Here is an 84,011-nt window from a genome sequence, read left to right as displayed (position 1 = left end):
CCCGACCTTCTTCCGATATTCGGTCACTACCTGCGCATGACGGGAAACCTGAGCCTGCGGTACAACCGAACAGGCGTCATCGTCTATGACGATCTGCGCGCCGGATCGGTCAGCGAGGTGTACCACATCGGCGTCGAGAGCCACATCCCGCTACTTCGCCACCTGATGGTGGCCGCCCTGATGGGAGGGCACACCGATGTCGTCTCCGACCTCGGTTCGATCTCGGCACGGGCCCAGCGTGCGCTGCGCGCGCTCGACCAGTTACTGGCCGCCCTGTCGACCCACAACGGGCCGCACACACCCACCGCCGATACCACCGAGCAGGTCAGCGAGGCCTTCGACCGCGAACTGCTCTACCTGACCGCGGTATTCGATACGTTCGGCCGACTGTTCAGACGGCTGCACGACGGCCGGGCACCGAAGAGGAACGAGCCCAAGACCCTGTACTCCCCGGCCCTGATCACCAGCCACATCGTTGATAAATACGCCGCCGGCGAGATCGTGGACCGGATCGTCGAGCACCGGACCTATGCCTACATCACCTCGACACTGCGCAACTACATCCATGAGGCCGTACTGCCGACCGGGCCGGTACTGAGCCGTGGATACGGCAGTGCTACCACCATCGCCATCAACCTCGACCGGCTCCACGATGTGAAACTCACCCAGCAACAGGCCGACAAACTCGGAGTCTGGAAGGCGAGCACCGCGGTCCTGTCAACCGAACCGACGACCGTCGGCGACTTGGCCACCTTCGCGGTCACCTTGATGACCACGGCGCTCGCATACGTCGACACAGTGATCGAATTGATCCTGTTCCACCACCCCACCGACCGCACCGAACACGCCCACCCACTCCTCGGATGCGCGCCAAAAAACCTCCGTCTACCCGAGCCACGGGCAGACGAATTACTCATCCGCAGCTACTTCGGCTGGTAACCGGAGAAGACGCCTGCTTCGCCACCGAAGGCGCCGACGACCCGATGGCGGCCGGCAAGTAGGTGCCGGCGCGCGTGGCGGACCGCTTCGGCAGTAAACCCGTTACTATCACCGCGTTCCTGCTCGCGGTGGCCGCGGTTCTGGCGCTGAGTGTGGATCTGCCGCTCGCCGCGGCGATGGTCGCCGACTCGATCGGCGGAATGCCATCAAGCTCGAAACAGTTTCACCGCGAACGCTAGCGTGACGCCATGGCCGGCCCACTCCCCCACCTGCCACAGGACGGCGCGCTGCTCGTGCTGCGCGGCAACTCCGGATCCGGCAAATCCACCGTCGCTCGCGCCCTACACCAGCACTTCGACCAGGGCCGATCCACCTTGATCGCCCAGGACAACATTCGACGCACCATCCTGCGCGAACCCCGACAACCCCGGCGCGTTCATCATCGAGTTGATCAAACTCATCGCCACCACCTGCCTACCCCGCCGGCAACTGGTCATCGCGGAGGGGATTCTCGACGCCGACTGCTACGGGCCCATGCCTCCCACAGGAGAGAGCCCTGCAGCATTGACACGGGAACGACCTTCGACCTCGGTTCCGGCAAGACGCCCCGCTCCGGGGCTATAGATACCGCAATGAACCCGGACTCCCGTAAAGCCGATCACTGGCGTGACACTGGAAGACCTGCCCGTTCTGAACCAGGAAGCAGCTCACGCGCTACTCCGCATGATTATCGAATGCGCTAAGCAGCAGAACGAGAACCACCGTGAAACTGGCAGCGGCGGTGAAGAGGAGCGATCTGATGCCTGACTGCACGGCTCGATCCCGGAGCGGCACGGGTGGACGGTGCCAGCTTGGCCAACCAGAGGCGGCAGCAACCGACTGATGAACTTCCCTGAGCGTCCAAGCCGGAAACGTGGCCCCCTCGACCGGCTCGGACCAACTGGTATCCCGACACGGTCGGCACGGTAGACAGTCGGACCGATAAACCCAGGTGTGGTCATCGTGATCTGGGCTCCGACGCAAGATCGCACACAGAACCGCTGCAGGCGGTAGAGGCATGACCGGTATAAACAGGGACTTGCTAATTCTGCCGATATCCCCCACCGACTTGAACCCCCACGCCCCCAACCTGCACAAATGCCGGAACCGACATATTCGCCCAACAAATAACTGCAGGTCAAAGCGCTACAACTTGTGTCCGGAGGGAGAATCGACCACTACGCCCACGCGTTGAGGTGCAGTCAGACGTTGGTCATTCATCCGTGGTAGCGATACCACGAGGGGAGGCCCTCCGGTAAACCTCATCGGTCCGCCCTCGCAGCAGCCCGCCCGCTGGGCCGGGAAGCGCTGTATGAACCGAAATCAGCTTGAAACGGGATCGCCCGGTATGGCGAACCTGGCATCCACGCTCCCAAGAGACCGATCCATCGATCTGTGTGGGACCGCGCCGCGGTATAACCTCGACCCCGGGCCGCTCATCTCGGCGAGGGCCGTCGACACCGAATTCCCCAGGAGTACATGTGGCAAACGAGAGCACCGTCCGAATCCCCCGTTGGCTCAAACCGATGAACCGGGCGATGGTCGCCGTCAGCCGGGTAGGTGTGTCGCTACCGATGGCGCTGCTCACCGTGCCGGGCCGGAAATCGGGGAAACCCCGGACCACACCGGTGACACCGTTCGAATACAACGGCGTCGAATATGTTCTCGGCGGTATTCCCGGTGCTGATTGGGTGAAGAACGTACAAGCCGCGGACACCGCAGAGTTGAAGCTCGGACGGCGTCGGCGCACCGTGCGGCTGGTGGAGATCCCGGCGAGCGAAAGCGAACCGGTGCTGCGGGAGTTTCCGCGGCTGGTGCCCACGGGGGTGCCGGTCATGATCAAATCCGGCGTGGTGACCAGCGACGATCCGGACGAGTTCGCCGCGCTGGCCGGCCGGTGTGTGCTCTTCCGGATCGACGACGCCTGACCGAACGCGGCACAACCCGGCGCCAGGCGGACAACAGCGGCTATCGTGAGCGCATGGCCGCTATCCCGCCTACAGGGAACCTCGCAGTGTCCGGAGCAGAACTTCCCTGGTGGGCACTGATCGGGCCCGCGCTCGCCACGATCACCAGCTTTTTCACCGCTACCTCGGTGTACGAGGCCGGCCGTGTGTCCCATATGATGATGGACATCGGTGTGCTGCCTCGGGAATTCCTGCTCGTGGGCGTCCTTCCGTATCTGCTCGCCGCCGCGATCACATTCGCGCCGGGCTTCCTGCTCGGCGGGCGTTTTCCGACGGCGCTGCTGGTCCCCGCGCTCGGTCTCATGATCATCGGTGTTTTCCTCACCTCATTTGCGAGTGGCGGCGCAATGTTGCTGGTGGGCCGCGCGATCAGCGGGCTCGGCGCCGGCGTCGCGGTGGGAGTGGCCGTGGCGGTGGTACGACGGATCAAGGGTCCGCGCGCTGTCGCGGCCACGGCGGTGGCCGCTCTCGGTGCCTTGGCCGCCGTGGCCGCACCGTTTGTCAATCGAGCGCTGTCGGAGACGACCAGTTTCCGGATCGCGTACCTGGCGACGGTCCTTTTCCTGTTCACTGCCCTGTTCGCCAGTGCGGTCAGCGGAATCGTTCGGGCCGTGACAGCCAATCGTCCCACCCGGTCGGGGCCGTATGGGATGCCCTACCCTGCGCCGTATCCCGCTCCGCAGCACCCTGCACCGTATTACCCCGCGGCCCCACATCCGCCCCAGGCCCCAGGTCGCTGAACTCTGCGCAGCCCGCCGTCGTTTCCCCGCGGCCTCGGTGGCCGATATTTCACCGAACAGGACCCGGCCGACCTCGAACACCGCTCCGATGCACTCGCCACCGCCGGGCGGCAGCGCGGTCTGCAGACCGGCCGAGTGGGACCTGTTGTCCCCTTTCCCCAATTCTTACGACCACCTGCCCACCGAGTCCGATCCCGATCCGCGGTTCGACCTCGTCGAGGACGGGGCCCTGTGCTGGCCGACCATCGCCGATCGGTGGTTTGCCAGAGGTGTATTCCGTGGAATCGGAGCCGGCGGTTCGTACAAACCCCACTTCTGGTTGCGAAGCCCGAACTTGGGCGGGTGCAGGACTACGAATCGCCGGCTCTCGATGCCCATTCTCGCCGACGGTGTTCGGCGCTCCCGGCACTCACTCGAACAACTCATCCTCTCGGAGTTCCGGCGACGCGGAACCCCTGCGGTGCACCCGCCCGCAGACTCGATCGCCACGGTGGTCTTCGCCTTGTTCCAAGGGCTGGTGAAACAGCGCCGGATAGACCCCGACGCCGTCCCCGAAGAGCTTTTCGAGACGGCGCTGACCTGGCTGTTCACCGGCCTGGCCGGAGCGGGCGAGAGTGCCGCGACCGCTACCGACGCCGGCACGACAACCGAGACCTAGACCATCGCGCTGCGGCACGCATCGGACTCGCCGCCAGGTGCATCCGCGTGTCTCTCGAAACCACCCACCCAACCACCACACGCCGGTCCACACATAGGTTTGCTACTGGACATCTTCTACCCGGAAACATCGCTGAACAGCTGTGAAGCTGCCTCTCGATAGTCAGCAGAGCCTCATCTCATGAACAGCCTCGAAGGACCTGAAAGGTCGACACCGGCACACCGGTTCGCTCGCTCTCGGATAACGCGCGAAGCCAGTGGTTCTGTACCGCGCGCGCCAAACCCGTGTCCACTCCGACGGCTGCGGCGGTCTCGGCCACGTGCCCGGCACCGGCCGTCATCATGCGCAGATGTCCGATGTCACGCCACCCGCCGGTGTCGGTCGCCATAGCGGCAACCGCGGCGTACAACGCCGTCACATCTCCCATTGATTGTTGCGCGTAGGGCAGGAATCGCGCGATCGGTTCACCCGAGCGATCGATCATGGCAAGCGCTTGCTCGAACGCGAGCAGCCCGGACAGGAAGATGGCGAGCACGGCCTGGTAGTACAGCTGCGCCAGCCCGACCTCCACGCCCAGGTACTCGGGCCGGCCGAGCGGCCGGAGTAGCTCGGCACATGAATCGAACTCCTCACGTTCGCCGCTGTAGAAGACAAGAGAGTCCGTACCCCCGAGACCCTCTCCGTCGGCCAGCACTCCGCCGGCGAGAAATCGACCTCCGCGTGCACGGACCCACCTCGCTGCAGCGCGTGTCTCTGCTGGCGTATCCGATGAGAGGTTGACTATCGTCTTGCCCGGCAGGTGGTCGACAGCCTGCTCGAGGACGTCGTACATAGCGGCGTAGTCGGTCAGGCTGACCACGATCACTTCGCCGGCGTCGAGTGCCTGCGCGACCGTCTCCGCATGGGCAGCGCCGAATTCCTTCATTGCGTATGCCTTTTCCGGGCTACGGTTCCAGACGGTGAGCTCGAGGCCTGAAGCCCGCAATGACCTGACCATCGCCTGTCCCATCGGTCCCAGACCGATAACGGTCACCGAACTGGCTGCTCGCGACATGATGATGCTTCCTTACCGTATCGGGACCGGGGTTCGTGGTCACAGGCTCGGGCGGTGGGATATCAGGAGCTCGATCAACGCGGTGATGCTCTGCTCACCCCGCCCCTGGGCCACTGCTCGGTGCAACAGCTGATGCATGGGAGCGTGCCAGGACATATCGACGCCCGAGTCTGCGCCGAGCTTCTCGTCGTCGGGGATCGCGTCGTGGAACAACGCGATCGAGGAACCGAGCCGGGTGTAGTCTCGATCGTCGATCTCTCCGGCCACGAGCGGCAGTAGTGACTCGATCATCTGCAGCCATTTGATGGAGTAGGGCACCATCGTCTGCGCGGGAATGCCGCGCGCCGCCAGGAGCGCCGCGCCTTCGAAGAACCCGAGCAGTGCGGGAAGGAGGGTCGCGCCGACGGCCGATTCGTACAGGGCGGCCAGATCCGGGTCGTCGCCCAGATGGACGAGGTCGCCGCCGAGAGCCCGCAATGTTGCCTGGTGGGTGTCGAAGACCTCTCGTTCACCGCCGAAATACAGCAATGTGTCCGGCTTGCCGACGGCCGAAGGCACATTCTTGATCGCTCCGGCGAGGAAGCGAGCCTCGCAGCCCTTCACCCATGCCGCGAATTCCCGTGCCTCGCTGGGAATGCCACTGTTGAGGGTGATCAGGGTCCGTCCGGCCAACCGGGGTTCGGCGCCCGTCAAACATTCGCGTGCGGCTCGGAATGTGCTCGTGCAACTGATGATCACTCTGCTCGCGGTGAGGGCATCGGCGAGGGCGAGCCGGTGGTCGGCGCCTGCGGCCACCAGCGGAGCCGCCCGTTGCGGGGTGCGGTTCCATACGGTGGTCGGATGCCCTGCCGCCAGGAACGCCTCGGCGAGGGCGCGACCCATCGATCCCGTCCCGAGCACGGTTACCGGAACCTTCTGACCGGCCGATGAAGTTCCACTACGCATTGTTCGGGGGGATTCCGCGGTCTCGTTCACAGGATGAGTGTCAACACAGGCGGTGGTCCCGACAAGTACACACTTTCCCGTGCGATACCCCACCTTCACGTAAGTGAACTGCTCACGAAGATCCCCGAAGTGGGTGGATGACCGGTATCACGGCAGGAGACCGCTCACGCCGTCGGCGGGCGACGCCGAGGTCATGGCCGCGCCGCGCGAGCTCGATATCGACGGCGATATCTCGGCGAGGCCGGTCGAGCTCGAGCGCTCGATTCCTTCGCCGAGGACACCGAGCACGCCGCCTACGACCGCGATCACGCTTATGCGCTCTGGCGCCAGTTGGTGACCGCGGACCAGATCTGCAACAGGTTAGGCGCACGCTTCACCGGCAAAGCCGGCCCCGTGCACTTCTTCTGGGGGGCAATGGACCTGGCCTGCATTCGCTTTTGGCCGTGGACCGCCTGCGCGCGCGATGTCGCCGAGTGGAGTTCAGCGCGTGGTGTAGGCGCCGCCGTTGAGGTGAATGGTCTGACCGGTGATGTGGCGGGCCTGCGGAGAGGCCAGGAATTCGATCAGGCCGGCCACGTCGTCGGGACGCCCCGGGCGTTTGTCGTGCGTCGCCGCGATCAGCTGCGCACGGCGTTCGGCGGTGAGTTTGCCCTGGAAGAAGTCGGTATCCTCGATGTAGCCGGGGGAAACGACGTTCACCGTTATTCCCGTCGGCGCCAGCTCGGCCGAGAGGCCGGCCGACCAGGCAGCCAGGGCGGCCTTGGCCGCGCCGTAGGAGCTCGAGGCGTACTCGGCACCGATCGAGCCGACATTGACAAGCGCCCCTTCAGGGCGGAGGCGGTCCCGCAGCGCCGAGGTGGTCAGCACCGCGCTGAGAAGATTTGCGGATAGGTTGGCATTCCATTGCGCCGCGAGGTCTTTCAATGACTTCGGTGCGGGACCGGCGAGATCGGCATTGCCGCCGGCCATGTTGACCAGCACGTCCGCGCCGTCACCGAGTTGCGCGGCGAAGGCATCGACACTCGCGGGCTCGCTCGCGTCGCATTCGATCCCGGTGACACCCAGCTCGGCAGCCGTTTCCCGGACCCGGTCCGAGCGACCCGTGATCACCACATGCTCTCCCAGGTCGGAGAAGCGCCGCGCCACCTGCCGCCCGAGCCCCCGGCTGCCGCCTGTGATCACGATGGTTCTGGCCATCGGTACCCTCCTTCTATATATTTAGCTCTAAACATACATGAGGAGAACGAGGGATGTCGGGCGCAACGATCGACACCGTGCCGACGGCGGAGCAGATCGCCGCCGCCTGGAAACGCGAATTACCGGGTGCCCGCACCGAATCCATCGAGGTCATCACGCCACTGTGGCGAGTGGCCAAGCTGCTGAGCGATCAGCGGTGCCGCACCCTGGCCCGGCTCGGTATCGACGAGTCCACTCTCGATCTGCTCAGTACGCTGCGTCGTGCCGGTGCGCCCTACCAGCTCACTACCCGACAGATCACCGCACGTGGTCTGGTGACGGCCGGTGCCATCTCGCAGCGACTGGCCCGCGCCGAGACCGCGGGCCTGATCACCCGCGAGCCGACCACCGCGTCGCGCCGCGGTGTTCTTGTCACCCTGACCCCCCGGGGGCATGAGCTGATCGAGCGGATAGTCCGCGAGTTGCTCGATTATGAAACCTCACTCACCGAATGCCTCACCGCAGACCAGCGAGCCGCCCTCACAGACGGGCTTCATTGCCTGGCAGCGGCGGTTAGACCAGGTCAACGAATCTAGTGTCTCGCTCAGTTGTCGGTGTAGGAGATCGTGCGTCTCCAGCGTCCTCCATGACCGGACGGCGGATTCGGCCGCGGCCGAAGAATATGATCGAAACAGGGCGCCCTCGCCGCGCTGTGCTAGGTCCTGGATCCCAACTGCTGCCCGTAGCCGCGACCGCATGTTCATAAAAGCGGCCGACTTCGGTGCGGGAGCTTCTCCGATGCCGCTGCCGGCCCCGGTGATCAGCCCTGTCATGGTCTGCGTCACGATGCTCGGTCCTCTCGGTACAGGACGAGGTGCTCGTGGTAGAGCACGCCGTCGCGGATATCTCCAGTTGCGGTGAAGCCGAGGTCGTCTACGTAGTCCAGATGATTTCCTGTCACCGTGTAGCGGCCGGTGTAGGCGCTGCGACGCGAGCCCCTGGCCTCGTCATAGCGACCGTCTGCACGCAATTCCTGCCGGATGTGCCCATCGCCGGTCACCCACATACCGACGACGTCCGCTCTGTCCATGGTTGTCCTCTGATGCTCGATATCGATCGCCTCGTGCGAATGCATGAGCTGATTCTGTCCGGGTCCCAGCAGGGCAAACAGGCCGCGCCTTACCTGGGTGCCGCCCACCCCGGCAAGCCGCAGAAGCGGACAAGACGGTGGCGGCGCCGGGCTTGGGTGGGTGTATCGCGCCCACCTACGAGCCCGGGTTCGGAACTACCCTCGGTGTATGTCGTCCAATGAGCTCGGAGATTTCCTCCGGTCGCGTCGCGCGCAGGTTTCGCCCGGGGAAGCCGGGGTCCGGACCTACGGCGTTCGTAAAGTCGCGGGGCTTCGGCGTGAGGAGGTCGCGTTCCTCGCCGGGCTCAGCGCCGACTATTACACGCGTTTGGAGCAGGGCCGGGAACGCAACCCGTCGGCCCAGGTGCTCGACGCGCTCTCCCGCGCGCTCGGCCTCGACGCCGATCAGGAGATGCATCTGTACCGGCTGGCCCGGCTGGTGCCGGCGTCGAGGGGAGGTGGCCGGGAACCGGTGAGCCCGATGCTTCTGCAGCTGATGGACACCTACGCCTCGACTCCGGCGTTCGTGCTGAATCGGACGCTGGACATCTTGGCCACGAACCGGCTGGCCGAGGCGCTGTTCTCCTCCTTCACCGACACGGACAACCTCGTACGCATGGTGTTCACCGATCCCGCGGGCCCGGAATTCTTCACCGAGTGGCATCGCGCGGCGCAGTCCACAGTCGCGTCCCTGCGTCTGGCGGTGGGGCACGACCCCGATGACGCCCGTCTGACCCGGTTGGTGGATGAAGTCTCGGCAGCGAGCCCGGCTTTCCGCCGGTACTGGGAACAAGGCCATGTGCGCGGTAAAACGGCGGAGGCCAAAGAACTTCTGCACCCCGATGTGGGCGCTCTCAGCTTGATCTTCCAGGCGTTCGATGTGCGAGACAAGCCGGGTCAGCAACTGGTGATCTATCAAGCCGAACCCGGATCGCCGAGCGACCACGCCCTGAAACTGCTGGGGTCGCTGTCGGCGACGAAATACCGCGACCGCGAGGACGCCGACCTCACGTTCCCCGATCGCAGTTGACAAGACGACCGGACCGGGCCTTCGGGGCCGGGAACTCGCCGCGGTCGGCGGTCACCCGATGGAGAACGACATGTCCAGCGAGACATTCCGCCACCAGCGGCGCAGCCACGGAGATCGACGCGATCCGGGCCGAGACCGAACCGGGTCCATTTGTCCGCGGTAGTGCCGGAAATATTGCCCACGTCCACCACCTGCTGCGCAAGCTCCGCGGACGGGATCGCGGGCACGCATTCACCGGTCTCGCGCAGGACATCGAAGCTGCGATTCCACGGACCCACTCCGTTCGATAGCGAATGATCAGCTCCACCCTTCCGTAGGTGTCGCGCATTCACCTGGCCCTGCCGCTCCCTTGCCGCGCAGGCGGAACGAGCACGTCGGGAGCTACAAGCCTGGGTTGATCGGTCTCCATACGCCCGCCCTTTCCCTGGGTGCGCGGCACCCAGGATGGTTGCGCCCTGTTCGCTGTGCCGCCGGAAAACGAATATGGATTGCGTACTTCCGAAACCCGGAAAATCACCTTCCCGAGGAGCGAACATCATGAGCCAGGTCATCAGCGGAACCCCTCTCACCGGCCGCGTCGCCGTCGTCACCGGCGCCTCGAGCGGTATCGGAGAAGCCACCGCCGAACGACTCGCCCAACTCGGCGCCAACGTCGCCCTGCTCGCCCGCCGCAGCGAACGCATCGAGGCCGCCGCCGACCGCATCAACGCCGCCGGGGGCACCGCCCTCGCCGTCACCACCGATGTCACCGACCGCGCGGCCCTGCAAGCCGCCGCCGACCGTATCAACGCCGAACTCGGCCACGTCGACCTCGTCTTCGCCAACGCCGGTATCCAGCTGATCTCCGAGATCGTGGACCTGAAGGTAGAGGACTGGGACACCCAGATCGACCTGAACATCAAAGGCGTGATGAACACCATCCAGGCCTTCGTCACCGCACTCGTCGATGCGGCCGAAGCCGGCAATACCGCCGACCTGATCACCACCTCCTCGATCGCCGCCACCCGCGTCCTCGAGAAGTTCCAGGTCTACTCCGGCACCAAGGCATACATCAGCCAACTCACCCGCCTGCTGCGCACCGAACTCGGCCGCAAGAACGTCCGCGTCTCCACGATCGAACCCGGCATGGTCGACACCGAACTTCCCGACCACGTCACCGACCCCGACGCCAGCAAACTGATGGCCGACCTCATCGACCAGATCGACGTCCTCCGGTCCGAAGACGTCGCCGAAACCGTCGCCTTCGTCGCCGCGGTCCCCAAGCACGTCAACCTCACCGAAATCACCATCCTGCCCACCGCCCAGATCATCTGAGCATCCGAACAACCATGCCGCCCTTGCCACCCGTGCAAGGGCGGCACACCGGTATCCGCGCTGCCCGTCCGATCTGCTCGGCGACCAGCCGGCAGGCGCCGAGCACACCGCAGCCGAGGCCGGCCATCTGATAGCCCAGCGACACACCGGTATAGCGCATCTCGGTGCCGAACATTTCCGCCAGCAGTGGTGCCAGCGGCGGCGCTGTCAGCGCGAACGGCCCGATTCCGGCCGCGCACGCCAGTACGAGCGGGCGCGGGTTGCGCAGCAGTTGCACCAGGGGTGTCGTCGGCTTCGGTTCGGCCTCCGCCTGTGCCATCGCGTCCCGGAAGACCGGGCTTTCCACCACGCCCAGGCGCACGTACAAGCAGAACAGATCGCGCACTTACCGCCGCTGCCTGCACCTGGGTCCGCGCGGGCACCGCCTGTGCCCGCGCGGTCCAGAGCGAGGAGGCGGCGTGCACCGGAATCACTGCGACCCGCACTCCGGTGACACGGTCAGCGTGCCAGGAGAGCAGACACCTGACCCCTGATGTCCGCCACGATCTCGTCGACACTGCGCGCGATATTGACAGTGGCAGCCATGGCGAGAAACATGATCGCGGACACGATGTGCGCCAGTGTCGCGGCGTAGACCTCCCCGATCTGCTCGTCTCGGCGCAGTACGGCGGCGATTGCTTCCTCGGTTCGCTCGACGATAGCGAGGGCATCACGGTGATGGGGTTCCTCGGGGTTGCCGAAGACCATCTCTCGCAGATAGGTGCGCCCGTTGTCGATCTGAGTGCGGTTGCATCCCACTATCGGACGGATGATCGTCATCACCGCGTCGAGCACGTCGGGGATGTTCTCGGCGGCTGTCCGGCCCCGTTCGAGCGCTTCGATGTAGTGGGTGTTCTGCACGAGCAGGAGCAACTCGCCCTTGGTCTTGACGTACAGGAATACCGTCCCGGTACCGACATCGGCCTTGTCGGCGATCTGCTGGGTGGTGACCTCGTCGACGCCGAATTCGGCGAAGAGCTCGCCGGCGGCGGCGGTGATGCGGTCGAGTTTCTGCTGCTTGTTCCGCTCGCGCCGTCCGACCGGCTGGGGAGCGAATGACATGGCGGTGCCCTTCGGAATAAATTATGACTGCACTCAGTTCTGAGTATAGTCACTACTGATAGCGGTTCAGATGCGTTCTCTCTCGATCTTCCCATCGAGAAAGGTCCTTCCGGACACGTGACGCTGCCGACCGGCCACCCCTTGGGTCCGGACGGCCGACAACCCATTCCCGATCAGGCCGCACCCACAGGTCCGCGCCCCGCAGCAGAAAGAGCGTGACATGCCCTCACTCAATGGAGCCGTCGTCCTCGTCACCGGAGCGAACGGTGGCATCGGGACACACTTCGTCCGCGAAGCCCTCGCGCGTGGCGCCGCGAAGGTCTACGCCACCGCACGCAACCCTCGCGACTGGCACGACGAGCGAATCGTCCCACTCGCCCTCGATATCACCGACCCCGCGTCCATCCGGGCCGCCGTTGCCGCCGCACCGGACGTCACGGTGCTCGTCAACAATGCCGGCGCTTCGGTGTCCAGCGCCGGCATCCTCACCCATACCGATGAGGAGATCCGCACCAACGTCGAGACCAATTTCCTCGGCCCGCTCTTCCTCGCCCGCGCCTTCGCCCCGATTCTGAGCAGCAGGGAGGAGTCGGTCATCATCGACATCCACTCCCTGCTGAGCTGGTACGCCGTTGCCGGCATCTACAGTGCCACCAAGGCAGCTCTGTGGTCGGCGACCAACTCGCTGCGCCTCGAGCTCGCCCCCGCGGGCGTCCATGTCGTCGGCGTGCACGTCGGCTACGTCGACACCCCCATGGCCGCGCACGCCGCCGGCCCCAAGACACAGCCCGCGGACCTGGTGCGCACCGTATTCGCCGCGGTCGAAGCCGGCGCGTACGAAGTCCTTGCCGACGAAGCCTCCGCGCAGGTCAAAGCGGGACTCAGCGCACCTGTCGAGGTGCTTTACCCCCAGCTCGCGGCCACCGACGGCTGAGCAGCACTCGGGGCGGGCAACCGCCGAACTGTCCACAGACCAGAAGGAGCCACCAGCCATGCGAGCGTTCGTCGTCACCGCCTACAAACAGGCCCTGCGGGAGGCCGACGTCCCGGAGCCGGTCGTCGGTGAGCACGACGTCCTGGTGCGGGTGCAGGCGGCCGGAGTGAACCAGTTGGACGAGAAGATCCGGGCCGGCGAGTTCAGGCGGATCCTGCCGTACGAGCTGCCGCTGATTCTCGGTAACGATCTGGCCGGTGTCGTCCTCCGGGTCGGCGCGAAGGTGCGGTCGTTCGAGCCCGGCGACGAGGTATACGCCAGGCCCGGCACGGATCGCATCGGGACATTCGCGGAGCGGATCGCCGTCGCGGAGGCAGACCTGGCCCGCAGACCGGAATCGGTCGGCGTCGAGGAGGCCGCTTCTCTCCCGCTGGTGGCACTGACCGCGTGGCAGGCGCTCGTGGAGCGCGGCAACGTGCAGCCCGGGCAGAAGGTCCTCGTCCACGCCGGAGCCGGCGGTGTCGGGTCGATCGCCATCCAGCTCGCGAAACACCTCGGCGCGACCGTAGCGACCACGGCCGGCGCCGCCAACGCGGACTTCGTCCGAGAACTCGGCGCCGACCATGTCATCGACTACCGCAGCCAGGACTTCGAACAGCTACTGCACGACTACGACCTGGTACTCGACAGCCTGGGCGGAAAGAATCTGGAGAAATCGCTGCGAGTGCTCCGGCGAGGCGGAAAGGCAATCGGGATCGCCGGTCCCCCGGACCCCGCCTTCGCCCGCGAACTCGGCGCCAACCCTGTGCTCCGTCTCGCGATCACGGGCCTCAGCAGCAGTATCCGCCGCCGAGCCCGGCGGCTGGGCGTGAGCTATGAGTTCCTCTTCATGCGTGCCAGCGGTGACCAGCTCCGCCGGATCGCGCGCCTTGTCGACGACGGCGCGCTGCGTCCCGTGGTCGGACGTGTCTTCCCGTTCGACCAGACCCCCCAGGCCCTCGAAGCGCTGAGTAAAGGCGGCATCCGGGGCAAAGCTGTCATCAGCGACACCGGGCCCGTCGCATCCACCACCGACGGCACCAATCCCTGACACCCACAGACCGGAGGAACATCATGACCACCGGAAACGACCCCGTCGTCACGTCCTACGCGAAGGCGCCCACCCGCACCATCACCGCAGGCGGTGTCACCTACGCGTACCGAGAGCTGGGACCGCCGACCGGGGTCCCCGTCGTTTTCTTCGTGCACCTCGCCGCGACTCTCGACAACTGGGACCCCCGGATCATCGACCACATCGCGAAGAACCACCACGTCATCGCCTTCGACAACCGCGGTGTCGGTGCCTCTACCGGCACCGTGCCCGACAGTGTCGAGGCGATGGCCGAGGACGCCGTGACCTTCATCGAGGCCCTCGGATTCGACAAGGTCGACATCTTCTCGTTCTCGCTGGGCGGCATGATCGCCCAAGCCCTCGTACTCGAGCACCCTGAGCTCGTCCGCAGGCTCATCCTCACCGGGACCGGCCCCGCCGGTGGGAAGAACATCGACAAAGTCGCCCGAACCACCTACTACGACATGCTGCGCGCGGCCCTCGCCCGGTCCGATCCCAAGGAATTCCTGTTCTTCAACCGCAACGTCACCGGCAAACGCGCCGCCCGCGCGTTCGTCCAACGGCTCGACGAGCGCACCGCCGACCGGGACGCCCCGATCAAAGTGAAGGCATTCCGGACGCAGCTGAAAGCGATCAAGAAATGGGGCCGCTCCACGCCGGCGGACCTGTCGAAGATCACCCAGCCCACTCTGATCGCCAACGGCGACAACGACCGCATGGTGCCCTCGATCCTCTCCGAGGATCTGCACCGTCGAATCGACAAGTCCGAGCTGGTCATCTACCCCGACTCCGGGCACGGTGGCATCTTCCAATACCACGACGAATTCGCGCCCACCGCCGCGGAATTCCTGGACCGCTGATACACACACATATCAACTGTGAGCGAGCTTCACGGCTCAGCGCGCCCGGGTGCGGGCCAGGTTCCAGCTGTTCCAGGCGTCGTCGTCGAGCTGGTTCTCGAGCCGGTCGAGCAGGCCGTCGCGGATCGGGGCGGGCAGGCGGTCGAGGGCGGGGACGATATCGACGGACAGACCGGCCAGGTAGTCGACGTCGAGATCTTCGCCGCGCTCCCAGCGGTCGATGTTCTCGGCGGCGACCAGGCCCTCGGGATTCAGTGCGGCAAGGGCCAGTAGTGCGGCCGTCCCCGTCGCGATCGCACTGCGTGGCAGCCACGCCGTTTCCAGGCGCGCAACGGCGATGATCACCAGCACGTAGCCGATGCCGAGCCAGAGTTCGCACGTGCCGACCAGCAACCGCAGCACGGTGAATCCGTACGCCTGCTGGTAGGTCCACATACGTCCGAGTGCGGAGGCGATCATCACCAGCGTGAGCACGCTGATCGCACACAACAGGCCGCGCAACCACAGCCGGTCCACGGCGGTGTCCCGGGCGGCCCGGTGCAGGACGGGCAGGATGACGGCGAGCGTGAGCACGGTGACCGCGGAAAGCTGCCAGAAACCGCTCCGGGCGTACTCGGCGTAGGTCAGGCCGGCGGTGCGCTGGACATAATCGTCCCCACCGAACAGGGCCACCAACTGTGCCCCGAGGAACAGCGCGAACACCGCTGTCAGGGCGCCGACCGGCAGTCCCCATTCCGGCCGCGCCAGCGTCCGATTCGGAACTTTCGGCTGCCCGTCGGCCGGGAGCGGGGGTCCGGCGAGCAGGTACAGGGCGCCCAGGGTTCCGATACCCGCTGCCACGAACACCACGACCCAGCGGGTCAGAGTGTCACTGTCCCATCGCGGCATCAGACCGTCGATGAGCGCGGCGAATGTGGGGTCGGCGCCGGCCAGTAGCGGTACGAACACCGCCAGTAGCGCCACCGTGACGGCGGCGGATATCCCGAGCCGGCGATTACGCGCCCCGGCACCGCCGGACCGATTCCCCAAAGCGGTGTACACCCAGGCGACGGCGCCGACCGACGCCAGCGGAACAGCCATCGCCTCTCGGAATATCCCGCGCTCGGAGCGCCGACCCACCACCGCCAGCGACCCGGCCACGGCCGCCGCCGCCACACACAGAACGAACAACCACCCCGCGGCCCGGAAGGTGCCGACCGCCAGCAACGCCAGCGCCGCGATCACCCACCACAGACGTTCCCGGTTCGGGGTCCGTCCCTGCTCCGGTCCCGCGATGCGACGTACCCGGCGCTGGACCGTACCGACCGCGGCCGCCGCCGCGGAACCCGCGAGCACCCAGCCGATTCCGGGCCGGTCGAGCGGGACGGTCGCCGCCGCGACCAGACCCGCGAACCCCGCCGCGGGCAGGACACCCGCGGGGTAGGCGACCAGATGCCGACGTGCGGGAACGACCGGCGAGTTCGGGAATTGCGGTGCACTGGTCCCTGCCGGCTCGGCGCGCCCCACCGGGCGAGTCGTTGCCGGGGGCTCGGTCGGTGACACCGGGTCGGCTGTTCCCGCCGATTCGAGGGATTCCGCCGGGTCGCCCGGTTCGGCCGGAGTCGCCGGTTCGATGCTCCCGGACGCTCCTGTGTTACCCCTCGGCTTCGCTGAGTTATCGGTGGCCGGAGTGGTTGCCGGCTCGGCATGTACCGCCGACCGCACCGGGGTCGTCCGTTCGGTGTGGTCGTCGATCGGTTCGGTTCGCCTGGGCATGGGCTCCTCCTGAAGGTGTACGTTATCGCCCCGGGGCCGATCGGCGGCCGGGCTGTGCAGCGGGAAAGGTCAGTGGTCGGGCGGCTCGATGGCCGGCAGGATCACCCGGATCCGGGAGCCGGGGTCGGTGACGGCGATGGCGCCGCGATGCAGATCGATCACCCAGCGCGCGATGGCGAGTCCGAGTCCGGTGCCGCCGCCGTCGGTACGGCCACCGCGGGTGAAACGGTCGAAGATGCGCTCGCGCTGATCAGGCGGTATGCCGGGGCCGTCGTCCTCGACGTCGATGACAAGATCGTCGCCCACGGTGTGGGCGCGGAGCCGGACCTCACCGCCGGCCGGACCGTGCCGGGCGGCGTTGTCCAGGAGGTTCAGCACGACCTGGTGGAGGCGGGCGCGGTCGGCGTACACGGTCGCGGTCACCGGCTCGACCTCGCTGCGGAAGCGGATCCCGCGGCCCGATGCGGCCGTCATGACCTCCACCTCGTCCACCACTTCCGCGAAAAGCGGTGCGATGGCGAATTCGCCGCGGTCGAGCGGGACGGCGCCCGCCTCGATACTCGAGATGTCGAGCAGTTCGGAGACGAGCCGCCCGAGCCGTTCGGTCTGCGCGAGAGCCGTTTCGAGTGTTTTCGGATCGGGCTTCGATACCCCGTCCACCAGGTTCTCCAGGATGGCGCCCAGCGCGGTGATGGGGGTGCGCAATTCGTGCGAGACATTGGCTATCAGGTCACGGCGCTGCCGGTCGGCTGCGGCGAGGTCGTCCGCCATCCGGTTGAACGCTTCGGCCAGCTGGCCCACTTCGTCGCGGGAGGAGGCCCGCACACGGCTCGTGTAGTCCCCGCGCGCCATGCGCTGCGCGGCGGCGGTCATCTCCCGCAGCGGCATGGTGATGCCGTGCGCCAGGAACTGAGAGGAGACCAGCGCGATCACCATCGCGGCCAGCGTGGTCAGCGGTGGCAGCCAGCCGATCTGCAGCCGGAAATAGCCGAAGGCGAGTCCGCCCGCGAAGGTCATCAGGACGGCCAATTTGAGTTTGATGGAGCGGACCCGATCCAGCGGCCGCGGCAATACCGCCGCCACCCGGCGGGATGCCCGCCGCAACCCGCCCACGACCCCGCCCCGGGCGCCGGCGCCGGTGACCGTGTGCCCGCTCATCTGCTCTCCAGCGCGTACCCGACACCATGGACGGTCCGGATCAGGTCGGCGCCGAGTTTGCGGCGTAATGCCTTGATATGGCTGTCGACCGCCCGGGTGCCCGCGGCATCGGCCCAGTCCCATACCTCCTCGAGGAGCCGTTCGCGGGCCAGCACCGCGCGGGGTCGCTGCGCCAGCCGGGCCAGCAGATCGAATTCCAGCGGCGTCAGTTGTGCTTCGACGCCGCCGCGCCAGACCCGGCGCTGATCGGCGTCGATTCGCAGATCGCCGACCACGGTGACCGTACCGGGCAGCGCTGCGGCGCGCTCGACCCGGCGCAGCAACGCGTGCACCCGGGCGGTGAGGACACGCAGGGAAAACGGTTTGGTGAGGTAGTCATCGGCGCCGACGCCGAGACCGATGAGCTGATCGGTCTCATCGGTTCGCGCGGTGAGCATCAGCACCGGTACCGCGCGTTCGGCCTGGATCCGCCGGCACACCTCCACTCCGTCGAAGCCCGGCAGCATGACGTCGAGGACGACGAGATCGGGTTCGAAAGTGCTCGCGGCGGCTACCGCGGCGGGTCCGTCGTGGGCCAGCTCCACCGTGAACTCCTCGGCCCGCAACCGCGCCGCCACCGACTCCGCGATGGTGAGCTCGTCGTCCACCACCAGGATCCGCCGCGCCGCCCCTCCCCCTGCCGGTGCGTTCTGTTCCATGGTCGGGAAGCCTAGCCACCCCGTGTGGAGAGAACAGGCGTCACTTGTGGAGATCCTGTGTGCCCGGGAGACACGCCGTCGCGCCCCGCCTCTCGCCGCACCGCGCCGAGCGTGATGCTCGCAACGTCGTGCGCCCGACAGTATCTCGCTGGCTGCGGCGGCGCGGACGGGGTCGGGGCCGGCGTCGAGGAAGCGAAGGGCGAATTCGGCGGTGTAGCCGATCGCTGCGGGATTGACAGGCGAGTTCCACACCGATATGGTCGGTCATCTCATGGGTACTTTGTTGATCTTCCTGTAATCACGCCCCCGACGCGTTGAGCGCCGCTCATCCGGTGAGCGCGGCTCCGCGTCCTTCACCCACGACGCCCTCCGGCCCCATCCGGCTGCTCAGGCGTGTGGGTTCTTGTGATCCCGGCCGTGCGCCGAGAACAGGAGGATTTCATGCTTACCGCTGCTCAACTCACCCTCTCCGAGATCAGCAAACGCTACGGCGACCGCACTGTCCTGGACCGCGTCTCGCTCTCGATCCGACCTGGTGAAACGGTCGGTATCGTCGGCGACAACGGGTCCGGTAAGTCGACACTGCTGAGACTGCTCGCCGGGCAGGAACTGCCGGACAACGGCGAGGTCTGCGTATCGGCGCCCGGCGGGATCGGTCACCTTCCCCAATCACTCGAACTACCAGGGACTGCGACCGTCGCCGAGGCGATCGATCTGGCACTGGCCGATATCCGCGAACTGGAGAACCGTTTACGCAATGCGGAAATCGAACTGAGCGGCGGCGGGCCGCTGGAACCGGCGCTGGGCCGTTATGCGGAGTTGCTGGCACGGTTCGAGGCACGCGGCGGGTACCAAGCCGACCAGCGCGTGAATACCGCGCTGGCCGGACTCGGACTCCCGAGCCTGGCGTGGGATCGCACGCTGAGCACACTGTCAGGCGGACAGCGGTCCAGACTCGCGCTGGCGGCCACCCTCGCGGCGGCGCCGGAACTGCTACTGCTCGACGAACCCACCAACGATCTCGACGATGCCGCGGTGGGCTGGCTCGAGCGGTACCTGCGCGGCCACCGCGGCACCATCGTCGCGGTAACACACGACCGGGTGTTCCTCGAACGGATCACGAACGTGGTGCTCGAGGTCGAAAACGGCCGAGTCGCCCGGTTCGGTGACGGATACGACGGGTACCTGCGCGCCAAAGCGGCGCAACGGCGGCGGATGGCCGAGGAACACCGGCAATGGAAGCAGGAGCTGGCCCGCAACCGCCAACTGGCGGAATCGAATGTGGCCCGGCTGGACGCTATTCCGCGCAAACTTCCGCTCGCGGTATTCGCGGCCGGGCCCTTCCGCGCGCGCGGCCGCGACCACGGGGCCCGCGCGCGGATCCGCAACGCCAAGGAACGCCTCGAACGGCTCACCGACAACCCGGTGGCCGCACCGCCGGATCCATTGGATTTCACACCGGAACTCAATGCCCACGCACTGGCGGCAGGCGGACCGGTGGCCGAAATGACCGGCGTCCGGGTGGCCGGTCGGCTGGAGGCCGGCGAGGTATCCCTGGCTGCCGGGGAACGCCTGCTGGTCACCGGGCCCAACGGCGCCGGCAAGACCACGCTGCTGCGGCTGCTGGCCGGGGAACTGGAACCCGACAGTGGTTCGATACGAGTACAGGGCCGCGTGGGCTACCTACGACAAGAGGAGGTTTCATGGCCCGCGCAGGCAACCGTGCTGCAGGCTTTCGCCTACGGCCGCCCATGGCATCCAGCGGAGTATGCCGATGAACTGCTGCGACTGGGATTGTTCGGGCCCGAGGATCTGGGGAGGCGTGTCGGCGACCTTTCCTATGGACAGCGGCGGCGAATCGAACTGGCGCGTCTGGTCAGCGATCCGGTCGACCTGATGCTGCTCGACGAACCGACCAACCATCTGTCCCCCGTGCTGGTGGAACAACTCGAGCAGGCACTGACCGGGTATCAGGGCGCGCTGGTGCTGGTCACCCACGATCGGCGGATCCGCGAGCGCTTCCAGGGCACCCGGCTCGACATCCGCAACGGGGTGTGCGCGAATGCGAGCTCGGCGGTAGCGCGCACGGCATGACCGGGGCGGCGGCTCCGCAGCGGGTCTGCCGAGCCGCCGCGTCCCTGCCCCGGCCCACCAGCGAAGAAGAGATCTCCCGGCTCGGTATCCACGACGAGATCGCCGCCGACCTTCCGCGGCCGGCCACCACCTGCGCCGAGCTACCGGCGATGGCGACCGGCACCGAACCCGACGGATCGGCGCCGATCGAAATCCAGCGTCGTTTGTCGACGGATATCGACGTCGCGTGGGATCGGGGCGAGGTGCTTTCGACGGTGAGAAGTGACGTCACTGCCCGGGTGCCCCGAGGTGATTGGACGTTCGGTCCATGGTGCGTTCGGCGATCCAGCGCAACAAGCGGACACGGCGGGTCCACCGGGCGGGGTGGGAAACGGAGCCGGTGAGGGCGTGTTCCGCACGATCCAGGCAATCCTCCAGAAGGGCGTCGTGCATCCATCGGTAGGCCAGGGGCCATGTCAGCCGCGCCCGACCTCGAGCGTTCATGGCGAGCAGGTGAATCAGATCGGTGCCGTCGGAAGTGGGATGAACGGTGAATTCGTGGAAGCCTTCGAAGCCGCGGGGCCCGGTGAAACGGAAGCGCACCCAGCGGCCGGGTACGTAATGCTCCACCGTGTAGCGGACAGGGCCGTGCCCACCGACCGCGCCTGCTTCGAGCGGGCGGTCGAACCGCATCGCCGGCCAGCAGTGCACCGGCCAGAGTGCGTCGTCCTCGTCGGCGAGGCTGTCCACCAGGGCGCCGACCGCGCTCACCGGCACAGGCAGGCGACGTAGGTGAATGTTGACAACAGCCATGTTCGGCTCCTGGTATCGGGTCGGTACGGGGTAGCAGCCCGCCGACGCACGGCGCTGGGTCGGGGAGATCGACCAACGGGAGTCCGGTTCGGACAGTCGGCTTTCGACCACCTCCGTTTTAGAGAGTTAACTCTAAAACGAATTAGAGCATATCCTCTACTACATGGGAAGGCCACCGAGGCACGACGCCGATCGGCTCCTGGACGCCGCTGCAGAACTCCTGGCCGGAGGCGGGCCGGCCGCTGTCACCATGTCGGGAGTGGCCAAAGCCGCCGACGCACCGAGCGGGTCTGTGTATCACCGCTTCCCGGATCGCCCTGCGTTACTGGCCGCACTGTGGTCACGCGCGCTACGGGGATTCCACGACGAACTGCTCGCCGCGCTGACTCTCGGAGAACCACAGGAGGCGATCCGCCGCAGTGCCCGTGCAAGCCTCGAGTGGGCGCGGCGCAATCCCCGCGAAGCGCGCGTACTGCTCGCCGGAGCAAAAGAGCTGGACGAACAGAACTGGAGCGAGCAGGCTCGCAGGGACACCGCGCGAGACAACACCGCGCTACACGCCGCCCTTGGTGCCTTGATCGAGAACAGCGACGATACCGCTCCCGACGCGGCCGACCGGGCACTCCTCGCGGTGGTCGACCTGCCCTACGCCATGATCAAGCGATATCTGAGTGCCGGCCAGGAAATCCCCGACTACGCACCCGAACTCGCCGAGCAGGCCGCGGCAGCGCTTTTCGCTATGAGGCGGAGCCGAACCGAGTGATAGTCGGCGGCCTCTGGATTGATGAGATCCGCGATCCAGTGTGCGGCGCTCGGGTGGTTGGCCTCGCGGACCTCGACCGTGTAAGCGTTGTGATCGGCTGCCGTGATCGTCGTGAATCCGGCGTCTTCGATGCCCTTGGTCAGCCCACCGAACCCACTGAAGAGATCGACGGCGACGAGGGTGTGGGGGTCAGCGCCATCGCCCGCTACGACGACTTGTCTTCGAAGTACATATCCCGGATCCGAGACGGCAAGGGGCCCCTGGACGCCCAGCCCGGATGCCGGCTCCGACTATGGTCAGCAGGGCGCCAGCGGGAAGCACGCCGGCGGTGGGGCGGCGGGCTTCGCGGGTACGACCGTCGAGGGCGCGACAGGGGTCTCGGTGCGGTCGACGGGTGTGTCCATGTGGGCGAGGGTCAGCACGACCAGCACGAGGATAACGCCGCCCAGGAGCGCGCCGAGAGCCCATAGGGTCGGCATGACCGAAGCACTGCGGGAGCCGGGATAGTACGGAGACCGACCGCCACCTCGCCGAGGCGCGGGCCGGTCGGTGAAGCGGATGGACGACCGCACATAGCTTCCGCCCGGACGTCCCCTGCGAGAATGCCCCCGCACAGTCTCGAACCCCATGACCGAAGTATGACGCGCCACTCCGACACAGGGGCTCGGTCCGGGCGGATCGCTATGAGTTTCGACCCCGTTGTCGAGGGCGGTTTTCAGGGCGTCGTAGTCACGGACGTCGACCTGTTCGGTCACGATGCGCCGGCCTGACCGCGTGGCTGCGGCCCTGTCCGCGTGCCGCCCCCGTCAGGGGCGGACGTCTCACTCACGCAGACCGCCCGGCCCGCGCGTCACTGCCGCCGGGCGGTATCGGCTCATCAGGTCTTCGACGAATGTGCGCAGCTCAGCGTGTCCCTGCTTCATTCCGACAGCGCCTTCGTTGCACAGGATCCGGGCCGCGCCGGTGAGCAGCATCGATACAACCACGGGCGGGAACTCGGCGATATCGACCCCGCACGAGCGCAACACGAGGGTGACAGCGGCGGTTTCGATATCGCGGACACGTTCGGCAAACGCCTTCAATTCGGCCCCGACCGGCTTGCGATGGTTGGCCAAAGCCATGAATTCGGTGTTCAGCTGGGTGAACCTGGGGTCGGTATTGATCTCCCACAGCACCCGGAGTGGATCGTCGGCGGTGAGAGCCTGCCGCATCCGATCCAGTGCCTTCTCCCCGCCGGCGCGCATCACCGCGACGAACAGGTCATCCATCGTCGGGAAGTAGTAGTACACCAGGGTGGACTTGACCCCGGCCACGGCCGCGACCCGGCGGGAGGTCGCCGCAGCGTAGCCCTCCTCGCGGATGATCTGAGCGGTCGCCTCCATCAGCCGCAACCGTGTCCCCGTGTCGTCGACCTTGGTGGCGCGTTTCGTCGGCATTCAGAACCACCACCCGGAAAGGCTGGTCAAGGACCGGTCGGCGAACCTCACTACATCTCTTGACTGGCCGGAATGCCACATGGTAACCATGGTCGACCCTAACATTTTATCGACCGATCAACTGCCGCCCATCGACTGTCCTGACGGCCTTGCGAAGTTCCCAGAAGCACGCCGCACACGTGCGATAGCACAATTCCCGGTTCGCCGGCTCGGGCGTGACTCGAGCAGGAGACCGAACTCGCCCTCGCCGTACCGTATTTCGGGCACGAGCCGACGAGGTCGGCGTGACACGTGGCGCGTCGATTACTCATTGAAAATGATGTTCAGTAATATCGCTGCCCGTGACGACCCGCCAGCACTATCGGACCGGCACGCCGGGTACCGGTACGTCGACAGACGACCCAGCCGCTGCCGAAGCCGTGTTCCTCGACGCTACCCGGCGCCTGCTCGAACCGTTGCGTATCGGGCCGGGAGATACAGTCATCGATGTGGGGCCTGGAGCGGGGTCCGCTACCGTCGCTCTGGCGCACGCCGTCGGTGAGCCGGGTCGTGTCTACGCCGTCGACGTGGACGTCGCGATGCTGAACGCCACCATGGAAGCGGCCCGCGCAGCGGGCGTGGCCGGGCGAATCCGTCCGGTACTGCACGATATACAGGACGGCGCACCGCCGTTGCCCGAACCCGCCGACGCGGTCTGGTCGTCATGGTGCATCCACCACGCCCGTGACTGGGACGTCGCGGCGCGCGCGCTCGTAGAAATGCTGCGGCCGGGCGGACGATTGTGCCTGGCCGAGGGCGGGCTGCCCGCCCGGTGTCTGCCCTGGGATATCGGGATCGGCAGGCCCGGACTCGAGACCCGGCTGGACGAGGCGCACGACAGGCATTTCACCCAGTGGTTCTTCGGGCGGGTGGGGGTCTCCCGACCGGCCCGAGGGTGGAGCGAGATCCTGCACGCGGCCGGACTCACCGATATCACCTGTTTCACCGCGCTGGTGGATCTTCCGGCACCGCTGTCTGCTCCGGCCCGCGAGGTGGTGCTCGCCGAACTGGCGGCTCGGGTCAGGCGGGCACAGCCGTTTCTCACCGAGGAGGACGCAGATACGTGGGCGCGAGTTCTCGATCCCGAGAACTCGGCCTGGCTCGGGCACCGCGCCGACCTGTCTCTGCTCACCGCCCGTACCGGGTTCAGCGGACACAAAACCGACGAGTAACCGAGGCGGGCAGGACCGGGCGCCTACCCCGCACGCTCGGTTCAGCTTGCCGTTCCTTCGCACCGCCGCACGACCTCGAGCACCCGGTCGATCTCCTCCGGGATGTTGTAGATGTGCACGCTCACCCGCACAGCGTGGTCGTCGGAGCGCCGGCCGGCCTGACAATGGTTGTCCGCCCGCACCATGATCCCCTCGTCCGCGAGCACGAAACCGAGATCGTCGGAACGCACCCGGGCGTGCCGGAAGGTCACGATGCTCTCGCGGCGCTGGACGGGTGCATCGGCGGCAAGACTGTTCTGACAGCCGAGCACACGAACGCCCTCGAGCCCGGTGAGGCCGCCGGTGAGCCGGGCACTCAGGGCCGAGGTCCACGCGCCGATATCGGCCGGTCCGGCGGCGTCGAGCCAGTCGAATGCGGCTGTCAGACTGATGATTCCCGCAGTGTTCGGCGTGCCTGTCCATCCGCGCACGGCGAAGCGGGGACCCCGCCGATTGCGCGCCCACACCGCCCCCACTCCGGGCAACGCCAGCATCTTGTGTCCGGAGAACACCAGGAAGTCGACGTCGAGTTCGGCTACCGACACGGGGCGGTGCCCGACGCTCTGTGCGGCATCCATACAGATCAGCACCTCCGGGCCCGCCGCCGCCCGCACCCGGTGCACATTCATATCCGCGCCGAACACGTGGTGTACATGGGTGACCGCGATGAACCGGGTTCGCTCGCTGATCAGCGACGGCAGCGCCCGATGATCGTAGTCGCCGGAGGCGGGATCCACCGGCATCGGCAGGACCGTCACCCGGATCCCGCGGCGGGAGAGGTCGTCGCGCAGGTCGAGCCAGGGCCGCAGGTTGGCTTCGTGATCGCCGAACGGGACGATGATCTCGTCACCGTCGACGAGCAGGTCCGCCAGCCACCCGGCGACCGCGCGTAAACCGGAACTGGTGCCATCGACGAACTCCACCCCGGAATCGAAGCCGGTGTCGCCCAGAGCCGTACGCACACGCTGCCGGGCCGACTCGATATGGGCGGTGGTGGCGGTGGCCCACGGGTAGGACCCACGGGCGGCGTTGGCGTTTGCCGTGGTGAGGTAGTCGGTGACGGCATCCAGCACGGCCTGCGGTTTCTGTGAGGTCGCCGCACTGTCCAGATACGCGAGCTCCGGATTGTTCGCGATGATCGGGAACTGCGCGCGCAACTGCTGTTGCCACCCGGCGAGGCGGTCGAGGACGGCATTCGGGTTCGTCACGGTGGTCATCGCATCAGTCCCGGACCAGCGGCGCGCCCGCGTCACGCCAGGCCACCACACCACCGCGAAGGCTCCGCGCGTCCCGGTGCCCCATTCTCGTCAGCAGTGCGGCGTAGCGAGCGGATTTCTCGCCGACGGGACACACCAGCAGCACCGGCCGGCGCGCTCCGAAGGGCAGGCCGCCGTGAACCAGTTCGTCGAACAGGTCGTCGACGATGTTCACGGAGTTCTCGATATGCAGGGCGGTGTAGGCGAATGCGCCGCGCAGGTCCACGATCAGCGGTTGTTCGCGCGCGATCCACTCGCGCGCCTCTGCCACATCGACCTGCGTCGCGGCGGTCACCTCTGCCTCGGTCAGCGTGTCGAGTGAGTTCGGGCGCGATGGCTGATTGAAGAGATCCGGCCTGCGTTTGCGGATATAGCTCATATAGCTCTCGACCCGGTCGCACACGATGAACACCGCGGTGCGGCGTTCGGTGAGACCGGCATCGATGGCCGAGAGGTGCCGCAGCGCCCCGAAGTACGCGGCGCCGGAGGTCGGGCCGCCGAGGATGCCGCACCGGCGGTTGAGAGTGAGCATGCCCTCGATGGCCTCGTGCGCGCTCACCGAACCGATGGTGTCGTAGTTGGCCGGATCGAACAGCCCGACCTCGTTCACCTCGTCGATGTTCCTGATCCCGGGGATGAAATCACCTTTGGCCGCGACCAAACCGATCACCGACACGGCGGGATCGTGTTCGCGCAGCACGGCCGCCACTCCGGTGGATGAGCCGGCGGTACCGACGCAGGCGATGAACACGTCCGGTCCGTCGCCGTCGAGATCCTTGATGATCTCCGGTGCGGTGCCGGCCCGGTGTGCGTCGAGGTTCCGTGGATTGAAGTACTGATCGGTGTGCAGGTAGCCGTTACCTTCGGCGGTGAGCGTCCGATACATCCGCGACAGGGGATCCTCGCTGTCGGTGGGATCCAGGCATTCGGTCTGCCCGGGTAGCTCCTCGATCTGCGCGCCGAGCAACAGCAGCAGGTCTTTGATCTCGGGTACCCGCATACGGTTGGTGACGCTTCTGAACGATAATCCGTGCATCGCCGCGATCACCGCGAGCGCTTTGGCGGTGTTGCCGCTGGAGAGTTCGACGATGGCGTCACCGCGCTCCACTGCCCCGGACATGTCGTCGCGCACCATGTTCCAGGCCGGCCGGTCCTTCACCGAGCCGAAGGGATTCAGCATCTCCAGCTTGGCGTAGAGGTCGATATGGCGCAGCCCGTGTACCTCCGGGGCGATACGAACCAGTGGCGTGTCCCCGACCACGTCGAGGATGCTCTCGTACTTCATGAGCTGTCACCTTTCCCGGGCCAGTACTGTTCATCCAGACACCACGACCAACGACCCGCGTCCCGGTACACCGCCACCGTGTGCGCGATGGGCTGCATCAAGGCGTGATCCGCCGCGAAATCCATGAAGTATCCCGCGGTGTTCACAAAGGCCAGCAGATCACCCGGAGCGGGTTCGCGTGGCAGTGTCACCCGCCGGCGGGTGAGGAAATCGTCCTCCAGACACAAGTTGCCCGTGAGATACACGCCGACCGGTGTACCCGGCCGCTCGGGTAGCAGGACCGGGTCCATCAGTACCGCGTGGTCTTCGGTGCTGACATCATGCGAGTTCGCGGCTACCCGGACCAGTACCTCACCGTTGAGGGTGGTGCGGACCTCGACCACCCGGGCCAGAGTCAGACCGCATTGGTCGGTCAGCCCGCGGCCGGGTTCGATGTAGAGCTCGTAGAGGTTCTCCAGGAGCAGCGTAGCGAGTGTCCTACCCAGCGAGGGCGATTCCCACGACAGCAGCTCATCGAGGTAGCGCGGCCCGCTGACCTCTCGATACGCGGGATAGACCCCGAGCGTGCCGCGCAGCGTGCCCGCTTCCGCACGCAGGCCGTAGCCGTGGTTCTGCCAGGTCATGGGCGGTCGGCCGCCGAGCAGAGCGATTCCCAGTTCCGTTGTGTAGTTCTCCCATTGGCTCCGATCGGCCAGATAGTTCACGCCGAATCCGCCGCCGATGTCGACCGCGGTGGGTGTGAAGCCCCGATTCCGCGCCCGGTGCATGGCCAGTAGGCAACCCTCGAGCGCCAGTGCCTTCTCTTCCACGCCGGTGGTGTCCAAGTGGTAGGAGAGACCGCGCAGATGGAGCACATCCCGATGTTCGTCGAGAAGGTCCAGGACCGCGTCCAGTTCCCGCGTGTGTATGCCGAAGCGGCTGGGCCGGCTGAGAATCGGCACACCGGGAGAGTCGAACCCCGAGAGCCGGATCATCACCGGTACCGGCGCCGGGCCGAAGCGCGCCACCATCGCGGCCAGTTCCGCGAGTTCCTCGCGGGAATCGGCGTTCACCACCGCGCCGACGCGCGCGGCCAGCCACAGGAACTCGGCGTCCTTGGGCCCGGTCGCGATGACGCGGTCCCCGGTGAACCCCGCCGCGAGGACATGCCGCAACTCACCGAGGGAGGACACGTCGACTCCGCATCGTCCCGCCACCAACCCGTGGATGAGCGCACTGGACCGGTTCGCTTTGTGCGCGAAGTAGGTTCGTCCGCTCAGCCGGTGTGTGTGATACAGGGCGCGATATTTCTCGGCATTCTCCGCGATCCGCTCAGGGACGACCACATTCAGCGGTGAGCCCAGCGCCTCGACCATCGTGGACAGCCGCTCGGGTTCCGCGAGCACATCGCTCAGCAGCCCGTCCACCATCGGTTCCAAGATCAGTTCCGGCTCCACCCTCATCTCCCGTTCGAGCTACGGCCCCACACCGCCGTTGCCGCCTCCACACCGTGCCTGTCGGCAGCGCCGGCTTCCTGACCACTCACCTCGCTCGAAGCCGGGAAGCAGTGGCCGAATCCGCGACAGTCGATCCAGAGCATCTGTACGGCAACAGCTTCCGATTCCAGAGTAGCGACCCCACCGGGACAGTCTTCCTCCTTCGGCACATGTGCGGCCCGGCCTCGGATCCCGGGCGGTCGTCGGCGTGTTACTGCACTCGGACTCGCACGTCGGCAGCTACTTCAATAACGAACGCGTGTTTTTAACAGGGTAACCGCAAAGTTCCGGTCGTACTCGCGCTTACCGGACCTCCGACGACCGTGGTGAGGACACCACGCCCCCGGCCAGGACGAGGGTGGCCCGCCTCCACGGAGTCCGGCACCGGACCGTGCCGATCAGGGCCCCGAACGCACTGCGGGCGGTACCGGCAGCGACCCCGCGGCGGCCCGCGCCGGCCGCCGCGGATCCACCAGTGGCATCGAAACGCCGGTCATTGCCGTTGTCACAAGCGCCATCACCACCATCAGTGAGTACAGCGCAGTATCGAGTAGCCCCAGTTGCAGCCCGACGGTCAGCACTATCAGCTCCGTCAATCCCCTGGTGTTGAGCAGAATCGCCAGCGTGGCCGACTCCCGCCCCGGTATTCCACTCATCCGGGCGCCGCCATATGCGCCGATCACCTTGCCGCCGACTGCCACCACCAGCAGAAGCGCCAGTTCGGCCAGGGCCGCGCCGCCGACCCCGGAAAGGTCGACCGCCAGCCCGGCGACAGCGAAGAACACCGGCAACAGTAGCGAAGTGACTCGCCCGACCCACGGCAGCCCCCATTCGCGTATCGAATCCCAGTGTCGGCGCGGCATGGCCACACCGAAGAGAAACGCCCCGAAGATCAGGTGCAGACCCATCCACTCGGTGGCTGCCGCGGACAGCGCCGATCCGGTCGCGACGGCGATCAGTACACCGGCGGCGCCCGGCCTCGTGACCGTGGACCGAGCGCCCTTCCAGCGCTCACCCAACCGGGTCAGGGCGGGTCGCAGGACGAACACGAGCAGCGCGGTGAACGGCACAACCAGCAGAATGTGCCATAGCGTGCCCGCCCCACCGGCCAGCGCGGCCACCACGGCGAGCAGGGTCCACGCCAGGACATCACCCACTGCCGCACACGCCAACGCCAGCGCACCGATCGACGTATTCAGCAGTCCGCGGTCGGACAGAATCCGGGCCAGCACCGGAAACGCGGTGACCGACATCGCGGTTCCCAGGAACACAGCGAACGCCACACGATGTTCGCTCGAGTGCTGCTCGATCAGGTACAGCGCGAGCGCAGCCCCCAGCGCGAAGGGAACCGCCATGGAGCCCATGGATACACCGACGGCTGCCCTGCCCTGCCCCCGCAAGAGTTTCCGGTCGAACTCCGAGCCGACGAGGAACATGAAGAGCACGACACCCGCGTCCGCGAGGACGTTCAATGAAGGACGCACCTCAGCGGGGAACAGCAACCGGGTCAGGTCACCGCCGAAGAAGGTCGGGCCGAGCAGAACACCTGCGCAGATTTCACCGATCACGGCCGGCTGACCCGCCCACACGGCAAGCCTGCCGAGAAGCTTCGCCACTGCGAGGACGGCCGCGAGCGCCACTACCAAACGCAGCAGGGTATCCGTTGTCACCGCAACATCCCGTTCCGCGGCCGCGCCGACACGTGCGCGTCGCCCTGCTGTAGACCCGCTACGCCTGCGTGACGATTCCACCGGCTACGGCTCGCGGCACCAGGTTTCGCACCCGCCCCCTCCCCGTATTCCGACCGGCTTGCGAACCGACGCCTGTCCGAGTGCGCGGCCGTTGCCGCGCGCCGAAACGCGCCCTCCACGAACACCATATTGAAAATGATAACTCTTCCCAATAAGGCTCCGGTCATCGCCGGGCGCGTGGACACCAGCGCCGAGAGCACCTGCCGACAGCCGCAGATGATCGTGTCCGTACCGACTATCGGGACCCCGCAGACCATGACCTTGCGCAGCCCGCACCTCACGCTCCGACAGTGGACGCGGGCGAAGTTACGCACCCACCGGCGCCGACTGCTCCTTCTCCGCTCGCGGGATCAGGATTCCCGCCACCACCGCACCGACCGCGATAAGGGCGGCGCCGAGCAGCAGGGCCGTGGAATAGCCGTCACCAAGCGCCTGCGGCGACCGCCCGTCTCCGGTCACGGCGGCGGCGACCGTCGTCAGCACGGCCAGGCCGATCGCACCACCGAGTTGCCGGGAGCTGTTCAGCAGACCGGATGCCATGCCCGCCTCCGCGGCCGGAACTCCCTGCATGGCCACCGCCCCCATCACGACGAAACTGGCCCCGATACCGATACTCGCCACCATCGAGGGCGCGAGTAGATCAGCGGCGAACGAACCACCGGGCCCGGCCAGGCCGAACCATGCGATACCGAGCGCGCCGAGCAGTCCGCCCGCCACCAATGCGGTGCGCTCACCGAAACGACGCACGATCGGCCCGACCCCGAACATCCCGACCACCGCACCGAGAGCGAATGGAACGAATGCTACGCCCGCTACCGCTGCGGAGTAATCCAGCACGTTCTGCATATGCAGTGACAGGAAATAGAACGCGGCCAGCTGGCCCGCGGTGATCATGAACCCGAAAACGTTCGCACCCAGCACACTTCCGTGCGAGAACAGCCCCAGTCGCATCAGCGGCTCGGCGACCCGCTTTTCCACCACCACGAACGCGGCCAGCAAGATCGCCGCGATGGTCAGAGCAGCCACCGTGGCACCGGAAGCCCAGCCCTGTTCGTCCGTCCGCACCACGCCGAAGATCAACAGGATCATTCCCGCGGTGACCAGCAGTGCCCCGAGCGTGTCGAGCCGAGGGCGCTCATTGCCCCGCACACCGCCGATTCCGGTCACTGCGGTGAGGACGGCCACGGCGACGATCGGAATGTTGATCAGGAAAACCCACCGCCAATTCGCGAAGTCGGTGAGTACGCCACTGGCCACGACGCCGAGCGTGCCACCGAGCATGGTCGACGCACCCCACAGCCCCATCGCCTTGGTGCGCGCCGGCCCCTCCTCGAAGGTCACCGAAATCAACGCCAGCGATAGCGGCGACAGCGCCGCGGCACCCAGCCCTTGGACCGCTCGCGCCACGATGAGCAGCGCCGGATCCTGGGCGAGGCCGCCCACCAGGCTGGCGACGCCGAACACCACGAGACCGATGAGCATCGTATTGCGGGGGCCTATCACATCGCCCAGCCGTCCGCTGAGCAGCAGGAAACCGCCGAACACCACGATGTAGGCGTTGACCACCCACTGAAGTGCGGTCGCCGACATCTGGAATTCGGATTGGATCGCCGGCAGCGCGACGTTCACCACGGACAGATCGAGGGAAACCATGAACTGGACGATCACGACCGTGGCCAGCACCGCGGCCGGCCTGTTGAGCTGATTCATCTACCTCTCCAGCCTGGACTTGAAATCAAGCGCAAAATAATTCCGCCACAACGTCTTCCGTTGTGCCGCTCCTCGGTTCACGGTATGAGCACATATTCGCACCCGGTGGCCGTATATCCGTACAGCTGCGGGTGTCGAAGAATCCGGTGGCACCGTCAGGCGATGGCAGCCTACTATTGAAAATCATTTTCAGCCATGCTCAACTTGGACCATGGTCGGGGAGTACGCGACATCCACCGGGATGCTCCGCTGGACACGGCAACGTGAGCTGATCATGTCGGCACTCGATGAACGACGGGATTTCACCACAGTGCAGGAGTTACACGCCCGGCTGCGCGGCGAGGGGCACCGTGTCGGCATTTCCACCGTGTATAGGACACTGGCCGAACTGGAACGAGCCCAGTGCCTGGACATCATCCGCCAGGACACCGGCGAGCGCCGGTTCCAGCTCCGCCGCTCGCCGCGCCACCGTCACCACCTGATCTGCCGGGTATGCGGGGACAGTACCGTTCTGGACGCCGACATCGTCGAAGAATGGATCGACATACTCCCCCGGACGACCGGGTTCACCGATATCAGGCACACCCTGGAACTCGACGGCGTATGCACTCGGTGCCGTACCCAGCGGGACGAATGCGCCTTCTGACGGGAGGGTGCAGAACCCGCTCCGATCCCGCGATCCGGCCGGTTACCGAGACCGCGGTCCGCCTGCCGAACGAGGCTGCGGCTACCACGAATCCGATGTCGTGGTCAGGAAATGCTCCAGGTCGGCATGCCATATCGGAGGCAGCCCTTCGGTGGGCGCGATACCGGCGTACCGGCCGCGGTAGAACAACAGCGGACGACCGGAGCCGGCGGGTTCGGACAGCGCCAGCACCCGGCCGACGACGATGAGATGATCGCCGCCGTCGACGACACTCGCCACCGAACACTGGATGGCCGCCAGCCCGTCGGCCAGGACAGGTAGGTCCAGTTCCGATGTGTACCACTGTGTTCCGGCGAATTTGTCGACCGTCCGGGACCCGAAGCGGGCGCACACCTGCCGCTGCTCCTCGGTCAGTACGTTCACGCAGAACTTTCCCGCCCGCTCGATCGCAGCCCACGCGCGCGAGCCCTTGGCCGGACAGAACAACACCAGCGGCGGCTCCAGAGACAGTGCGGCGAACGATTGACAAGCGAACCCCGCCGGCGCGCCATCCTGTTCGAGGGCGGTGATCACGGTGACGCCGGTACAGAACCGCCCCAGCACATTCCGGAATACGCGCGGATCGATCCCGGGCAGACCGACCGGCGCGGTCACGTAGTCGCCACGGAACAGCGCTTCAGCGCTCCGATCCCCGATCCCGGGAAGTCCACCGAACGCGGGCACATCCGCCCCAGCGGCCGACGAGCGATCCGGCCCGCCACGTTCCGCCGGAGGCGATACATGGACTCTTCGGAACGACGGCATAACAGATCCTTCCACGGCAGCGAACGAGACGGTCATAATGATAATCTTTTTCAATAAGGAGCCGAACGGCTGTGGTGTCATGAAACAGGAGAGATGTGCATGGACGACTTCTACTCGCCGGTCGCCGAGTTCTACGATCTTGTGCCCCGCGCGCACCCCGAAGGGGAAGCCGCCCTGCGGAAGATCCTCGCCGAGGTCGATCCGAGCGCGGGGCCGGTGGTCGACATCGGGGCGGGCACGGGGCGCACCTGCCGCATCGTCGCCGAGGTGCTGCCGTCGGCGAAGATCCTTGCCTGCGAGCCCGCCCCGGCGATGCGAGCGGTTCTGACACACGATGTGGTTGCCGACGAGGACCTCCGGCGCCGGGTCACCATCGTGGGAGAACCGGCGGAATCGGTCGTATTGCCCGATTCGATTTCGGCGTTGATCCTCTTCGGCGTACTCGGGCATATCGGACCGGAAGACCGTCGGGCACTGTGGGATCGAGTACTCCCCCGGTTGGCGCCCGGCGCGCCGGTGCTGGTGGAACTTCTGCCGGTGACGCGTCCCACGACGTTGCCTCCGATGGAGCTGGCCCGTGAGCAGATCGGCGACCTCGTCTACGAAGGATCACTCGAGGCCGAGCCGATCGGCGGCGACCTGATCCGGATGACCTCGACGTGGCGGGTCAGTGGCGAAGCGGCACCCACCAGGGTGGTCCGGAATGTCAGCGAGTGGCATACATTCGGCATAGAAGATCTGGCCGAGGAAACGGGTCTGACCGGCGAACAGCTCACCGCACAGGCCGGTGTCCTGCGCGCACCACAGAACTGACCGGGACGGAGGTACCCGCGGCCCACGCTGCGGGTACCTCTCGCTGCCTCACCGTTTTTCGTCGATGCGCACGGTGATTCCACCCTTCGGATGCATGCCGATCAACCCCTCGGGACACACATCCGCCGTCAGTAGTTCGCCGTCGATTCGCCGAGCGATAGCGGCAAAGGCGGACTTGATCGCCATGGTGGCGAAGTGGGCGCCGATGCAGCGGTGCGGGCCGACCCCGAACGGCAGGAACTCGTACGGCGCCGGACGGTGATAACGCTCGGAATCAGGGTCCCATCTACGAGGGTCGAAACGTTCCGGATCCGGCCAGACCGAGTCCAGCCGGTGGGTGTGGAACGGGCTGAAGATCAATAGATCACCGGGGACGAATTGCTGCCCGGCCAGGGTGAACCCACCGGCGACCTTACGCGAGATGATGGCCGTGGCGGGATAAAGGCGCATGGTCTCGGAGACGAGGTGATCCAGACCGGGTGGGCCGGGCTCGTCCGCGCCACGATCGGTAACCGCGGCGGTGATCTCCGTCCAGAGGCGACGATCGCGCAGCGTGCAGTACAGCATCCAGGACAGCTGCGCCGCCGTTGTCTCGGCCCCGGCCTCGAGCAGGCTCACCAGCTGGTCGGTGATCTCGTCATCGGTGAGCCGGGTACCGTTCACCCCGCGCAACAGCACGCCGAGGACGTCGTCACCCGGCTCGTGCTGCGCACCGCGCCGCTCGATCTCGGCGATCACCCACCGGTGGACCGAGGAACGGGCCAGGAGGGCCCGGCGCCAGACCGGCGAGCCCGAGCCGCGCTCGATGCTGCCGCCGACCACATCGGCGTCGATGGCGCGGTGGATGTCGTGCAGCCAATCGTCGAGCCCTTCGGAACGTTCCATGGCCGCCACACCGAACAGGCTCTCCAGGGTGGCCAGGCGCATGGCCCGGCGCAGCGCGGGGTACACATCGACGACATCGCCCGGGGCCCATCCCGCCATCGCGTTCTCGATACAGCGGGTAACCGTGCCACGGTGGTCATCGACCCGGCGCACGGTGAAGGCCGGGGTGACCAACCGGCGCAGGCGGCGGTGCCGGTCGCCGTCGTTGACCAGCAGGGCGGATCGCCCGGTCAGCGGAGCCAGCGCGGTGAACGCCGCCTCCCAGCTGAACAGATCACTGTTCGCGAGGACGAACGCGCACACCTCGGTACCGAGGGCGACCCGGAAGCGCATCGGCCCGGCACCGAGGGTGGAGATCGCTCCGTTCTCCCGATACAGCCGCTGCACAGTGGTATACGGGTCGGCCGAAAAAGCCTGTAGGTCCGCTAGTTCGCGCGTCGAATCGGTCGCGGTCATCGGCTGTCACCGGGCCGTGGCCGCCGGTCGGCGAGCAGTTCCGGCAGTGGCACCGGCGCCGGCGCCGGTGGCCGGATCAACTCGGGCCGGCCGAGCGCGGTGGTGAGTCGCCGCCACATGGCGGTCACGGTCACCGCCCACTGGCCGGCACCGACGGACCGGCGCGGATCGGCGATATCGGCGCGCAACTGCCCCAGGGCGACTCGGACACTTCTTGGCCAGAGTTCGTCGAAGACGGTCCGGAACGTCGGTACGGTCGCATGCTCGAGAATCTCGGTGCTCGGCACTTCCAGCCTTTCGGTACCGGGGCCGGCCATCACCAGTCGTCCGGACGCGTCGCGGTCGGTGTGCAGGCGCGGACTCCACAGCACCGGACCGTGTGTGTCGGCGAGGGACAGCACGCCGCCTTCGAAAGCGATCGCGAGCCGGTGCAACAGCAGGGCGTGATTGTCCGGGTCGGCGGGGTGGATCTGGTTCTGCACCCGCAACGACACCGGCACGCCCCCGATCACCGCGGTCAGGTGGGTGTAGGGCATCGGCGGATCGGCCAGTGCGGCCAGCTCCGGCGGGACAGGTGCGGGGTCGCTGATCGCCCACGGCCGCAGCCTGCCCACGGCCCGGCCGATGATGTCGAGCAGCGAATAGGCCACCTGGCCACCGGCCGCGGCATCCACATGCAACGGCTGCTGCCGCTCCCGGAGGACCTCGGCGGCCCGCAAGAACAGCTCCACCGGCCGCAGGTGCGGATAGAACGAGTTGAGCCGGTAGCAGACCCCGTGTTCGCGGGCGGTTCGCAGACAGTCGGTGAGCTCATCCGGATGCAGCAGATGCTCCTGCAACACGTGGATACCGCGGCTCATCAGGCTTCGGGCCAGCTCCGCGCCGTCACCGCCGGCGGCACCGGCACGCACCGCGACACAGGCGATATCGATATCACCGGGTAGCCGTTCGACGCCGGTGTAGTGCGGCACCCCATAGGCTTTCGCATACTCCAGCGAGGTGGCGCTGCCGCGCGAGACGACACCCGCGAGTTCGACGTCCGGGTCGTCGTGCACCGCTTGCAGGTACACCCGGCCGAAGGACGTGCCACACACGACGACCTTCGGTACCGCGACACCCCGCGGGTTACGGACCGGTGAGGTATGGACGCTCCGCGGGCTGCCCGTCGGTGGCGAATCGTTCACAGTGTGCCCGCCTCCATCGGTTCGTCGTGGGCGTGCCGATGGGTCTGGAAGACGGGCAATGCCCCGAGGCCGGCCACCGCGTCGAGCAGACCGCGGGGATCGAGCACATCGTCGGCGTAGTGCAGGCCCGGAGCAATCGCCCCGGACAGCACGGCCGCGACCGCGTGCGCGGCCGTCGCCGCGGTGAGCTCGAAGCTGCTCGGGGTGCGCAGCACCGCGGTATCGCTGCTGCCCGGCCGGTGCACCGTGAACGCCATGAGGTAGAAGGGGTCCAGCCCGGCCAGATCGAGTTCGGCCGCCGCGCTGATCTCTTCGACGATCGGTGCCAGCGCCGCGACGTCGGCGGGGGTCGACACCGGTTCGCCGCTGCGGCGGACACGGCCGCGGAGCCGGGTGAGCGTCAGCCGGAGCGCGGTGCCCACGAACACGTTGTGCCAGTGCAGTTCGTCCAGCCCGGCCGAGCGGGCCAGCCGTTCGGCGTCGGCGGTGAGGAACGGCATGGTGGTCACCCGGCCGGGGAACCCGGCGACCTCGACGTCCTCGCGCACCGGGAGGGCATTGCGCAGCCGGCGGCCACCGGACCACGCGGCCAGGGTTTCCCCGTACCAGTGGCCGTCGTCGGCCGCGCCGTCGGAACTGTCGAGCGACAGGGCGAGGTCCCCGGCCGAGGCCGGCGCGAACGGCTCGATACCGCCCGCATAGACGACCAACCGGGCCCCGGTGAGATCGTCGGCCAGCAGACGGGGGACGACGTTGGCCAGGCCGGGCAGCATACCGGCGGACAACACCGCGGTCCGCCCGCCGTCCAGTAGCGGCGACCCCGCGAGCAGCCGATGGGTGGGGCCGTCCCCGGAGACATCGACATAGTCGCTGCCGACCGCCAACGCGGCCCGCGCGACCCGGTCCAGCAGCAGATAGGAGGGTCCCGCGCAGTTGAGCACGAGCCTGGTTCCCGCGCAGAACTCGGCCAGCGAATCCGGGTCGCCGGCATCCACCCGGCGCCGTTCGGCGCCGGGTGGGAGTGCCGACGGCTCGACCCGGGTCACCTCGCGCGCGCCGACCCGCAGCTCGTCGATACCGAGCCGGGTGAGCATCCGCACCGCTGCCCGCCCGACCACCCCGGTGGCGCCGAGCACCGCCACCGGACCCGTCGAGCCGGTCGCGGCGGTGCTGCGTCCATCGGCTCCCGCGCTGCGCTCGATCACAGCGGTACCTCGCCGCGGCCCGGCCCCGTCGCGACCGACAGTGCTGTGTCCAATGGTTCCCTCGCCGCGCTCGGTCACGATCGCGGCTCGCTGACCGCGTCCGGCAGCGGCGCGGTGATCCGCGCGGCGACCTCGGCGGCGTGGATCGCGGACATACTGGTGAGATGGTCGCCGGGGATGTCCTCGATGACGAGGGCACCGAGCCCGATCCGCGACCAGAACCGGTCGACCTCCGCCCGCGTCCCCATCATCGTCGCGCCACCACTGTTGCTCAGCACCCGCACCGGTCCGAAGTAGGGCTCGGCCCGGTGCGCCCCCATAGCCCGCAGATTGTGCGCGAAAATATCGAACTGCCTGCGGAATTCCGCGAGCTCGAGCCCGCCCGACCGGTACGGGCCGGTCCCCGAGATGGCCGCCGCGTGTAGTGCGGCCAGGCGCTCGGTGCGCGGCACGGCCGCCAGCTCCCGGAACTTCGCCGCCAGCGGCGCCGAGTCGCCGTTCAGCCCGGTGAGCGCACCGGCGGGAACCCGGTCCGGGGTGCGGTCGAGAATCGTGCGCAGTGCGGTCCCGAGCGCCGCGTCGTCGGCGGGGAATCCGACCGTGGCCGGGTCGACGCCGATGGACTGGGCGAAAACGTATTCGGTCATCAGCTCGTCGTGTACCGCGGGCGGCTGATAGGAGCCGATGACGGTGAGTTCGTCCACCGTCGCTCCCGCCTCGGTGAGGGTGCGCGCGATCTCGGCGGCGAGCAGGCCGCCGACCGAGTATCCGATGATCCGGAAGCGGCTGTCGTGCTCGAGCAGCTCCGTCGCGTAATCCGCGGCCTGTTTGGTGATCACGGTCTCGGCCGGGATATCCAGGTACGCGGCCGGATCGGTGACCTCGAGCCCGAGCAGGGGCCCGGGGTGGGCTTCCCTCAGGTAGGGAAGCAGCGCGTCGTACGGCGACAGCGTGCCGGTACCACCGTGCACGAGCACCCAGGTGCCACTGTCGTGCCCGGCCGCACCGCCCAGGGACCGCACCGCGGTCTGCTCGGGCGCCGGCGCCGCGGGTGCCTGCCTGCGATGGCGGCGCGCGGCGAGCGCGGCGACCGTGGGGTTGCGCAGCACATCGCGCAGCAGTTCCTGCCATTCGATATCGGCGACCTCGGGGACCCGATCTCGCAGTTTGCCGACCATCTGCGACAGCAACAGCGAATCGCCGCCCAGGGTGTAGAAATTCTGGTCGCGGCCGACCTTCGGGACACCGAGCATTTCCTGCCAGAGTTGCGCGATCCGCTCCTCGATCTCATCGGCCGGCGGAAGGTAGGAGGAATCCGCCCGGTCGGCCGGGGCCGCGGCGGCGCGCTCGGCCAGCGCCGTTCGGTCCAGTTTCCCGTTCGCCGAACGCGGCAAGGCGTCCAGCAGGTTCATCTCGTCCGGCACCATATGGTCGGGCAGCAGTGTCGCGACGTGGTCGGTGAGCTGCTGATCGGTCACGGTGCGCCGCTCACCCTTGAACCGGGCGAGGAACACACCCTGCCCGGAGGCCGCGAGCGGCGCGTCCTCGGCGGGCAGCACCCGGACGTGGTCGGCGCCGGCGGTGTCGAGCTGGCGCAGCCACTGATCGCGGGTGAAGAACGCCTGTCCGGTACCCGCTCGGACGTCGGTGAAGGCGGTGAGTTCGCTGAAGAACTCGAATTCCATCGACACCAGGAGCGCGTAATTGTGCTGCCGGGTGGGTTCGAGGAATACCAGCCAGCCACCCGGCGCCAACAGGCCCCGCAGCCGCGCCAGCACGTCGTCGGCATCGACGGAGTTGTGCAGCACGTTCGCGCAGAGGATGACATCGGCCGAGTTGGGCCGCAGGCCCTGGTCGAGCGCGTCGGCGTTGATGTCGAAGCGTCCGTAGCGCACCCACGGATAATCCGCGAACTTCTTCCGGGCCTCGCCGAGGAAGTACTCCGATATGTCCGTGAACTGATAGTCCGGTTCGAACTCGGCCAGCGCGGGAATCAGGTCGGTGCTGGTGCCGGCGATACCCGCGCCGACTTCCAGCATCCGCAGCCGGTGCGGCGACCGCCGGGCGATCTCGCGTACGGTGTCGATCACGATGCGATGGGAACTGCGCGCCACCAGGTTCGTGCGGTACACGGCGTGCGCCGCGCCGGGCTTCCCGGCAGGGAACAGCAATTCGCGCACATCCAGCGCGCCGCGCAGCAGGTCGTCCAGTCGGCTGCTGCACGCACGGATGTAGGCCAGGGTCTCGCTGCCGTAACCGACGATCTCTTCCAGCTCGTCGATGCGCCGCCACGCCGCGTCGACCGCGCGCGGTCCGGCGGCGATCAGGTCGCTGTAGCGGCCGGTTTCCGGATCGTGCACCACCGCTCCCCCGTCCGCGAGCGCGGCCAGCCAGCGCTTCAGCAGGCCGTGCTGACGCTCGGTCACACCGGTGGCCGCCGCGATGTCGGTGAGGTCGTGGGACTGTTCGCGATCGCCGAACAGGCCGGCGCCGCGCAGCTGAGCGGCGATGGACAACATGGCCATCTCGTCGACGGCGTGCATGAGCGCGACGAACGATTCACCGTCGAGGTCCTGGTGCGCCGCGGCGGCGGCGTTCTCGGCGGCGGCGAGCACATCGGCCGCGGTGTGCTCGCCCAGGCCCTGATCACCGGACGCGTCGGTCGCGATCTCGGCGAAGCCGAGCAGCCGCGCACCCGGGCCCCGGCCGTCGACCAGCACCGCGGCATCGGCCACGGCCGGATGGCGGCGCAGCGCGGACTCGACCTCGCCCAGCTCGACCCGGTAGCCGCGGATCTTGACCTGGGTGTCTTCGCGGCCGAGGAATTCGAGACGGCCGTCGGGGTGGAAGCGGCCGAGATCGCCGGTGCGGTAGAGCCGGGCGCCGGTGCGCGGATGCCGGATGAACCGCTGGGCGGTCAGTTCTTCGTCGCCCAGGTATCCCTCGGCCAGACCCATGCCGCCGATGTAGATCTCACCGGTGACGTACTCGGGACACTCCTGCAGTGCGGCATCCAGTACATGCATGGTCTGGTTCCGCAACGGTATGCCGTAGGGGATGCTGCGCCACTGCGGGTCGATATCCCGCACCGGGTGGTGGATGGACCAGATGGCGGCCTCGGTGGCGCCGCCCAGTCCGACCACGGTCAGGTCCGGGTGGTTCGCGCGTATGCGGTCGGGCAGGTCCAGCGGAATCCAGTCACCGGAGAGCAGTACCAGCCGCAGCGATTCGGCGCGGGCCCCGGGCGTGGAGTCGAGGACGTCCAGCAGCATCTGCAGCTGGCCCGGCACGCTGTTCCACAGCGTGACCGAATGTTGTTGCGCCAGTTCGAGCCAGTGCGACGGGTCGGTCACGCGGTCTTGTTCAGGGAGCACCACGGCACCACCGGCCGCGAGCACCCCGAAGATATCCCACACCGACAGGTCGAACGCCGGGCTCGCGACGCCGAGTACCCGGTCGCCGGAGGTCAGGGCGAAGCGCTCGTTGATATCGTCGATCGTGTTCGCAGCGGCCCGGTGGGTGACGACGACGCCCTTCGGTTCGCCGGTGGAGCCGGACGTGTAGATGACATAGGCCGGGGCATCGGGGTCGCCGGCGAGGTCGGGCACGGTGTCGATACCCGGCAGCAGGTCCACGGCCACCGGCCGCGCGGTCGCGGGAATCTCGCCGGCGTCGCGCAGCCAGGATTGGGTGAGCGCCACCGCGGCGCCGGCGCGGTCGATGATCCGTTCCCGGCGCGCCATCGGCTGGGTGATCGCGATCGGCACGTAGGCGGCGCCGACCAGCGAGGCCGCCAGCACGGCCACCACCTGTTCCGGCCCTTTTTCCATCACGACGGCAACCCGGTCACCGGGCCGCACACCGGCTTCGCGGAGGGCGGCGGCGGAGGCGGCTACGCGGCGGCGCAGCTCGGCGAAGCCGAGCACGGTGCCGCGGTGGATCACCGCGGGGGCTTCCGGGTCGGTGTCGGCCCGCTCCAGAATCCGCTGGTGCAGCAGCCGCGGTGACACGTCGGCAGCGGTGTCGTTGTAGCTGTCGCGGCGGCTGCGCTGGGCGGGCGGCAGGGCGACCGGGTATTGCGTGGTCCATGCCCCGGGCGCGCCGGCCAGTCGGGTGAGCAGATCCACGAACGCGGCGAAGGCCTCGGCGGCGGTATCGCCGTCCAGGGTGTCGCGGCGCACGTCCCAGGCGATCAGCAGTCCGTCGTCGTGCGGGGTCACCTGGCAGTCGAGCCACACCTGCGGGGTGCGGGTGATTCCGCGCAGGATACGGCCACGGTGTGTGCGCGCGTCGGCGTCGTCGCTGCCGAGGGTGCTGGTGAACACCACGGGCATGAGCACCGGATTGCCCGCGCGGCGGGTGAGCTCGCTCAGTACCTCCACGCCGTCGAACAATCGATGGTCTAGATCGGTGAACAACTGGGCGGTGATGCCGCGGGCACGATCGACGAAGGTGTCCTGCTCGTCGAGGTCGATACCGAGCAGGTTGACGGAGGTGAAATCGCCGAGCACCGCACCGATATCGGTATGCGCCGGGAGCCGGTTGAACACCGGCAGATTCAGCGTGAATTGCCGTTTCCTGCTCCAGCGCCCGATGACCTCGGCGTAGGCGGCGAGTACCACGCCGGAGGGGGTGAGGCCGTGCGGTGTCGCGTGGCGCGCCAAGCCGGAAAGAACGGAGCCGGGCAGCCAGTGGTGCAGCCGATCGAAGCCCGGGGCGGCGTTCGCCGGTCTGCCGTCGCCGGCGACCCGCGTGGGCAACTCCGGCGCGGCGGGCAAGGTGTCGATCCGCTCCTGCCAGTAGGTGCGATCCCGCTGGTAGCGGGATCCGTTGCGCAGCTGCTGCACACCGAGGATGTAGTCGCGGAAGCCGATCTCCGGTGCGGGTCGCAGCGCCGCGTCGTCGCCGGCCGCGTGAACGAGTTCGCCGAGTTCGGCCAGGAGCAATTGCATACTGGCGGCGTCCACCACCAGCAGTTCCACCAGCAGATGCAGGACGCACGCGGTATCGGTGCGGGTGATGCGCAGCGCGAACAACGGCCAGGTGTCCGTGGCGCGTTCCGGGCCGAGCAGGTCGTCTCGCTGCCGGTCACGCACGGCATCGACCTCGGCGCGGTCCCTGCCCCGGACGTCGGTCACCGGGATCTCGTAGTGCGGCACGGCCGCGGCGACCTGCTGGTAGCCGTCGGCGTGCACGGTGGCCCGGAGCATGTCGTGGCGGCGCACCAGCGCGTTCCATGCCTTTTCCACGCTGTCGGGTTCGACACCCTCGTAGGCGATTTCGAGGTAGCTGGCGCAGGCCACACCACCGAAGGGATAGGTGGGGTCGCGGCCGATCAGGTATGCCTGCTGCACCGGGGTCAGCGGGAACGGCTCGTGCGCGGCGGCGGAATCGGCGGACACGCGGATCACCGCCTGGTCCCGGGCGAGGTACTCCAGGACGGCGGGCTTGCCCGCCACCAGCTGTTTCCGGTGTTCGGCGGTCAACACACCCCGGGGGGCGCGGAACCGCAACTGTTCACCGTCGGCCCACAGGTGCACTCCTCGCTGTCGTAGATCGTTTACCAGGTCGGGGACGTTCACAGAGCACCTTCTTCGAGGTCGATACCGGTTTGCGGTTGGTTGTTGCCGAGTCCGGCGATGGTCGGGGTCGTAAAGAATTCCCGCAGCGTCACGGTGATGCCGAGTTCCCGGTCCAGGCGACCGACCAGCCGGGTCGCCGACAGCGAGTCACCACCCGCACCGAAGAAACTTGTATGCCGATCGGGCGGCGCGGCGCCGAGCGTGTCTGCCCAGATCTGCGCCATCCGGGTTTCCAACCCGGGACGGATCGGCTCGCTCGGCTCGGAACTCGCTGTGCGGGCGTTTGTTTCGGCTCGCCGGGCCAAGGCAGCGTGATCTACTTTCCCGTTGCCGGTCAGCGGCGGGTCGAGTAGCGGAATCAGCTCGGGCATCCAGGCGGGAGGGATGCGGTCGGCGAGGAAGCCGGGGAGGTCTTCGGGGAGCTCGGACGGGTCGGGCCGGGCCGCTGCCGGGCCGGTGGGTGCTTCCGGTTCGACGAAGGCGACCAGCCGCGTATGTGCCCGCTCCCCCACCGCCAGCGCGAAAGCCCGACGAACCGCGGGGTGAGCGGTGATCGCCTGCTCGATCTCGCCGAGCTCCACTCGATGCCCGCGGATCTTGACCTGACGGTCGGCGCGGCCGAGGAATTCGAGCACGCCATCGGACCGGTACCGGCCGAGGTCTCCGGTCCGATACCAGCGGACACCACCGTCGGCGAAGAACGATGCCGCGGTGAGGTCGGGCCTGCCACGGTAGCCCCGGGCGACCCCGGCACCACCGATCAGCAGTTCTCCCGGCACCCAGTCGGGGCGGTCCCGGCCGTTCTCGTCGACGACCCGGAACCGCTGGTTACGCAGCGGGCGGCCGTAGGGGATCGAGGACCACTGCGGGTCCACCGTCTCGACCTCGAAGAAGTTCGACCAGATCGCCGCCTCGGTGGCCCCACCCAGCGCGACGAAACGACAGTTCTCGGACAGTCCTTCGAGGCGACCGGGGAGATCGAGGCCCACCCAGTCCCCGGACACCAGCACCAGTCTCAGCGAGGGGATCGGATCGGGTCCGGACTCGGCCACCGTGAGCAGCATGTCCAGCATCGCCGGCACCGTATTCCACACCGTCACGCCGTGTTGTCGTACCAGCGTGAGCCAACGGTGCGGGTCACGCCGGTCCTCGTCCGGCACGATCACGGCGCTGCCACCGGCGCCCAGCACACCGAACAGGTCGAACACCGACAGATCGAAATCGACGGCCGCGACGGCGAGTACGCGGTCCCGCGCGCCGAGGTCATAGCGGTCCTGGAGGTCGACAAGAGTGTTCACGGCACTGCCGTGCCCGACCTCCACGCCCTTCGGGGTACCGGTCGAACCCGACGTGAAGATGACGTACGCGAGGTCGGCGACGCTCCCCCGGTATACCGGGGCGGGCTCGTAGTGCCGTGCGTCCGCGAGCGCCAGCACCGGCACTCCACCGGCGCGCGGTTCAGCGTCTCGAGCCATACCGTCACCCGCGACACCGTTGCCGCCTACGTGCTCGGCGACGACACCGGCACCGCTGGTGTCGACGCGCTCGGCGCCGGGGCCGCTCGTATCGACATACTCGAGGTCGGCACCGGGACCGACCGGGTCGGCCTGCTCGGAGACCTGAACAGATGCACCGGCATCGTTGCGTCGAGCGACGGTAGCGAATCGGCCGGTGTCGTCGGTGAGGACAGCCGAAACCCCGGCCTGTTCCAAGATCGCGGTCCGGCGCTGCACCGGCTGGTCCTTGGCGACCGGCACATACGCCGCCCCGGCAGCGAGGACTCCGTACAACGCCGCCACCTGCGCCGCACACCGGGCCGCGGATACCGCGACCGCATCACCCGGCCGGACGCCGTGCGCGAGCAACAGCGCCGCGATCCGCCGGCTCTGCTCGGCGAGTGCACCGAACGACACCGTCGTATCACCATCGACAAGCGCTGTGCGGCCGGGATCGGTGACCGCGAGATCGAACATCGCCGTATGTAAAAGCCGAGCCGACTCGGACGCGTGCCCACCGTCGCTCGTGTGCTCACCGGAATTCGGCTCACGCACCGGCTGCGGCCCGGCGGTGTCATTGACCTGATCGCGGACCGCCTGCTGCCCGGCCGGCAGAACCGGCAACACCGCTTCCAGCGGCTGCTCCCAGTCGATCTCACCCAACCGGCCCAACAACCGGTGATACACCCCGAACATATCCTCGACCAGCCCGTCGGGGAACAGTTCGTCCACCGAGTCCCAGCTCAGCAACAACCCGTCCGGAAGCTCGATGACCTGATGATCCAGCCACACCTGCGGCGTCTGCGTCCGCGTGAAATCCGGCCACCGCACCGACCGCGCCAACTCGTCGTCCACACCCAGCATCGACGTGAACACCACCGGCACCGGCTCCGCGGGTATCGCACTGTCGCGGGCGAGTTCGCGCAGTACGCGGATCGCCGAGACCTGCTGATGATCGAGGTCGCTCCACAACTGCTCCTGCAAGCGGCGAACCCGCTCCAACCAGGTCTCGTGCTCGACCGGCCGGTCCGCGACCAGCAGCAGCGAACTGAAGTCGCCCACCACCCGCATCACATCCGGGTGTACGTCGCGGCGATCGAAACGCGTCAACGTGACGGTCAGGTCACGCTGCGCACTCCACCCACCCAGTACCCAGGTGTAGCAGGCCAGCAGCACCACACTCGGTGTCACCCCGAAACCTCTCGCGCGCGCCACGATTCCGTGCCAGGTCCCCGGGTCGAGCCGGGCTTCGCGACGCACGAATCGCGGCCGCTCCACCAGCGCGGGCAACACCCGCAACGGCAACTGCGGCCCCGGCGGCAATTCCGCCAACCGGCCCCGCCAATACGACAGTGCCCCCGCCACCTCCGAATCCGACGGCGCACAACCCAGCACGTAATCCCGGAACTCGATGGCCAAGGGGGCCATCTCGAGCGCCGGGTCCGCGTACCACCGTGTCCATTCGGCGAGGAGCACCAGCGCGCTCAGGCCGTCGACGACCAGGCTGTCGAACACCACGCAGACCCGGCTTCTTCCGCCTTCGCGCAGAACCCGGATATCGAACAGCGGCCCGGCGGCGGCGTCCAGGACCCCGCCCGCCATCTCGTCCCTGAGCCCGGCGGCGACGCGGTCGAAATCGCCGTCGGCCTCGACCACCGGAATCCGGTGGTCGAGGGTGCCGGGCAGGACCCGTTGCCGGCCGTCGGCGCCGACCACGGCACGTAGCATCGCGTGCCGTGCGATCACCCGGTTCCAGGATCGTTCCAGCCGATCCACGTCCAGGCCGGGCCAGTCGTATTCGAAGTACAGTTGCGCGCCGATGCCGCCGAGATCGAAATCCTGCGACCGGCCCAGCCAGTACGCGACCTGGATATCGGTCAAGCCGAAGGGGTCCAGTCGATGGGCGGTATCGGCGGACAGTGCCGGGACCGCGGCTACGCTGCGCAACTGCTCGGCCGGCGTAGCGATATCGGCCTCGCTCCGGTTGCGGCCGAGTCCGGCGATGGTGGGGTCGGTGAAGAATTCGCGCAGGGTGAGGGTGATGCCGAGTTCCCGGGAGAGTCGGCCGACCAGCCGGGTCGCGGACAGTGAATCACCGCCCGCACCGAAGAAATTGGCGTTCCGGTCGGGAAGGTCGCCGCCGAGTACGTCCCGCCAGATCTGCCCGATCCGGGTTTCCAGCCCCGGTCGGACCGGCTCGCCGCTCGCTGCCCCGGCTCCGGCGGACGTCTCCGCTTCGGCGTGCCGCACCAGGGCGGCGTGGTCGATCTTTCCGTTGCCGGTCAGCGGCGGATCCGGCAGGGCGATCAAGTCGGGCATCCATCCGGCGGGGATCCGGTCGGCGAGGAATCGCGAAATATCACCGGGCAGTGCCGGTTCGACAAAAGCGATCAGCCGCGCCTGCGCGCGCTCCCCGACCGCCAGCGCGAAAGCCCGGCGAATATCGGGGTGGGCGGTGATCGCCTGCTCGATCTCCCCCAACTCCACCCGATGCCCACGGATCTTGACCTGCCGATCCGCACGCCCGAGGAACTCGAGCACACCGTCGGATCGATATCGGCCCAGGTCACCGGTCCGGTACCAGCGGGTGTCGCCGTCGTCGAAGAACGATGCAGCTGTCAGATCCGGCCTGCCCCGATAGCCCCGAGCCACTCCGGCGCCACCGATCAACAGCTCTCCCGGCACCCAATCCGGGCGATCCCGGCCGTTCTCGTCCACCACCCGGAACCGCTGGTTACGCAGCGGACGACCGTACGGGATCGAGGACCACTGCGGGTGCACCGATTCGACCTCGAAATAGTTCGACCAGATCGCCGCCTCCGTGGCACCCCCCAGGGCGACCAGACGGCAGCGCTCCGACAGAACCGCGAGACGACCGGGCAGATTCAGACCGACCCAGTCCCCGGACACCAGCGCCAACCGCAGCGTCGGCGACAACCCCGGCCCGGACTCGGCCACCGTGAGCAGCATTTCCAGCATCGCGGGCACCGTGTTCCACACCGTGACGCCGTGTTCGCGCACCAGTGCCAGCCACCGGTGCGGGTCACGCCGGTCCTCGTCCGGCACGATCACCGCGCTACCACCGGCGCCCAGCACGCCGAACAGATCGAACACCGACAGATCGAAATCGACAGCCGCCACCGCCAGTACCCGGTCGTCCACACCGAGTCCGTAACGGTCGCGCAGGTCCTCGAGTGTGTTCACCGCCTGACGGTGTTCGATCTCGACGCCCTTCGGGACACCGGTCGACCCCGAGGTGAAGATGACGTACGCGAGATCGGAGCCGGTCGCCTGGTACACCGGGGCCGGGTCGTACGGCCGCGCATCGGCTATCGCCACCACCGGCAGCCCACCAGGAATCCCTGCGGCCATATCGGCTCGCTCGCTGTCTGCGGCGGAATCGCCCGTGTCGGTACGGTCCGCGCCGGCGGCTTCGCCGATGGTGTCGCATGGCACAGCGGTGGCGAATCGACCGGTGTCGTCGGTGAGTACCACCGTGACACCGGCCTGCTCCAAGATCGCGGTCCGCCGCTGCACCGGTTGATCCACGGCGACCGGCACATACGCCGCCCCGGCGGCCAGCACCCCGTACAGCGCCGCCACCTGTGCAGCGCCCCGGGCCGCCGATACCGCGACCGCATCACCCGGCCGCACACCCTGCGCGGACAGCAATGCCGCAATCCGGCGGCTGCGCTCGGCGAGCTCACCGAAGGAGACAGCCACCCCACCCTCGACAAGCGCGGTACGACCGGGAGTAGCGGCCGCCACCTCGAACATCGCCGAATGCAGCAGACCACTACCGGCACCGGCCCCCGGCATCGGCCCGGCGGTGTCATTGACGGAGTCGCGGATCGCCTGCTGCCCGGCCGGCAGAACCGGCAACACCGCTTCCAGCGGCTGCTCCCAGTCGATCTCACCCAACCGGCCCAACAACCGGTGATACACCCCGAACATATCCTCGACCAGCCCGTCGGGGAACAGTTCGTCCACCGAGTCCCAGCTCAGCAACAACCCGTCCGGAAGCTCGATGACCTGATGATCCAGCCACACCTGCGGCGTCTGCGTCCGCGTGAAATCCGGCCACCGCACCGACCGCGCCAACTCGTCGTCCACACCCAACATCGACGTGAACACCACCGGCACCGGCTCCGCGGCCACCGCGTTCTCCCGAGCCAGCTCCCGCAACACCCGCACCGCGGATACCTGCTGATGATCGAGGTCACTCCACAACTGCTCCTGCAACCGCCGAGCCCGCCCCAGCCAGCTCTCCTGCTCCACCGGCCGGTCCGCCACCAGCAGCAGCGAACTGAAATCCCCCACCACCCGCATCACATCCGGGTGTACGTCGCGGCGATCGAAACGCGTCAACGTGACGGTCAGGTCACGCTGCGCACTCCACCCACCCAGTACCCAGGTGTAGCAGGCCAGCAGCACCACACTCGGCGTCAGACCCAGTTCCCGGGCACGCCCGGCGATCCGCTGCCAGACATCCGGATCGAGCCGGACCTCCCGGCGCGTGAACCGGGGACGCTCCACAGCCGCGGGCAACACCCGCAACGGCAACTGCGGCCCCGGCGGCAATTCCGCCAACCGACCCCGCCAATACGACAGTGCCGCCGCCACCTCCGAATCCGACGGCGCACAACCCAGCACGTAATCGCGGAACTCCAGCCCCGGCACGGGCAAGGCCAGATCCGGATCCGCGTACAGCCGCGTCCACTCCGACAGCAGCACCAAGGCGCTCAGGCCGTCGGCGATCAGGGTGTCGAAAGCGGCACAGACCCGCGTCCCTTCGCCGTCGCGCACGACCCGGATATCGAACAACGGCCAGCTACCGGCGTCGCGGAGGTTGTCGGAGATATCGCCTCGGACGGCTGTCACGGACTCTTCGACCACCGGAATCCGATACGCCGGCACCTCGTCGAGAACCCGCTGCATGCCGTCCGCGCCGACCACCGCCCGCAGCATCGGATGCCGGTCGATCACCCGATTCCAGGCGGCCTCCAGCCGGACCGGATCGACACCGGACCAGTCGTATTCGAGATACAGGTGCGCCCCGATGCCGCCGAGGTCGAAATCGTCCGACCGGCCCAGCCAGTAGGCGACCTGAATATCGGTCAACGGGAACGGCTCGTACCGGTGCTCGGGATCGCCGACGATCGCCGGGAGCTCCGTCGCCGTGCCGAAGACGAGGGTCGAGGCGAAGGCCGCGAACGTGGGTGTGGTGAACAGGTGCGCCAGGTCCGCACCTGTTACCCCGTCGGCGAGCAGTCGCCGGATCAGGCGAGTGGCCAGCAGACTGTCGCCTCCGAGGGCGAAGAAGTCGTCGTCGCGCCGGATATCCTCGCGGCCGAGGACCGCGGCCCACGCATCGGCCACGATCCGCTCCAGACCATCCCGGGGTGCGGCCGATTCGGTATCGCCGCGGCTGTCCACGGCAGCGGCGAGAGTGGCGTGTACCGCGTCACGGTCGATCTTGCCGTTGCGTGTGATCGGCAGCGCCGCGCTGCGGACGAATCGGCGGGGAACCATATACGCGGGCAGTCGCTCGCCGAGCCAGGCACGCAGTGCGTCGTCGGTGAGGTCGTCGAGAGCACCGCCCGCACCGACGACGACCGCGCCGAGAGATCGGGTGGGGTGTTCGAGCACGGCGGCGGCAGCGGCGGCGATGCGAGAATGATCGGCCAGCATGGCCTCGACCTCGCCCAATTCGATCCGGTGCCCACGGATCTTGACCTGATGGTCGGTGCGGCCGAGGAATTCGAGTGTCCCGTCGGGCCGGTAGCGCACCAGGTCGCCGGTCCGGTACCACCGGAGGCCGTCGCGTTCGACGAACTTGTCGGCGGTGCGCTCCGGATCGCCCCGGTAGCCGTGCGCCAACCCGGTCCCGGTGACCCACAGCTCGCCGGAGGCCCAGTCCGGGCGGTCCCGGCCGTGGGTATCGACCACGCGGCAGCCGGCGTGCGGTAGCGGCACCCCGTACGGCACGCTCGTCCAGTCGGGGTCGACGGTATCGACCTCGCAGACAGTGGCGTGGATGGCGGCCTCGGTCATACCGCCGAGACCGGCGAACCGGCAGCCGGGAACCAGCCGGCGCAACCGGTCCGGCAGATCGACGGTGACCCGGTCGCCACCGAGCATGACCACCCGCAGCGCGCGACCCAGACCCGAATCGGCGGCAGCGGTCAACAGCATGTCCAGCAGCGCCGGCACGGCGCTGACGACGGTCACTTCCCATCGGCGGATCAGTTCGGCCCAGGCCGCGGCATCACGACGTCGCGCCTCCTCGACCACGACCACCGAGCCGCCGACGGCCAGGAATCCGAACAGGTCGTAGGCGGAGAGGTCGAAGTCCAGCGCGGACAGTGCGATGGTGCGATCGTCCGCGCCGATACCGAACCGGCCGTTGACCGCATCGATGGTGGCGGCGACGGCCCGGTGCGGAACCTCGACGCCCTTCGGCGCACCAGTGGATCCGGAGGTGAAGATGACGTACATCACGTCTTCGGGGTCGACCTCGGTGATCCGGGTCAACGGTTCGGCAGCGCGAGCCTGCTCCGGAAAGACCGGTTCGATGTCCTCGGGCCACGAGCCGGCGGCCACGGTGGCCCGGTCGGTGATGACCAGCCGTGCACCCGCCGTGTGGTAGACCCGCTCGCGCCGCGCGAGGGGGAGATCGATTCCCGAGGGCACATAGGTCGCACCGGCGGCGAGCACACCCAGTGCCGCCACGATCTGGTCGACCCCTTTGGGCAAGGTGATGGCCACGCTGTCGCCGCGCCCGATCCCGCTGTCCCGCAGAATCCGCGCCATGCGCCGAGCACGGGCCGAGAGTTCGCCATAGGAGATCGCCGCGCCGTCGGCGAGCAGAGCGGTCCGTTCCGGATCGGCGGCAGCCCGTGCGAAGAACCGCTGGTGCAGCGGGAGCGCCGGCGCGGTAGCGACCTCACCGTACCGGCGGCCGGGGACCGGCCACGGTGCCTCGCGATCCCACGCACCGCTGTCGTCCAGCAACAGTTCGACGAACCGGACGTAGGCGTCGAACATGGTGTCCAGCAGTCCGGGCGGGAACAGCGACACCCGGGCATCCCAGTTCAGCAGGATCCCACCGTCGTACTCGGTCACCTGCGCGTCCAACCAGACCTGTGGCCCTTGCGAAATCGTCCAGGACGGTTCGCCCAGGCACTGCCGTACCTCGGGCGTGTACAGCTCCCCCAGGCTCAGCGCACTGGTGTACACCACCGGCGCCAGGACCCGGTCACCGCCGCCCGCCCGGCTCAGGTCGCGCAGCACCTCGACACCGGTATATGCGGCGTATCCCAGGACCTGCCGCAGGCGGTCGGTGATCGCTCGTCCCCGTTCGGTGACCGACATCGGTGTCGACAAGTCCACGTCGAGAAGTACCGAGCTGGAGAAGTCTCCGACGAGCCGGTCCACGTCGTCGTGCAGGGGCTCCCGGTCGAATGCGGGCATATTGAGCAGGAACCGGTCGGCACTGCTCCAGGCGCCGATGGTTTCCGCGAAAACGGTGGCGAGCGCGCTCGCGGTGGTCAGGCCGGCGCGGTGGGCGCGCTCACGCAACTGTGCGGCACGCTCGGAAGAAAGCCAGTACCGGCGCCGGTCGACCCGCGCTCCGCCGCTCGCCTCTTCGGAGGTCAGCAGCGGGAGTTCGGGCATTGCGGGCAGTTCCGGCAACTGTGACCGCCACCAGTGCCGAGCCTGTTCCCGGGCGGTGGCCCGGACCCGGCTTCGGTCGGCGAGATACCGGCCGTAGCTGTATTCCAGGGCGGGCAGCGCCCCGGGACCGTGTTCGTACAGTGTGGTCAGATCGGCGAGGAGATTACGCAGGCTCAGCGCGTCCCCGGCGATCATGTCCAGGTCCAGGTGCACCCGGGTGCGTCCGCCGGGCAGGAGTGAGAGCTGGAGATCGATGACCTCACCGGCCCCGATATCCATGCTCCGATGCGAGCAGGTGTCCCGGGTCTGCGCCAAGTGCCGAGCGCACTCGGGTTCGGGTAGGTCCTGGAGATCGTGGACGACCAGCCCGGACCAGGCGCCGTGCTCGGTCACCCGCTGCATACCCGCGGCGTCGATCACCACCCGCAACATCGGGTGTCGCGCGATGAGTGCGCGCATCGCACGCTCCAGCCGATCCGGTTCGAGACCGCCCCCGTGGTCGAACTCGCTGTAGAAGTGCGCGGCGACATCGCCCAGTTGCTGGGCCTGGGTCCGCCCGATCCAGAAAGCGTGTTGCATCACCGCCAGTGGGAAGGGTTCGGCGAGGTCGACGAGCGCCGGTTCCGCGGCGGCCGCGGTCTCCTCGAGGACTCCGGAACCGTTCTCGTGCAGCAACTTCCGCCACGCGCCGAGCGTCGGGTTCTGTACGAGGTCTCGGTACTCCACCCGCTTGCCCGCGCGGCGCATGAGTCCGGAGATCCGCATGATGGTCACCGAATCGAGCCCCAGGGCGAGCAGATCGGCGTCATCGGTCAGGTCGTCCACCGGCACTCCGGTCAGCTCACTGACGTCCTGGCGCAGAGCGGCGGCCCCGTCGTCCCGGTCCTCCCGCACCCTCGAGCGTGCGGGTAGCAAACGGAGCTTTTCCTGCATCACATTCCCAACTGGCAAACGATAATCATTTTCAGTAGTGCTAGAATCTACGACGTGCCGACAGGTTCGGTCAAGCGACCTCTTCAGTTCGTCGATACGAAACACATTGATGGCGAACAGCTTTGGCGATCTACAGGAAGTAGGCATGGCAGCTCACCAACGACTCATGAACATGATGTTCGGTACGATCTGCTCCCAAGTTGTCGGCACCGCCGCCCGCCTCGGGCTCGCCGACCACCTGGGCGACGATGAAATCGGCTACCAGAAACTGGCCGCGCGCACCGGCACCCATCCCGGCGCGCTCGCCCGATTGCTCCGGGCACTGGCCGCCTTGGAGATAGTGGTCGAAACCCGCCCCGGCACATTTCGGTTGGGCGAGGCCGGTATGCCGCTGCGCACGGATCGGCCGGATTCCCAGGCGGCCGCCGTGCTGCTGTTCACCGATCCGGCCCTGCTGGATTCCTGGAAGCTGACCGAAGAGGCGGTGCGCACCGGGCAGCCGACCTTCGAAGGGCTCTACGGCACCGACTTCTTCAGCTTCCTCGCCACACAACCGGAGCTTTCGCAACGATTCAACGCGACGATGCGACAGGTCAGTCTGCCCATCGCACACCTGGTTCCGGTGAGCTACGACTTCACCCGGTACCGCACCGTCATCGATATCGGCGGCGGTGACGGCACCCTGCTCTCGCAGATCCTGCGCGGCGCACGCGCACTGCGTGGGGTGGTCTTCGACTCGCCGACCGGAGTCGCCGAAGCCTTATCAACCCTGACCGCGGCGGGCGTCGCCGACCGCTGCCGCATCGAAGCCGGCGACTTCTTCGCCGCGGTCCCCGAGGGCGGAGATATCTACGTACTGAAGAACATCCTGCACGACTGGGACGACGAACGCTGCGCCATCATCCTCGAGCGCTGCCGCGAGGCGATGCCGGCCGGCGGACGGCTGCTGATCGTGGAATCCGTACTGCCCGATGTGGTCGACACCTCGGATCCGGCCCCCTATCTCACCGACATCAGCATGCTCGTCAACATGGGCGGCCAGGAGCGCACCCGGTACGAATACGAACAGCTCTGCCGCCGTGCCGGATTCGCTGTCACCGCGGTCCATCCCACCGTCTTCCCCACGTCGTACTCACTGATCGAGGCAACGCCGGTCTGAACGGAACACCACCCATGCTCGACAAGTCCCGCCCGATCGTGGTCGACCTGCTGGCCGACGATTTCCACGAACGGGCCCACACCATCTACGACGAGCTGCGCGCGCAGTCCCCGGTCGCCTTCGCCGAACTGCCGGAGCAGCCGGGCCGGGGATTCTGGATGATCACCGGATACACGGCTTCCGTTGCCGCACTGCGCGACAATCGGCTGGCGAACAATCCGCGCGCACTCCTGTCCCCCGAGCAGCTCGCGGCCAGGGCACGAGCCCGGATCCCGGAACCACCGAACACCATGCTGTTGTCCGACCCACCGGAGCACACCCGCCTGCGGCGGGCCGCGCAGCAGGCGTTCACTCCCAGGTCGGTCACCGCGTTGCGTCCCACGGTGATCCGGCATGCCGAGCGACTGCTCGACGCGGCGGAAAAGGCGGCCCGCAACGGTGACGGCACTGTCGATCTGCTGCACACCTACGCCTACCCGCTGTCCCTGACCGTGCTCGGCGAGATTCTCGGGTTCCCCGAGGCGTGGCATCCCGGCCTGCACGACCTCGCCGTGCGGGCGGCAACCGCCTCCACTCCCTTGTCCGGCCCCGACCCCGCCCTGCGCGAGCTGCTCGAGGGCTACACCCGCGATCTCCTGCTGCTCAAAAAAGAAAGCCCCGGCGACGACCTGGTCAGCAGGCTGGCACATCCGGAGTCGGGTAGAGACGCGCTGTCCGACGCTGAACTGATGGCCATGATCGGTCTGCTCGTGGCCGCCGGTTTCGAGACATCGGCGGGCCTGATCGCCAGCGCCACCCTGTCCCTGCTCACTCACCCTGCCCAGTGGGCCGCACTCCGCGATGATCCGGAACTGGCCGCTCCCACCGTGGAGGAGACCATGCGCTACTGGGGGCCGGTGGAATCGGCGACGATGCGTCTCGCTGTCGAACCGCTGGTCCTCGGCGGCCGGCACATCGAACGCGGCGACCGGGTCCTGGTGTTCCCCGCCGCCGCCAACCGCGACCCGGCCCACATCACCGATCCGCACCGCTTCGATATCCACCGCGAACCCCGGCCCCACCTGGGGTTCAGCGGCGGCATACACAACTGTATGGGGGCCGCCCTCGCCCGCACGGAGGTCGCCGTCGCACTCACCACCCTCACCGCGCGCTGGCCCGAACTGCGCACCGCCGTGGATCCGGCCGAATTGCGCTGGCGCCCCGGTATGGGACTGCGCGGCCTGCGCCGCCTTCCGGTACGTCCCTGATCCCGAACACCGCGTGAACCCGGCTCCTTTCCGGCGCCGGGGCACCACACGCACACAACAGCACAAGGAGTCCGACCATGTCATCCCCGACCGACGCCCAGTACGACGTCGCCATCCTCGGCGCCGGGATCGCCGGCAGCACCTTGGCCACGATCCTGGCTCGCCACAAGCTCGACGTCCTGCTCATCGACGCGGGAGTGCATCCGCGCTTCGCGGTCGGTGAATCCACCATTCCACACGCGACCACCACCATGCGTATTCTCGCCGAGCGCTACGACGTCCCCGAACTCACGGCGCTGGCCACCTTCGAGAGCACCGCCGAGCAGGTGACGAAAACATGCGGGCAGAAACAGAATTTCGGATTCGTCTACCACGAGCAGGGCCGGCCCGCCGACCCGGCCAAGGCCAACCAGGTCGTCCTGGCGTCCGGGTACCGCCGTGCCGAATCGCACTGGTTCCGCCAGGATATCGATTCGTACGTGTTCCACCTCGCCCTTCGCTACGGCGCGACAGCCCGGCAGAACACACGAATCGCCGATATCGAGATCGACGCGGACCGCGGTGCCGAGCTCCGCACCGCGTCAGGTGAGTCCTTCAAGGCCAAGTATCTGGTCGATGCCACCGGTTTCCGCTCCGTACTGGCCGACCGGTTCGGGCTCCGTGAACAACCCACTCGCGCGCGGACACACTCCCGTTCCCTATTCACCCACATGATCGGTGTCGAACCCTTCGACGATGTCGCGCCGGTTCGCTACCACCAGCCGAGTCGGTGGCACAACGGCACCCTGCACCACGTCTTCGACGGCGGCTGGCTCTGGGTGATCCCGTTCGACAACAGCGAGCGCTCGATGAACCCGCTGTGCAGTGTGGGACTCACCCTCACCGGGGACGCGGTCTTCGACGACCGCGCCGCACCGGAGAAAGAGTTCGACGACTTTCTCGAACGGTTTCCGGACGTCGCGAAACAGTTCCGGTCCGCTACGGCCGTCCGGCCGTGGGTGAGCACCGGGCGGCTGCAGTACTCCGCGTCGGATACGGTAGGCGACCGCTTCTGCCTGACCGCCCAGTCCGCCGGGGCGATCGACGCGCTGTTCTCCCGTGGGCTCGCGAACTCCTTCCAGACCGTGAACGCCCTGGCATGGCGAATCATCGAGGCGGCCCGCGACGATGATTGGTCGACCGAGCGCTTCGCCGATGTCGATGCGGTACAGCAGCGCATGTTCGACGTACACGACGATTTCGCCTATTCGTCCTACGTCGCATTTCGCGACTACGCACTGTGGGACGCGATCTTCCGGGTGTGGCACACATACAACTTCTATGCCGACGCCGCCCTGGAACACGCTCTGTCCCGCTACTTCGCCGGCCAGGACGACCAGGTGTTCCGATCCCTGGAGCGCGGTGACTCCGCGCTGGCCCAGGCGGTGCGGGGCCTGGTGACATCAGCGCGGGAAGCCTGCCAGGCCGTCGAACGCGGAGAGTTGACGCCCGCGGCGGCCGCGACGGCGATCATCGATCGGATCAACAAGGAACGGTTCTTTCCCGACTACCTGCCCCACGGGAATCCGGATCTGAAGTACGTCGATATCAGCCAGGACAAGGCGATGGAGTTCATGCAGTGGTCCCGCACCGAGGCGCCACAGTGGATCCGAGAGTCCTTTGCCTGACTCCCCCGATCTTCGACGGCGGCCCGGATCGCCGTACCCAGCAGCAACCGCGATCCGGCCGCTGCGCGGTCGGCATCTCCCCGAATCGGATAGCGAGCACGATGAACCGGTCCACCACTCTCGGCGCTGACGACTATGTGCATACCGTGCGCCGGCACCACTCCGACCCGTTGGCGCTGGCGGCCGCGATCGCGGCCTCCGGACAGCTCACCGACTACGTGGTCTACGAACAGCCGGGACACTGGTATGTGGCCGGAAATCCGATCGGCGCGGTGACCGTCGGCCCCGGCCGGCTGCACACCACCCTCGGCGGCGACCGCACCGAATCCTGGACCGGCACACCGTGGGCGCAGATCCGGGCCGCGCTCGACCGGGCACCGGTGCCGCGGTGGCGGGCCTACGGCTGGGCGTGCTTCGAACTGTGCCGGCCCGATACCGCGTCTCCGGACGATATCCTCGCCCACTTCATGGTGCCCGGTGTGGAACTCGAGATCACCGAAACCACGGTGCACAGCCGTTGCTACGGCGCCCCGTTCACCCTCGACCTGCCCGATATCACCGCCACCGCGCCGGCGCCCGCACCGGTGCCGGTGGGCGAGGTCGACACCGCGTATCTACGGCGCGTACGGCATGCCCTGGACCGCATCCACCACGGCGAGTTCCACAAAGTGATCATGTCCCGGCAGGTCGACGTGCCGTTCGCGGTCGATATGCCGGCCTCCTATGTGGCGGTCCGCCGGAACAACACCCCGGCCCGCTCCTTCCTGCTGGACCTCGGCGGCTGGCAGGCCGCCGGGGTGAGCCCGGAGACCGTCCTCGAAGCCGACGGCGCCGGGCGGGCCGCGACCCAACCGCTGGCCGGTACCCGCGCCCGCACCGGCGATGCCGACCACGACCGCGCGCTCCGGGATGCTCTGCTCACCGATCCGAAGGAGGTCTACGAACACGCCACCTCCGTACGACTCGCCTACGACGAACTCGACAGCCTCGGCAGTGCCACGCGAGTCAGCGAATTCCTCACCGTCAAGGAGCGCGGCAGCGTGCAGCATCTCGCGTCCCGGGTCGAAACTCTGTTGCCCCCCGAGCAGAGCGGCTGGGACGCACTCGCCGCCGTCTTCCCCGCCATCACTGCCTCCGGCATCCCCAAGGCACCCGCCTGCGCCGCGATCGGCGATCTCGAACCCGGCACCCGCGGCCTCTACAGCGGTACCGTCGTCCGTGCGGACAGCACCGGCGTCCTCGATGCCGCACTGGTTCTGCGCGCTGTCTATCAACGCGGCGGCCGGAGCTGGTTGCGCGCCGGAGCCGGTGTCGTCACCGGCTCGACACCGGAGCGAGAACACGAGGAGACCTGCGAGAAACTCGCCTGCATCGCCCCGTACCTCGTACCGGCTCCCGCGCACAGCGCGGTTCGGCCTCGTTGAGCCCGAGGCTCGACGTGTTTCCGGTGTCGGGTCCATGATCCCCGCCGCGGCGACGGCGGTCAGGGCAACGAGCATCAGCAATTCGCCGGCGTCCGGACGCCGCCGCAGGAGTAGCAGACTGCCGAGGCCGATCGCAGCCGAATCATGAACCGGCCGGGGCAGGGGCCCGATGCCGGGCGGGTGGGTAGCCGGTGTGCGGATCAGCTGGTCGCAGACGCGATGACGGCGTGGGCCAGGTCGGCGAGCGCGGCGGTGATCTGCCCGGAATCGATGCCTCGCTCGCGCTGATGCCGATAGACCTCCACGGCCACGGGGGCGAGTAGGACGTCGACGAGCGGATCGGGTCGCGCCACCCCCGCTGCTACCAGCAGCGCCCGCACATGCGCAGCCCAGAACCCGTACGCGCCGGTGGCGAACCGTGCTTCACCGCGTTCCGCGCCCAGCACGAGATCACCGTGCGCGTCGAGCAATTCGACCATGGCCGCGTAGAAGGCTGCCAGCCGCTCCGCCGGAGGCGCGCCAGGTCCCAATGGTGGCGTCCCGCCGAGCAACTGCTCCTGGAGCTTTCGTTCGTGGTCGTCCAGCAATGCCGTCGCGATGGCGCCGATATCCGGATAGCGGCGATACAGCGTGCCGCGCCCCACGCCGGCCGCCTTTGCGATGTCGTCCATGGTTACCGCGCGTGGATCGCGGTTGGTGAACAGTTCGGCCGCCGCGGCGAGGATCTTCGCCCGATTGCGCGCTGCGTCCGCTCGTTCGCCACCACCGGGTGCCGGTGCCGTGAGCAGGTCGACGCGAATATCCATCCCAGCACCCTAACGCAATAAGTGGACATTGTGTCCAGTTGATTCTATGATCCACTAAGTGGACACGGCGTCCACTTATCTGGAGGTTTCATTATGCCCACTCTGTTGCACCTGGACGCAAGCGCACGCACCCGTTCGATCAGCCGTGAGGTGAGTGCAGCGTTCGCCGACTCCTGGCGCCTCGAACATCCCGGTGCCGGCTATGTGTACCGGGATCTGGCGGCCGATCCGGTGCCGTTCATCGATGCCGGCTGGACCGAGATCTGCGACGCGGTCCTCGCCGCGGGCGAGACCGACCTCGATCGGCTCGCCACGCTGGTACGTACCCCTGCCCAAGCCGCCGCATGGCGGATCGTCGAGCCGCTACTGACCGAGCTGCTCGCCGCCGACATCGTGCTGATCGGCACCCCGATGTACAACTACTCCATTCCGGCGGCGCTCAAGGCGTGGCTCGATCAGGTGACCTTTCCGCGGATGTCGCTGGCGCCGCGCCGGTTCGTGGTGGCCACCGCCCGCGGCGGGGCCTACTCACCCGGTACGCCCAAGGCCGCTTTCGACTATCAGGAGCGCTATCTCCGCGATTTCTTCGCGGGCCATTTCGCCGTGACCGGCACGGTCTTCATCAACGCCGAGCTGGCCAATTCGCGCCAGGATCCGGCGCTTGCCCGGCTGCGCGGCGAGCACGACGCGTCGTATGCGCTCGCCCTCGACACCGCCCGCGAACTCGGAAAGGGCTACTGAAATGAGCTGGCTCGTCCTCGCTCTGGCAGGAGTGGTCGAGATCGCCTGGTCGCAGAGCATCAAACCGACACAGAACTTCACCCGGCCACTGCCCACCCTGCTCTGCTTCGGGCTCGCCGCAGTCGCGGTATACCTGCTCTCCCATGCGATGCGGACCCTGCCCGTCGGCACCGCCTACGCCGTGTTCACCGGCATCGGCGCACTGGGTGCCATCGGCCTCGGCGTGATCGTCGACAAGGATCCCCTCAGCGCGGGCCGGGTACTGGCACTGTCGATGATCGTCGGCGGCATCATGCTCGCCCGGATCACCGGCCCCCACTGACGGGCGGGGCCCGGACCGGCCGAGGGGGGTGGCAAGCAACAATCGCCGCGCCTGCTCGAAGGCCCGGGCGGATGGTCTCCGAGTCACCGCGACCTTCTCGCGTTATACCGACGCGGTGACCCGCCAGTGCCGCGCCCGTGTCTGGGCCTCCCACATTGCGCTGTAGCGACCCCGCCGGGCCAGCAGTTCGTCGTGGGTGCCGCGCTCGGATACCACACCGTCCTCCAGGACCAGGATCTGATCCGCCGCCACCACAGTGGAGAGCCGATGCGCGATCACGACAACCGTCTTCTCCGCGACCAGCGCATCGATGGCGTCCTGGACATAGACCTCGCTCTCGGTATCCAGCGCGGCGGTCGGTTCGTCGAGCAGGACGATCGGCGCGTTCTTCAAGATCGCGCGGGCGATCGAAATACGCTGACGTTCCCCACCGGACAACGCGCCACCGATCTCGCCGACCCGGGTGTCGTAACCGCGCGGAAGCCGTTCGACGAAGGTGTGGACATTGGCGGCCCTGGCCGCGGCCTCGATTTCTTCCTGGGTGGCGTCGGGTGCGGCCATCGCGATATTCGCGCGGATCGTATCGTCGAACAGGTACACATCCTGGAAAACCACCGCGATATTGCGATAGATCTCCACCGGGTCGAGGTCGCGCAAGTCGAGGCCGCCGATCCGGACGCTGCCGGCTTCCGGGTCCGCGTACCGGGTCAGCATCCTGGTCACCGTCGTCTTGCCGGAGCCGGACGGACCCACCAGGGCGGTGAGCGACCGCGCGGGAGCAGTGAAGGACACCCCGCGTAGGACCGGTGAGCCATCGGGGTAGGCGAAGTGCACATCCGCGAATTCGATGTCATAGCCGGTGATTCGCGCTTCCGGCTCGCCCACCGGGAGCGCCGGGGCATCCAGCACCGCACCGACACGTTCCAGCGCCGAGTCGGTGATCTCGAAAATCGCCGAAAGATTGGCCATGGTCGACAGCGGCTCCGCGAATCGCACCGCGGCGGCCACCACGGCGATCAGTAACGCCGCCGACATATCCAGATCGAGTACCAGCGCCGACCCGACGGCGACCATCACCACCAGACACAATTGAACGACGCTGGAGGCCAGCAGGCCCGGCCAGGTCAGTCGTTTCTGCATCCCCGACATGGCCTCGTTCTGCTCTTCGAGGGTCTCGACCAGTCGCTGCGAGGAGCTGCCGATCTGCCCGGTCGCGCGCAGCACGGGCAAGCCCTGGACGTATTCGACGATCCGGCTCGCCGCCGCGGCATCGGCCGCGTCGGTCCGGCGCGCACCCGCGCCGGTGATCTGCTGGATACGGCGGACGAACAGCACCGCGAACGGTAGCGATACCGCGAGCACCAGACCCAGGCGCCAGTCGATTCCGATGATGATCACCCCGATGACCGCCGGGACCGTCACCATCTGGATGAACAGCAGGGCCATTCCGGACGAACTCATCGTCGCGTTGGCGACATTGCTGCCCATCACCGTGGTGAGGTCCCCCGCGGCCCGGCGCTCGAGGTCGGCCTGCGGCATGGTCCGCAAAGTGTCACCCAGTCGCAGCCGGGTGGCGGCGAGCACATCGGCCCACCGCCCGAACTCGAACCGGAGCTGCCCGTAGTGGAATGCCGCCTGAAACACCCAGCAGGCCACCAGTACGCCGAACCAGGTCCACACGACGGTGGTGTTCACATCGGGTTGGCTCAGCTCGTACAGAATCGGAATCAGCGTGGCATAGGCTGCCGCCTGCAGGATCGAACCGAGAAACGCGCACCACAGAGTGCGGCGGAACTCGTCCCGGTAGTCCCCGGCGGCGAGCAGCATGAGCCGCAGAATTCTCCTCATCGGTTCGTGGCCTCCTTGTTCTTGCCGCTGCCCAGACCCCAGCCGCGGGCGCGCTGGTGGTGCTCCCAGAGCCGGGCATAGCGGCCGCCGGACGCGAGCAGTTCGGTATGCGTGCCGGATTCGGACACCCGGCCGGATTCGAGCACCACAATCTGGTCCGCATCGACGATCGTGGACAGGCGATGCGCGACAACGAGCACGGTACGACCACGCGTGAGCTCGGCGATCGCATCCTGGATGGCCGCCTCGTTCTCCGGGTCGGCGAACGAGGTCGCCTCGTCGAGGATCACGATCGGAGCATCCGACAACAGGGCACGGGCGATGGTGATCCGCTGCCGTTGACCACCGGACAATCGCGCCCCCCGCTCACCGACCGGCGTGTCGTAGCCCTGCGGTAGTTCCGAGACGATGAAATCGTGGGCCTGGGCGGCCCGCGCCGCGGCCTCGACCTCGGCGTCGGTCGCCGAGGGGCGAGCGAGCCGGATGTTCTCCGCCACGGTGTCGGACAGCAGGAACGGATCCTGGAACACCATCGCCAGGTGCCGGAGCAGATCCGCGGAGGCGATCTCGCGGACATCCACCCCACCAACGAGCACCTGCCCGGAATCCACATCCCAGAACCGTGGAATCAGGCGTGCGACCGTAGATTTACCCGACCCCGACGGACCGACCAACGCGCACACGGTGCCGCTCGGAACAGTCAGATCCACACCGTCCAGCGCGGACCGGTCCGCACCCGCGTAACCGAACCGGACGGACCGGAACACGATCGACCCGTCGGCCGGGGACCGCGGGTTCTCGGGCTCCGGCAACGGCTCGATATCGAGCAGCTCGGCGATGCGAGCGGCACCGGCCTTGGAGTCGTTGATCAGATTGGACAGGTTCATCAGCGGCACCACCGATTCGACCGGAAGAGTGCCGATCAGAATCGCGGCGATCAGTTGCGCCGGCGACATCGACCCGTTCGCCGTCAGCCAGATACCCACCGCGGTCACGATCACGATGGTGGGCAGCGGTGCCACCGTAAGATTGGCGAAGATCATCGCACTGCGATTGTTGTTCTGCCAGACGGTGGTCGCGATATTGAACTGCCGGACCCGGTCGACGAAACGCCGGAACGAGACCGTGCCGTCGTCGAAGGTCCGCACCACCGGCATACCCTGGACGAACTCCACCGTCGCCGCGTTGATGGCCTCGTTGGCCTCGTCGTAACGACGCCGGGTCTCGACGTAATCCCGCAATGTCAGCTGCATCCCGACGAACACCACGGGCAGGAACAACGCGACCGCCAGCAGCAGCCGCCAATCCACGAAACCCAGCGCCACGAGCGCGGCGATGGGCTGGGCCACCGTGAAACCGGCCAGTGGTACGGCGTCGGCCACCGCCATGTGCAGGCCGCGGACATCGTCCTGGACGACCTTTTTCACCGCCCCCGAGCCCAGGCGCTGCGCCTCACCCAGCGGGACCCGGCCGAGATGCGCGGCGAGATCGCTGCGCAAACGTTGCTCGAGATCGAAGGAGGCCAGATGGGAGAGGAGGAAAGACCATGCGCGCATGGCGAATCGGGTGAGAAACCCGACCGCGGCCAGCACCAGGAAAGCCACCACCGTGCCGGTCTCGGTCTCGGCGTCCAACAGCTCGCCGAGCACGAGCGCCAACCCCACGAAACCGGCCACCCCGGCCGCTCCGCCCAGGGCACCGATCGCCAAGGACGCACCGAGCCGCGCGCGTACCGGCTCGGTCACGCGGAACAGGGCGCTGCCGGGTGTCACCCCGGCCTCGTCCGCGACCGCACGGGGTTCCTGTCCTACCTCGTCTACCTGGAGCGATGCCCCGGTACCACCCATTTTCACGGCTCCTGTCCATCACCCACGAGACGCGCCTGCCCCTTCGGCAGCACCGTCGCGCGGGCTATCGCAATCGAGGCCAACTTCATCAACAGCCATAGCGTTAAGAAAACGATTGTCATTGTCGAATGCGCGAACTGTAACACAGCGCCGCACCGGATTCAGCCGACCCGAGCCAGCGCTTTCCGCGGCCCCGCACATCCACGCGCACACCGGAGAAGCCCGCGACACAGACCATCTCGCCACCGGACCGGACAGCCGAGACAGTGCGTCTTTTCGTCCTCGACGACCGCGTACTGCCGTTGTCACGCCGGGCCCCGACCGCGATTTCCGGAGTCATCGGCCGCGGGCGCCGCTGTATCGGCTCGCCATGGCGCCGCCCCGATCGCGGCCGACAGGTGATGTTCGCGCCGGTCTTCCCACCCACCGCTACGACCGCTCAGCCGGGGAGCCCACATGGTCGCCCACCGGCCGCGACCCGTCGAGGGCGGGGCCGCCGGGGAGTGCGGACGGATGCGGCCCCACGGAGTTCGGCGTATCGCTGCGCCCACCGGCTGTTCGCCGCGGCCGGTCGGCGGGCAGGACCGCCACGGCCGCGATCGAACCGAAACCGACGAACAACGCCGCGATCAGCAGTGCGGTGGTGTATCCGTCGACAAGAACGGTCCGGTCCGTGTCACCGCCGATAACGTTGCCCGCAATCGTCACCAGCACGGCCAGACCCAGCGATCCGCCGAGTTGCCGCGAGCTGTTGAGAATTCCCGAAGCCAGGCCCGCCTTTTCGGCAGGCACCCCGGAAACTCCCGCCATGCCCATCGCGACCATGGCGGCGCCCATCCCGACACTGCACACCAGCGACGGACCCAGAATCCCGGTCACGAATCCGGTCGACTCGGTGGCCTGCGCGAACCAGACCAGTCCCAGCGCGCCCACCATGCCGCCCGCACCCATCACCAGGCGGGCACCGATGCGGCCGACCACAGCCTGGGCGATCCGCAGGCCGACGACCACGCCCACACAGAACGGGAGAAAGGCCAGGCCGGTGAGGGTCGGGCTGTATCCGAGCACCCGCTGCAGCAACTGAGAGACGAAATAGAAGCTGGCGATCTGCCCCGACACCAGCATGAACCCGAAAACGGTCGCCCCGATCAGCCCCCGGCGGCGGAGGAAACCCAATGGCACCAGTGGTTCCTCCGCCCGCGCTTCCACCATGACGAAGACCGCGAGGGCGGCCAGCCCGAGCCCGAACAAGCCGAGGACCCACATCGACGACCAGGTGTACCGCTCGGTCGAGATCACCGCCGCCACAAGCGAACTCATTCCCACGGTGACCGACGCAGCCCCCGCGACGTCCAGCGGGCCCCGTCGCGGGGCGGTACCGTCCCGCACGCCCCGCCGCACGGCGACCACCGCCGCGACCACGAACACCAGGTTGATCCACATCACCCACCGCCAGCCGAGGTAGTCGGTCAGCAGACCGCTCATCACGACGCCGAACGCCCCACCGGCCGCGCCCGCACCACCCCATACCGCCATCGCCCGGGCACGGGCGGGACCTTCCGGAAACTCCGAGGTCACCAGGGACAATGCCATGGGCGCGAGGGCGGCCGCGGCGACCCCTTGCAGCGCCCGGGCGGCGATCAGGTCCCATCCGAACTGCGCCGCCCCACCCCAGGCACTCGCGATTCCGAACACCGCGAGGCAGCCGTACAACAACCGCCGGCGCCCCATGAAGTCGGCCAACCGGCCGCCCAGCAGCATCAGACCGGCATAGGGGAGCAGGAAGGCGTTGAGGACCCAGCTCAACTGCGAAGGGCCGTAGTCGAAGACGGAATCGATCTCGGGCAACGCGACATTCACGATCGACAGATCCAGGGAGACCGTGAACATCACCAGGAAGACGACTGCGAGTGTCGCGCCCGACTGGTCGGGTTCGCGCGTGGTCACGGCAACCTCCACAATTTTCTAACGCGTGTTTTTATTATGGTTAGCACACCCTAACCCCCGGTGTCGAGAGCGCAGTACGCAGAATGGACGATCGTGCCGAACCCCGCGCCCCGCAAACGCGGCCGACCGGTTCGCCTCGACCGCGAAACGATCCTTGCCGCGACCGACCAGATGCTCACCGCCGACGGCGCAAAAACGTTCAGTATGCGGCGACTCGCCGGTCGCCTCGGGGTCAGCACGGCCGCGATCTACCATCACTTCCCCACCAAGGGCGCGCTGTTCTTCGCCGTTCTCGATGCCCGCGCCGACGAACTCCGGCAGCCGGACCTACCCACCGACCCCCGAGACCGGCTGACCACGATCGTCACCTACCTCATCGACACCCTGTACGAACTTCCCTGGGTGGTCGACATCCTCATCACCGGCGAGACCTACGGCCGGGCGGCGATGTGGATTCTCGACGAATTCGCCACCTCCGCAAGGGCCCTCGGCGCCACCGAGGCGGAGGCGGTGTACATGTACTCGGTGATGTGGCGTTTCACGCTCGGTGAACTCACCGCACGCAGGGCGGCAGACGAACGAGCCGCCGCCACCCGCCGCGGCCAGTCGCCACCGCACTGGACCGAATCCGCAACCCCGGACCTGCTCGGCGACTTCCCCTCGGTCGTCCCCTTGCTGCCGCAGTGGACGACCGTCATGGCCGGCTACGACACAGCGAAAGCCGTCCGCGACATCATCGACGGCCTGGTCGCGAACCTGGGCTCGGCGCCCGGATCGTAGCGCCCGGTACCCAGCGTCGCTACACGCCGAAAGCGTTGCCGCACTGGCTATGCTGAGCACGATGGACGCGACACCTACGGCACCACCGCGACGCCGGTGGACCGGCCGATTCGAGATCACCTCGGTCCATGTGCTCGCCGGGATCCTCGTCCTCGGTTTCGCTCTCGCTCCCCTGCTCATCCGCGCAGGCACCGACGAGCCGGCCTTCCAGGCCGCCACCACGATTTTCGTCAGCATTTTCGTGCAGGCCATTCCCTTCCTGGTGCTGGGCGTTCTGGTGAGCGGGGCGATCGCTGCATTCGTCTCGCCCGACCTGCTCCAGCGGGCGCTGCCCGACAGCACCACCGGGGCGATCTGCGTCGCCGGCGTGGCCGGGATGGCGGTGCCGGGATGCGAATGCGGATCCGTCCCGGCGTCCCGCCGGCTCATCGATCACGGGGCGCCGGGTGCGGCCGCCCTCACCTTCATGCTCGCGGCACCCGCGATCAATCCTGTGGTGCTGGTGGCGACCGCTGTCGCCTTCGCCGGTGAACCGGCCATGGTCGCCGCCCGCTTCACCGGATCGCTCGCCACCGCGCTGCTCACCGGAGCGATCTGGGCACGGATCGGCCGGCCCGGATGGCTGACATCGCGACCGGCCCAGCACACGCACGGCACCGACGGCGCGAAATGGCGCGTGTTCACCGAAGCGGCCCGCCACGACCTTCTGCAGGCGGGATCGTTCCTGGTCGTCGGCGCGGCCGCCGCCACCGCCCTGCGACTGCTGGTTCCGGCGTGGATCTATGACACCCTCGCGGGGAATATCGTCGCGGCGATCGTCGTATGCGCCGCTCTGGCAGTGATTCTCGCACTGTGCTCGGAGGCCGACGCCTTTGTCGCGGCCAGTATGTCCACACTGCCGCTACTGCCCCGACTGGTCTTCCTCGTCGTCGGCCCGGCCATCGATGTGAAACTGTTCGCAATGCAGGCCGGTAGCTTCGGCCGGCCGTTCGCTCTACGCTTCGCGCCGCTGACCCTGCTGGTCGCAGTCGCATGTGCGACGATCGCCGGCCTGATCTTCCTGGGAGGTGCCCGATGAGGCGCGAGGCACAGAACCTGCTGCTGATACTGGTCGGCGCCACCATCGTCAAAATCGCACTCGACGGCAGCTACCTGCGATACGTCAAAGCGTCTCTACAACCGTATCTGCTGCTCAGTGGCGGCGTGATCGTGCTGCTCGGCCTCATCGCCATCGCCCGCGACGTCCGCGCGGGCCGAGCAATGGCCGACTCCCACAACGAATCCAGCCGCCCATACTGGATGCTGCTCGTTCCCGCCGCAGTAATCCTCTTCCTCGCGCCACCCGCACTCGGCACCGGCGCCATCCCCTCCGCGGGCCCCGAACTCGTATCGGCCACCTCTCCACGCCGACCACTGCCGCCGCTCGCCGAGGGCACACCGACGATGCCGCTCCGAGAACTCGTGCACCGCGTGCACGCCGCGCCGGACACCCTGCACGGCCGCACAATCGGCACAGCCGGATTCGTCCTGCCCAACGAGGCCGGAAACGGATTCGACCTCGGCCAACTCGCCATCGCCTGCTGCGCCGCCGACGCCCAACTGCTCATCCTCCACCTGGACGGGCCGCTCCCCGCGGGCCTCACCGAGGGCGACTGGATATCTGTCACCGGCCACATCACGGCCGGCAGAGCCGAACTCGCAACGCCCTCCTGGCCGACGATGGTCGTCGACGAAGCCCGTCGCATCGACCCACCGAAGATCACCTACGGTTACTGATCCAGCCGACCGGTTCCCCCGCCTCCGGCAACAGCAGATCAGGCCTACGCCGTGAGGAACACGGCCCACACCGATCCGGTGCCCATGAGCAGGATCGGGGTCGTGACCCGCGCGACCCGTACCCGATGGCGGACAGGGAAGGCGAAGGGAACGGCCATCGCGGTGACGAGCGCCGCCGGCAGGGACAGCACGCTACCGGCGATGAGCCCATAGCCGTGGGGATCGAATGCCGGGTCGGTCACGAAGCGGGACGTGACCACCAGGTATATGCAGCGCAGCCAGACCAGCCCGGCAGCGCCGCCCACACCACCGGCCACCAGAGGCATCGCCCTCTGGACACCGGCCGATTTTCCGGGGTGGTGTGTGCTGCTCACCGGATTCGCTCCGCTATCACCTCGGCGAGTGCGGTCGCCGGGCCGCATACGTCCTGGCCGGCAGTAGGCACTTCGGGGGCGAACTCCACCTGGAAGAGTCCGCCGGAAGCGACCTGCACCCAGATCATGCAGTTGCGGTGGCCACTCGGTCGGTGGCGATCGACCAGGAATGCGGGCGCTCCCGCGATGTCCAGGGTCCGGAAGTGTTCTTTGTCGCGCTCGATGTCTTGGAGCATCCCGTACCGATCCCATGGATTCGGGGCGAAGAACACTGCGACGCCGTCCGGGGCGGGAGCCGGTGGACTCCAATGGCAGTAACCGGGTCTGGAGTCGAGTTCCGGTTCCCCGGGCCCCGTGAGCCCGAAGCGGGTGAGGTCGTCGGGCCCGAGCACGGTACAGGGGTGGTTGACGAGTTCGGCCAGCGTCCACGGAGGGGTCGCGGGTGGTGGTGTATCGGGGGCGAGCACGGTCGGCGCGGGTGCGGTCGTCGCGGTCCCTGATACTTCGCAGCCTGTTGCGGCGACGAGCGCCGACCCCAGCAGCACGGCCCAGAGTTTGCGGATCCGGCTACCGACATCCCTCTGCATGATCACCCTCCCTGCGACCATCACAGCACAGCGCGCGGAATTACGCATCCGCCATTCCGACCGATGCATTCTTGGACACTGCTACGCCACATCATCGCTGGTTGACGATATTCAGGTCGACCAGTTGTTCGGAGGTGTCGGGTGGTTCCTCGGGCAGCGGCGGGGGTCCGGAACGGCAGCTGCGGGAATTGTCCGCGAATGTTCCTTTACGGACAGCTGTTTCCGGCGGGCCCCGCGAAGTGTCAGGGCTGAGGGTCCATGGGCCCAGCTGCCATGAAGCCGGCTGTAGTCGACGAGGCGGCGCGCGCGTTGCCGGAGTCGGCGATGGTCGATTTGAAGTGGGGGCATTCGACCAAGGGTTCATGGGTGCAGGTCGCTGCGTGGTGCAGACTGTCGCGCATGCGGGTCAGCCGGGCGATGTCGTGGTCGAGCCGGCTCGCCCGTCGCGCGAGGTGTGCGCGTAATTCGGTGTCGTCCGGCGTCGCAGTCAGAAACCGCTGGATCTGGGCCAGGGTGAAACCTGCTCCACGTGCACAATCTATGAGCATCAGCCGATCGAGTACGTCGGGCTCGAACGTGCGGCGCAGTCCGTTGCGGCCGGCCGAGCGGATAAGGCCGCGCCGTTCGTAGAACCGCAGGGCCGACGGTGCCAACCCGGACCGGACGGCAACCTCTGCGATATCGAGTAATTCCACGCCAGTGCTCCTTGACTTGAACCACGCTTCAAGTCGCAGGATAGCTGCATGAGCACAACGAACACACCCACATCGGGGTTGCATCCTCAGGTGCAGGCATATCTGGAACGGATCTCGCGCGCGGGCTTCGCGGAACTACATACATTCACACCCGAGCAGGCGCGCGAGGGACTGCGACGCCAGATCCCCATGCTCGGTGAGCCGGAACCGGTCGCCGCGATCGAGGAACGTGTCCTCTCGTTGGCCGGCCACCAGGTCCCGATCCGGATCTATACACCGGCCGGCGTGGCGCCACTGCCTGTGGTGGTGTTCTTCCATGGGGGCGGGTTCGTTGTCGGTGATCTCGATACCCATGACGGCCTGTGCCGTAGCCTCGCCAACGGCGCCGCCGCCGTCGTCGTCTCGGTCGGCTATCCCTTGGCGCCGGAGCACAAATTCCCCGCCGCAGTGGACGTGTGTTTCGCCGCTACGCAGTGGGCCGCGGCACACGCCGATAGTTTCGGCGCCGACGGAAACAGGATCGCGGTCGCCGGTGACAGCGCTGGGGGCAACCTCGCCGCGGTCGTTACGCATATGGCCCGCGATCTGGGGGGACCGCCGCTGGCCTTCCAGTTGCTCATATATCCCGATACGGATTTCCGGCGCAGCAATATCAGCATCCGGGAGTTCGCCGGGAGATACGGGAACATCACGCGCGCGGGCCAGCGCTGGTTCATGGACCACTATCTGCACAGCGACGAGGAAAAGCTCGATCCGCGTGTCTCCCCGCTGCTGGCGACCGACCATTCCGGCTTGCCGCCGGCGCTGGTCATCACCGCCGAATACGATGCGCTGCGGGACGAGGGCGAAGAATACGCCGCCGCACTGGCCCGTGCCGGGGTGCCGGTCGAGGTCCGCCGCTACCCGGGAATGATCCACGAGTTCGCGCGCCATCCGTTCGAAGCCGGCGCCACGGCGCGATCCGAAGCCGCCGCCGCATTACGTCAGGCATTCGCCGAGGTCGCCGAAAAGTAGCGGGTTTGCCGACTGGGCAAGAACGGGGTCACCCGAACCGGTGGCCGCATCCGTTAGCGTGCCGGCTCGGCTTCAGAGGCGTTGAGTCCCCCACTGCACGAGTTTCTCAACAGGGATGTTCCATGCCCGCACCGCGGAGTTGGGCACGAACGTCGTGATTTCTGGAATTCCCTCCAGTTCCGGGACCGTGGCGAGAAGGTGGAGGTATCTGCCGTCTTCGAGCCGGGTCGAGAAGGGTTGCTCACTATCGTCGGGTTCGGGTTCGAACAACAGCTCGGGCTCATCGGCGAGCCACGGTTCCAGGAGATCCTCGACTTGGGTGAAAGGGACTTTGTTGAGCCAGTCCCGTTGCGGCTGTCCTGTGACGTAATCGTCGATCACGGAGAAGCAGAGAGTCGACCAGTCTTCGATATCGCTTGCTCGGCACTGGTCGGCCAGTCCGTCGATCTCGAAATCATGCATGTCGGGATCCGGATCGCCCGCAGCCAAGCTGAAGTAGCCGACGTCGAGGTCCTGGCCGTCGGCACCGAACGCCCCCAAGGCGGAGTCCACCGCTGCGGTGAATCTGTTGTACTCGTCGAGTGTGAAAAATTCACACCAGTCGGGGACTGCGTCGCGCGTGGTGGGTGGGTCGGCACGCTCGGCTTCCCGGCAGGCGGCCCGCAGCGGGGTAACGGATTTCTGCAGGGTTCCCCGTACTCGATCTCGGACCAGCTGACGCAGATAGAATTCCGGGATCACACCTGTCGTGAACTTCGCCGGGGTGTTGGAGCGGATAACCGGGGTGCGGTTGAAGGGGTTGAGGTCGTCACCCGCACGATCCTGATAACCCCAGCGGGCCGGAGCGACACGCAACAGGACTTCACCGATGTATCGCACCGTGCCGGTAGTGAACTCCGCGTTGTCCTCGATGCCGATGGCGGCCTGGTCCGGGTAGCGCGCGAGCACGATCGGTTCCAGCACGTCCAGGGAGTCGAGGGTGAAGTCGAAAGGAAAGTCCGCGGGCAGGTAGGAACGACGCCACTGCTCCAGCGCACCTTCCATGCCGGCCAGCCAGCTGTCGAGAAAGACGCACGCCGACTCGGTCATGTTCTTGCGGTCCTCGGCCATGTACGCCTCGGCTCGGTCATCCTCATGCACGATGTACATCCTCGCGTACTACCGATAGGTTTCGCCACCATCCTGTTCGTTGCGCAATCGGGGCTCGGATTCCGGCCGAATCGGCCGAACCTAGCGGCAGCCTTGCAGTGTTGCCTCGGCCAGTTCAGTGAGGACATCGCCGAGGTCGTGGTGGGCGCGAAACGCGCGGCGTTGCCGTGCAGCGCCGTTGCCGCGGGCCAGGACCGCGGCGGCTGTCTCGGCGGCGAAGCGGTATTCGCCGACTTGCTCCAGGGCCGGGCGGACGACCGCGATGAGTTCGGCCAGCCAGTCCCGCCCGGCGATCGTCCGACCGTTCGCCGGGTCGACGAGCTCGCCCGTGATTCCATCGCGTGCTGCCCTCCAGCAGGCGACCCGGAGAAGTTCATCGGCGAACCGCGGCGCTGGTTGCGGCGGCGATACCAGAGCCGTCATCACCGTCGCACGTACCAGGGTGGCCAGCAGAGCCGTTTCTTCCACCGTCGCGGGAATATCGCTGATCCGGACTTCGACGGTCGGATAGGTTACCGACGGCCGGACATCCCAGTACACCATCTTCCGGTCCAGAATCGTGCCCGTCGACAGCAACATGCCGACCGCCGCGTCGTAGTCGGCTGTCGAGGCGAAATACGGTGGCGGTCCCGCACTGGGCCAGCGCCCCCACATGATGTGACGCCAACTCGCATAACCAGTGTCCACACCCCGATAGATCGCCGAGTTCGCGGTCAACGCCAAAAACAGCGGTAGCAGGGGTCGCAGGAAATTGCTCGCCCGCAAGGCCGCGCCTCGATCCGGGACACCGATATGGACGTGACAACCGCATAGTTGCTGTTCATGCGCCAGCATCCCGAAGCGCGCAGCGATACGCCGATAGCGCGGGGTATCGGTGATCGAAGTCATGCCCGTGCCCATCGGCGGGACCGCGACGGCCAGCAGCCGGACCCCGGTCTTCTCGGCGCAGGAGGCGACGGTCCGCCGGAGGTCACGCAACTCCGCGAGCAGCTGCGCCGGCTCGGAGTGGATTCCGGTATTGGCTTCGACCTGGCAGCGGGTGAGTTCCAGAGGCAGGTCGAGACCGTTGTCTCTGGCCGTCCGGGCCACTTCCATACTTTTTGCGACCGGAGCCCCGGTCCCGGGGTCGGTCAAGAGGAATTCTTCCTCCACACCGACGGTCGGCACGGCCGCATTCCTGCTCACCGGTCCACTCATTGCAGCAACCCGGACGCCCTGTTACAGGTCCGCAGGGGAACAAGCCGGCCCGGCGACTGCCCGGACAACCGCAGACACGAAGTCGGCACCGCAAGCCCTGCTGCCCCAGCAACCATGACACCCCCAGGAGTGACGCCGAGCACAGTCGAAACCAGACACCATGTTACCTGCTGGTATGTCCCGGGGTCATTGTCGTGCGCCGACCTGTGACCATTCCTCGGAGACGCCGCGCGGAACGTCCAGCGGCAGGCTTTTGCCCGCCTTCGCCGACTGAGCCGGTCCGATACCCGGGGGTGGGTCAACCGGCGGACCGGCCCAGAGAACAGGCTGCACCTGCGCGGCGTCGGTGCCGTCGGTCACTCGCGGCGCCTTTCCCACAGGCCCGCTTCATTCCGATCGGCGGGATCGCAGATTCCCACCCGGCCTCCAGCCTCGCCGACCCGGCGGTCCTTGCTGTCGGCGGCAGCTGGATGGCGACCGTAACGCACTGCCGGTCGAATGGTCATCGGGGTCCTGGGTGATCGTTTCGGTGGGGATGGTGGACGGTGCGCGGGCCCCCCGCGGACGCTGGCGCGCATGGGCGGACGCTCCCGGTAGCGACACACTCGACGCATTGATCACCACTGGCACGACCTCCCCGCCCCCGGCGCCGGGGAGCACCGGGCGCATCGTCTTGCTCACCAGTGGCACTACCGGCACTCCCAAGGGGACACAGCGATCGGAACCCCGCTCTCTTGCGCCGATCGGAGCATTACTCGACCGCGTCCCGTTCCGCGCCGGGGAAACCACTGCACTCTGCCCGCCGATGTTCCACACACTCGGGTTCGCGCATGATGCTGGCGGTAGCCCTCGGTTCCACCCTTTCTACAACATGTACGGCTCAACCGAAGTCGCCTACGCGACAATCGCAACCCCGGCCGACCTCACCGCCAGGCCGGCATGCGTCGGGACCCCGGCCCGCGGAGCACAAGTGCGGATCCTCGACGACCACGGTGTAGCCGCACCCACAGGGCACCCGGGCCGGATATTCGTGGGCAACCCCTACCAGTCCCAGGGATACACCAGCGGCGGGCACAAAGACATCGTCGACGGACTGATGGCCTCCGGCGACCTCGGCCACTTCGACACCGCAGGACGGCTCCTGATCGACGGCCGCGACGACGACATGATCATCTCCGGCGGCGAGAACGTATTCCCCGGCGAGGTCGAAGAGCTACTCGTCACCCACGCCGAAATCAGCGAGGCATGCTGCCTTGGAATCCCCGACACGCCTACGGCCAGCGCATCCGCGCATTCGTCGCCCGAACCGAACACAGCACCCTGGAAGCCGATGACATCCGCGCCTACGTCAAACTCACCCTCGCACGCTACAAGGTGCCCCGAGACATCGTCTTCGTCGACACTTTGCCACGCAACTCCACCGGAAAAATCCTCACACGCGACCTGAACCTCTAGCTAACGGGCCGCCCAGGTAGTCACCGAGATCACCAGCGTCTACCCCGAAAACTGTGGGGCGTTCTCGTCGTCCCCGACAACCTCACCGCCACCCTCGATCCGGACTTCGACCCAGCGTAGGACAGGCATGGGAACGGCTGCGGGGGTCTCGCGGACGACGCTGCACAAGTACAGGCCCGAGCTCACGGAGGGGCGAAGGCCGTGCCCTGACGATGTGGTGCGCCCCGCCCTGCCCTGCCCTGCCCCGGGTACCGAGCCCTCTGGGACCGGGTTTCTTCCGGCGTCACGCTCGTCCCAAGCTACGCACGGTCAGCGGTCGGAAAGATCCACGATCCTGGTTCCGGTCAACGTAATTCAGGAGAGGAGCAGTAGCCTCCCGCCGTAGACTTCCCGCATGATGAAGCATCTGTCCACTGGGGCGATGATCGCGGCCTTCACCTTCGGCGCGGCTGGTGTAGCGGCAGCCGATACCACCGTCGGCTACTACCCGACACACGGAGCGTGCGTCGCGAATGGGGTGAGCAAATTCGGTCAGGTAGGACTGGGTAAGACCTGGTTCTGCCGTCAGTCCGGTAACCAGTTCGAACTGTTTACTCGCTGACCGGACCGAAACGCCCGCCTCCGCCACGGGCGGGGGCGGGCGTAACCGGCACCGAAGGGCTTGGCGGGGATCATCAACCCGCCGAGCCTGGAAGTCGATTACGCCGACCAGGACTGAATACACGAGAGGGCCTGCACCGCGACGTGCAGACTCTCTTGCTGCTCGCGCCCGCACGAGCATCGATTCCACCCCGCACCGCGCGTCCCGATCACTCCCCCACTTTCCCCTGATCGGTCTGCCGCCACTCACCCGACCCATCCGGATTACGGTGATATTCCCACGCCGAGTAGTCACCGTCGTTCTCCACCACGCTCAGCCGGTCGGCGTAGCCGTCGAGGTCGGTATCGGTCCACACACTCATCGCATCCGGACCGGTGGTGACGAAGGTGTCGAGAATGCCGTCGACGACGAGGTCCTGGGTGGGTGATTCCATTTCCACCGGACCCAGGCCCTCCATAGACGAGGACGCCTCGAAACTCGGCATACCGATACCGGGGAACTCTGCTGATGTAGGCATGGATTCTCCTGAGCTCCACTGGTCGACCACGGGAATATCCCGGTCCATCTTTCCATCCCCGACGGTACAGCGCAGCCCCGCTCCCGGACGGGAACAGGGCTGCCGGCAGCTATGGGGACCAGGAGGTGGGAGCAGGCGCTCGGCGCACCGCCGAGATCACCGTTTCGGCATGAAAATCCACAACGCCAGATAGATCAGGAACTGCGGGCCGGGCAGTACACAGGACACGACGAAAAGCAGCCGGACGATCCCGGAGCTCCAGCCGAAGTATTCGGCGATACCGCCGCAGACTCCGCCGATCCACTTGTCGGCGGTGGAACGGGTGAAACGGCGTGCGGGGGCGGTCATGGCGGTCCTTTCGATCGCGGTTGCTACACCGTCCACTATCCGCACCCGGCCGACGGCCCGCATCGGCAGCGCTACCGACCCGCACCCTGATTTCCGGGGTCCGCGACTCAGGGTGGATCCCTGAGCCGCGACCGGTTCAGACCGCAGCCACCAGTTTCGCGAGATCCTCGGCGAGACTGTTTCGAGACACGTTCCGGAACCAGACTGGAGATATCGAAATACTCCCTCGGAGTGCTCGCAGAGGAACTGGGACGTTCGGATCGAGGTGGACGACGGCTTGCATCCTGGCCAGGATGCAAGCCGTCGCCGTTGATACGGGAGGGCGATCCCGTCGCCGGCCTCGCTCGGCTCGCGCAGACGTCAGGCGGTCTTGATGGTGCCGCCGTCGATGACGAAGTCCGCCCCCACGATATTGGCGGACTTTTCGGAAACGAGGAAGGTGATCAGTGCCGCGACCTCATGAGGCTCCGAGATCCGGCCGGAGGCGATATTGAAGATATCGCCGAGGCTTTCCAGCAGCTCGGTGTGCGAAACACCCTGAGCAGCAGCGACATTGGTCCCGAAACTATTCGAGCCGCGCCACAGCGGGCTGCCCACCACGCCGGGCGACACAGTGTTGACGCGCACCCCGCGAGGGCCGAACTCGTCGCTGAGTCGTTTACCGAGGGCGGTCAATGCCGCCTTGGCCTCGCTGTAGCCGATCGGACCGGGGGTGGGGGTCCGGGCGAAGATCGAGGAGATGTTCACGATCGATCCGCGCCGTTGCAGCAGGCTCGGCAGTGCGGCCCGGGTGGCCCACACGGCACTGAAAAGATTGAGGTCGAAGAGCTTGCGCCACTGATCGTCGGTGACGTCGAGAAAGCCGCCCAGACCCAAAAGATCCGCATCTCCAGCGCCCACGTTGTTGACCAGGATATCGATACCGTCGAGTTCGGCGAGCGCGCCGTCGATCAGTCGCGTTGCTCCCTCGGGGGTGCTCAAATCGACGGAAATCGCGGCGACGCTGGCCTTTTCGAGTTCCGGTGTGATGGTCCGGGCGCCGCCGACAACCTGCACACCTTCGGCGGTCAACGCCTCGGCGATGGCCAATCCGATACCGCGGCTGGCTCCGGTGACAACTGCTGTTCTGCCGGTCAATTCGAGATCCATGGCAATCTTCCTTCCTGGACTGCCGGTGAAGGCGGGCGATGCCGGGATAGGCGGCACCGCCGCTTCGGGTCGGCCGAGGGTAGGCCGGGCAGCATGCGGGGATGGTATCCGAATACTCGGGCCGAGGTCGCTGAATACGGGCGAGAAGCGTTGAAAGAACGGGTGTTTCGGTCCATCAGTAGTTCGGTGCCGATTCGGCCGATCCGATTGCGCGGCCCCATCGGCCGACGGTTGTCCAGTCCATCACATCAGGGCGCCGCGGCACGAGGGCACCGTCTGCGACCCGGCGGCAGAACCGTTCGAGGAGGTGAGCTGCCCACCGCCGGATCGTCCAGTCGGATCGTTCAATGCGCATATCTCAGTATCGACACTCCATCGGCCGTGGGTTAGAGCCGACCTCGCCGTCTACTCCATCGAGCCTTCCGCCATGGCTCGAATCCTGTCGCTACCGCTCCGGCGAAAGCCGATCTACAAGTTCGAGACCTTTTCGCGCCCAGGTTATTTCAGATTCGGCGCGCATTATCAAACCGTCGTAGGCGAACGCCTTGTAGGCCACGATCCGTTCGTGGTCGGTTTCGGGGTAGCGCGCCAGCCGGCGGCTGATGGTGGGGCTACTGGCGTCGACGATCGCCTGCCGCTGGGCCGTCCATTGGGCGAGTTGTTCGGTGTAGTGCGCGATATGGCGGTGGAGGTGGTCGCGCGCGCTGTCCGGGTCCGCCCATTCGAAGTAGGCGGCCCGCATATGTGGTGCGTCGCGTATGGGGGCGTAGTCGAGGGGTGTGTCCATCCATTTGCGGAGGGCGCTGATTCCGTCGTCGGTGATGCGATAGCGGGTCTTGGTGCTCCGCGGGCCCCAGCGCACTTGTTCGCCGTCGACGAGCCCCTCGGCTTCCATCCGGCGCAGTTCGGGATAGATCTGCGAATCCGGCGCGTGCCAGACGTGCCCCACCGAGCCGCTGAAGCGTTTCGCGGCGTCGTATCCAGTGAGGGGTTCCGCGGTGAGCAGCGCCAGTAGGGCGTAGCGGAGGCTCATCGCGATCTCGTCTCCCATCGAGTGACGGCTCTTGCCAATGACTATATCCGTAGCTAGTGTGTGCGCCACATCACTCAATAACTATGGTGATAGTTATTTGCACGTCCAGAGGACTCTCATGACCGATCTCGGCCCCACCGGGGCAACCGCCAAGAACATGGCCTACCCCGCCAATGCCTGGTACGTCGCAGCCTGGGACCACGAAGTGGGGCGGCGCGAGATCCTTGCCCGCACCATCGCCGGTCGGCCGCTCGCCCTGTACCGCACCGAGGACGGTCGCCCGGTCGCGCTCGCGGATGCCTGCTGGCATCGGCTGGCCCCGTTGTCGATGGGCAAACTCATCGGCGCCGACGGCATTCAATGCCCCTATCACGGTCTGCAGTACAACTCGGCCGGCCGGTGCACCTCCATGCCCGCCCAGCAGACGATCAACCCCTCGGCGATGGTCGCCTCTTACCCGGTCATCGAGCGGCACCGCTTCGTGTGGGTGTGGACCGGCGATCCGATGTCGGCCGACCCCGCGGCCATCCCCGATATGTTCCAGCTGGATTCACCGGACTGGGCCGGGGACGGCCGGACCATTGATGTGCGGGCCAACTACCAGCTCGTTCTCGATAATCTGATGGACCTCACGCATGAGGAATTCGTGCACTCGTCGTCCATCGGGCAGGAAGAACTCAGCGAATCCGATTTCGCGGTCACCCACGACGAGCGAACCGTCACGGTCACCCGGTGGATGCACAACATCGACGCACCGCCGTTCTGGCTGAAGAACATGCGGGACAGGTTCCCCGGTTTCGAGGGCAAGGTGGACCGCTGGCAGATCATCGAGTTCCAGGCGCCGGGGACGATCCGGATCGATGTCGGCGTCGCCGAGGCCGGTACCGGAGCCCCGGACGGCGACCGCAGCCGAGGCGTGAACGGCTTCGTGATGAACACGATCTCGCCGGTCGACGAACGCAGCGCGCTGTACTTCTGGGCGTTCATGCGTAACTACCGGCTCGACAGCCAGCTGATCACCACCCAGCTTCGCGATGGTGTGCACGGTGTATTCGCCGAGGACGAAGCCATGCTCACCGCCCAGCAGATCGCCGTCGAAGCCAATCCGGATCACGAGTTCTACAACCTCAATATCGACGCCGGTGGTATGTGGGTGCGGCGGATCCTGCAGCGGATGATCGAAGCGGAACGGCGCGGGACCGCCGATACCCCCGCATTCACCGCGGAAGCGGTGCAGTGAGATGACGGACAACCAGATCACCTGGCAGAACGGCCGGGTCACTTCGATGAGCCGGGTGGCCGACAGTATCGCCCGGATCGATATCGCCACCGAGATCGCGTATCCCGCGGCGCCCGGGGCACATGTGGATATCCGGACAGACACCGGCGACGTGCGTTCGTACTCGATCGTCACCAGCGCTGACGGCGGCCGCTACCTCACGCTCGGGGTTCGGCTTTCGTCGGCATCGCGTGGGGGGTCGCGTTTCATGCACGGCCTTGTTCCCGGCGATCCGCTCGTACTCACGACCCCACAGCAGACCTTCCCGCTCCGGCTCGGCGCAGGCAAGTACGTGCTGCTCGCGGGCGGTATCGGCATTACCGCGGTGGCGGCGATGGCCGCTGTCCTGCGCCGGGTGGATGCGGACTATCGCTTCGTCTATGTCGGCCGCAGCCGCGACGCCATGGCCTTCGTCCCCGAACTCGCCGCGTTGCACGGCAACCGGCTCGAGCTGCATATCGACGCCGAAGGCACCGGATTGGAGGTGCCCCTTTTCGTCGAGGAAATCGATGCGGGCACCGAGCTGTACATGTGCGGGCCGATCCGGTTGATGGACGCGGTACGGCGCCGGTGGGAAGCCGCGGGGCTGCCGGTACCGAATCTTCGGTACGAGACCTTTGGTAACAGCGGATGGTTCGATCCGGAGGAATTCACCGTCGACGTTCCCGGACTCGGCCTCGAAGTGGCTGTCGGCGAGAACGAAACGCTGCTGGACGCGCTCGAACGCGCCGGTGCCGACGTGATGTCCGACTGCCGGAAAGGAGAGTGCGGACTCTGTGTGGTCGACATCGTCGATCTCCACGGGACGATCGACCACCGCGACGTCTTCTTCAGCGAAGAGCAGAAATCCACGTCCACCAAGATGTGCGCCTGCGTCTCCCGCATTGTGCGCGATGCGAAACGCGGCCGGCCCCGCGCGGGTGCCGCCACTTTGACACTCGACCTCCAGTAACACCACCCAGCGCCCCCGGAACCGAGAGGCGCTGCCCCGGAAGGAAAATCGCGTGGACCTTCGCGCTCGCATCGACGCCTCGCCGATGCACCCTTATCAATGGCTGATCGTTGCGCTGTGTGTCGCGCTGAACCTGCTCGACGGGTTCGATGTGATGGCGCTTGCCTTTACCGCCAACAGTATTCGCGACGATTTCGGGCTCGACGGTGCGACCATCGGCATCCTGCTCAGTGCGGGTCTCATCGGTATGGCGGTCGGTGCGTTCACCCTCGCCCCGGTAGCCGACCGGTTCGGGCGGCGGCCCCTGATCCTCGCCTCCGTCGCGCTCGCCACGCTGGGGATGGCGTTGTCGGCCGCCGCCGGCTCGGCGTGGCAGCTGGGCACTTGGCGGGTGGTCACCGGACTCGGTATCGGCGGAATTCTGGCCTGCACCACCGTCATCGCCAGCGAATACTCTTCCGGCCGCCGACGCGGTCTCGCCATCAGCATCTACACCGCCGGATACGGGATCGGGGCGACGCTGGGTGGACTTGCCGCCGTTCAGCTGCAGAACGAGTTCGGCTGGCGGGCAGTCTTCGTCACCGGCGCGGTCCTCACCGGTCTGGTACTGGTGCTGCTCTTCGTCGCACTGCCCGAGTCGATCGAATTCCTGGCCTCCCGCGGACGTCCGAGTGACCTGTCCGAGGTGAACCGGATCGCGGTGCGAATCGGGCAGGACCCGGTCGAGAAGCTCGAGGCGGGCACCGGGCCGGAGGAAAACCGGGCGGGGCGTGCGACGGAACTGTTCTCGCTCCGGCATCGACGCCCGACGCTGCTGCTCTGGTTCGCCTTCTTCACCACGATGTTCGGGTTCTATTTCGTGAACTCCTGGACGCCGTCGCTGTTGGAGACGGCCGGGTTGTCGAAAGACCAGAGCGCCACCGCGGGGATGATGCTGACGCTGGGCGGTGCCGTGGGATCAGTGTTCTTCGGGGTGCTGGCCGGCCGAGGGTCGACACGCGGGGTGCTGATCGTGTTCACCGTGTTGTCCGCGCTGTCCATGGCGGTTTTCATTGCTTCGACCGCGATTCTCATGGTGGCGTTCGTCCTCGGAATCCTGATCGGCGGCCTGATCAACGGTTGTATCGCGGGGCTGTACACCCTGGCGCCGTCCCTGTACGGCCCGCGGTTACGCAGCACCGGGGTGGGCTGGGCGATCGGAGTGGGCCGGGCCGGTGCCATCCTGGCTCCGACCGCGGCCGGTGTGCTGCTGGACCTGGGCTGGACTGCGGAACAGTTGTATATCGGTGTCGCGGGGGTCGTTGTTCTCGCAGCGATTGCACTGACGTTCCTCCGCCCGGCAGTGCCGGGCAAGCCCGCCACTGCTGCTTCTTCGGCAGCGGCCGTTACGGGTTCGTCTGCCCTCGGAGCACGTGCGCCCCGGTAACCGCTTTCGCTGTGGCCAGTCCGGCCAGGTGGTGCAGCGAGTTGACGAGATGTTCGGGACCGAACGGCGGGAAGTCGAGGTACTCGCGGATATACGGGGGTACCGCCGACCAGTCATAGGTATGTGTGACCTCGGTTTCGGCCGGGCCGAGCGGCGTCAGATCGTACCGCCAGAACCAGCCGCCGAACTCCAGCCGGCCGCCGTCCTTCTCCTCGCCGGTGTACCAGCCGATGGCGTGGGGCGGATCCAATACGTGGACTTTGTTCGCGACCCGGTAGTCACCGTTCGGATGGTTCGGGTGATACATATCCATCCGGAAGACCTGGCCCACCTCGGTCAGCGGCGCCCGGTCGGCGGCCTTCTGGACCCAGCCGGTCCCGTCGAGCACGGAATGGGTGGTGGGGTCGGCCAGTACCGCGAACACCACCTCGGCCGATGCGGCGACGATCAGAGTTGCGCTCACGTTCTCCTCGGTCACGGCGTGATCCTCCCTGTCCGCTCGGCTCCCGGCAGGTGGGTTGCTGCGGCTACCCGGCAGTCGGAAGAGAAGCTCAATGGATAGACGACGTA

At 67.3% G+C, this 84,011-nt stretch carries 71 protein-coding genes and 4 pseudogenes; 36 read left to right on the top strand and 39 right to left on the bottom strand.

From position 1 onward, the window contains the following. The 7 genes and pseudogenes from NF4_RS21750 to NF4_RS38710 form a co-directional block, all read left to right on the top strand. Positions 1–939, top strand: a pseudogene (locus NF4_RS21750) (hypothetical protein); the annotation flags it as partial. A gap of 74 nt (positions 940–1,013) precedes the next feature. After that, positions 1,014–1,178 carry a hypothetical protein gene (locus NF4_RS37905; RefSeq protein WP_157120491.1) on the top strand — a complete coding sequence of 55 codons (165 nt, stop codon included), beginning with the start codon at positions 1,014–1,016 and terminating at the stop codon, positions 1,176–1,178. Between the two features lie 9 nt (positions 1,179–1,187). After that, positions 1,188–1,343: pseudogene (locus NF4_RS40100) on the top strand (AAA family ATPase); the annotation flags it as partial. A 262-nt stretch (positions 1,344–1,605) separates the two neighbouring features. Next, positions 1,606–1,746: a hypothetical protein gene (locus NF4_RS39375; protein WP_232330591.1), complete on the top strand. Its 141-nt coding sequence runs from the start codon at positions 1,606–1,608 to the stop codon at positions 1,744–1,746. A gap of 758 nt (positions 1,747–2,504) precedes the next feature. Next, complete coding sequence (locus NF4_RS21745; protein WP_084533310.1) at positions 2,505–2,906, top strand: nitroreductase family deazaflavin-dependent oxidoreductase; 402 nt, start codon at positions 2,505–2,507, stop codon at positions 2,904–2,906. A gap of 86 nt (positions 2,907–2,992) precedes the next feature. Then, on the top strand, positions 2,993–3,685 hold the full coding sequence (locus NF4_RS21740) for a hypothetical protein (protein ID WP_063129186.1): 693 nt from the start codon (positions 2,993–2,995) through the stop codon (positions 3,683–3,685). A 460-nt stretch (positions 3,686–4,145) separates the two neighbouring features. Then, positions 4,146–4,343 (top strand): hypothetical protein, encoded by a 198-nt coding sequence (locus NF4_RS38710; protein WP_198165405.1) that lies wholly within the window; start codon positions 4,146–4,148, stop codon positions 4,341–4,343. A gap of 178 nt (positions 4,344–4,521) precedes the next feature. Here the strand turns inward: NF4_RS38710 and NF4_RS21730 are convergent, their stop codons facing one another. Together NF4_RS21730 and NF4_RS21725 are read right to left on the bottom strand one after the other, a co-directional pair. Further along, positions 4,522–5,397, bottom strand: a complete 876-nt coding sequence (locus tag NF4_RS21730; RefSeq protein WP_063129184.1) for an NAD(P)-dependent oxidoreductase — start codon at positions 5,395–5,397, stop codon at positions 4,522–4,524. A gap of 39 nt (positions 5,398–5,436) precedes the next feature. After that, a complete protein-coding gene (locus NF4_RS21725) occupies positions 5,437–6,297 on the bottom strand; it encodes an NAD(P)-dependent oxidoreductase (protein WP_232330590.1) in 861 nt (286 codons plus the stop codon). A 321-nt stretch (positions 6,298–6,618) separates the two neighbouring features. On the opposite strand from NF4_RS21725, the pseudogene NF4_RS40095 reads away from it, so the two are divergent. Then, positions 6,619–6,774: pseudogene (locus NF4_RS40095) on the top strand (DUF5996 family protein); the annotation flags it as partial. A 48-nt stretch (positions 6,775–6,822) separates the two neighbouring features. On the opposite strand, the gene NF4_RS21720 reads toward NF4_RS40095, so the two are convergent. Then, positions 6,823–7,539 carry an SDR family NAD(P)-dependent oxidoreductase gene (locus tag NF4_RS21720; protein ID WP_063129182.1) on the bottom strand — a complete coding sequence of 239 codons (717 nt, stop codon included), beginning with the start codon at positions 7,537–7,539 and terminating at the stop codon, positions 6,823–6,825. Positions 7,540–7,592: 53 nt separating this feature from the next. Here NF4_RS21720 and NF4_RS21715 point away from each other — a divergent pair, with 53 nt between their 5' ends. Further along, positions 7,593–8,114, top strand: coding sequence for a MarR family winged helix-turn-helix transcriptional regulator (locus NF4_RS21715; RefSeq protein ID WP_063129181.1), 522 nt, complete (start codon positions 7,593–7,595; stop codon positions 8,112–8,114). 245 nt (positions 8,115–8,359) lie between these two features. Here NF4_RS21715 and NF4_RS21710 read toward each other — a convergent pair whose 3' ends face one another. Then, positions 8,360–8,653, bottom strand: a complete 294-nt coding sequence (locus NF4_RS21710) for an Atu4866 domain-containing protein (protein ID WP_063129230.1) — start codon at positions 8,651–8,653, stop codon at positions 8,360–8,362. A 163-nt stretch (positions 8,654–8,816) separates the two neighbouring features. Here NF4_RS21710 and NF4_RS21705 point away from each other — a divergent pair, with 163 nt between their 5' ends. Together NF4_RS21705 and NF4_RS21700 are read left to right on the top strand one after the other, a co-directional pair. Then, a complete protein-coding gene (locus NF4_RS21705) occupies positions 8,817–9,677 on the top strand; it encodes a helix-turn-helix domain-containing protein (RefSeq protein WP_063129180.1) in 861 nt (286 codons plus the stop codon). A gap of 537 nt (positions 9,678–10,214) precedes the next feature. Next, on the top strand, positions 10,215–10,991 hold the full coding sequence (locus NF4_RS21700; protein ID WP_063129179.1) for an SDR family oxidoreductase: 777 nt from the start codon (positions 10,215–10,217) through the stop codon (positions 10,989–10,991). On the opposite strand, the gene NF4_RS40090 is transcribed toward NF4_RS21700, so the two are convergent. Next, complete coding sequence (locus tag NF4_RS40090; protein WP_063129178.1) at positions 10,984–11,376, bottom strand: hypothetical protein; 393 nt, start codon at positions 11,374–11,376, stop codon at positions 10,984–10,986. The genes NF4_RS21700 and NF4_RS40090 overlap by 8 nt on opposite strands. A 113-nt stretch (positions 11,377–11,489) precedes the next feature. Next, the gene (locus NF4_RS21690) at positions 11,490–12,092 is read right to left on the bottom strand and encodes a TetR/AcrR family transcriptional regulator (RefSeq protein ID WP_063129177.1); all 603 of its coding nucleotides are present in this window, start codon (positions 12,090–12,092) and stop codon (positions 11,490–11,492) included. A gap of 220 nt (positions 12,093–12,312) precedes the next feature. Here NF4_RS21690 and NF4_RS21685 point away from each other — a divergent pair, with 220 nt between their 5' ends. From NF4_RS21685 to NF4_RS21675, 3 genes are read left to right on the top strand one after another with little or no spacing between them, the layout of a single operon-like run. Next, positions 12,313–13,026, top strand: coding sequence for an SDR family oxidoreductase (locus NF4_RS21685; protein WP_063129176.1), 714 nt, complete (start codon positions 12,313–12,315; stop codon positions 13,024–13,026). 58 nt (positions 13,027–13,084) lie between these two features. Further along, positions 13,085–14,116 (top strand): NADP-dependent oxidoreductase, encoded by a 1,032-nt coding sequence (locus NF4_RS21680; protein ID WP_063129175.1) that lies wholly within the window; start codon positions 13,085–13,087, stop codon positions 14,114–14,116. 23 nt (positions 14,117–14,139) lie between these two features. Continuing rightward, positions 14,140–14,997 carry an alpha/beta fold hydrolase gene (locus NF4_RS21675; protein ID WP_063129174.1) on the top strand — a complete coding sequence of 286 codons (858 nt, stop codon included), beginning with the start codon at positions 14,140–14,142 and terminating at the stop codon, positions 14,995–14,997. A 36-nt stretch (positions 14,998–15,033) separates the two neighbouring features. On the opposite strand, the gene NF4_RS21670 is transcribed toward NF4_RS21675, so the two are convergent. The 3 genes from NF4_RS21670 to NF4_RS21660 all read right to left on the bottom strand — a co-directional run bounded on the left by NF4_RS21670 (position 15,034) and on the right by NF4_RS21660 (position 18,608). Continuing rightward, positions 15,034–16,752, bottom strand: a complete 1,719-nt coding sequence (locus NF4_RS21670; protein ID WP_232330589.1) for a DUF4153 domain-containing protein — start codon at positions 16,750–16,752, stop codon at positions 15,034–15,036. Positions 16,753–16,821: 69 nt separating this feature from the next. Then, a complete protein-coding gene (locus NF4_RS21665) occupies positions 16,822–17,769 on the bottom strand; it encodes a HAMP domain-containing sensor histidine kinase (RefSeq protein WP_439956767.1) in 948 nt (315 codons plus the stop codon). Positions 17,770–17,906: 137 nt separating this feature from the next. Next, positions 17,907–18,608 carry a response regulator gene (locus NF4_RS21660; protein WP_063814660.1) on the bottom strand — a complete coding sequence of 234 codons (702 nt, stop codon included), beginning with the start codon at positions 18,606–18,608 and terminating at the stop codon, positions 17,907–17,909. Positions 18,609–19,049: 441 nt separating this feature from the next. On the opposite strand from NF4_RS21660, the gene NF4_RS21655 reads away from it, so the two are divergent. Further along, positions 19,050–20,702, top strand: coding sequence for a TlrC/CarA/OleB/SrmB family ABC-F type ribosomal protection protein (locus tag NF4_RS21655; RefSeq protein WP_063129226.1), 1,653 nt, complete (start codon positions 19,050–19,052; stop codon positions 20,700–20,702). Between the two features lie 267 nt (positions 20,703–20,969). On the opposite strand, the gene NF4_RS21650 is transcribed toward NF4_RS21655, so the two are convergent. Continuing rightward, positions 20,970–21,494, bottom strand: a complete 525-nt coding sequence (locus NF4_RS21650; RefSeq protein WP_063129225.1) for a hypothetical protein — start codon at positions 21,492–21,494, stop codon at positions 20,970–20,972. 163 nt (positions 21,495–21,657) lie between these two features. Between NF4_RS21650 and NF4_RS21645 the strand changes: the two genes are divergently transcribed. Then, positions 21,658–22,257, top strand: a complete 600-nt coding sequence (locus NF4_RS21645; protein ID WP_063129173.1) for a TetR/AcrR family transcriptional regulator — start codon at positions 21,658–21,660, stop codon at positions 22,255–22,257. Here the strand turns inward: NF4_RS21645 and NF4_RS40085 are convergent. The 3 genes from NF4_RS40085 to NF4_RS21635 all read right to left on the bottom strand — a co-directional run bounded on the left by NF4_RS40085 (position 22,188) and on the right by NF4_RS21635 (position 23,693). Then, on the bottom strand, positions 22,188–22,529 hold the full coding sequence (locus NF4_RS40085; RefSeq protein ID WP_157120496.1) for a DNA cytosine methyltransferase: 342 nt from the start codon (positions 22,527–22,529) through the stop codon (positions 22,188–22,190). The two genes, NF4_RS21645 and NF4_RS40085, sit on opposite strands and share 70 nt — an antisense overlap. A 24-nt stretch (positions 22,530–22,553) precedes the next feature. After that, the gene (locus NF4_RS38705; protein WP_198165404.1) at positions 22,554–22,736 is read right to left on the bottom strand and encodes a hypothetical protein; all 183 of its coding nucleotides are present in this window, start codon (positions 22,734–22,736) and stop codon (positions 22,554–22,556) included. Positions 22,737–23,078: 342 nt separating this feature from the next. Beyond that, positions 23,079–23,693: a TetR/AcrR family transcriptional regulator gene (locus NF4_RS21635; protein WP_063129171.1), complete on the bottom strand. Its 615-nt coding sequence runs from the start codon at positions 23,691–23,693 to the stop codon at positions 23,079–23,081. Between the two features lie 341 nt (positions 23,694–24,034). On the opposite strand from NF4_RS21635, the gene NF4_RS21630 reads away from it, so the two are divergent. Further along, on the top strand, positions 24,035–24,904 hold the full coding sequence (locus NF4_RS21630; protein WP_063129170.1) for a class I SAM-dependent methyltransferase: 870 nt from the start codon (positions 24,035–24,037) through the stop codon (positions 24,902–24,904). Positions 24,905–24,945: 41 nt separating this feature from the next. Here the strand turns inward: NF4_RS21630 and NF4_RS21625 are convergent, their stop codons facing one another. The 5 genes from NF4_RS21625 to NF4_RS21600 form a co-directional block, all read right to left on the bottom strand. Continuing rightward, positions 24,946–26,160 (bottom strand): aminotransferase class V-fold PLP-dependent enzyme, encoded by a 1,215-nt coding sequence (locus NF4_RS21625; protein WP_063129169.1) that lies wholly within the window; start codon positions 26,158–26,160, stop codon positions 24,946–24,948. A gap of 4 nt (positions 26,161–26,164) precedes the next feature. After that, a complete protein-coding gene (locus NF4_RS21620) occupies positions 26,165–27,484 on the bottom strand; it encodes a pyridoxal-phosphate dependent enzyme (RefSeq protein WP_063129168.1) in 1,320 nt (439 codons plus the stop codon). Next, positions 27,481–28,926: a type III PLP-dependent enzyme domain-containing protein gene (locus NF4_RS21615; RefSeq protein ID WP_063129167.1), complete on the bottom strand. Its 1,446-nt coding sequence runs from the start codon at positions 28,924–28,926 to the stop codon at positions 27,481–27,483. The genes NF4_RS21620 and NF4_RS21615 overlap by 4 nt, the downstream gene beginning before the upstream one ends. Positions 28,927–29,357: 431 nt before the next feature. Then, positions 29,358–30,629 (bottom strand): cation:proton antiporter domain-containing protein, encoded by a 1,272-nt coding sequence (locus NF4_RS21610; RefSeq protein WP_063129166.1) that lies wholly within the window; start codon positions 30,627–30,629, stop codon positions 29,358–29,360. 387 nt (positions 30,630–31,016) lie between these two features. Then, positions 31,017–32,420 carry an MFS transporter gene (locus NF4_RS21600; RefSeq protein WP_063129164.1) on the bottom strand — a complete coding sequence of 468 codons (1,404 nt, stop codon included), beginning with the start codon at positions 32,418–32,420 and terminating at the stop codon, positions 31,017–31,019. Between the two features lie 211 nt (positions 32,421–32,631). Here NF4_RS21600 and NF4_RS21595 point away from each other — a divergent pair, with 211 nt between their 5' ends. Continuing rightward, positions 32,632–33,066: a Fur family transcriptional regulator gene (locus tag NF4_RS21595; protein ID WP_063129163.1), complete on the top strand. Its 435-nt coding sequence runs from the start codon at positions 32,632–32,634 to the stop codon at positions 33,064–33,066. An 81-nt stretch (positions 33,067–33,147) separates the two neighbouring features. Here NF4_RS21595 and hsaB read toward each other — a convergent pair whose 3' ends face one another. Beyond that, a complete protein-coding gene (gene hsaB / locus NF4_RS21590) occupies positions 33,148–33,720 on the bottom strand; it encodes a 3-hydroxy-9,10-secoandrosta-1,3,5(10)-triene-9,17-dione monooxygenase reductase subunit (RefSeq protein WP_063129224.1) in 573 nt (190 codons plus the stop codon). 249 nt (positions 33,721–33,969) lie between these two features. On the opposite strand from hsaB, the gene NF4_RS21585 reads away from it, so the two are divergent. Continuing rightward, positions 33,970–34,683, top strand: coding sequence for a class I SAM-dependent methyltransferase (locus NF4_RS21585; RefSeq protein ID WP_063129162.1), 714 nt, complete (start codon positions 33,970–33,972; stop codon positions 34,681–34,683). A 48-nt stretch (positions 34,684–34,731) separates the two neighbouring features. Here NF4_RS21585 and NF4_RS21580 read toward each other — a convergent pair whose 3' ends face one another. The 5 genes from NF4_RS21580 to NF4_RS21560 form a co-directional block, all read right to left on the bottom strand. Then, positions 34,732–36,024, bottom strand: coding sequence for a cytochrome P450 (locus NF4_RS21580; protein ID WP_063129161.1), 1,293 nt, complete (start codon positions 36,022–36,024; stop codon positions 34,732–34,734). Next, complete coding sequence (locus NF4_RS21575; RefSeq protein WP_084533308.1) at positions 36,021–37,208, bottom strand: Gfo/Idh/MocA family oxidoreductase; 1,188 nt, start codon at positions 37,206–37,208, stop codon at positions 36,021–36,023. Before NF4_RS21575 ends, NF4_RS21580 begins: the two co-directional genes overlap by 4 nt. Beyond that, a complete protein-coding gene (locus NF4_RS21570; protein WP_232330588.1) occupies positions 37,205–38,413 on the bottom strand; it encodes a saccharopine dehydrogenase NADP-binding domain-containing protein in 1,209 nt (402 codons plus the stop codon). Before NF4_RS21570 ends, NF4_RS21575 begins: the two co-directional genes overlap by 4 nt. A gap of 74 nt (positions 38,414–38,487) precedes the next feature. Continuing rightward, positions 38,488–43,995 (bottom strand): non-ribosomal peptide synthetase, encoded by a 5,508-nt coding sequence (locus tag NF4_RS21565; protein ID WP_232330587.1) that lies wholly within the window; start codon positions 43,993–43,995, stop codon positions 38,488–38,490. Beyond that, positions 43,992–54,101: a non-ribosomal peptide synthetase gene (locus NF4_RS21560; RefSeq protein WP_063129160.1), complete on the bottom strand. Its 10,110-nt coding sequence runs from the start codon at positions 54,099–54,101 to the stop codon at positions 43,992–43,994. The genes NF4_RS21565 and NF4_RS21560 overlap by 4 nt, the downstream gene beginning before the upstream one ends. A 145-nt stretch (positions 54,102–54,246) precedes the next feature. Between NF4_RS21560 and NF4_RS21555 the strand changes: the two genes are divergently transcribed. From NF4_RS21555 to NF4_RS21540, 4 genes are all read left to right on the top strand, one after another. Continuing rightward, positions 54,247–55,260 (top strand): methyltransferase, encoded by a 1,014-nt coding sequence (locus tag NF4_RS21555; protein ID WP_063814659.1) that lies wholly within the window; start codon positions 54,247–54,249, stop codon positions 55,258–55,260. A 14-nt stretch (positions 55,261–55,274) separates the two neighbouring features. Beyond that, positions 55,275–56,507 (top strand): cytochrome P450 family protein, encoded by a 1,233-nt coding sequence (locus NF4_RS21550; RefSeq protein WP_063129158.1) that lies wholly within the window; start codon positions 55,275–55,277, stop codon positions 56,505–56,507. Positions 56,508–56,584: 77 nt separating this feature from the next. Continuing rightward, positions 56,585–58,174 carry an NAD(P)/FAD-dependent oxidoreductase gene (locus NF4_RS21545; protein ID WP_063129157.1) on the top strand — a complete coding sequence of 530 codons (1,590 nt, stop codon included), beginning with the start codon at positions 56,585–56,587 and terminating at the stop codon, positions 58,172–58,174. Between the two features lie 101 nt (positions 58,175–58,275). After that, positions 58,276–59,598 carry a salicylate synthase gene (locus NF4_RS21540; RefSeq protein ID WP_063129156.1) on the top strand — a complete coding sequence of 441 codons (1,323 nt, stop codon included), beginning with the start codon at positions 58,276–58,278 and terminating at the stop codon, positions 59,596–59,598. 200 nt (positions 59,599–59,798) lie between these two features. Here NF4_RS21540 and NF4_RS21535 read toward each other — a convergent pair whose 3' ends face one another. Then, positions 59,799–60,404 carry a TetR/AcrR family transcriptional regulator gene (locus NF4_RS21535; protein ID WP_063129155.1) on the bottom strand — a complete coding sequence of 202 codons (606 nt, stop codon included), beginning with the start codon at positions 60,402–60,404 and terminating at the stop codon, positions 59,799–59,801. 93 nt (positions 60,405–60,497) lie between these two features. Here NF4_RS21535 and NF4_RS21530 point away from each other — a divergent pair, with 93 nt between their 5' ends. Continuing rightward, complete coding sequence (locus NF4_RS21530; RefSeq protein WP_063129154.1) at positions 60,498–61,145, top strand: FMN-dependent NADH-azoreductase; 648 nt, start codon at positions 60,498–60,500, stop codon at positions 61,143–61,145. Between the two features lies 1 nt (position 61,146). Continuing rightward, positions 61,147–61,467 carry a DMT family transporter gene (locus tag NF4_RS21525; RefSeq protein ID WP_063129153.1) on the top strand — a complete coding sequence of 107 codons (321 nt, stop codon included), beginning with the start codon at positions 61,147–61,149 and terminating at the stop codon, positions 61,465–61,467. A 102-nt stretch (positions 61,468–61,569) separates the two neighbouring features. On the opposite strand, the gene NF4_RS21520 is transcribed toward NF4_RS21525, so the two are convergent. The 3 genes from NF4_RS21520 to NF4_RS21510 all read right to left on the bottom strand — a co-directional run bounded on the left by NF4_RS21520 (position 61,570) and on the right by NF4_RS21510 (position 67,109). Further along, positions 61,570–63,315 carry an ABC transporter ATP-binding protein gene (locus NF4_RS21520; protein WP_063129152.1) on the bottom strand — a complete coding sequence of 582 codons (1,746 nt, stop codon included), beginning with the start codon at positions 63,313–63,315 and terminating at the stop codon, positions 61,570–61,572. Beyond that, a complete protein-coding gene (locus NF4_RS21515; RefSeq protein WP_063129151.1) occupies positions 63,312–65,162 on the bottom strand; it encodes an ABC transporter ATP-binding protein in 1,851 nt (616 codons plus the stop codon). Before NF4_RS21515 ends, NF4_RS21520 begins: the two co-directional genes overlap by 4 nt. 429 nt (positions 65,163–65,591) lie before the next feature. Next, positions 65,592–67,109: an MFS transporter gene (locus NF4_RS21510; RefSeq protein ID WP_063129150.1), complete on the bottom strand. Its 1,518-nt coding sequence runs from the start codon at positions 67,107–67,109 to the stop codon at positions 65,592–65,594. A 93-nt stretch (positions 67,110–67,202) separates the two neighbouring features. On the opposite strand from NF4_RS21510, the gene NF4_RS21505 reads away from it, so the two are divergent. The 3 genes from NF4_RS21505 (at position 67,203) to NF4_RS21495 (ending at position 69,665) form a co-directional block, all read left to right on the top strand. Continuing rightward, positions 67,203–67,889, top strand: coding sequence for a TetR/AcrR family transcriptional regulator (locus tag NF4_RS21505; protein WP_063129149.1), 687 nt, complete (start codon positions 67,203–67,205; stop codon positions 67,887–67,889). 61 nt (positions 67,890–67,950) lie between these two features. Continuing rightward, positions 67,951–68,967, top strand: a complete 1,017-nt coding sequence (locus tag NF4_RS21500; RefSeq protein WP_198165403.1) for a permease — start codon at positions 67,951–67,953, stop codon at positions 68,965–68,967. Further along, positions 68,964–69,665 carry a TIGR03943 family putative permease subunit gene (locus tag NF4_RS21495; RefSeq protein ID WP_063129147.1) on the top strand — a complete coding sequence of 234 codons (702 nt, stop codon included), beginning with the start codon at positions 68,964–68,966 and terminating at the stop codon, positions 69,663–69,665. Before NF4_RS21500 ends, NF4_RS21495 begins: the two co-directional genes overlap by 4 nt. A 44-nt stretch (positions 69,666–69,709) precedes the next feature. Here the strand turns inward: NF4_RS21495 and NF4_RS21490 are convergent, their stop codons facing one another. The 3 genes from NF4_RS21490 to NF4_RS21480 form a co-directional block, all read right to left on the bottom strand. Continuing rightward, positions 69,710–70,039, bottom strand: a complete 330-nt coding sequence (locus NF4_RS21490) for a hypothetical protein (protein ID WP_157120487.1) — start codon at positions 70,037–70,039, stop codon at positions 69,710–69,712. Further along, complete coding sequence (locus tag NF4_RS21485; RefSeq protein ID WP_198165402.1) at positions 70,036–70,626, bottom strand: DUF3558 domain-containing protein; 591 nt, start codon at positions 70,624–70,626, stop codon at positions 70,036–70,038. Before NF4_RS21485 ends, NF4_RS21490 begins: the two co-directional genes overlap by 4 nt. Positions 70,627–70,868: 242 nt before the next feature. Then, positions 70,869–71,321: a MerR family transcriptional regulator gene (locus tag NF4_RS21480; RefSeq protein ID WP_063129144.1), complete on the bottom strand. Its 453-nt coding sequence runs from the start codon at positions 71,319–71,321 to the stop codon at positions 70,869–70,871. Between the two features lie 48 nt (positions 71,322–71,369). On the opposite strand from NF4_RS21480, the gene lipP1 reads away from it, so the two are divergent. After that, positions 71,370–72,335: a LipP1 family hormone-sensitive lipase gene (gene lipP1 / locus NF4_RS21475; protein WP_063129143.1), complete on the top strand. Its 966-nt coding sequence runs from the start codon at positions 71,370–71,372 to the stop codon at positions 72,333–72,335. Positions 72,336–72,407: 72 nt separating this feature from the next. Here the strand turns inward: lipP1 and NF4_RS21470 are convergent, their stop codons facing one another. The 3 genes from NF4_RS21470 to NF4_RS38700 form a co-directional block, all read right to left on the bottom strand. Next, positions 72,408–73,475 carry a hypothetical protein gene (locus NF4_RS21470; RefSeq protein ID WP_157120486.1) on the bottom strand — a complete coding sequence of 356 codons (1,068 nt, stop codon included), beginning with the start codon at positions 73,473–73,475 and terminating at the stop codon, positions 72,408–72,410. 90 nt (positions 73,476–73,565) lie between these two features. Then, the gene (locus NF4_RS21465) at positions 73,566–74,669 is read right to left on the bottom strand and encodes a carboxylate-amine ligase (protein WP_232330586.1); all 1,104 of its coding nucleotides are present in this window, start codon (positions 74,667–74,669) and stop codon (positions 73,566–73,568) included. A 198-nt stretch (positions 74,670–74,867) separates the two neighbouring features. After that, complete coding sequence (locus tag NF4_RS38700; protein ID WP_198165408.1) at positions 74,868–75,041, bottom strand: hypothetical protein; 174 nt, start codon at positions 75,039–75,041, stop codon at positions 74,868–74,870. On the opposite strand from NF4_RS38700, the gene NF4_RS40080 reads away from it, so the two are divergent. The 4 genes and pseudogenes from NF4_RS40080 to NF4_RS21455 all read left to right on the top strand — a co-directional run bounded on the left by NF4_RS40080 (position 74,975) and on the right by NF4_RS21455 (position 76,737). After that, positions 74,975–75,202 (top strand): hypothetical protein, encoded by a 228-nt coding sequence (locus NF4_RS40080; protein WP_198165401.1) that lies wholly within the window; start codon positions 74,975–74,977, stop codon positions 75,200–75,202. The genes NF4_RS38700 and NF4_RS40080 overlap by 67 nt on opposite strands. Positions 75,203–75,216: 14 nt before the next feature. Continuing rightward, positions 75,217–75,681, top strand: a pseudogene (locus tag NF4_RS40075) (hypothetical protein); the annotation flags it as partial. A 245-nt stretch (positions 75,682–75,926) separates the two neighbouring features. Next, positions 75,927–76,136, top strand: coding sequence for an AMP-binding enzyme (locus NF4_RS39365; RefSeq protein ID WP_063129140.1), 210 nt, complete (start codon positions 75,927–75,929; stop codon positions 76,134–76,136). A gap of 394 nt (positions 76,137–76,530) precedes the next feature. After that, positions 76,531–76,737, top strand: coding sequence for a hypothetical protein (locus tag NF4_RS21455; protein WP_063129139.1), 207 nt, complete (start codon positions 76,531–76,533; stop codon positions 76,735–76,737). Positions 76,738–76,945: 208 nt separating this feature from the next. On the opposite strand, the gene NF4_RS21450 is transcribed toward NF4_RS21455, so the two are convergent. The 4 genes from NF4_RS21450 to NF4_RS21430 form a co-directional block, all read right to left on the bottom strand. Beyond that, positions 76,946–77,254 (bottom strand): DUF6802 family protein, encoded by a 309-nt coding sequence (locus NF4_RS21450; RefSeq protein WP_063128222.1) that lies wholly within the window; start codon positions 77,252–77,254, stop codon positions 76,946–76,948. A 156-nt stretch (positions 77,255–77,410) separates the two neighbouring features. Then, on the bottom strand, positions 77,411–77,602 hold the full coding sequence (locus tag NF4_RS21445; protein WP_063129220.1) for a PspC domain-containing protein: 192 nt from the start codon (positions 77,600–77,602) through the stop codon (positions 77,411–77,413). A 360-nt stretch (positions 77,603–77,962) separates the two neighbouring features. Beyond that, positions 77,963–78,751: an SDR family oxidoreductase gene (locus NF4_RS21440; RefSeq protein ID WP_063129138.1), complete on the bottom strand. Its 789-nt coding sequence runs from the start codon at positions 78,749–78,751 to the stop codon at positions 77,963–77,965. Between the two features lie 445 nt (positions 78,752–79,196). Continuing rightward, on the bottom strand, positions 79,197–79,784 hold the full coding sequence (locus NF4_RS21430) for a PadR family transcriptional regulator (RefSeq protein ID WP_063129219.1): 588 nt from the start codon (positions 79,782–79,784) through the stop codon (positions 79,197–79,199). A 118-nt stretch (positions 79,785–79,902) separates the two neighbouring features. Here NF4_RS21430 and NF4_RS21425 point away from each other — a divergent pair, with 118 nt between their 5' ends. From NF4_RS21425 to NF4_RS21415, 3 genes are read left to right on the top strand one after another with little or no spacing between them, the layout of a single operon-like run. Beyond that, on the top strand, positions 79,903–81,024 hold the full coding sequence (locus NF4_RS21425; RefSeq protein WP_063129136.1) for an aromatic ring-hydroxylating dioxygenase subunit alpha: 1,122 nt from the start codon (positions 79,903–79,905) through the stop codon (positions 81,022–81,024). A gap of 1 nt (position 81,025) precedes the next feature. Continuing rightward, positions 81,026–82,015 (top strand): PDR/VanB family oxidoreductase, encoded by a 990-nt coding sequence (locus NF4_RS21420; protein WP_063129135.1) that lies wholly within the window; start codon positions 81,026–81,028, stop codon positions 82,013–82,015. A gap of 52 nt (positions 82,016–82,067) precedes the next feature. Continuing rightward, positions 82,068–83,441 (top strand): MFS transporter, encoded by a 1,374-nt coding sequence (locus NF4_RS21415; RefSeq protein WP_063129134.1) that lies wholly within the window; start codon positions 82,068–82,070, stop codon positions 83,439–83,441. Here NF4_RS21415 and NF4_RS21410 read toward each other — a convergent pair. Then, complete coding sequence (locus NF4_RS21410) at positions 83,401–83,919, bottom strand: SRPBCC family protein (RefSeq protein WP_063129133.1); 519 nt, start codon at positions 83,917–83,919, stop codon at positions 83,401–83,403. The two genes, NF4_RS21415 and NF4_RS21410, sit on opposite strands and share 41 nt — an antisense overlap. Between the last annotated feature and the right edge of the window lie 92 nt (positions 83,920–84,011).

Source organism: Nocardia fusca NBRC 14340 (genome assembly GCF_001618425.1).
In the GTDB taxonomy this organism is placed as follows: Bacteria; Actinomycetota; Actinomycetes; order Mycobacteriales; family Mycobacteriaceae; genus Nocardia; species Nocardia fusca.
The sequence above is the reverse complement of the archived record's forward strand: the minus strand, read 5'-3'. Positions and strand labels throughout refer to the sequence as shown.

Bases quoted from the DNA above. Each gene is read 5' to 3' on its own strand.
- NF4_RS21745 (WP_084533310.1), top strand. From the start codon at position 2,505: ATGAACCGGGCGATGGTCGCCGTCAGCCGGGTAGGTGTGTCGCTACCG.
- NF4_RS21730 (WP_063129184.1), bottom strand. From the start codon at position 5,397: ATGTCGCGAGCAGCCAGTTCGGTGACCGTTATCGGTCTGGGACCGATG.
- NF4_RS21720 (WP_063129182.1), bottom strand. From the start codon at position 7,539: ATGGCCAGAACCATCGTGATCACAGGCGGCAGCCGGGGGCTCGGGCGG.
- NF4_RS21715 (WP_063129181.1), top strand. From the start codon at position 7,593: ATGTCGGGCGCAACGATCGACACCGTGCCGACGGCGGAGCAGATCGCC.
- NF4_RS21710 (WP_063129230.1), bottom strand. From the start codon at position 8,653: ATGCATTCGCACGAGGCGATCGATATCGAGCATCAGAGGACAACCATG.
- NF4_RS21705 (WP_063129180.1), top strand. From the start codon at position 8,817: ATGTCGTCCAATGAGCTCGGAGATTTCCTCCGGTCGCGTCGCGCGCAG.
- NF4_RS21700 (WP_063129179.1), top strand. From the start codon at position 10,215: ATGAGCCAGGTCATCAGCGGAACCCCTCTCACCGGCCGCGTCGCCGTC.
- NF4_RS21690 (WP_063129177.1), bottom strand. From the start codon at position 12,092: ATGTCATTCGCTCCCCAGCCGGTCGGACGGCGCGAGCGGAACAAGCAG.
- NF4_RS21685 (WP_063129176.1), top strand. From the start codon at position 12,313: ATGCCCTCACTCAATGGAGCCGTCGTCCTCGTCACCGGAGCGAACGGT.
- NF4_RS21680 (WP_063129175.1), top strand. From the start codon at position 13,085: ATGCGAGCGTTCGTCGTCACCGCCTACAAACAGGCCCTGCGGGAGGCC.
- NF4_RS21675 (WP_063129174.1), top strand. From the start codon at position 14,140: ATGACCACCGGAAACGACCCCGTCGTCACGTCCTACGCGAAGGCGCCC.
- NF4_RS21670 (WP_232330589.1), bottom strand. From the start codon at position 16,752: ATGCCCAGGCGAACCGAACCGATCGACGACCACACCGAACGGACGACC.
- NF4_RS21665 (WP_439956767.1), bottom strand. From the start codon at position 17,769: ATGACCTTCGCGGGCGGACTCGCCTTCGGCTATTTCCGGCTGCAGATC.
- NF4_RS21660 (WP_063814660.1), bottom strand. From the start codon at position 18,608: ATGGAACAGAACGCACCGGCAGGGGGAGGGGCGGCGCGGCGGATCCTG.
- NF4_RS21655 (WP_063129226.1), top strand. From the start codon at position 19,050: ATGCTTACCGCTGCTCAACTCACCCTCTCCGAGATCAGCAAACGCTAC.
- NF4_RS21650 (WP_063129225.1), bottom strand. From the start codon at position 21,494: ATGGCTGTTGTCAACATTCACCTACGTCGCCTGCCTGTGCCGGTGAGC.
- NF4_RS21645 (WP_063129173.1), top strand. From the start codon at position 21,658: ATGGGAAGGCCACCGAGGCACGACGCCGATCGGCTCCTGGACGCCGCT.
- NF4_RS38705 (WP_198165404.1), bottom strand. From the start codon at position 22,736: ATGCCGACCCTATGGGCTCTCGGCGCGCTCCTGGGCGGCGTTATCCTC.
- NF4_RS21635 (WP_063129171.1), bottom strand. From the start codon at position 23,693: ATGCCGACGAAACGCGCCACCAAGGTCGACGACACGGGGACACGGTTG.
- NF4_RS21625 (WP_063129169.1), bottom strand. From the start codon at position 26,160: ATGACCACCGTGACGAACCCGAATGCCGTCCTCGACCGCCTCGCCGGG.
- NF4_RS21620 (WP_063129168.1), bottom strand. From the start codon at position 27,484: ATGAAGTACGAGAGCATCCTCGACGTGGTCGGGGACACGCCACTGGTT.
- NF4_RS21615 (WP_063129167.1), bottom strand. From the start codon at position 28,926: ATGAGGGTGGAGCCGGAACTGATCTTGGAACCGATGGTGGACGGGCTG.
- NF4_RS21600 (WP_063129164.1), bottom strand. From the start codon at position 32,420: ATGAATCAGCTCAACAGGCCGGCCGCGGTGCTGGCCACGGTCGTGATC.
- NF4_RS21595 (WP_063129163.1), top strand. From the start codon at position 32,632: ATGGTCGGGGAGTACGCGACATCCACCGGGATGCTCCGCTGGACACGG.
- NF4_RS21585 (WP_063129162.1), top strand. From the start codon at position 33,970: ATGGACGACTTCTACTCGCCGGTCGCCGAGTTCTACGATCTTGTGCCC.
- NF4_RS21580 (WP_063129161.1), bottom strand. From the start codon at position 36,024: ATGACCGCGACCGATTCGACGCGCGAACTAGCGGACCTACAGGCTTTT.
- NF4_RS21560 (WP_063129160.1), bottom strand. From the start codon at position 54,101: ATGCAGGAAAAGCTCCGTTTGCTACCCGCACGCTCGAGGGTGCGGGAG.
- NF4_RS21555 (WP_063814659.1), top strand. From the start codon at position 54,247: ATGGCAGCTCACCAACGACTCATGAACATGATGTTCGGTACGATCTGC.
- NF4_RS21550 (WP_063129158.1), top strand. From the start codon at position 55,275: ATGCTCGACAAGTCCCGCCCGATCGTGGTCGACCTGCTGGCCGACGAT.
- NF4_RS21545 (WP_063129157.1), top strand. From the start codon at position 56,585: ATGTCATCCCCGACCGACGCCCAGTACGACGTCGCCATCCTCGGCGCC.
- NF4_RS21540 (WP_063129156.1), top strand. From the start codon at position 58,276: ATGAACCGGTCCACCACTCTCGGCGCTGACGACTATGTGCATACCGTG.
- NF4_RS21535 (WP_063129155.1), bottom strand. From the start codon at position 60,404: ATGGATATTCGCGTCGACCTGCTCACGGCACCGGCACCCGGTGGTGGC.
- NF4_RS21530 (WP_063129154.1), top strand. From the start codon at position 60,498: ATGCCCACTCTGTTGCACCTGGACGCAAGCGCACGCACCCGTTCGATC.
- NF4_RS21525 (WP_063129153.1), top strand. From the start codon at position 61,147: ATGAGCTGGCTCGTCCTCGCTCTGGCAGGAGTGGTCGAGATCGCCTGG.
- NF4_RS21520 (WP_063129152.1), bottom strand. From the start codon at position 63,315: ATGAGGAGAATTCTGCGGCTCATGCTGCTCGCCGCCGGGGACTACCGG.
- NF4_RS21515 (WP_063129151.1), bottom strand. From the start codon at position 65,162: ATGGGTGGTACCGGGGCATCGCTCCAGGTAGACGAGGTAGGACAGGAA.
- NF4_RS21500 (WP_198165403.1), top strand. From the start codon at position 67,951: ATGGACGCGACACCTACGGCACCACCGCGACGCCGGTGGACCGGCCGA.
- NF4_RS21495 (WP_063129147.1), top strand. From the start codon at position 68,964: ATGAGGCGCGAGGCACAGAACCTGCTGCTGATACTGGTCGGCGCCACC.
- NF4_RS21485 (WP_198165402.1), bottom strand. From the start codon at position 70,626: ATGCAGAGGGATGTCGGTAGCCGGATCCGCAAACTCTGGGCCGTGCTG.
- lipP1 (WP_063129143.1), top strand. From the start codon at position 71,370: ATGAGCACAACGAACACACCCACATCGGGGTTGCATCCTCAGGTGCAG.
- NF4_RS39365 (WP_063129140.1), top strand. From the start codon at position 75,927: ATGCTGCCTTGGAATCCCCGACACGCCTACGGCCAGCGCATCCGCGCA.
- NF4_RS21455 (WP_063129139.1), top strand. From the start codon at position 76,531: ATGATGAAGCATCTGTCCACTGGGGCGATGATCGCGGCCTTCACCTTC.
- NF4_RS21450 (WP_063128222.1), bottom strand. From the start codon at position 77,254: ATGCCTACATCAGCAGAGTTCCCCGGTATCGGTATGCCGAGTTTCGAG.
- NF4_RS21445 (WP_063129220.1), bottom strand. From the start codon at position 77,602: ATGACCGCCCCCGCACGCCGTTTCACCCGTTCCACCGCCGACAAGTGG.
- NF4_RS21440 (WP_063129138.1), bottom strand. From the start codon at position 78,751: ATGGATCTCGAATTGACCGGCAGAACAGCAGTTGTCACCGGAGCCAGC.
- NF4_RS21430 (WP_063129219.1), bottom strand. From the start codon at position 79,784: ATGAGCCTCCGCTACGCCCTACTGGCGCTGCTCACCGCGGAACCCCTC.
- NF4_RS21425 (WP_063129136.1), top strand. From the start codon at position 79,903: ATGACCGATCTCGGCCCCACCGGGGCAACCGCCAAGAACATGGCCTAC.
- NF4_RS21420 (WP_063129135.1), top strand. From the start codon at position 81,026: ATGACGGACAACCAGATCACCTGGCAGAACGGCCGGGTCACTTCGATG.